Genomic DNA, 91253 nt, shown 5'->3' on the forward strand with positions numbered 1-91253 from the left:
TTTTTCATGTTAGTATCGAGAAGTAATACATATCGGTGGTAAAATCGGAATGTATTTCGAAATTAAATGGTTTTTAAAATCGGTTTTTGTATCGGTTGTAAGTGTATTCCGATTTTGATTGAAATGTTGATTTAATCGTGTTTTATGAGTAAAAAACGTATTCCGTTTTTTGGGGGAGGAATGAACATTGGAACTAAAATCGGAAATGCATACACCGAAAATTGTTGCGGATCTTTTAGGGATAACACCAGATTTATTAAAAGTATGGTCAAATGAATTTAACATACAAACGGAGCGAAGCCAGGGAGGGCATCGTAGATACTCGAAGGAAAATATAGAAGAATTAAAAGCAATAAAGGAAAAAATACAGGTACAAAAATGGTCCTATGATCAAGTTAGAGCATGGAGAAATGGAGAACTTGATTCGTTTGTTTCAAAAGAAGAAAAATCAGAATTAGAAAAGAAATTGGATGAAGTATTAGAAAATCAGCAGTTACAAAATCAATTTAATCAAGTACTCGTTCAAAAATTGCAAGAAATTACGAATGAATTGGTTACGACAAAAGAGCATTTAGCGAATACGGAGAAAAAGTTAACTGAAGTAGAAGGTAAAAACAGTGAGTTAGAAGTTTTTATAGAGAAGAAGCTAGAGAAACGAGATCAGTTATTGCTTGAAAACATTAGAGATATGCAGAAGCAAAATCAGAAACAAAAACGGAAAGGTTTTTTCGGTTTGTTTAAAAAATAAGTATGATTGATATTCTTGTAGGGTTCTAATGTCGGAAAAAGAGGAATAGAAAAATAGCATACATATAGTAAGGGAATGCAGTATAGATCAGTCTACAAGCATTCCCTTGCTATTAGTATGTTATTTTTTTATAGAGTTTAAGTTATTACGATATAGGCTATGTATAGTAAAGATAAAAAGATAAATATATCTAGTGTTAAAAAAACGTATAAAATTATTTTTATTTTTTTAGATGTATCATTTTTAATTATATAGATAATGAATAGAATTGTGATTGATTGAAATAAAATGGTGAAAAATAAAAAGCTAATAGAAAATACTATAACGTTTGGTGCAAATCCGGTATTTGCAATAAGTAGAGTACTGATTATGTTAAGGATAAATGTAGTTATGATAAAAGTATATTTATAGATTTTTTTAATTTTGATCACCTACTTTAATTTTTTGTTTGATAATATAGTTGTTTATTTTTATGGTTATATATAAGTATTTTGTTATTGCTTTCGTCTACAATGTAAACATCTTTTTCTTGCCAATCTATCCCGTGAGTTATATCTTTTTCGATTGAAAATAAAACGTCTTTATTTCTAAAAGGAATTGAATTTCGATGGGCGTGAATGTTTATTTCATGATCTTTTGTTTCAATGCTATAATCTCCCGAATAATTGGAGAAGAAAGGTGTTAATTTACTATAAATATATAGAATTTCTCTTTTATCGCTTTTTTGATAAAAGTGGGAATTAATAACCTTTAGATCTGTTGTTTTTATGTCCTTTGGCATAAGTAAAAAGGCAATGAGACAATAAAATATAACAACAATAGTAATTAAAGAATACATGTAGAGAGAAGCTATTAATAAATATCTTTTATAATTGCTTTGTTTTATTATCTGATTTTGCAAATTTGAATCCTCCTTTAATAAAGAATCAATTGAAACATTAAATAGATTGCTTAAGGCTAATAAATTGGTTAGATCGGGAAGACTTTTTCCTAGTTCCCATTTCGATATAACTTGTCTTGAAATAAATAATTGGCTGGCTACATCTTCTTGTGTCATGTTATTTATTAATCTTAAATGTTTTATTTTTTTTCCAATGTCCATATATGTACCTCCTTTAATTACTTTAATTATTCTAATGTTAAATAGTAAGAAACGCATCGTAGCGTTATAAAAAAGGCATGCAACATTGTGTTGCATGCCTTTTAATTGTGATTTATTGTCTTAATAATTAAGCATTAGGAAAAAGATAGAGTAAAATGAAGTAAGAAAATGTGATGAATAGCTTATGTATTTTAGAAGATAATCTTAAAAAGGAATCGTGGAATAAAATCATAGGACGGTTCTGAGTTATATAAAAGTATAATATAATAATAAATGATTTTAAATGAAAGGAGATTTTGTTTTGTTTGAGAATAAGTTATTAAAATTCTATAAGAAGCGTATGTCTATTTGGTCATTTGTTTTTAAACCTGTCCAGAAGAGATTTGTTTGCTATGTTGTAGTTCAATTATTGGCTTTAATTGCTTTGTTTTTTGTGTCTGTATATTATGCTGACAAATCTGGTAAAACAAATCTTTGGTTTATAGGTTGTTTTTTGGGATTTGAAATATGTTTGTTTTTTTCTTTTGGATTTTTTATTTTTAAACCAGCTAAAATTAAGTTGTTTAATAAATATCGGATTGAATTGTATGGGGAGGAATGGGAACCTTTTCGACATTTACTTTTAAAGAAGTTTTTAATTAAAGAAAAGATTATGAATGGGTTAGATGGAAAAGATTCTAAAAAGAAGGATGAAGTTTCATTAGATTTTTGTATAGAAAGATTAGAAAAAAGACTTGAAAGAAGGAAGAAAAATAGATTTTTTACGATTTTATCATCTTATAGTGCGATATTTGTAGCCCTTGTTGTACCTGTTTGGGCTTCATTTAACAATTGGTTATATATGAAAAGTACAGATGTAACTCTTGGATTAGCAATTAGTTATTTAGTTTCTGTAATTTTTATTATTATAAGTTTTTTTGCTCTCTTTATTGTGTTTAGGCACTTTTTTATAGAAGATTTATTACAATGGGATGATCAGAGGATTGCTTATTTGATTGAGATGTTGCAAAGTATAAAATTTTCATTGAATCATTCTAGTTATTTAGGTCCATTTGAAAAGAAGAATCATATTAATGAAAGTATTACAAAGGTTTTAGATGAGTATGAATTAGATAAATTAAAAGAAAAGGAAAAGAAACAATCTGTTTGGTGGAATTTTAGTAATATTGATAAAAGTGTTAATGCTGTCGAAAAAAATGAATAGATATATAGCATACATAAAATAAGGGAATGTGTTATAAATTAGTTTACAAGCATGCCCTTATTTATTATTATGTTATATAAATAAAAATAGTATGCCGCAGTTACGGGTTCGAGTCCCGTGCTCCTCGCCAAGTCTTTAAACATTGCTTTAAGTAGTGATTTGTGGGTTGTTGGTATCTTCATTGCCAATACGTTAGCAATCATTATGGCAACTTCATGGGAAGCTTTTTCTGTAAAAACCAAGGAGATGATTAAAATGACAATGTTTATTAGTAGTATTTTGTTAGTAATCCTTGCGGCTTCCGAGGAGCTAGTTTAATTGGTAAAACGGTTGATATAGGAAAACCGGGATTACTAACGTTTTAAGCAAACCACCATATATTTATATGGTGGTTTTTCAGAGTGTACGAATTTTGGGTTATATTGATGAGCATGTATAGTGACCCAAAATAGCATAATAAAAGCCCTGTTTTTGCTTGTAACAGGGCTTTTTTATTTACATAAAGTTCTTTTTATTGCCTTTTGTTCCAAAATTGAACGTATCTATGCAAGGCCTCAACGCTTTTTAATCCTAAAAACGCTTTAATTTCAATGGGTTTCATGCCATTCTGTAGCGCATTTAGTATAAAACGGTTCCGTAGCATAGTAGGGGTTATATGAATTTCAGCGCGTTTTGCTTCTTTCTGTAACATGCGTTGTACAGCGATTCGAGTTAAAGCGGCGGGTTGGTCTTTTTCATAATCCCAACGGAACGTTTGCGGGCCGAAATCAAACGCCACAAGGAAGGGATCGCCCGTTTGTTGGCGCGGCCTAACAAGACTAGGAATCTTGTTGTAATACGATAAGGCAAGTTTTACATGCTCTTTTGAAAGGGTAATAGATCGCTTGTAGGCGTGCATCCCTCCTGGGGTAATGGTATTCGTCCCAAAGTGTATATCATGCATAGAAAGCGTAAGAATGTCCTGGATAGACAGCCCATAATCTAACATGAAATGAATTAATAAAAGATTACGTTCTAGAATAAACTTTCTTCCTGTTGCTTGGTAGTCGGTTAATCCGTTATAACTACGCATGACGCGGAATAGTTTTTTTGTTTCTTGATCCGATGCAAAGTGTTTAGAAGTTAGTCCAGGAGGGGAGATATCACTTTTTAAATCCTGGGCCGCACCATGAAATTGTAAAAAGTTAATGAGAATACCTCGTACACGCTTGATATTAGAAATTGACGCTCCACGTTCCTTTTTAAGAGCTTTTAAGTATCTTTCTAATGCATTTGCATCAAAAGAACGAAAAAACGATTCTGGGGGTAATTTGACGCGTCTCTGAATCCATGATGTGAAAAGTGTGAGATCGTAGCGGTATTGTTTAACGGTGGAAGATTTACGGCCATGTTTTAACAAATCAGCAAGGAAAACATCAACAGAAAGTTCCCAAGTCATGTTTATATACTCCTTTGTCCTAAAAATTGTGTACCGCAATTATATACGAGAACCATACAAACAAGCAATAGGGGATTCTAGGTCGAGGTGTTTTCTTTGGGGCTTGGTGGGAGTCCAGGGCCAGGACATTGCGGGGCTATGCGGAGACATGTGGGCATGGCTAGACAGGGCGTGGAGTTGTGGTATAGGTGGATATATATATGTATTGGAGTGTGTGGAAGGCGAATGATGGGCCGATGTTGAAGGAGGACGATATGCGAGGAATGGGAATGGCCGCCGCCCCGCCTACGTAGTTTTTTGAAAATCTGCCTGGCAACGGAATCTGATTCATAGCTGAATCAAGATACCCTTACCAGGAGAGCTTCGTTTTTCTTTTTCTTTATGTAAGTAGAATAAAGCTAGTGTATATGTATATCAACCTCAATTTGCACTTATGCCGAAATGATGCCGCTTTTCATTATGTATACATAACATAGACATTACATTTGCAACACTTTGGCATAACATAGACATCAGTATTTTTACTGTATAGTTAGATAGAATTAGATATGATAATGGATAAATGACTATCATGATATGTAGAAAAATAAACGAATAAAGCCACTCATAAATAGTGTGTTTGTTCGGAAATATGTTGAGCATCTAAAATATTGCAGATTTGCATATTAAGAGAAGATAAGATTTGTATTTTCGTATATAGATCAATTTTAGGATGATATGTAGAAGTTTATAAAAAAAAAGACACTCCCAATATAGGATACTTTTTATAATAAATCTTGTTTTAAAAAAAATTAAAATGATTAAATACATTAGGATTTATTTTAGCTCAATAAGCCTTACTCTCACAAGGGATTAGAAAATTCTTCTTATTTAATTACTGATTTAAAAGCAGGTTCAATTCGAGTATAAATTCATAGTGGATTTGTTGTGAAAAACGCCCTTAATTCACAAAGATATAATAGATTGATAATATGTTTAATCTATTAAAATAAAGAATGGCATGACAAAAAGCCTTGTTAGGGATGAATTTTTTGAACAAGGCTATAAAACAATTATTTTTTTGTGGAAAATGAGATTTAGGCGTTTGGATCAATCATTTTTTTGAATAAATCCATTGATGGTATGAGACTCTTCATTGGTTTTCCAAATACCATATCTGTTCTACGTCCTTTTGCTTGTTGCTCTCTACGCTTTCTGTTTGCAGCCAACTGTTTTGTATATGTTGTTATGAAATGTGCAGGTGTACTTACTTGCGATTTGTTTACTTCAAACAACTGTACGCAGTCCTCAAAAGTCTTTCTTGCTTCCCAATCTACGCATGGCGGCATACGTAATGCGATTGTATAAGCATCCTTTTCAGTGATATTTGTATCTTTACTTATGATATACATATAAAGTTTCTTTTGATCTTCACTCATAAACTCATCCATTTCGCGGAATCGTAGTTCTAGTTTTTCACCCAAATTAGGGGCATTCTCTGGCTGTTTTTCTTCTACTTCTTCATTTGTAGAAACAACAGCATCTAATATATCTATGCCCTGGCATGTAGGCACAGGTGGTTTTTCGGCTTGTTCTGTAGATTTCTCCTGTTTTTTACTTAGTTTTTTAGATAGAAACTTTGTAAATGTAGAAAAAATATCAATTGAAAACGCCCATTTTTGCTTAAAATATTCAATGATTTTTAAATAATTTGTATTGAGGCTTAATATGTAAATAGATGGTGCAATCTTACCATGACGTCTTGTTTTGATTTGATGGCATACTTCAAGGTCCTCTAACCATTTCAGAATAAAGTTGATAATCGGTATAGAAATACCCGATTTTTGACTGATTTGTTCTTGTTTCATTTGAGAGTATCCTTCTTGTACTAGGTAAGATAAAACAACTTCCAATGCCTTATAGCGGCGTGGTGTTTGTATGAAGAAATCTTTAGTGGTTTTACCTTCATGTTCGAACAGAATAATATCAATATTTTTAATTACTTTTTGTACTGTTTTATTGATAGCACCTCGCGGAACATGAACCAGGTGTGGACTTAATTCTCGTTTTGCTGTACTTAGCAAAAAGTTATTTAGTAGCATAAAAAAACCTCCTATTTTTCCACCACAAATAAACAGGAAAAACAGAGGTTTTATATTCACAATAGATATACGTTATGGTATAATTTTAGTATCAAGTTTGATACTAAAGAAAAACACATATAACTATAGTGTGAATTTAAAGCCCCTATCTCTTGGAGTTTTTAATTGGTTTGAGTTTGGCGACCTGATCCAATTAAAAACGATGCGGTGGGGTTTTATTTTTTTATAATTAATGTTTAAAACTAATGAATAGGCTTTTGTTAAAATTTAGTTGTTTAAAGTACATATCTTTAAGAACTATTTTACACATACTTTTTTTAAATATCAACTAGTAATAAGTTAGAAGTTACCACCAAATACGAATATAACTTTCTTAATATTCTGAAAACAATGTAGAAATATACAAAATTTCATACTGGAACGAAACTTTTTCTAATTTCTGTTAGAATATATTTACAGAAAATTCTTTTAATATAAAAGCTTTTTTATATTTATATATTAAAAGATGAGAGAGGGTGTGACAAGGGGTATGATTTTAGAAAAAATTCAAAAGGATTTAACTAATAGAGGTATTACTAATAGACAGCTTGCTGATTTGTTAGGCATTAGCCATTCTAAAGTGAATCAATCTATTTCGGGTAAGAGAGAATTTGACTTTTCTGTTTATGCAGAAATACTAAACATGTTATATCCCCATGATTATTCTTTTCGAAAGACAGAAGTGTTTAACTATTGTAACCAAGCTAAACGGAAAGTTAATTTAAGAGTAGCGTTTGAATATATAGACATGTGCGGTGAATTAGAATTATTAAATCATTTAATTGATCGAGAAAAACAATCAAATAATTTGTTGAATCGTAAATTTGCGAGTGCTTATGAATTACTTTATTTACGAAATGCAGATGAATTTAACCCGTGCGAATTTTTGAAAATGGTAAAGGGAGAAATGGGAAAGCAAAAAAATGCAGAGGATATAAGTAAAATTCCTATGGAGTTTGCTCTGATTTACGCTTTTTTTGATTCAAGAAGTTACAATTTAGTAAGTGCAAATATTGATGAGTTAAAGGCTGAAATTGAAAAAGTGAAAAATCCATTTTTAAAATCTTCATATGAGTTAAGAACTATGGAGTTATTAGCCACATGTTTTCATAGGAATAATGAGTTGGAGAGAGCAAGAGAATTATGTGATGATATGATTTCCAGAAATGGAAGAGTATCTTTACTTCCAAAGGCTACAGCGTATTGTATTATGGGTGAGACATATATATTAACAGACTACGAATTGGCTAAGTATTATTTAGACAAAGGGTTAAGTTTGGTGGCTTCACCAAGTAACCAAAAAATGCGTAAAAAACAACAAATGTTACAAACAACACTTGATTTTCTAAACATTCATTTTGAAAAGAATTTAGATCATATAAACCCTATAAATCCGACAGAAAGGGGGTATTTATACATAAAACAAAATATGAAACAAAAAGCAGATTCTCTTATGGAAGAAACTAAAAAACAAAATGGTTTTCTTACACCACTTCAACTTTTTGTTCAAGCTCTAGCAAGAGAAGATATGAACTTAATGAGAGAAGCTTTATTGGCCTTTGAACGGAATAATGATTTGTTCTATGCGGAACTTCCAAAAAATGTGTTAAAATAAATTCAGAGGTGGTTAAATATGAAGGGATGGGCAAAACGATTATATTTATTTGCCACGATAGCGGCTTTAACAGCACTTCCGATGCAAGGAAGCGCCACTAAAATTTTACAATATATGGTAGACCCTGGCGGAGGAGCTGGGTGATTGATGTTAAAAATGACACTACTTTTGTAGTGTCATTTGTCGTTTAAGGAGTGGAACACTTGTTAGTGTGGCATAAAGTTCCGTTCCACTTGTACATAAAAAATTTCGTAAAAGGGGTAATTAATTTATGAAAAAGAAGAATTTATGTAAGCAAGTTGATTATGACTTTTTGGTGAAAGTATTGTCACAAACAGGTAATTATGTTGAATTGCATAGTAAATTACAGACTTATATTAAAGAAAATAGAAACTTTAAATCTAATATTAGACAAAAAGCTAATTAAAAAAGCAAAGAATTTATTTCTTTGTTTTTTTTAATTTATAACCTAGAAATTCCAGATATTCTAATAGTCCTTTTTCAATATCATTGCGTTCATCCTCTGGAAGATCGTCCAAGTCCTCATATAACTCTTTTGCTAAACGACTTATTTCATTTTTATTGACGTCATTATCGTTTCCTACTAAATAGTCTACAGATACACCAAAATAACGTGAAATTTTTACTAACATTTCATAACTGGGTTCATATCCAGAGTTTTCCCAATTCGATATAGTTGTTTGTGCAATTCCAAGTGTTTTTCCAAGCGCGGTAGCACTAATGTTTTTCTTATTTCGCAACTCTCTCAATCTTTGTCCAAACATGGTTCCAACTCCTTTTAACTTGTTTGATGTTAAGAAAATAAAAAGTTAACACTTTTAATGTTGACTTTCGGCTTAAAGCCGAATACAATGTAATTAAGGGAAGGGAGGGTGAAAAAATGCTAGCGTCAGAAAATAAAACCATTGTACGAGAATATAGGGAATCCAAAGGTTTAAGTATTAAGGAAGTTTCTAAAGGCGCTAAAATTCCAATCGGCACATTATATGATGTTGAAATTGGGAGAAGGAGTCTCAAAGCCAACAAAGCCAAAAAAATGGCTGATTTTCTTGAAGTTCCGATCGAGAAACTTTTCAGACCAACATATTATCGTGCAATATCCATCACAGATTGAATTAACCTCATGTTATTGATTACATCTATTTTGTTCATATTCCTACTAAATGTATTGTAAATGAAATTCGGCTAAAAGACGAAATAATTATCACTAAAGTATAACTTTCTATATTTAGAAGATTAAAATTCTAAATATTCCGTCCTTTGAAAACTGAATAATCCTAAAGGAGCTGTAAAAAATGGTTTTGAAACGATCGTATCAAACACTACTACTCTTTACGAGTGTACTTTTATTCGTTATGAGCTTCTTGATTCCACTGAATCAAGCCAGTGCGGAGGTAATCAATCGAGAAAAGTATCAGTTGGATTGGGCCTATAGTCCGCAATATGGGAAAGATGTTCGCACAGAGCTACTAAAGAATGCTAGTGGTCAAATTGCGTACTGTCTGGTATACGGTTTAAAATCCCCAAATGGAGAGGATTTACCCGAAGCAGGCAAAACAGATGATGTATCCTATCGTGTTTTAATGAATGGGTATCCACAGAAAACACCAGAAAATTTAGGGGTTTCCACTTGGCAAGAAGCCCATTATGCGACGCAATTAGCTCTTTGGAATGCACTTGGCCAGATTTCCGTTGATGAATTACAATTCAAAAATGCGGCTGTTCAAAAAGCGGCTAAAAACATTATTCATGCGGCAAATCAAAGTCAGGACACACAAGATGTCTGGATGAATGTCATTCCAACGGATAAACAACAAGCACAATTAAACGGTGAATATTTCGAAACAACAACATACACCGTTCAAACAAATGCAAAAAAAGGTACATTCCAAGTACAAATGAACAATGCACCACAAGGAACACGTGTTGTCACAGAACAAGGTGAAGGGAAAGAAACGTTTCAACTAGGAGAAAAGTTCCGTATCCAAGTACCAAAATCCTCTAAGAGTAGTGAACTATCTCTAAAAGTCGTTTCAAATCTAACAAATGTTCATGCAGTTGTGTATAAAGGAACAAGTACGATTCAAGATGCAACTGTATTATTAGAGCATAGTACAGAACAAGTGAGCACAGACTTACAAGTATTCTGGAAAGCAAATGGCGCCTTAAAAGTGATGAAAGTGGATGAAAACAAAAAGCCACTATCAGGCGCAGTATTTGAAATAGCAGACAACAATCAACAAGTTATGGGAACGATTACAGCTGATAAAAACGGTATCGCTGAAATGGGTAACTTAGAACTTGGCACATACACTGTAAAAGAAGTAAAAGCACCTGTTGGATATGTGCTAGATGCTACACCAAAGCCTTTTGAAGTGAAAACAGGTGAAGTTGCTGTTATTGAAATGAAAAATGTACAAATCAAAGGCAATATTAAAATCAAAAAGGTAAGTGACACAGGCAAGATTCTCCCAGGCGTTGAGTTTACTGTATTTACGCCAGAAGGAAAGGCAGTCACAAAAGTAACAATAAATCAAGAAGGGATTGCGAAAGTAAATTCTCTTCCGTTTGGAAAGTATTACTTCCAGGAAACGAAAGGATTAGAAGGTTATTTATTAAATCAAACAAAGTATCCATTTGAAGTAAAAGAGCATAATCAAACACTTACATTCGAAGTGAAAAACGATCAAGTAAAAGGAAATGTACAGCTCGTAAAAGTAGATGAAGATGGGAAAACCAAATTAGAAGGTGCTGTTTTTATCCTAGCTGATGAAAAAGGCAAGAAAATCAGTGAGCATAAGACAGACAAAAACGGGTTAATCAAAATTGATAATATCCCATTTGGAAAGTACCAATTCATTGAAAAGACATCACCAGCGGGCTATGTTCTAGTAAAAGACCCGATTCCGTTCAGCATTACTGAAAACGGAAAAACAATTGAGCTAGTTGCAAAGAATACGAAGATTAGAGGATCAATTGAAATTACAAAAGTAGACGTAGCTGATGGAAATAACAAGTTACCAGGAGCAGAGTTTACGATCTATAACGAGCAAGGCCAGGAAGTCGTGAAAGGAAAAACAAACGAACAAGGCATTGTGAAGTTCGATAAACTCCCAGCAGGAAAGTACACATACAAAGAAACACTTGCACCACAAGGTTATGTGTCACATGAAGAAACATTCTCCTTTGAAATTAAAACGGATGGTGAAATTATTAAGCACATCGTAAAAAACAAAAAGATTGAGGGTAGCTTAGAAATTACAAAAGTAGACGTAGCCGATGGAAATAACAAGCTACCAGGTGCAGAATTTACAATCTATAACGAGCAAGGCCAGGAAGTCGTGAAAGGAAAAACGAACGAACAAGGCATTGCAAAGTTTGAGAAATTACCAGCTGGTAAATACACATATAAAGAGACATTCGCACCAGAGGGATATTTAATCAATGAAGAAACATTCTCTTTTGAAATTAAAACAGATGGTGAGATTATCAAACATGTTGTAGCAGATCAGAAAAAAGAAGTTCCACCAACACCAGAAACGCCACAACCAGAGCAACCGGAACAACCACAGCCAGAGAAAACACAACCAGAGAAGCCACAAACACCACAGGTCATTGAAAAACCTGTACCAACACCAGAGAAACCACAACATATTGTAAAACAACCACAACCGATGAAAGAACAACCTAAGAAAGTAGAAAGTCATCTACCAACAACAGGCGGCAAAGCTGAAAATCCATATTGGAAATGGATTGGTGTTACATTTGTCGTTCTTGGTAGCATCCTAGCAATTTACGCATTTAGAAAACATAAGAATCAAGAAGTATAAAACACTCTCAACTGATAAGGGAGGGCGGGATCATGTGCATATTTGATGTACATTATCAAATCAATGATAGGAAATATACGAAATCATATTTACTTGCATTGGTGGAAGATGGGTTTCAGTTGCGAAAAAATATCCAACATGTTCTGTTTCAAGAGCACCAACAAGAAATTAAGATTCTTTCTACTGATTTAGAGGAATTAGATTTAGTAGCTTGATAAAAAACTGATACGAATGGAAAGGTGAGATTGCTATGTGTGGAACATTTATTGGAAGAAGTGCACAAATCCCAGCATTTATAAAACCAAAATGGTATGACATGAGTAAGTCAAATTCCATTGTCATAGAGAATGAAGGGAACAAAATGAATCCTCAATTTGTATTTGGAGAAGAAAATAGAAATATCCTGGTACGAGGTGGAACAGGAAAAGGAAAAACAGGTTTGATGAAGCAACTTCTTACCCTTGTCATGGCGGATAATCAACAAGCGACTGTCTTAGATGGGGATGGAGAGTATAAAGAATACGAAAAAATGGGTGCTCAAATTATCACTTTTACATCAAAAGATTCTTTTCTAAGCAAAACCGAAATAGAAACATGCAAACAATCGAATGTCGTTATCATAGATGAAGGATTAAGGTTGTATTCCAATAATCCAGAGGGATTCATCAATCTTTTAGAAGAACTAGAGGAACTGAATGTAAGAGTTTTTGTGAGTTTTCAAGCGATACCAGAAGAGTTATTGCACAGATTTGATGTGTATTTAGAATTAGACCCACTCATCGCTTAAAACTATACAATATTTCTATTTAACGATATAGAATGATAAAACAATACAGGAGGTTTTCTTATGAAACCAATTAAGCATATGCGAAGTAAACGCGGTTTTTATATCGGTCGAGTTCCTCATACAACACATACACCTTCAACAAATAAGCGTACAGAAGAATGGGCAGGAAGAATGGGAAAAAGCATGATTTTCTCTTCTCTCTTGGTCACGCTAGCCCCTTACAAAAAAGCACGCAAATCATAATATTCATGGGAGGACATTCTTTCACTGAATATCCTCCCCACTTAAAAGGAGGAAGCAAGATGGGAAAACAAGCGTATCAAAATCGTCAAGAATGCTGGGAAACGTTCTGGAAAGAACAAGTAACGGTAAATGGTGAATTAGATATCGAACAAGTGAAGCAAGAACTCTTCAACTATAAAACACTCTTAGATCAAATTAATCAACCTCAAAACGGGATCATGCAACCTCAAATTTTGATTCAACTAGCCGCAGAAGAACGAACACAAAAACATCGTGAAAAACTATTCGCCCTTGCATAAGGCCATTTCAAGGATAGAAAGGAAGTGAAGAAGTGGCGCACAGCAAGTTAGATAGAGAAATTGAAAACTTCATTGAAAAGAACTGGAAAATGCTTTTAGGTATAGGAGCTGTTGCATTTGTCTGGTTTTCTAAAGAAAAAATCCTCACAGAATTGATGAAGCTGGTGCCAACTGTAGTCGGTGTGTTTCGTGGGATTGCTTTATTGATCCTGTTGGGAATTGTCATACGGATTGTCTTACATGGCATCTATTTATATCTAGAAAAGAAGCGGTATCGATACGTATTATTCATTCCGCACATAGATGATGAGGTCACACCAGATAAACTAGGGCAAATGATTCGGCATGTACATGGTTCGGGTCGAAAGCCTTTAGAACGTCTGTTAAAAGGTCGCGATTGGTACCGTATGACGATGTATCGTCCAGAAGGAGAAAATGAGCGTGTTCGCTTTTATGTGGGTGGTCCAGAGGATAAAATCAAACAGGTTGTGCAAGCCATACAAAGCGCCTATACCCACAGTGAAATTTATACCGTCCCAAAGGAAGAAATGCCATTTCCAACAAGAAAAGCGGTAGGAGGACGGATGGTATTAAAGAGAAAGCGGCTAGATGCCACGTTATCACTAGCACGCTATACACGTGATGTATTACCGATGTTAGGAAGTGCAATGGAAGAAAAGACATGGGTTGATGTTGCTTTTACACCAGATAACGGGTATCAGCTGACAAAAGGGATTCGAAAAGCAGAAAAGGCCATTCGAAAGAAGAAAAAGCATGGGCTAGATGCCTTTGAAAAAGAAGAAATTCGCGCATTAAATAAACGTTTTGCAAAAAATGAAGTGGCATTTCAAGTATCTGTTTCATTTGCAAGTGACTATTATCCTGGTGTACCTATTATTAAGAATTTAGGGCATATGGTAGCAAGTATTATGGCCGATGTGAATGAGCTTAGATACAGAAGGTTAAGACGCAGTATGCCAGCTGTACCACATCCCGTATACGGGAAAATGATATGGACGGGATCAGAGCTATTAAACTTGTTCCATCTACCTAACGTAACAGGGGATAAAAACAGCAAGACAGAGCGCAACATTTTGTATCTAGATAAAGGGGAAAACATGATACCAAATGATTTATTGGCCGAAGGCATTTCAATTGGCCATGTGATGCATCCCTATATTAAGGATCGATTAGTAAAAATTCGAGAAGACTTTTTCAAGAATCATGGTTACATTACGGGGAAAGTTGGGTCTGGTAAAAGCACCATTGCCATGAGATTGATGCAAAGTGTCATTGATAAATGGCTAGAAAATCCGAAAGAAGCGGGTGGATTATCTCTATTTGATCCAACCGAAGATTTGGCATATGTAGCAATGAATCGACTATTGAAAGCGGAAAAGGATGGGAAAGAAGTGGATTGGAGTAAGGTTCACTTTATCCGTTTTAGAAACACAGATCATCCGCCAGCTTTGAATTTGTTTCATCGTTTTTCAAATGAAGATGTCCAAACAGTGGTTGAATCCATTATGGAAATGATTAAGTTAATGATTCAAGGGCAAGCACAACAAACAGAACGATTACTAAGGGCGATTATTGGGACGTTACTTTGTGATAAGAGTCAAATTCATACGATTTTAAGTATCCCATTATTCATAAGTGATGAACTGTTTAGAGCAAACGTAATAGCCAATTTACAAGGGCCAGAACAAAAATATTACTCTCACTTTTGGAAATATGAAGTAGGAAGCGCATTAGAAGACAGCACACAGGCGATTTTAAACCGATTAGATATCTTCCGTAATACGCTGTATTTAAAGCGTATGTACGGGCAAACAGGCTTTTCCTTAGAAATTCGGAAGTGGATGGATGATGGCCACCTTATCTTTTATGATTTAGCGGGCATGGGAAAAGAAGATACATTACTAACAGTCGGTTACATTTGTAATCAATATCACCGTATCGCCCAACAGCGGCCGCATGGTTCAAAACTACATTTAGGAGTTATAGATGAAGCCCATGACGTGCCAGTACCTGTTCTCCCTAAAATTATTGCGAAGGATCGAAAGCATGGATTTGGACTATGGGTGATTACACAGCAAGTGTCGGGACAGTTAGACAGAGAGCTTACAGACATGTTAACAGAGGCGGGCGGAAATTACTTTGTATGTAGGCAAGGTCATAATTCCGCAAAAACGTTAGAAGGCATTATGCAAAAGCAATTCCGTACAGAGTATTTGCAAAACCTTCCTAACTTAGTTGTAGCGATTCAAACACAAGATTATATCAGAGGTGAAGCAAAAAATGTATGGTGTACCATACGAGTTCCACCATTAGACCGATATCTACCAAATGGAAAAGCGGCGAATTATAAAAACGAAAAAGAAATTCATGCATCAAATGAATGGACCAGAGCAAAGATTCATTCTTTAGAGCAACAAAATGGGAAAGCAGGATTAGAAATCGACAAGGAAATTGATGAGTTTCTATATGGAAAAGGCAAGTATCAACAAGCCGAAAAAGTCAATTTAACCAAAGAAGAACCTGTTGTGACATCGGGGCTAGATGAATTAGAAGAAAAATTGTCTTCCAATGAAGAAATGAAAGAACCTGTTTCGGAAACACAGCAAGTCGAACTCACACATCAAGCGCAAATTATCCCATTCCGAAAACAAGCTACGACAACAATAGAAGTAAAGAAAGAAGATAAGCCAGTAAAAGAGCCTGTTATAACAATCGAAAAAGAACAAACAGTATCAATTGAAACAGAAAACGTAGAAATAAAAGAGGATACACCACAAGAAGAAGTGAGCATTTTCGACATGTGGGAAAAGGAGTAAGGGGCATGGGAAACATTTTATTTCAAATTTCAGATGAAAAACTACTCATGAGTTTGCATACACACATCTACTTGGATATTGAGTACATTCATCAAAAGGTGTATGCAAATTATACAAAAAAATCTGTAACAAATCGTTTATATAAGCTAGAGCAAGCGGGCTATATCCGTTACGAGTATTTACCTGTTACCTCACCACGAAATCAGAAACGAAAATTTGCGAAACCACAACGAATTTATACGTTAACACCAGAAGGAGTCGAGATGGTTCGTGGGTTTCGAGGGGAAGTGCATTGGAAAAATAGTTGGTCCAAACGTTCAGCATCCTTTGTGTATCACAGTTTAATGTTAGCGAAAATTGAATGTGCCATGACATTAATATCTAAACGAGAAGGAAAGTTGGAACTAAAGGAATGGATTAATGAACCGCGGGCAACGTTTCAATATGCAAAAGGAAAAAATCGCGTTATACGCCCAGATGGGGTTGCGGTAATTGGATTAAAAGAAGCAATCGATAAAAACATCGGTGTATTCATGGAAATGGAACGTTCTTACGGATCAAAAGAAGTATTAGAAAAAAAGATTATCCGTTATAACGACTTCATGACGCAAGAAGGAAAAAAGGCAGACTATCGGATACATGCTGGTATGGGATATGAAATACCGATATGGCGCCTAGTATTTGTCGCAGGTAGTGAAAGTAGGGAAAAAGAATTGATTCGCTACTTAAAAGGGATAAGTAGTCCAGAAATTCCAGTGTATATCACACTGTTCCAAGATATATTACAAGACCCATTCGGGAATATTTATCAGAATATTCAAAATCCAACAGAGAAAGTGAGGTTCTAAGAATGTGTTTCGGTTTATTTTATCGATAAGCGCCAGTATTTTTCTGTTAATTGTTTTTTCAGATTGGTTATTTGAAAGAGTACCAGGATCGAGAGAAGCCTGGGAAGTGGTAAAAAGTAAAGTGGTGGAAATTTACTATACGCAAGGATGGGAAGGCGTGTTACTTCTCTTCCTGGTGGTAGTGGGAATATGGAAGATGGTCGATCATAAGGGGGGATGACAATGGATATATTGGAAGGTTTGGAGTTTGTAAGGGGGTTTCGGGCTACAGATGGAACGTCCTTTGAAGTAGGGAGGGATGAAGACAAACGGTATGTGGTTCATGCTAGATTTCCATATATCACAGGCAGTCAAACGAAACTCAACAATTTTATCAATTATGCAAGAAATGAAATACAAGATGAATCAACAGCGGTTGGCATGGCGTCATTTGCTTGTGATTGCTACGAACGATCTTTACGCCAGTACCGAAATTGAAGGGGGGATAAATATGTTTCAAAAGGTGAAACAGTGGTTTGCAAAAACATTTGAAAGTAAACAAGGAAAGGCAAGGAAAGCCACAAGAATTCCTTCTTATAAAGGCCGCTTAATTGGAAAATGGGCTTTTTGGCTCCTGTTTTGTTGGATGCTAATTGTATCCGTCACAACCGTAGTAAAAGGAAAGGGAGATACACAAGCAAAGGCCAGTACCACTCCAAAGGAAGTCACACAAAAACAAAACCTTGCCTCGCGTCCAGAAGCGATTGAATTTGCGCGCGGATTCGCAAAGGAATACTTTACGTGGCAAAGAGGGGATGAGGGAAAGAAGAAGCGTTCAGAGCGCTTACAGCCTTATATACCGAAAGCATTTGATCCACAAGTTGGTTTAGATTTCGTAAGTATGCAATGGGATTCGAATTTTCTATATGCAACTGTATTAAAGGTAGATGAGGTCACAGATAAAGAAGCAAGCGTAATTTTTAAAGTGAAATACAAATTAAGCCGCATGAAAGCAGATAATAGCGGACCAGAGGATAAGGAGGTGATCCAGCAAGTGTCGGTTCCTGTTCGGACAGATGGAAAGGCTTTTGTGATTAGTGGATTCCCTCAAATCGTCAAGGTAAATGAAAAAGCAGAAGTACCAGAAGAAAAAGCAGGAAAAGAACGAGAGGAAATTCATGAAATCACTGTAAAAGAAGACATTCGAGAATTTTTACCAACCTTTTTTAAATCCTATACCACCGCAACACAAAAAGAACTCGCGTATGTTTTAGCCAATACAGATATTAAAGGGTTAGAAGGAGCCATGAAATTTGAAAATGTACTTTCCTCTAAGATTTATCCAGGAAAAACAAAAGGCACATATGAGGTACAAACAGAGGTATCTATGATTGATCCACATTCTGAATCGAAAATGAAAACAGGTTATACGTTGTTTGTAAAACAAGATGGAAAGCAATGGATCGTAACAGACTTAAAAACAAAATAGGAGAGGGGCATGTATATGTTCAATATAAATCATTTTGTGTTAGGAATCGGGTTAGAAGGATTTTTCGAAATGATGAAGACACAAGGAACATACGCGTTATATTGTGCGTTTATCATTGTTATCTTGATCGTAGCGGCAAAGCGCGCATGGGGAAAAGCGATTACGTTAATTGTTGGCGGCGGGATTGTTGTATTCTTCATTAACAAACCAGATGCATTAAAAACAATCGGAACGTGGTTAGGCGGATTGTTTGGCGTCTAAGTAAGGGATGGAAAGGAAGAGGGCTACATGAAAGAAAAAGAATCAAAATCTATCATTGTCTATTGTTTCGGAAGCTATATGAACTATATGCGAAGACAGTACGAAATTATGGGGTATCGTCTTCCGCGTGCGGTTACATGGAGGGCACTTGGTTATTTTGCGGCGGTAGAAGCGGGGCTTGTAGCCTTCCGCTTCCTTCCTCCCTTTAAATGGATATTTGGGGATATGATCGATCAAGTTTGGCTCATGTATTATGGTGTGATTCCTCTTTTCCTCGTATGGGGAGCAGATAAATATAAAACGGATGGAAAATCACTTTTCTCTTTTGTTCGGTCCTGGATCACATTTCGTTTACGGAAGCATCAAAGTAGTCGCTTGGTGAATGTACCCAAACTTAAAAAACATGTGTTTTATGGTCATGTATGTGTACAACATGACGTCAAAGATTTACCAATCGTACATTCATTCAGTGAAGAAGAGAACGACATACACGCTTATGATGTAACATTTTTACCCCAAAAGGAGGAAGTTGAATATGTTGAAAACGATGAAAAGACCACCATTAAAGCACGTTGAAAAGAATTTAGCGTTTAGTACAGACGGAAAAGTATCCGCAGTGTATGAAGTAGACGGATTTGAATACGATCATCAAGACGAAAGTACGAAAAAAGTATATTATCGCAATCAACTCGCTCTATTTACCCATCAAGAATATGATATCCACTTGCTTGTGATTCCTCGTACAACAAATTCAGATGAAATTCTGGATGAACATATTTCCACTTTAAAAGGGCCGATGGCACCAACAGGACGCTTTCTTTTCAAAAAGGTAAAAGAATACTTAAAAAATGCGGCCATTGCGAAAGAGAACATGGAATATCGCTTTTTCGTTTTAGTACAACTGAATATGGAACAGAAAGAAAGACAAATTCGTAACCCTGTCGTAGAAACATGGAAGTTTATGAAGAAGGTTAGAGAAGGATTTGCAGAGACAGCTCAAAACATATCGGGTATGAATGTGACGGATATTTTAGAAGAGGAAATTGAAAATTATTTAGAAGTAGAAGACGTGTTATTTAGCCAGGTTAGAGGGGCCTTTCCTAATACAAGACGTGCGAAACCGTCAACAACGCGCTTTTTATTCCATCATAACTTCAAACGTGGCATGAAAGAGCTGAATCGGAACCAAAACTGGAAAGTAGGTTCTACGGTTACCTTGAAAAATGAAGAAGGAAAGGCGGTAAAAGTACGTCGGCCAGATTTACAAGAAATGGTGCACTTAACGGATACGGTGATTGATGAAAGCCCAGGACGTTCTCTTATACTCGAAAGACAAAATGAAGAAGGGGAAATTGAAACCTCTCATGTTGCTTTTCTTGCGGTGAAAGATATGCCCGAAATATCGGCGTTTCCTGGTGGAGAGTGGATTTATCGCATTCAATCGCATTCGTTAAAGTTTCCTATTGAAATGAGTATTCGAGCGTATCACTTAGAAAACCAGATGGTCACACAAAAGCTATTAAATAGTGAATTGGAATTAAACGATCAACGTCAACAAGCAATGGTAGGCGGTCGTACAACAGATTTAACAATTGATCGTAAAGCAAGAGGCGTCAAAATTGTAAAAGATCGCTTTGAAACAACGGGAGCACCTGGATATGAATTAAGTGTACTGTTTTGTGTATATGCAGAAGATGAGAAAACATTAAAATCACGCGTCAATACGCTGATTACAGAATATCGCAAAATGAAAATTGAATTGGTCAATCCATATGGAGAACAATTAGCATACTTCTACGAGTTCTTACCAGGCTCTAAACGTTATAATACGGACTTTAAGTTATTTGTGGAACCAGGCGTACTTGCAATGGGCATGTTTGGGGCCACAACACAAATTGGTGACAATCAAGGGTTTTACATTGGAAAGACAAAGAAATTAAATCGTCCTGTTTTTGTTCGTCCAGAACTCGCGGCGAAAGCATTAGATAACATTGTAACAGCGTTTGAGAGTTTATCAGTTATGTTTGCAGGGCAAACAGGGAAAGGAAAATCCTTCTTAATGAATTTACTCGCTTTCTGGATTGTGATGAGTGGGGGAAGGGCATTTATAATCGATCCTAAAGGGGACCGCACAAGGTGGCCAGAATTATTGCCAGGGTTCAATGAGGATACCTTGCAAGTATGGACGCTTGGGAAGGATAAAAAGGATGCGGGCTGTTTAGACCCATTCCGAATAAGCGCAACAATAGAAGATGCAAAAAGTTTAGCGCTTGAAATTTTAACGTTCCTATCGGATGTAGGCTTAGAGGATATCCGATATGACTATTTATATAAAGCGATTGAACGAGTGGCGAAAAAAGAAGACGCATGTTTAACTTTGGTTCGTAAAGAACTAGAGGAAATGAAGAAAGAACCAAACTTATTGCCAACTGAATTAGAACGGTTAAATGCCCTTACAAATCGTTTAGCAACCTTAGAAGGCATCCAGCTAGGAGACTTATTGTTTGGTAGACCTGGTCAAGATTATCGCGTATTAAGCCTAGAACGTCCGTTACAAGTATTACAAATTCAACATTTACGCATTCCAAAATCAGAGGAAAAGAATGAGAGTGTTACAGACAAATTATCTCGTAGTATCTTAATTGCATTAGCAGCATTTGGTAAATCCTTAATGCATTCTGATCGTAGTATTTTCAAAGTATATCTACAAGATGAGGCATCTAGTATTTTGAAAAATAAAGAGGGTGCGGCGTCTTCTGACAAAATCATTCGAGAAGGACGTTATCACAATATCGGCTTGTATTTAGGAACACAAAACGCATCCGATTATCAATCTGAAAATAAAGAGGTTGCGAATGTGGGTATGAAGTTCTGTTTTGCGCTGAAATACGATAAGGAAGCGGAAGAAATGTTGCGTTACTATAACTTACCGGTCACAGAAGAAAATATCTTAATGTTACGCCAGCTTAGACGCGGCGAAGCCTTGTTCCAGGATATTTTTGGGCGAACCGCGGTTGTAGAAATTGATCCTGTTTTCCAAGAATTAAAGACTGCATTTGATTCCTCTACGAAAACAGACGAAGAACGCGCACAACAATTGGCGTAATTCGTATTACAATACAGATAAGAGTATTCTAAATTATCTGTATATGGAGGATGGAACGATGAAAAAATTACGTATGTTATCTGGATTATGTGTAGCAGGAATGTTGATGGTAACAGGGGTTGCGGGTTGCTCAAATGAAACGAAAAGCAATGCAAATCAACAAGAGAGCCAGAAAGAAAGGGATATAAAAGAAGCAGATAAAGCGGTTATGGATTATGTTAAAGCTGAAATTGAAGTGGACTACGGAAAGTTAGCAACGTTAGTTTATGAACCATTAAAGGATGAGGATAGAAGTGTACGTCATCCAGGAGCTAGTAAGGATATGGGAAGTAGATACGATTTATATAGATATGATTTAGAGGAAGGAAAAAATGAACTCTATTACGCAGTAAAATTCTATGATCCTGTAAAAGATGGGACAGTAAATATAGAGTTGAAAATGGTGAAAGATGAAAAAGATGGGAAATGGAAAAATTATAGCTGGACTTGGAATTGGGAACATAATATCAAGGACATAGTTGGGAGTGTAAAACCTATACATGTCCATAAATGGGGGCAAAAGGAATGAAAAAACTTTTCTCTATTTGTATGATTCTTGTATTCTTTTTACTACCGTTAGGGCCTCATGTGGCCCTAGCGGAAGATACAAAAACGGAAGAAAAACAGGAACAAAAAGGGGCGCGAATTTCTGAAAATCTATTTAGTGGGTACACAGATGGGATTTACAAAGATAAATATTATGAGATTGATACGTACCAGCCAAAGGAAGATGAAAAAAATGTATTTCAAAAAGTTGGTGGGTACTTATTTGGTGATGATAGTGTAGGCAAAGATTTACAAAGGATGTTGTATACAACTTGTCAATGGTTTGCGAATATGGCCTTTCAGTTAAATGTGATTCTCGGCCAATTAACTATTTTTTTAGTCGATCAAGCGTTGAACCTGGATATTGTAGATACTGTAGCGGATAAATTAGGTGCGGCTATGCAAAATATCGCTGGTATTGGAAAAGGTGGTTTTTCATCTTCTGGACTATTTCCAGCAATTATCGGCATTGCTTGTGTGTTATCGGCTTGTTATGCGGGCTATATTTTCTTTATTAAGCGCCAGCCCTCAAAAGGTTTAAGTGAGTTAGTAAAAACAGTTTTGGTTATTGCTTTTATTGTTACGTACATTGGAAATGCAGGTGCGATTTTAAAGAGTGCAAATACGATTAGTTCTGAAATTAGTGTAACGGTATTAGCAAAAGCAACAGGAACGGTTGCAGGTGATCCAGGACGTTCCAAAGCGGATGCAATCTTTTCAGTAAAAAAGCAGATTTGGGATTTGTTAGTTGAACGACCATATTTGTTTCTACAGTATGGAGAGGATTCAAAAGAAAAATTAGGTGCTAAACGAGTAGATGAACTATTAGCAACGCCTCTTGGAAAAGATAGAGATGAAAAGATAAAAAAGGAAGTTAAAGACGGAAATCAAATGATGGTGATTTCTTCTGTAGGAGAGCGCCTAGTATTTACAGTCATGTATTATGTCGTGAATACATTCGCAGGTGTTCCAGTAATCGCGTTTTGTTTACTGATTGTAGCATTCCAATTATGGTTCCTTGTCATGAGTATTATCTCACCAATCGTCATGGCGGTGGCTCTATTGCCAGGACATCGTAGAGTCATTGAAAGCTGGGCTTCACAATGGATTCGCCCTTTGGCATTAAAAATCTTTATGTCAGTTATGCTTGTTATTATCTTTACGGTGGCAGAATTACTATATGTATTGCCAGAAGCGGGCGTTGCAGGGTATGTATCTACAATGATTTTTCAAATTCTTGTTTTTGTTCTTTGCTACCTGTTTAGAGGAAATATTGTTGCGGCCTTTAGTCGAGCACGTGGCGTGTATGAGACAGTCACAAATATATCTCTTATGACTGAAAACTTTGTAGATAAAGGAAAAGAGTACGCTGGAAACACAATGTCTTATATTGGAGACAAAATGGGAGCACATTTTAACAGCGCGGCTGAATTAGCGGCGGCAGGCGGCCAGTTAGAAAATGCCGGGACAGACGACGAAAAGACAAAAGCCAACCCGTTAGTGCAAGCGAATATACCGAATGATTTACCAAATAATCAAACGGAACAAGAAAAAGAAGAGAATAAAAAGAAAGGAAATCTTATTTCCTTACAGGATCGTGATAAAGAAGGGAATTTACCACAGCAGGAAGAGGAAGGAAAAGAACAAACGACACCAAGTGAAGAAGAGGCACCAATGCAACAAGACCTTATCAGCTTAGATAAGGAAGCATTAGAACAAGAAATGGAAGAACAACAAGAAGGAACAGAAATGGAAGTTCAACCAGAACTTGTATCTTTAGAAGATGAGGAAATTCCAACAGGAGAGGAAATGCCAGCTGATATAGAGGGATATGAAGAAGTTCAACCAGAAGTGCCAGAACAAGAGGTACCATTAGAAGATATTCCGACTGATATAGAAGTATATGAAGAGGTACAGCCAGAAGTACCAGAACAAGAGGTACCATTAGAAGAGGTTTCAACTGATATGGAAGCATATGAAGAAATCCAAACAGAGGTACCAGAACAAGAAATGCCACTAGAAGAAGTTTCAAGCGATATGGAGGCATATGTAGAGATTCAAACAGAAGTACCAACACAAGAACTTCCATTAGAGGAAGTGTCATCAGACCATGAAACATTTGAAGAAATCCCATCCGATATCCCACAACAAGACATTCCAACAGAAGAAATTCCGATGGATATTTCAAGAGAAGAAATACAACCAGAACAGGAAACTTCAACAAATATTCCACAACAAGAAATTTCAACGCCAATTGAAACAGAGGCAAATGAACCTTTAATACCAGATACAATTCGTGCAGATGTAAATGAGGAAGGTGTCATTGTACCTCATACACCAGAAACAACAAGTGCAGATATTCCAGATGCTATTCCTGCAGAAGTGAATGAAGCGGTGGAGATTGTTGCAAAAAAACCTGATATAGATGTCGAGTCAACTATACAAAATACAAATTCATCTGACTCATTTATCCCAACGGAACCTATTTCTTCTGATTTGACACCAGTAAATGAGAAAGAAGTAAGCAAAAATGAGCCAATTCAAGAAAAAGCAGAAACAATCGATACGCCAGATATACAATATGGAGCTGTAGCCGCGGGAAGTGAAAACTGGATGCCTTCTACTGATCCGCAAAACTTAGATAATTTAGATGATTTGGAGCCACAAAAAAAAGATGAGTAGAGTCCTAGTCTTTTAGGACTTTACTATTTTTTTACGCAAAAAGGAGCGATTTATCTATGAAACACTGGGGATTAACTTGTATGAAAATGGTGAATATCAGTATTTTTCTTTGCATTGGGTGTTTAGGATGGATGAACATAATTATTCTTTTCATACAAAGAGAATGGGCGACAGATTTATTAGGATGGATTGGTTTAGGATTACTTATCTGGTATACACTCATTCTTCTCACTCTTCAAATTATCCATAGTGAGTTACGTTGTCGTATAGATGATAGAGCGAAACTAGCCTTTTTCATTTGGTTTGTAGGAATCGGTCATTTTGGATTACTACAATTTATACAAGACCAGCAATCTACTGTTTTAACGCTACTATTTCATGTTTTTGCGATTATACCCATTCTTTTGGCCCTTATATATGGGCTGATTGTTCGAAAGTATTTCAATCAATCTTGATACATGTTGCAAAGGGGGAGGGATGATATGAGACCAGAAATAAAAGAAGTCGTAGACAAAACGATACAAGAAGATATTGCACAAGAACAAAAAAAGAAGAAGAAAAAGAAATCCTGGTTACTGACACTTCTTTTTGGAAGTTCTACTTTCACAATAGGATTGTTCGTCTGTATTGGATTTATTTTATTTATCGTTTTGGCGCAAGGCATTGGCAAAAAAGAAGAGGAAGCGCCAGCAACCATCCCAAGTAATGGAATGACGGTTTGTCGTCCAGGTGGAAAAACAGTGGCACCAGAAGAACTACAACCCCACCTGGGCGGCGTTTTTACGGGGAAAGCACAAGCCTTTTTAAATGCAGGAACACAAAATCAAATCGATCCCGTTTTACTAGCGGCCATTGCAAGATTGGAAACGGGGAACGGTACTTCTAACGCAGTAAAGAATTATAACAACCCTGGTGGCCTCATGGACCCTGGTAGTTCACAAATGAAAGGTTTCATGAAATTTGCCACCTTAGATGAAGGAATCAACGCTATGGCCCGAAACTTATATAAAAACTATATCGGTATGGGGATTACAACTATAGAAGCAATTGGAGCGAAATATGCACCGCCAGGAGCCGCAAATGATCCGCATGGTACAAATGGTTTATGGCCTGTATTAGTAACAAAGTTTGTGGCGCAAATGGGCGGCCTTACTTTTAATTGTGAAGCGGGAAAGCCAGGCGGCGTTGTAGATACGGGATCAGCAAGTTCACAAGGATTTATTCGTCCTATCGCTCAAACGACGATTACAAGCCCATTTGGACCACGCTGGGGCACAATTCATAAAGGTATCGATTATTCTTGCCAGGACGGTGTCACCGCAATTGCCGCGTCGAAAGGTGGCGTTGTAGAGTTGGCGGAATTTGGCGCAGGCGGAAGTGGCTTCGGCGGGTACGGAAACGTAGTTGTAATCAATCATGGAAATGGATATTGGAGTCTATACGGTCATATGTCATCCATTACCGTACAGAAAGGGCAAAACATTGGAGTTGGTCAACAAGTAGGCGTTTGCGGAAGAACAGGGCAAGTAACAGGGCCACATTTGCATTTTGAAATTAAAACAGCCTTTAAATTTGGGCAAGTCGACCCCGCACCATATTTGCCGAAATAAGCGGAAAAAAAGGGAGGATTAGGGATGAAACAGGGAATCGTTGGTTTAGTCATACTTGTACTGGTAGGTATCAGTGTATGGCTATGGAATCAAAATCGCACTTTACAGCATAAAGTCGAGCAAACGGAAAAGAAATGGACGGAACAAGTAAAAGAGCTAAAAACAGAGAATCGAGCATTGGAAAAGCGCGTAACAGTTTTAACAGAAAACACGCAAGATAAAGGGCAAGAAGTAGCAAAACAGTTCGTAGAGTTGTTAATACAGAATGATAACAAGCAAAAAGAAAAGCCAGGATTTGAAAAGATCAAAGAAATGATAACGGGCGAAGCAAGAAACAAATTATTAAATGCGCCAGAGGATGCACATAACCATATAGAAGATGATGGCTCTATGCACATTCAAACGAAAGCAAAGATAACAGATATGTACTACATCAAAACTGCTGATAATAAAGCGGATGTAACGGTTAAATATGATTATCTTGTAACGGTTGATGGAACAGAACAACAAGAAAAACACACCATGAAATTAAATTTACTATTAGAAGGTGAGAAATGGTTTGTAGAAAATTATGAGTTCCAAATCAATACAGGAATTGAAGGACCATAGGGAAAGGAATGAGGGGAGTTGGTGAATCAAAATGTGTTGCATCATATCGGGTATGAAATATTGCAAGAAACGTTTGTATTGATTCGAAATGTATTTTCCTATTCAAACCAAGATGAATCCAGTGTGACATATGTGCGAGAAATTGCGGATGCCTTGCATAATATTCCGCATTCCATTCAGAAACAACATGATAAATTCCTAGAATTTGAGTTCAAACTGTTAGAAGAAACATTAATGCAAATGGACTTTGGAAAGGTTGCCGCGCAAAACATTCCCTATTTTAAAATGTATGCGGTACGTGTACAGCAATTGTTACAGAAGCGCTATAAAGAGGTGTAATCGAGTGGAAATGGGGCGATAAAAAATGATCGTATTGGGAATTGGGCTGTCAGTTTTGCTGATAGCCTTTTTATTTATCCAGGTATATCCGTTCCAGGAACAAAAGTTAGAACAGAGAAAATATGATGAATATGGAATCTGGATCATTATTTGTACAGGGGTATGTCTCTATGTTTCGCATCATTTTTTACAGGAAAACACATGGCAATGGGGATTAAAAATCATAGGTGCAACTTTTTTTACAGGGTTTTCAATTGGATGTGTTGGAAAACAAAGTATTTATGATTTTCAACACAAAAGGTTTCCATTCCAGAAAAAATGACGTTTCAGATTCGTTTGTAATTGATTTTAAAGAAACTGTTAATACATTTGGTATCGAATGAGGTTACGCTCTTTATTCGGTCTTTCAAGTGGCTTAAATGATTTTTTAGAGGGGAAGGGGTGTAGGAATGCTTTTTTTAAAGGTTATTGCATATATTTTGTTAAGTATAGGAGTTTGTACAGTTGTTTTAGCAGGAATAGCCGCTATTGTAAAGAAACAAATGATAATCGCAAATATAAATCTATTATTGGCCATGTATTATTTTTGTTCGGGAAGTCTTCTGTATTTGTGCACGTTATGGGAAACACAAGATATTTTCCTACAAGCCTTTTTGATTTTAATTGTAGGAATTACGATCATCCGATTAAGAAAAAGCTGGTATGTACCGCAAATACGTACTCTTCAAAAACTACAAGAAGAAGCGACAAATAAGAATGATCTGTGAGGAAATCCATGAAAAAAGGAGTGGAGAAAACTTGATACATCAATATGAATTGAACTTTTCAGTGATGTATAGTGGCAAGGTAACAGGCTCACAATCTACAATTATTCCAGCAAGTTCTTTAGAGGAAGCAAATGAAAAATTACAATCAGAAGTAAAGCGGCGATTAGGAAAATGCAGTATAAAAGTGAATACGGCAAGTTTATGTGTTTCGGAGGATAGTCGGTATGTAATCGAACAAAAATAAAAGAGGAAAAGTCTTGTTTCTACAGCAAGGCTTTTTTATTATTTCATGAGCTGATATTGACGTGAAATTTTTTATTGTAAAAGGGTATTAAGTTGCGGTTTTGAAAGCTGTATAATTTGTTGTTTTTTTGAGAGGTAAGTGTTAAAAAGTGTTGAAATGACAAGGTTTTTCCGTGATACAGGTATATGTACTTAAGTTATGCACCCTAAAATAGACTTAAGCACATATATCTAGATATATGTGCTTAAAGGTATGTGGCTATTATTATGTGAAAGTTGGAGAGTGATTTTAAAAAATAGCGCACAAAGTCCTTTTGTTTGGATAAGAAATGAAGCAAAATGGTGCTTTGAATCATTGGATTGGATAGAAATTTAAGTGTATTGGACAATATTTTATGAATGTATGTATTGGAATTTTTGTTGGTATTTTGTATACTAAACGTGAGTTTTTCTTACAGTAGGCAATCTTTCAGTTTCTATGAAACGCAACTAATCTGTTAATTATGTATGGTGTCAAACAAGCTCTTATGTCAATGGATATAAGAGCTTGTTTGCATGTGTATCCCTCTTTTATGTACAATGAAAGAAAAACATCTTATGAGATGGGGAGAGGAAAACCCATGTCCAATCAACAATTAGTGAATTTACGCATTGATTTTGCTTTTAAACAATTATTTGGCACAAGTGGAAATGAAGATATTCTGATTGCTTTTTTAAATGCTCTGTTACAAGATTCTTTAGAATCCCCTATTGTTTCCTTACAATTAGAAGACCCACACTTGCACCGGGAACATGAAGAGGACAAATTATCGATTTTAGATATTTCTGCAACATTAGATACGGGAACAAAGGTAAATATAGAAATTCAGCTCAATAATAATCATGATATGATTAAGAGGAGTTTATATTATTGGGGAAGGCTATACACATCCCAACTACAAAAAGGAATGCCATATAGTTCTCTTCATAAAACAATTACCATTAATTTATTAAATTTTGTGATGTTTTCAGAATATGAAGCATTCCATACAACAGGAGTCTTATGGAATCAACAACAACAGAAGGTATTAAGTAGTGATATCGAAGTTCACATCGTAGAGATTCCAAAACTCATGCAACAGTGGCGAAATGAACAAGTAAATCCCTGGGAAGATTCATTTGTTCGTTGGTTGTTATTACTTCCAGCGAATGAGGATGAACAATTAACCCAAACATTGGAGGATATTGCGATGAACCAAGACCCAATTTTACAAAAAGCGATGAATAAATGGGAACGTATGAGTCAAGATTCTTCTTTCAGACAAGCATATGAAGCAAGGGAAAAAGCGTTGATGGATGAAGCTGCAAAGTTTGCCCATGCTCGCAATGAAGGAATTCAAGAAGGAAAAATACAAATGATTAAAGGTATGCATGAACTTGGCGTACCAATTGAAACGATTGCAAAAGCAAGTAAATTAAGTATAGAAGAAGTTCAACATATTTTAAGTAGAAATTCATAATAAACAACTAAGAAAACAGGTTGAATTTTTTAATCTGTTTTCTTAGTTGTTGAAATTTATCGGTTCATTCTTTGGTTATTATTACTTTCAGGGATTGAAGATGAATAATTAATCCAAACATTGGAGGATATTGCGATGAACCAAGACCCAATTTTACAAAAGGCACTGAATAAATGGGAACGTATGAGTCAAGATTCTTCTTTCCGACAAGCGTATGAAGCAAGGGAAAAAGCGTTGATGGATGAAGCCGCAAAGTTTGCTTATGCAGAACAAAAAGGGATTGAAAAGGGGATTGAAAAAGGAAAAATGCAGCTTATTCGTGGTATGCACAAAAACGGAATGCCAATAGAAGATATTGCAAAGTTTACAAATTTACACATAGAAGAAATACGAAATATTTTACAATCCTAAATGATTAAAAAATAACACCTACAGTATTTGTAGGTGTTATTTTTTAATGGCCACCGCCACCAAATTCGTAATGATAGCGGATATTCATATGGATATGCTTTCTTCAACCACACATTTTTTACATTTTAAACAACTTTGCAACAGAACCTTCTGATTCATCTTGAATTAATTTAACTTTAACTAGCTGTTTGTAGAAAATTTCTTTACCTTATGATTGGACTTTGTAAAATAGCTCTCATATTTTACAAAGTCTATTCATTATGAAGCTATCCAATCATAAAACGGAACTTTCCCTGTATATTCATGCTCTGAAAGTGTACGAGTGATTATACTTCTATCTAGCTTGTCTTCTTGTAATTGTTTTTTCGCATTTTCTTTTATTCTACGAATCTCTAACTCTTCAATTTTATTAACTAACGCCGTGATTAAATAGTCCCTAAAATTAGAGATTTTCCCTTGGTTGTATTTATCCATAACTTTTTTTAATACAGCTGTAAAGCTTCGATCTGTTAAATCATCTTTTGTAGCTTCTCTAAGAGTATTAACGATTAAATTTATTTGTTCTTCGGTTAGAGAAGAGAAACTTCGCTTATCATCATCAAATTTTGCTATATCATTTATAAATATATTGGTATTTTCTTTTTTAGTATTTTTTCGTTGGTATTTTATATTGTACTGAAAATCCGAATTCGGGTTTTCCACATTCGGATTTTCAGTAAGTGGATTACCGAACGCCACCTCAACTACATATCCTTTAAACATTTGTTCTTGGATTGTTTCATTTAACATTTCAGCAACGTCTTCTTTTATTTGTCCATAAATGTAGATTTGTTCTTTATATTTCCCTTTTTCTAATACTTTAACGCGAGCAACGTATTTGTTATGTATTAACTCTTTAAGTGCACTATAGTGTGCATCACGTCCATTTTTTGAGCGCTTAATAATATCAGGCATGGTAACCTTCCAATATCCGTTACGATGTGAACAAAACTGAATAAGAAGATATTTTGCCATTCCTGTTAGGTTACAATCGTCAAGTAATGCGTTCTCTACAACGCTATGTCCGCGTTTTCGCGCATGTTTAAATATATCATTTGCCATAATAAAAAATCCTCCAATTTTCATCCCGACAAAAATTGGACATGACAAAATAGAGAATTCGTATTTACGTTTTTTTTTAGTTATGATAATATTTAAGTATCATAACTAAAAATTGTATTTACAAATCCTCTGTTTCCGGTTTTTAAATAGTATCGGTCGCCAAACTGTCAACTATCTAAAAACTTCCGTCGGGGGGTTTTTTTAGTTTATTTAAAAATATTTGTTTAAAAGTTCTCGTTTCTATCCTTCATCTTAGCAGATTACTGACGAAAAATGAAGAATCAAGAAGAAAAATATGGAAGAATAGTATAATCCTCCTTTCTATATGTTTTAGTTTTAATCCAGTTTTAATTAATATATATTGCTTCTATAAATAAAGAAGTATGGTTTTTTTCGTACAGCCCAACAAAGTATTCTATGAATAGAAACGGTACATAGCATTAAAATAGGATAACTGTCTTTACGAGACAAATCTATCTAAAATCAAATGCAGTCCATTCATTAACCTTGTTAATGTTTGAATGTAATGATGAAACAAGTTCCTTTCCCTTCTTCACTTTTAATATCGATATATCCGTCATGGGATATGATGATTTGTTTTGCGATGGCTAAACCTAATCCAGAACCTTCTATATTCTTTGTATTACTTCCTCTAAAATAACGCTCAAATACTTGCTCTAATTCTTTTTTTGGTATGCCTGGTCCATTATCTTCAATTATAATTTTTGTGGTTTTTTTAGTGTTACATATCTTTACTGTAATATGTGTTCCTTCAGGAGTATGAACTATAGAATTCATCATGATATTATTTATTGCTCTTGTTAATAGTATTTCATCGACTTTTAAAATAATATTCTGTTGATTTGTAGAGAAATCAAATGTTTTTCTTTTATAAGACGGGTTGTTAAGACAGGTAATAACTAACTCTCTAACTATCCCTACAATATCTTTATCTTTTTTTTCTAAAGGGATTGTAGCATTTTTCAATTGATAGGTGAGTCTTAAATCGCCTATCAGTTGTTCTATGTATAGGGCTTTCTTTTTAATTACCGCTACATATTCTTTTCGTTCCTCTATAGTAAAATTATATTGGTCATCAGTAAGCAGTTCACTGTAGCCTTTAATAGAAGATAAAGGGGTTTTTAAATCATGAGTAAGATTAGTAATCCATTCTTGTCTCATGATTTCTAGACGTGATCGGTCATTCTCTACATTTTTTAGTTTTATAGCTAACTTATTTAAAATTGTAAATACATCTTTAAATAGGCCCTTATTTACATCTTTTTGCGTATATAACCCATTAAATAAATTTGTAATGTTATGAATGAGAACCAATACAGGTTTTGCAAAATACCTAGCGATAAAATACGAAAAAATTAATAAGCATAATAATGCAGAACCTATTGAAATTAAAATACCATAAGGATAAAAACTAAGGACATTATCCAAATTTAAATAAATCATATATCGAGACACTTTGTTAGAAGGAAATGCTATTAAGTAACTCCACTTCTTATCTTCTATTTCAACTTCACTAATAAAATAGGTATATCCGTCTACCGCATACTTATATAACATAGCAATATCTTTTGCATTGTAGTGTTGTTTAGATTTATTGGGTGCATACATATCACGAACAACATTGCCATTTGAATCTATAATTTGAAGCCAAGCGTTGTTCGCATTTAAAATATTCTTTCCCTCATTAGTTATAGAAATATCTTGATTATCTAGATTTAAATATTTTCCAAATTCTAATGCAATGTTTTCTGGAGTAGATTGTTTGTAATTATTTGAACCTTGACTAAACACAAAATAAGTAGCAATTATGAATTGGACAATAAATAAAATGAAAATTAGACTTATAATTGAAGCTCCGTATAATAATGTGATTTTCAATTTCATTCTACGTTACCCTCGATGCTCATCTTATATCCTAGTCCCCTAACATTGAGAATATATTTTGGATTAGAAGGATTGTCTTCTAATTTTTCCCTCAAATGCCTAATATGGACCATAATAACATTTTCACAACCAGTACATTCTTCATTCCAAACGCTCTTGTAAAGTTGCGGGAGACTAAATACCTGATTGGGATTCTTGATAAGGTATAAAAGAAGATAGAATTCTTTTGCTGTTAAAGAGATAGGTATATTGTTTTTTAAAACAGTACCTTTTTTTTCATTTAAAACAACATCTCCAAAATTATACAAACCTTTATCTGTGTTTTTTTCTTCCTGATGGTGATACTGTTCTCGGCGGAAAAATGCTTTCATTTTAAATGCAACTTCTTTCGGACTAAAGGGTTTGGTAATGTAATCGTCCCCTCCGAGACTTAATCCAATTAAACGGTCCGAGTCTTCTTCTTTAGCAGATAAAAAGAAGATAGGTGCCAATGTGATATTTCTTAGTTGTTGGCATACGCTAAAACCATCAATATCAGGTAGCATTATGTCTAATATAATTAAATCGTAATCAACTTCTCTACACATCTGTATTCCTTTTTTTCCTAATGAAGCCTTATCAATATGATAAAACCCTTCTTTTCTAAGGACAATTTCTAATATCTTTAGAATTTCCTCTTCATCATCAATTAATAATATTTTTTTAGATTTTAAATATTTAGGATCAATAAACAAGTTCTTCACCTTCTCAATATTTATTCGTAAGTTTCTTTTTTGAATTTCTCACAATGTGAAAACCAACATATTCCAATATAATTTTAAAGTAATAGTATCCATATATTCAAGTTTTCATTGTTTTGGGTTATATTGGGATTCCCTTTTAATTCAATAAAAAGTAATAAAAAGTAATAAAAAGTAATAAAAAGTAATAAAAAGTAATAAAAAGTATATTTTTTCAAAATAAAGGGTTTACATTACCATAAATTAGTATTATACTTTGAAATGTGATATCGCAAAATCTAAATAATAAGGGTGATAAATATGGAAAAGAATTTTGAGCTAAAAGCTTTAGAAGCAATTAATGATTTAACAGATGCAGAATTAGAAAACGTAGTAGGCGCAGACAAAGGTCAATTCGACACAATTTCTCATGAGTGTCATTGGAATACATGGCAATTCCTGTTCACTTGCTGCAGCTAAGCTGAATCTACAAGAAAAGAACGCTCTTATTGAAGGGCGTTCTTTTCTTGTAGATTAATTAAAAAATATAAATTACTAATTATATAGAGTGGGGGATATCATTTGTTAACATCTACAGATTCCTTAAATAATATTAATGAGCTATTGGATAATTCCACATGGGCTCATGCACTATATTTAAATGAGAGAGAAAACATAGAAATTAATAATTCTATTAATGAAGATAGCGTAACTGAATGGCTTCAAAAGTTTAATAATAATAAGGAATTATTATTAGAACGTCTTGATCAAGAAAAAATAACATATTCTCAATTTACATCTATCCTTTCAAGTCCACAGGTAGATCACACATATAAAAAAATGGAATGGTTTTTAACAATTAAAGAAATTTTTTTACAAACCAAGGACGAGCACAATGATGGAGAATTCGATAAACTTTTTTCAAAAGACGTTCCTTTTATTTCTTTTATAATCCCATTTGTTAATTATGTAAAAGAGAAAATATTTAAAGAAATAGATCAAACAAATACATTACATATCTTTGAAAAAAAATGCATAGAAGAAACTATAGTTAAATTGGTTTCTTCAACTATTTTCAAGTACTCATTAAAAACATTGATATATGAATTAAATAAAGCAAGAATTCAAAACGAATTATCTGGAGATACCCCAGAGGAGAGATATAACTACTTCGAGAAGGAGAAAATTGGTAAATCATCTCAAATTTTAGCGGTACTTTCTCAATACCCTGTATTAGCTCGCTTAATATCTGAAGCTATAAGTAATATCATAAATAATCTAATTAGATTTATAAATCAATTTACGAATGATTATAGAGAAATTGAAACTACGTTTGAGATAAGTATTACCAAAGTAATTAATATTCAGGCGTTGGGCGATTCACATAATAAGGGTCAACATGTCCTAAAACTTGACTTTAATGATAACCAATCAATAATTTATAAACCTAGATCATTATCGATTGATATACATTTTCAACAATTTTTAAATTGGATAAATGAAAAAAATGAAATTCACAACTTTAAAACTATAAAAGTTATCAATAAAGGAACTTATGGCTGGCAAGAATTTGTTACATATAAGGATTGTACTACAGAAGAAGAAGTACGTCGTTTTTATGAAAGACAAGGGCAATATTTATGTGTTTTACACTTCTTAAATGCAACAGATTTTCACTATGAAAACTTAATTGCTCATGGTGAACATCCAATGTTAATCGATTTAGAATCGCTATTTCATACTACAATAAAGAACAATCAATCCTTAAAAAGTCCAGCTAATCGTAAAGCCATAAATATCCTAAATGATTCCATTGCAAGAACTGGTCTATTGCCAATTTTTGTAGATAATGATTTGTTTGATATTGATGTTAGTGGTATTGGTGGCGGAAAGAAACAGCAAGTAGAAAGATATAAAATAGATAAAGTAAAAACTGATGAAATGAGATTGATTAAGGGTTCAATATATTTAGAAGCAGGGTTAAATTCGCCAAAAATTAATGGAGAAGTTTGCGAGGCCTTTAATTATACACAATCTATTAAAGAAGGATTCTACAAAACATATAAATTACTAGAAAATTATAAAGAGGCCCTTCTGTCAACAGATTCACCAATCCATGCATTTAGTAAAGATAGGGTAAGAATAATACTTAGAAGTACTATAGTATATAGTCATCTTCTTGACGCGAGTACTCATCCTAAGTATTTAAAATCTGGCATTGATAGAGTGAAATTGTTTGATTATATGTGGTTACTAGTTGATTATATTTACAATCGAAAAAACGCGGCTATATGTGAATGTAAGGATCTATTAGCAGGTGATGTCCCTTATTTCTATGTAGACGTTGATTCCACTAAAATATTAACCCATCAAAATTTTGAGATAAAAGATATGTTTGCAAAAGATAGTTTTAATATGGTATTAGAAAAAATAAAAAATATGGGCGAAGAAGATTGCAATCGACAATTAGACTTTATTGAAAAGTCGCTATTAACAAAATATTATTTGGATATCAATAATATGAACAAAGCTATTGAAGATTTTAATAAGAAGTCTTCTTACGAAGGTACATTGTTAAACAAAGAGGCATTCTTAACAGAAGCTATTAGAATTGCTAATGTATTAGAAAAAGAGGCAATCTGGGCAGAAGATTTTTCCGATGTAACTTGGATTGGAATAGGTATGAGTTCAGATGAGAAATTAAACTATAAAGCGATGGATATGGGGATATATGATGGTATCTTAGGTATGGCCATTTTCTTTGCATACGTTGGAAAAGAAAGTGGGATTCCTAAATTTAAAAAAATTGCAAAAGCCTGTCTACAAACAGCTTTAAATGAGAAGAATGCTACAAAAAAAGCATACATATCTGCCTTTTCAGGATATTCTTCAGCGGTTTATGTGTTAACTCATTTCTACAAATTATGGGGTGAAAAAGAACTATTAGATGAAGCAATCAATTTCATTAATGAAATTGAACCACATATAGATAAAGATACGACGTTCGATTTACTTAATGGAAGTGCAGGAACTTTATTAGTACTTTTAAACTTCTATAAAGTCACTGGTTTTCAAAAGGCTTTAGATATTGCTATAAAGTGTGGCGATCATTTATTAAAAAATGCCGTGAAAGTAAATGGAGGCACAGCTTGGACTATTTCTCCTAAGCATACCCCCTTAACAGGATTATCTCATGGAACATCTGGCATTGCATTAGCTCTTATTCGATTAACTGAAGAAACAGGCGATCAAAATTATTTAAATGCAGCATTACAAGCTTTAAATTATGAGAATAGCACTTTTTCTTCTAAAGAAAACAATTGGCTAGATCTTCGTCAAAACATGAATAGGGATACTCCTAAATCTGTTATACATTGGTGTAATGGAACGGTTGGAATAGGAATGGCACGATTGAAAATCTTAGAACATTATCAATCGGAGATATTTGTAAGAGATTTGGAAAAATCTATAGAAATTACTATGGAGCGTGGTTTTTTAAATCCTAATTATAGCCTTTGCCATGGTGATTTAGGAAATTTAGATTTACTATTATTAGCTGCTACACGTATTGATAAGTATAAGCCATTGTCAAAATTTGTTTATGAAAAAGCAAGTAGTATGCTTCAATATGTACAGGAAGATAATCAAAATTGGAAGTGTGGAATCCCCGGTGGACAACAAACTCCTAACTTTATGGTAGGTCTTTCAGGAATAGGTTATCAGTTGCTACGTCTTTATAATAGTGAACTACCATCCGTTCTAACTCTAGAATAAGATATAAAAAAGTATGGTACTCAATATAAGGACAATTATATTGATTGCCATACTTTTATTAAATTTTAACGATTTTAATTTTTAGGGGGAAAAGATTTGCAATGAAATGGAATATAAGAAATAAAAAATCAAAAGTTCCAATTGTTGAACAAATGAGTCAATATGAATGTGGAATTTGTTGTTTGAATATGATTTTAAAGTATTATAATTATGAAATAAAACTTTCTGAATTAAGGCCTTATTTTGAAGAGAGTAGGAATGGTACTACTTTGTTAAAAATAAAACAGGTAGCAGAAAAGTTTAACATGCATTGTATTGGAAAAAAGGTATCAATAGATTTTCTACTAGAATATCAAGATTTGCCATTACCATTTATGGTGTTTTTCGAGAATAAACATTATGTGGTTTTAGAAAAGGTTACGGGTACACATTTCTTTATTGCTGATCCAGCTATAGGACATGTAAAGATGACTAAAAAAGAGTTTGAAGAGAAATATTCAGGTACCATTTTTATTATGATTCCTAATGAAGATTTTGTTCCCAAAAAACAAAAACAAAAATCAAGTATAAAAAAGATTATAGTTGAAAACAAAAAACCATTATTATATTTAGTACTGTTTTCACTTCTAATTCAATTAATTTCCGTAGGTGTACCAATAATTATGAAAACATCTATAGATTTAATTGTAATGCAAAAAAAATACGCTATGATTTCAACATTTATAATTTCTTTTTTAATACTTTGTATTTTTCAAGTTGGTTTCAATTTGTTTAAGGATTTCATACTTATTAAATTACAAAATAGTTTAGATTATAAACTTACAAATAAATTTGTATCGCATCTATTAAAGTTACCATACAAATTTTTTGAGAATCGTTCCCGAGGGGACTTAATCTTACGTGCTAATAGTAATGTTAGAATAAGGGAGTTCTTATCTCAAAATCTTATTATGTCTTTAATTAATATTTGTTTAGTATTTGTATTATTTACTTACATGTTCATAGAATCGCGTCTTTTAGCATTGGTAGTATTATTAATTGGGATTATACAAGTTCTTACCATTGTATTTACAAAAAATAAGCTGAAGTATTTAACAAAATCACAGATTACTAGCCAAACACGTTACAGCAGTTTTATGACTGAGATGTTAGGTGGAATGTCTACGATTAAATCTTTAGGTATCGAAAATAATATATATAAAAATTGGGAGGAATTATTAAGTAAGCAGGTTGAAGCAAATAAAAATAAGTCCTATTTTCAATTGAAAGTAGATACTATTACAAAAAGTTTATTTTTTGTTGCTCCATTAATTGTCATATGTATAGGTATTTATCAAGTTGTTAATGGACAAATAACAATTGGGACGCTTTTTGCATTTCAATCAGTAACAATTTCTTTCTTAACACCCCTCAATTCAATTGCTATGTTATTAAATGATATTGTAACTACAGAAACATTATTAGATCGAATTGATGACGTATTAACAGAAGAAAAAGAGCCTACTCCTGATAATGATGTATTCATTAAATTAAAAGGGGATATAAAGCTGGACGATGTATCATTTAGATATAGTAAGTTTGGAAATTACAATTTAAAAAATATTTCTTTAAATATCGCATCTGGTCAAAAAGTAGCAATAGTAGGGAAGTCTGGGTCAGGAAAAAGTACCTTAGCAGCACTACTATCGGGGCTATATACACCTACACATGGTAATATATATTTTGATGATACTAATCATAGTACTCTTAGTAAGGAAACTTTGAGAGGGAATATAGGTGTTGTACTGCAAGAAAACTTTCTATTTAATAAAACCATTTTGGAGAATTTAACTATTCATAATAATGATATTAATATGGATGAAATTTTATTTGCTACTAATTTGGCCCAAATACATGAAGATATTCAAGTTATGCCTATGGGATATCATACAGTCATTTCTGAAGGTGGATCAAATATATCTGGTGGACAAAGACAAAGGCTTTCTTTAGCTAGAGCATTAATTTCTAAGCCATCAATATTAATCTTAGATGAAGCTACTAGTGCTTTAGATACGATAACAGAAAAGAAGCTTAATGAAGGAATTCAAAACTTAAATTGTACAAGAGTTGTAATTGCTCATCGTATAAGTACCATCATAGATTCAGATATAATTGTTGTTATGGATCAAGGTGAAATTTTGGATAGTGGAACCCATGAGCAGCTACTTTTACGATGTAATTATTATAAAGATTTCTATTATAGTAATTTTCATGATAGTAAACAATTACAAAAAATGTAATACTTATTCTCCTAATTCAATGTAAGCAATAACATACGGACATTTCATATTTAAATCTCTAACAGATTTTTAGATACGAAATGTCCGTATATTTATGACTTACATCTTATTGAACATTTAATGTGAAATTTTAAATTATAAAATGATAGTAGAAATTATTTAATGTCCTTACGTGTCATTCTGCGTATACCTATAAATAAAAATACTGTTGTGTAAAAAATGTTCATAATGAAAAAGAAAAATGTATTCTTGAATCCTTGAATACCATGTAGTTTTATTGGATCCATCGCTAAAGCTGAGTAAGAAAAAGGCCATATATATCCAATGCCCATTAAATAAAAAATAATCCCTAAAAATGTAAAAGCTACTCCAATACCTATTGGAACTACAAAACTCTTTAATGATGTAGAAAGCCATAGCTGAAGAGATGCTATAGAAATAGTTCCAATCCAAGCATAAAATACCCATTTAAGTAGTACCATAGGGAATGGATGAGAAAAATCTAAAAAATTCCCTGAAATTATATAGAGTATTACTAAAAATATCTGGGTAACCAAAGAAAGTAATGAGATAACAATAAGCTTTGAAAGGTAAATATTAGTTATAGAAATAGGCAATGATAATATTTTATTCCAATTATTACCTGAATCTTCATATCTGCAAACCAGAGAACTATAAACACCTATTAATATAGGAAATAAAAACATACTATACAACATACCTATTTGTGTCCAAGCTTGCATCCATTCATTTTTACCAGCACCTGCAAGTACTTCTCGATTAAACTGGAAATTTAGTAGACCCAATAAGATACAAATAAAAGGTATACATAGCATAATAATCCACATCTTAGATCTTTTTAATTTTAATAATTCTGTAGAAATAGCTAGTCTAAGCATAAAAACAATCCTTCCTTAGTTAGTATCTTTTTTCATAAAATGTTTTAATCCTACTAGAATTAGGATGATGCCTACTACAATACTTAAAAATAAATTGGATAATGAATTAACATTTGGTTGATACGTCATTTGGTTTCCGACTACTTTAAGCATGAGAGGACCAGTAATTGATGGATACGTCCAAATAAGAAATTTACTGATAGGTATCATTTGTCCCAAATAACCTAAAAAAGATCCAAGAATACCTACTGTTAATGAAAATGCTTGATTTTTTATTAAGACAGAAACCCAAGTTTGCAGAGCTACAATCGCAATACTAGAAATCCAAGTTGTCGCTAGGAATTTTAGTATTAAATTTACTGGAAAAGATCCAGGGTAATCTAAGACATTACCTATTATTAACATACTGAAAAATAAAATAATTAGAGGTATTAAAAGTAAAATCATAGTCGTAATTATTTTACATATATAAAGTGATGCTTTATTAATAGGCGTAGCCAATAGCATTTTCCATGTATTCTCTTTATGTTCTACATCAACAAGCCTAGATACAATTGTGGCAATCATAATTGGCACAAATAAACCGTTTAGTATGCCGAAGTTTGATATTAAGTTATCCCAAATATGAAATTCCTGACGGGCCTTTGCTGTTAAAGCAAAAACCCAAGCAATCTCTAATATACTCATTAAAATAATAACAAATATAAAACGTTTTCTTTTTAACTTAAGAAATTCGCTTCTTAATAGGGATATCATTACAGACTTCCTCCTTTAGCTGTTAACTCAAGGAAAATATCTTCTAATGTACGTTTCTCTTCTTCAATTCTATAAACTGACATATTATTATTTATCATCAGTCGGTTTGCTTGGGCAACTTGTTCTTCAGTATATGTATTTAAAACTAGAGAGTCACCTTCTATTTTGGAGAAAATCTCATTTCTTAATAGAATTTTGTGGGCATCGCTTAAGTTATCGACTTTCATTCTAATAATTGAATTACTTTGCTGTCTTAATTTTGCTATGTCATCCTGAAAAATTAAAACCCCATTTTGAATAATTCCAACTTGAGTAGCTATATGGTCTATTTCACTTAATAAATGACTTGAAATAATGACTGTCATACCATATTTACTAGGTAATTCTTTAATAAGTTCACGTATTTCATGTATACCTGATGGGTCTAGACCATTAGTTGGTTCATCGAGAATTAAAAGTTTTGGAAATGCTAAAAGTGATGAGGCAATACCCAACCTTTGTTTCATACCTAATGAATAATTCTTTACTAATTTCTCTTTTTGATTTTTTAATCTTACTATTTCAAGGACTTCATCTATATTTTTTCGTGGAACATTAAGCATTCTGCGGATTATCTCTAAATTTTCATATCCCGTTAAATGTCCATAATAAGAAGGGGATTCAACAAGGGAACCAATTTGCTTTAAAATGTTTAGCCTATTTGTTTTTAAATCTTGGCCAAATATTTTGATGTCACCGTTTGTTGGTTTGACTAGTCCTAATAGCATCTTTATAGTTGTTGTTTTTCCAGCTCCATTTGGTCCTAAAAAACCATAAATCTCACCCTCGTTAACTTTTAAATCTATATTATTTACATTAAAAGTATCTCCGTGTTTTTTGGAAAGGTTATGTGTTTGCACAATATATTTAGACATATAAATACCACCTCATCATTTTATATTTATTAACTTAATATCATTATACAATGATAATCTTAAGTTAAAATTCAGCTTACCTTAAGATTACCTTATGTATGTAAATAAATTATCTATTTGGGGTACCGCCCACATTTTAATGAAAATATACGCTAAGCAAATTTCGACATAAAAGAAGCCGAAAATAGAAATTTATTGAATTTTATAATTAAAAAAGCGTTCATTAAGTAATAAAATTACTCGAACGAACACCTTTTTTAATTATTCAGTTTGATAATAGAATTAATCAAAAATCACATCAATATCACTAATATAATTACTTTGTTTCTTTAAAGAATCCTGCCAACCAAATGACATGAAACTCACGCTAAGACATTTTTGAGTAGAAAAAGCCTTGACTATCTTATGCTAAGAAAAATCACTTACCTAAAACAAAAAAGACTGTATCCAGATGCTACATGTTACTATGTATCTGGTTTTTATTTATATGATTATATTTTACCTACCTGTATGCCTAAAAATGCTAACAATATACCAATGATATAAGAAGCACCTATGTATAGAAAGAAAATCCCCCATCTCTTATTTGCACCAAGTTGAATAGACTCCAATTTAAATGTAGAAAAGGTAGTGAAAGCTCCCATGAATCCTGTTCCTAATAGTAATTGCCAACTTTTATCTATTCCTTTACCAAGGATATACCCTAATAGAAAAGCTCCTGTCAAATTAATAAGAAAGGTAGCAATCGGAAAAGATGATAAATTTCTTTTCTTGAACCAATTACTGATACCAAAGCGGGAGATAGCACCAAAGAAGCCTCCAATTGCCACCAATAAAGCATGATATTCTGTCATTACTTTATGCCTCCTTTTGACTGTAGAACAGATTTCTTTTGAGTGCGTTTCACAAATAAAGTAATTCCAAGCTTATAGCCTATTCCAGACATCAGAAGTCCACCTAACATACTGAAACATACATATAAAATTGCAAATATCCATTCCGCATGGTTAATTAACTTAACAGTTTCCACACTAAATGTGGAAAAGGTAGTAAATGATCCTACAAAACCTGTTCCAATTCCTGTGACAATCTCTGAAGGAAAAATGTTCAAGCGGGAAATATAAGTAGTAATCCAACTTAATACAAAACATCCAATTAAATTGATTAACAATGTAGCTAAAGGGAATGAATGATGCCAAAATGTATCAATATTTAATCCTAAATAATAACGAGAAAGAGCACCTAATACCCCAGCTATACCAACAATAATATACACCATTTTCTTCACCTCTTTTATAGTCTGCTCAAAAAAATAGACTCCTACCAGTAAATACTTGCTTACTGGTAGGAGTCATCAGCTCTAAGGCAATTAAGGCGAACTCCATCGCCCATGCAGTTATATTAGCTATTGTAGCAAATAAATGTTATTCTGCCTACTGAAATAAGAGGTATACTTTGAGGTTCATACCAAAAAAATTATCACTACTATAGAGAGGCATGGTTAATAAAACCTCAATTATATAATTAGTAAAAAATAAGATGAAATAACTAAAATAACTGCGATAACTAAGGTTGATAGCCATATAATCAATGTGGTATGTGCACGAAATGTTTGTGAGTTAATGTTTTGGCGTTTAATTAAATATTGTAGTGTTGCAATAATAATAATACCTATGCCAGCAATAACTGATCCTATTCCAATTCCAATCGCAACTTTATTGTTAAATGTGGAAAGCTCTTTTCGAACGGCTAAATGAAGATTAGCTACAAGAAATCCTAAACCAGCAATAGCAATGGCAGTACGTAACCAAGCTAAATATGTTCTTTCGTTAGCTAAATGTTGCTGAATATATTTTGAATCCACTGTTTCGAAGGCTTTTTCTGTCGTTTTCTGTTGTCTCATTACATAGTTTCACTCCATTAATCAGCAGTATAGTGTAGGTGTGCGTATCCTTTTTTACGTCTATACCATGCAATAAGAATACTACAAATGATACACCCAATTGAGACTAACTGAGCTATCCTTATATGAGATGTTAACATGAGGCTATCTGTACGTAAGCCTTCTACAAAAAATCTTCCTACGGAATACCATAATAAATAAGTTAGAAAGATTTCTCCTCTTTTTAAATTAGCTCTTCTTAATAAAAGCAATAGAGCTACGCCTGTAATATTCCAAATAGATTCGTATAGAAAAGTTGGATGATAATATGTGCCATTTATATTCATCTGATTAATAATAAATTCTGGTAAATGCAAAGATTCTAAAAAACTTTTAGATACAATCCCTCCGTGGGCCTCTTGGTTTATAAAGTTTCCCCATCGTCCAATTGCTTGTCCTAAAAGTAAACATGGAGCTAAAATATCCGCCATTTTCCAAAAAGAAAGATTTCGTTTTTTTGTAAACCATATAGTTGTTAATACAGCCCCAATAATACCACCATGGATTGCAATTCCGCCATGCCAAATTGCAAAAATTTCCCCTAGGTTATCTTTATAATAGTTCCATTCAAAGAATACATAATATATTCGTGCTGAAACAATTGAGATAGGTAAAGCCAGAAAGATTAAGTCGTAAAATATATCTGAAGGAACCCCACGTTTTTTCCCTTCATGAGTGGCTAAGATAAACCCTAATATAGCTCCTATACCAATAATAACTCCATACCAATGTACAGCAATGGGCCCTAAGTGAATTGCAATAGGATCTAAGGGGTGGGTTTGTTCTGTCATTAAAAAGCGCCTCCTTTTATTTAAAAGTATAACAATATATACATTTTAGATTATGTTTATTATAACATTGAAACTTACCCACATATAAACTTCCTTTTCTATCATTCGTATTAAATTGCAAATGATATCCCAAGAGTATTAAACATCTTTACGCCGTCCCAAAAACGATTATTTTCGGGACGATCGAATATCAAGCGATTTTCGCTAATTTTTTTCGAAAAACTTTCCCAAAACTCATCTCAAAAACTCTGTCGCTGATACGTACGTTTATGAACCATAATATATTGGAATAAAATAACTTTATCAACAAATGTTATGGATAAATATATACAAAGAGCAGCAGTTCAAAAAGTAAAATGGTGATTCAAGTTGAAAAACTACTCATTTGGGTGTTTTTTTCTCTGTCTTACATACACAAAAGGAGATTGCATCTTGAATATTATCGACTTAGAACTAGTACGAAAGCGAAAAATAAAGGGAAATAAAATGATTACAATACCAATTATTGAACGGGTCTTTAAAGTAAATGAAGAAATTCAGTTTGAAGTAACTGGTGAAAAAGAACTTCCTATTGCTTGGCTAGAAAAGGAATAGATACTTCTGTTCTTGTTTATTTTTTTATAAAAACGAAAGTGGAATTTTGAATATCAGTCATATATTTTTCATAATTTAATGCAAATAAAGTAAAACTTTAATCAGTAGGAAGGCTATTCATCCCCGCAGATTAATAGCTCTCACAAATGAGGCTTTTACGAACAGTTATACAATCAATAAATAAGGAAAAGATTTTTATCATTACCTTGAATTCTTTTTACAAATACGCATCGAACCACAAAAAGAACCAGCTTACAACTGGTTCTGATTCAGTGTACGTTCATATTCCTTGATTATTTTATAAAAGGTATTTTTCTTTAAATCTAACATTTCCATAAATTGAACTCCTGTTATTTTTTTATCTTTCCACTTTGGATAAGTTTCTTCTATTATATATAGCTGCTTTTGGCTTAAGGATGAGAGGTTAAATTGAGGACGCCCTAAATGTTTTCCTTGAGATTTAGCTACCGCAATTCCTTCAGCTTGTCGCTGTCGAATTTTTTTGCGCTCTTGATCTGCAACATAGGAAAGCAAAGATAAAAATTGGTCTTCCATTAATCGGCCCATATCACCCATCTCACGAAATTTCCGGCTATCAAACAGGGTTTCATTTTCTAAAACTACGATATCAGCTTGTAATTGTCTTGTTATATACTTCCATTCTGAAATTACCTCATCATAATTGCGGCCCATACGATCTAATGCATCTATGTAGACAATATCACCTGTACTTAAAATTTTTCGTAATAATTGATATTGAGGACGATCAAAATGTCGTCCACTTGCTTTATCAACAAAAATGCGTCGAGCTTCCACTCCTCGTTCCATCATCTTATGTAATTGACGTTGTTCATTTTGATCTTTTGTACTTACACGTATATATCCGTAAACATTTGACATTTTTTATATTCTCCTTACATTTGTTACCACAATTATATCATTTTTGTTTATAAAGATGTTGATTAAAAATAAACGTTTATAAATCTAATTTAATCACCTTTGTAAACTTGATATATCAACGTTTCATAGATAGAGCCTCTTAGTTTATAAAAGTATACCTTTACAAACATCATGCGGAAGAAAAATACATTTCGTATTAATTAGTAAAACAATCAAAAGTAAGGTGAATTATACCATTTGTTTGGTACTAGATGTAATTTGGTATAATTGTATTTAAACAAATTATTGCTAATAGGTAGAGGAAGGAATATAGAGAGTGAAAAAAACATTTCAGGCCAAAAGATTCTTAATATCAATTCTAATGGTAGCCCTAGTGTTAATTATTTATTTTGTGATTCAATCAATTGTATCACCCGCAAGAGGGGTAACAAACCAAGACAATCCAATTCAGCTGGTAGGCGAACAGCCCAACGTTGAGATAAACAAACGAGTACCTAATCAATTTAACGGTCAAATACGGAAAGTTGCATATCTTACATTTGATGATGGACCAGGAAAGTATACAGCTGAGCTTTTAGATATACTAAAACAGCAAGATGTTAAAGTAACTTTTTTCTTAACTGGTAAGAATGTAAAGGCATATCCTGATTTAGTAAAACGAGAAAAAGTAGAAGGTCATTATGTGGGTATGCATAGCATGACTCATGATTTCAAAAAATTATATACAAATGGTGACTATGTTAATGAAATGACAACAAATCAAAATTTAATAGCGAACATTATTAGAGAAAAACCACAATTAACCCGACCTCCTTATGGTTCTATGCCTGGATTAAATGAAGAACTTCGTAATAAGGTAGTAGATGGTAGATTTAAAGTATGGGATTGGACAATTGACTCCCTAGATTGGAAGTATAATAACGTACCTATAGAGTCTGCTTCAATGAATATTGCTCAAAATGTACTTACTAATGCAACGAAATCCCAAGAAGTTATATTAATGCATGATATTCACCCTCAAGCAGTTGCAGCCGTACCAGCCATTATAAAAGGATTAAAGGAAAAAGGGTATGAATTTGAAGCATATCACGAAAACAATCACTTCCCTTTAAATTTCTGGCAGGATCCACGTATTTAAACAGTGCCACAAAGCTCAAAATTATAAAGGTTCCACGTTATATCGTAATCTCAAAAACTCTAAAAGCCCCTGACTAAGTAGATACATAGTCAGGGGCCATATAAATTATCAATTTGATAATGAGGTATTACTCATCATCATTATCTCCAAAGAAATCTCCTAGGAACGATTCTTCTTCTTCAATGCCTAGTTCTTCGGTTGCTTCTTCTACCATTTCCTCTACACCTAATCCATCGATTAATTCATTCAATAACATGCCACCTAATATTCCGACAGCTAAACCACCAATCATACCTGTAATTGGATTTCTTTCATTACTGCTCTGATGGGCTTGTTGTGTTTGATATGAGAATGGTTGTGCATAAGCATGCGGAGCATTTACCATTTCATTTATATATTCTTTTAAAATATTAGCTATTTGTCTACTTTCTTTTAATACATCTTGTTCAATGAAAAATTCACGTCTTGCTTCCATTTCCCCATGTCTAGTTCTGCAATCTACTTCCATCCAAATGCGAATCCCTGACTCTTCATAAGCAAAACGAATCTCTATTTCATCAACTTCGTTTACAAATAATTCTCTTGGGAAAAAGGAAAACTCTTGGCCCCATGTATCTAATTTACCCGATGTAGATTTTTCCTGGAATCCTAATCGATTCAATGCATAAAAAACATTTTGCACTTCTTCCGGTACTTCAATAACAAGACGATCAAAGTCTTTTCGATCTACGCCACCTTCAATGTCTAAGTGCGTATCGAAATAGTAAGAAACTCCACCTCTAGATACAGGCAGGTCTCTTGGGATATCATAAGAAAATGAGATTACCTTGGACTCCTCTGGAAGAATGTTATAGAATCCGTTCAATGGAATTGTTGCTACCTTACGTGTAACAGATCCTTGTTTTGTTACAACACTCATCATGAAGTCTGCTGTAAGGCTATTCATTTTTTGTTCAACTTGACCGCCTTCAATCCAAGCTTCTCCATGCAGTGTTTCGCCAGCAGAATAAGATGGTTTTTTAAAACGTAAATCTACTGTTGCTGCACCTTTACCGAATTTAGCCAAAATCTTTTTAAACATTTTGTCTCTCCCTTTTTCCTTATAATGTATTTATTTTATTCATTAGAGAATCCAAACGGTAACTACTCTGTTACCGTTTGTTTAATTTCATCTTCTTGTTCATGCTCTTTTGCTTTTTGAATTTCTATTCGTTTTATATGATGTGAGTCTTTCGAAATAATTTTAAATTCATATCCTTCGGATTCAACAGACTGTCCTTCTTGCATATGATAATTCTGCATCATGACCCAACCACCAATGGTGTCTACATCTTTATCGTCTAAATGTAAATCTAGTAAGTCATTTAATTCGCTTATTAATACTTTTCCATCTACAATCTTATGAGTTTCACTGATATGTTGGATTGGAGCATGTTCATCTTCATCATATTCATCTCGGATTTCTCCTACAATTTCTTCAAGAATATCCTCAATCGTTACAATACCTGCTGTTCCACCATATTCATCATATAATACGGCTAATGGAATACGTCTCTTCTGCATTTCTAACATTAAATCATGAATTGGAATTGTCTCAATTACTTGAATAACTGGACGTGTATACGGACGAATTGTATCAAATGATTCTGTACTCTTGTTTATATAACGAATAAAGAAGTCTTTTACATTCACCATACCGATAATTTCGTCTTTATCTTCTCCAAATACAGGATAACGCGTATATTTTTCACTTTGTATTGTATTAATATGTTCCTCTAGAGAATTATCTACGTGTAAACCAATAATTTCTGTACGGGGTACCATAATTTCTTTTGCAATACGATTATCAAATTCAAATATGTTATTTACATATTTATACTCTGCGTGATTAATTTCTCCACGCTCATAACTTTCTGAAAGGATAAGACGTAACTCTTCTTCTGAGTGAGCTACTTCATGTTCAGATACTGGTTTTAAACCAAATAATCCAGTTAACATCCTTGCAGATCCATTTAATAATCGAATGAATGGATACATAATTTTATAGAACCAAATAAGTGGGGTAGAGAGTAATAATGTCACTTTTTCAGCTTTTTGAATCGCGAAAGTTTTTGGTGCCAATTCACCAACTACAACATGTAGATAAGTCATTAAAGTAAATGCAATTGCTAGAGATAAAATACCTGCAAGAGAGGAATTGATATCCCATCTTTCAAATAAAGGATGTAACAATCTCTCAATCGTTGGTTCACCTAACCAGCCTAATCCCATTGCCGTGACTGTAATTCCTAATTGACACGCTGACAAATATTCATCTAAATTTGATGTTACTTTTTTAGCTGCTAAGGCACCCTTCTTACCTTCTAACACAAATTGATCCACTTTCGAACTTCTAATTTTTACAATCGCAAATTCGGCTGCTACGAAAAAGCCTGTAAAACCAATTAAAACTGCTACCAACACTAAATTTAATATTTCCAACTAATACCTTTAGTTTCGAAAAAACTAAAGGATCCACCTCCTATAAAAAGCATTCTTATTTATATACTTTTAGTCTTCTTCATTTCCTTGGAAGAACATCGTTACATATTTTACCAGCTCCAGAACTTCCATCGGATGAAAGAACATCGCTTCATTTCTCCTTTAACTTAAAAATAAAACAAGCGTTTGAATCAGTGTCGTTGCTTGACCGGATAATCCCTTCATATAAAGTTTCTTTTGTTCTTCTGTCAGATTATCCAATAGCGGCTTCAAATGCATTAATTCATGTTCTAATTGCTGAAGATGCCCCGACACATCATTCACTTGTTCTGCAAGTTTATGGTTTAATACTGTTTGATTTTGTTGATTATCTAATACTTTTCTAATCTCACTGAGTTGCATATTTAATTGTTTGCATTTTTCAATGAATTTCAAACGATCCACTGCTGATTGATCGTAGTAACGATAATTTTTATTGGAACGTTTTGCTTTTAATAAGCCTAAATTCGTATAATAATCAATGGTTCTTTTCGAAACCTGAGCCAGCTCTGCCACCTCTCCGATTCGATATCGGTTCCCAATGATCCGTCACCCCTTCACTTAAATTAGCTAAATAGTAGCATACAGAAAACCGTACAGTCAAACGTTATAGTTTTTATTTTTCAAAAAAATTAATTCTGTTCAAAAAGTTGACATATTATCTCTTTTTTACATTAAACTGCCATATTCAATTACTAGTGTACCAAACGTAATATGCTTTGAATAAGTCTTGTCTGCATTACATAGTAATGTACGAAGAATGCTATTAGTCCACCTAACATAATTCCTACTAGCACATCGAATGGAAAGTGTACATCAATCCAAATTCTTGATACAGCACCCCCACTAGCTGCAATAATGCACAAGAATCCAAACTGTTTTCGATAGAACCAAATGGTAACAGCAATTACCAAAGCACGCGCTATATGATTGCTAGGGAATGAGCTATTAGCTGTATATTCTAACAGTTGATTTACATCGTAAGAAATAAAGGGACGATTTCGATAAAAAGAAATGAATACTTTTACTGATTACGACAGTTAAACCAGCTGCTAACAAGGCTTGAAAAACAATTTTTTTGTTTCTAGAACCCAAAAATAAAAAGAAACCTAGAATTAAAACAAAAGCTAGCGGAGATCCGGATTTTATTAGCTTTAATGTAATGGAAGATAAGTCCGCTGCAACGGATCCTACTCATTTCTCTGGTGTATTAAGCGGCAATCGAACAAGTGTTGTATCTAAAAGATCTCTTTATATTGCCAACCCTAAGAATGCTACCTCTGAATTTACTGTAATTGTATCTGCTATGGTTCAATAAGTAAAATCAGAAAAGAGACTATGAAATATTTTTTAGTCTCTTTTTTGTCGGTTACTTCGTCGCTCTTGGTTTATCTTTAATTGGTGGGGGGACATATGCTTATTTTAGTGATCAAGTTGTGTCGAATAACACATTAGCCGCGGGGACATTAGATCTTACTATGCAGCCTACAACTTCTCTCAATTTAGATAATTTAAAACCGGGGGATAAAATTTTAAAAAAGTTCAATGTAAAAAATAGTGGTACGTTAGATATTAAAGATGTTCTAATGAAAGTAGATTATACCGTGAACGATTTGAAACTAGATAATCAGGAAGATGATTTTGGTAAACATATTAAAGTACAATTTCTTTGGGATTGGGATCCAGCAAAAAGTCCTATATACGAAACAACTCTTGCAGAATTAAAATCACAAAATCCGGAAGTCGCGTCTCATAAAGTATTCCTTTCAAAATGGGCAGAGACGGGTGGATTAAAGGCTGGTAAGATGGATTGGTTCTGGATAAGGTTTATCTTTGAAGACAATAAAATGGACCAGAATATGTTCCAGGGAGATAGTATTGCGATGAAAATGGAGTTCCAAGCGAATCAAACAGACGGACAAGAAAGATAATATTGCAAGACCCATATATGGTACATCTAAGACTTCTAAGATATAATATTTTTATTTTAGAAGTCTTACTTTAATATTTAACACCGGGGTAATATTTGGGGTACAGCCAACATTTCGGAAATTTTGTACGCTAAGCAAATTTTAACCTCAAAAAATTGGTTCCTGTACGATAAGAAACCGACTTTTTAGGCTGGTTTGTTTAACTATCACACCGTTTAAAAGAAAACTCTATAAAAATTCTTCTTCAATCTCCAATATCACCTTCCACTACAATATCTAATGGTTTTCTATCATATTTGAATAGATTTGACAGCAATATAATCCAGAGTAAAAATTAGCCTAATGAATAAATAAGAAAATAATAAAATTTTTTTTGAGAATAAACTCTTAGACAGTTCGTTGTACTTTATGAAAAAGCTTTTTCAATCACATAAGGAGAAAAGTAAATGAAAAGTTCATCGACAAACTTTATCAGTAGATTAAAAAAACAAAAAGAAGATGCACTCGAGTATATCATTGATGCATATATGCCACTCGTGAAAACCATTGTTACAAAAATTTTACACAATATGAAGAAAACAGATGTTGATGAATGTATCAATGATGTTTTTCTAACTGTTTGGCAAAATGCTCATCAGTTTCAAGGTGATACACAAGACTTTAAAAAATGGATTGGCATGATTACGAAATACAGAGCAATTGATCGATACCGTCAAACTAAAAAGCAAGTCATACATGAACAACCGGACAAACCACTAGAACAGAAAGCAAGTGATTTACAAACTGAAGTAACTGTCTTGAAACGAGAAGAAAAAAATGCATTGTTATTTGCGATTAGTCAATTGAAGGAAATTGACCGCGATATTTTTATAATGAAATATTATTTGGAGCTTTCAAATAGTGAAATTGCTGACAATCTAGGTCTATCGAAAGCTGCGGTCGATAATCGGTTGTATCGAGGTAAGAAAATACTAGCTACAAATACCAAGTTAAAGGAGTTATTTGCATGAGTATGAAGGAATGGATAGATATGGATATCGATCAACTTGAGTTACTAGACGTAACAGACATCGAAAAGACACGCGTCAAACAACATGTACTCAAAAAACGCAAAAAAGCACCGATTTGGCGTAATATTGCCGTCGCTGCTGTTATTGTTGGAGCAAGTACAGCAACAGGTTTTGCATTTCCGTCTCTTGCAGCACAAATTCCGTTTATGGATCATGTCATTAATTATTTTAATGACGAAGAGCAACACTATAAAAATTTCGAGGCCTTCTCTACTGATATTGGTCTTGCACAGACGAGTAATGGTACTACGGTCATGATTGATAATGCCGTATATGATGGGACGAATATTACAGTATCCTATGCAATTGAAACCGAGCATCCATTTGGTGAAAATCTCGATACACTTGCACCTCACTGGTTTGATGTAAAGGGGTCAATAGCAAGTGGTGGTACGGGTAAAATTACAAAAATTAGCAATACTCGTTATGTTGGGATTGCGACACTTACACCTCACTTCAAAGATGATGTATATCCAGAAACGGTACAGGTAACTTGGGAGCCTACAACATTTACGAATCATGAAGGAGTAGAAGTAAAAGGTGATTGGTCATTCGACTTTTCATTAGATCGTTTAGAAGGAGATATACAGCTCGTGAATGAAACTGTACAGAGGAAAGATATGAATTTTACCTTAAAATCGGTTGAATTCACGGATGTTTCGACAGTTATTGCCTATGAGCAAGTCGTGACAGACGAACTCCTTGAACAATGGCCAAGTGTAACACCAGTATTTCGAGTTTCAGATGATCTCGGCCATGTGTACATGAATGGCACCGGTGGTGGTGGCGTTTCAACTGATAATGGGAAAAACTTTGAAGGAACGACAGCATTCGGTCCAATCCAAGAAGGTGCTAGTCAGCTTATTATCCAACCGGTTGAAATCGCAAGTCTTATGTCTGGTCAAGGTCACACCGAAATCGAACTCGATCCGGTTGTCATTGAGTTGAAAAAATAAAATTGATATCCTCTGTAGAAGTTGATTAGTTGTCAAGTTTTACAGGGGTGTATTTTTATGGACTTTAAAGGTTTAAGCCATTAGATTCTTTTTGACTAAGAATATAGTTAAAGAATGCTGTTCCGTTTACTTAAATACACTTTTTCATAATCTCTTATTTATCTTAACGTAAATATCCATTTTCTCTTTCTGAAAAAGATACCATAAACGAACTTTATTTACATCTATCAAAACTGACTGAAATATGTTTGAAACCTAGTTCCAAAACTCATTACCAAAAACAAAGTACCAAACTAAACAACAAATACCGTTTAAGGAACCTTCTTAACGTACGGAAAAATCAAGTTTTTTAAATGGAAAATTCCTTAGCGTACGAAATTTGCGTTATGTTGGCGGGACGCCATATAGAATAAATATTTTTATAATTGATTTAATACTCACCTTTATGTAAGTACTTGTACTAAAAGTGCATACTTACATATTTACAGTGTTCACTTTATTATCAAGATATAAATAATACTTAAGGAGGACAAATCTTTGAAAACTCTTGTCATTGTAACACATCCCAGCATAGAAACTTCCGTCATTAATAAGCGGTGGATAGAAGAACTGAAAAAATATCCGGAAAAGTATACTGTTCACGAATTGTCTAAGGTTTACCCTGATGGAAACATAGATGTGCAAAAAGAACAAAAAATGGTTGAATCACATGGTAATCTGATTTTGCAGTTCCCTATACATTGGTTTAATTGTCCGCCTCTCCTTAAAAAATGGCTTGACGATGTTTTAACTTATGGATGGGCTTATGGTTCAAATGGAGGGGATAAATTAAAGAATCGCAAAGTTGCTTTAGGTGTAACTGCAGGAATCAAAAAAGAAGATTATAGTAAAAATGGAAGATATCAGTATACACTTGAACAAATATTAGTTCCATTTAAAACGACATTCCTGTATTGTAATGCAGATTATCGTTCGTACTTTGCGTTTTATGGTAAAGAAAATAAGCCGGGTGGAAACGAAGAAGAAGAAAATGAGCCTGGTACAAGCGAATTGGAAAAAAGCGCTCAAGATTATTTGAATTTTGTTGAAAACCTGTAATAGGTAGCTTTATAAAAGCTATAAAAAAGAAGTATCTCCTTCTTGAGGAGATACTTCTTTTGATTTAAACAAAATACTAGCTACCGCTGTACATTCTCCATAGCGGATGCTTTTTTTCTTTGTTATATAAAATTTATATAATAAATAAGAAATTAACTAAGCGGACAATTGAACACTGAACTCATCATACCTCACATATTGATTCATAACTAATAAATGTTTGTTTAATTTTCCTACACCTAATTTCTTCATCTCATAAATAAAAAAGATAAGAACCCCCCATTTATATATATTCAAGAATTATAGTTAGTTACAATATGAACTTCATTTTATTATAGTTAATGGATACTAAATATAAAGATACATCTTTCTGTAAGAATCCTACATTCTTCTCTATTTACCTAAACCTATATTTTTACTAATTTATTATAATATCGACATTGATTTAAAGTGGTTTATATAAAATAAATAAGTGAGATTTTTAGGAAGAGAAGATGGAATTTCACTATCATTTATAAATTCACATAATTTTCAAATATTAAAAATCCGAATGTTAATATTTGTTATATAATGAAATCAAGCCATATGTAAGATAGTTTCCCCGTTACGAGTAATGAGATAGTTTGATTCATCTTTTATACATTATCTGAAAAAGAACTTGTAGGAATCCCTCAAGTTCTTTTTGTTGAATAAATAATTTTCAATGATTCTAAGATACTAAAACTGTATAAGGTGCTGCATAGACTATTCTCCCAAGGAGGAAGAAATGTAGTTATATTATATTTTAAATGACAATGAATCAAATAGTTCATAAATAATATGTATTTATAATGATATTCCAGATAAATATTCTAAATCGATAATATTTTTATCTTAAATATGGCAGTATATGTTGTTCGTATAGTGACTTTACAACTTCAGCATATTTCATACTTTTAGTGTTAGGCGAAAACATGTTCATAGGCATTGATAAAGAAAGATTGTACTCCTGATCTATCTCTACATTTACTGAGCCATTCATACTATTATCATTACTGCTGTCCACGTACCGACCAACTGAAAACTGGATTTGTTTGATTGAACTAAATAAGCTTCCTAACCATATTTTTAAGTTACCGTAATTTTGACCATTCAAATAAAATGAATATATAACCTTATCATTTGTTATATTTTTCTTTTGATAAATAAATGTTGAATTTTGACTTTGTAAAATATTTAAAATATCATCTAAGCCATTGATAATAAGATTAAAGTTTTCTTCGATAAAATAATTTTTTTCTAAATCTGTTGGTGGGCTTAATCTAGGAACCGTCACATCATTTAAAACAGGTCCAGTAGAATTATCCTGTGCTTTAGGTTTTCGTAGTTTTTTTTCGCCAATAGGACCTAAATCGAACATCGGAACTTTTTGTAATCGATAAATCAATTCTTCAAACTTATTATCAAATTCTGCTGAATTTGAAAAATCTATATAATTTATTCCCTGCAAATGAAATGGAATAACTTTTTGAAGAACAGCAGGTTGACGAGTTAAAATGATTAATTTATCAAGATGTTGCTGAATAATAGGCAATGAAAGAATTGTTTCAAATCCCACTCCGCCTGCAAATCCATCAGCTTTGACTGTATATTTTTCAGTTAATACCATTATAATATAATCATCATCTCGCATATGTTCTACCATCATTTGATTTAAATTGACTGTTGAAGTAGATGTAATACCTCGATCGAAATTCGCATCATAACCTTCCGAACGAAGTTTTCTTACCAACTCTAATACCCATAGTTTGTGTTCTTCTGAATCCCAACTATAACTAACAAAAACTTTTTCAGGACTATTATGCATTTAAACCCTTCTCCCTTTTCATAATTGATACAATTTCGATTTGCTGACTTCCTAAGTAAAGAAATTCCGGTCCTTTTTCTTCATTAAAATACTCAATATTCATAAAAACAGGTCTTAATGGAATTGGTTCATTTACAAAAGATATGGTCCCCACTATCTCATTAAGAAGATCAAAAATGACTGTTAAATCTAATATTTGTTTGAACCTATAATTTGATCCTGTTGGTAGATACTTGTTACAAAACGATGACCATAATTTAGCGTAGATAGTAAATGACTGGTTATTATAATAAACTTTTTCATATTCATATGAACCAACGATTTCATATTGTTCAATAGAACCTTTTTGAAACATAATAAAGTCCCCTGATATATAACGATTATTAATTGCAATTACTAATTTTAATTCGTTCTTATCCCTTGTTATATGTTCTAATAACCCATTGTAATGCAATTTCTTTAAAAGGTAATCCATAGCTTGTGCCTCTTGTATTGAGTACATACCAGAGCCTCCTAACAATTAAAATACTAATTCAAACTTCATCTGTGCCAGTAATTTCTTCTTTTTTCTTAATAATACCAATACTTAGATATTCTTACTTGTATTATATAGAATAGAAAGAAAAGATGTGGTGAAATAACATTTTTTAACACCTTGTTTTTCATATAACTTATTTATATTTTCATTATAAAAAGTACAATCTTTATAACGTGTTTAATATTTTTAAATTAAATGTTATTTTAATAAAATATATAGAATATTAAACTCATGAAACCCAGTAATATCATACACATATGCTGATATCACTGGGTTTTTATTTGGATATTTAATGACGTATTTAACAGATTATAAAAAGATATAAACTTATTTTTACTTTTTACATATGAACTATCATTTATATAGGTTTACTTTTATAAACATTACCATTTTGAAGGCTATGCTAATTCACTTTTTAAGATTTTTAATAAGGGTTGATGTCTATTATCTATAAAGGCTCGGAATTGACTGTTCATTGATTTAGAGGTAATCATGTATGGCTGAAATAAGGAATTTCGTATACTCCAGTCAAAATACTTTAATTTTTCTAATGCTAATTCCCAATCTGGAATCCATATTAAATCTTTTTCAGACTCAACTATAATCTCTTCATGTAGATAAAATGCAATTGCATTCTGCAATCCTTCATGGCCTAATACATATTTCATAACATCTCCAGGTATAGGAGGAAGCACATCAAATAAAACAGTAAAAAATTTGTCCAAAAATGCTAATATATCATCATACTTGTCTTGTATTAATTTTTCACCTTTTTTACCTATCTTAATTTTTCCAAATAACAAAGCAATAATAAAATTTTTCAAACGTGCACTAGTGAAAAGTAAAGTATTATTTGGTCGTACAATTCTACTTTTACTTAACTCTACCCCTGCAATTTCAAGTGCTTGACACGTACTATAAGTATCCCTCACCAATACTCTCATAATATCTCTGGTATCGTATTGAGTTATTAATGACATAGATACCCGTTTAGCATTAGAATTAATATCCACAAAGACACTTTTTTCGTCTATATCTTTTAATCCAAAATATATTTGGGCAGTCAAAGTGCTATCCAATATATTTTCTCTTCTTTGTATATCACTAGTATCTCGTATTAAATACTCTAGACCTTTAATACGATGTTGGCCATCAATTACTTTTAATTTCACTTCTGGATCTATACGCAATTCTTTCTTTTCCTTGTCATAATACTTTATTGGGTCTTTAGTGAATGAAAACACAAGAGATGGTAAAAAAATACCAATATTTGAATCGAAAGAATCTATATATTTTGAAAGGGGCTTTAATCTCGCATAATTAATTTCTCTATTAATCGAATTATCAATCATGAAAACTTTTAGCAGATCCCTCACAGTAATTTGTGTAGTCATAATAGCTTGATTATTACCATTAATACGATTAATAAGTCCTTTTAATCTCACTTCAAACATTTAGCACCATCCCTGCATTTCTTTCATATCGTTTTAATAACATATCGGAAATTTTAGTTGTTATACGAGTACCTACTGTAAATCGATATTTTTTAGTTTGATTATTAAATGGAATTCCAACTTGTTTCAATTCTTTATTTTTATGAGACCAATCAGTTAAACGAATAGATTTGTGAAATAATTCCTCCATATCAAATTTTTCATCTTTTTCTCTTAATAAGTGAATGCATTTAGCAATTCCACGTAAACTGTTTGGATTCATAATAAAATATTTATTTCTATCTAAACATTGATCTGGAGCGTATTTCATAAGTAGGGTGAGAAAATCTTCAACATTTTTTCGATATAACTCATAATTAGATTTATCAATTTTACTTGTATAACTGTTTGTAATAATAATTCCATCATTTAAAGTTAGACATATATTATATAAAGTGGCAGCTGTCATTAATTTAGTAGTTGTTGTTTTAGCTCGAACTTCAAATTTATCTGGGGAAATGGATGGATGATTATAAATAATATCCTTGACTAGATTTCCACATAAATCATTTTCTTTATACATAACTAAAAGAGTATTACTTACTCTAGATGACTTTGTATTAACATCTGTAAATAGTTGACGTTCTTGATCAAAAGTTAAGTTACTAAATATTTGAATTGTTAAAGGGAAATTTTTTATGTAATTGAGTTTTTCTCGATCTTCTGAATTACGACTATTCTCTAATCTTTTCTTCAAAATTTTAAAAGCATGAATACGATGTTGTCCATCTAATATAACCATTGTGTCATCTGTTTTTAAACGAAATTGGTCTTGCTCCTCATAAAAACTCCCTTTTCCTCTTGCAGAAAATATTAAAGGTGGAAAATAAATATTATTACCATCCAAACCGTATTGAATATATTTACTAATATTAGATACTTGCCTTTCAATCATTTCTCTCTGGACTGATTTATCAATCTCTAGAAATTTCAAAACATAGTCCACAGTACATTGTGCTGAAATAACTTCATGACCAAACTGTTTCCCTTTGATACCATGTATTGTTATGTAATTACTAGTAGAGTCAATTATGTCCTCAAAATTCATACAATTATACCTCCTCTGGTTAATAGTTCCATCTGTGTAGTTAATTTCTTTCTGTATAGTTAAATTATACAGATTTTTAAGAATATAAAGCAAATAAAATCATTTTATTATCCCTAAATGTAAAAGTTTTATTGAGTTTTAAAATAAATTGTTAATATATTTATTTTAAACAGTATCAAAAGGTACACCTTTTGGTTCACTGCAAATACCAATAAAAACACTGTTCCAAAATATCATATTTTCACTTTTGGAACAACCCATAATTAACATATACCTTTCGGTTCATTTTTTGATATAATCGTAGACAAATAGATTAGAAAAAAGAATGTTTTTCAGGAAGGTTGTAATTATTATGACTAGTAAGAAATTTGGATATGTTCGAGTTTCAAGTAAAGATCAAAATGAAGAACGTCAAATTGTTAATATGAGAAATATTGGAATCGGGGAACGGGATATTTTTATCGATAAAAAAACAGGAAGTAATATGGATAGAGAAAAATATCAAATAATGAAACACATGGTTCGCACTGGTGACACGATTGTCTTCGATTCATTAACAAGGCTTGGAAGAACCATGAATGACATTTTAGAAGAGTTTAGATATTACGAGGAACATAAGATAAATTTAGAATTTCTAAAAGAACCATTTATCAACGTAATTTATAACGGAGACGCCACAAATGATATTATTCAAAGTGCTGTACAAAAAGCAACTGCAACCATCCTATCAGCTTTTGCTGAAAAAGAGCGCCTAGATATCAAACAACGACAAGCTGAAGGGATTGCTTTAGCAAAAGCTCAGGGAAAACATTTAGGTAGACCACGGACGGAAATTACGCAAGAATTTAAGGATGCTTATAAAGAGTGGAAAGAGGGGAAAATCACAGCTAGAAACGCCATGAAAAAATCCAGATTCCCATCCACCACATTTTATCGACTCGTTAAGAGATATGAGAGTGAGAAATAAGGTGGATAACATATATAATAGAAGGAACTAGAAAAACGAGGTTGGAATCTACTCGAAATAAGCATTTTAAATGGTATTAAACATTAAAAGTAGAGGAGACTGTTATTTATGCAAGAAATCCAGGATATAATACAAGGCTTCTCCACTTATTTATTAAACAAAGGAAGAAAGCCCTCAACAATTAAGCGCTACATATATGATGTAGAAAGTTTCATTCAATGGCTGAACCAACCAAAAAAAATTCTGAAAATAATATTTTTGAATCCCTACATAAAAAGGATTTTGCAGCCTTTTTCAAATATTTAAAAGAAGATCGGCAGTACTCCGACAAAACTATACACCGCATATATATTGTCTTAAATAGGTTGTACGAATACTTAGATTTACCAAGTCCCATTGAAGGAGTTATTCAAATAGATCCACCTGATCGGAAATTAAGTAAGGAGGATTTCGTTTCTTCCCAGGAAGGGAAACGCTTAAAAGAAGTCATTTCTTCACTAGAAGGCCTTACAGAAAAACAACGATCAACACGCCCAATGATCTTAGAGCGGAACGTTTCTATCGTTACATTACTCCTGGATTATGGACTATCTTTAAAAGAACTTGTTTCTTTACGAATGACACATGTTCATTTCGAAAATAACACTTTATCGATTCCTGAAGACTCAAAAGTAAATAGAATCATTCATTTGAAGGAAGAAGATAAATTACACTTATACAATTACTATAAAACTATCCCTGAACCTGTACGTCCTAAATATCACAGCAATGATCCACTATTTATTGCTTTTGATTTTACACGTGTGACATATCATTGGAGTTATGATAATGATACACCAAAATTCCTAACTGAAATATCAATACAAAAAATGATTCGTTTAGAAGTGAAACGTGCTAATCTCCGAAAGGGAATTTCTTCTCAACATTTTCGAAACACCTATATTTTAAGAAGAATTCAAGGGAACAGCACACCTGAACAAATCATGCAGCAAATAGGATTTAAATCTAATTTATCCTTAAAAAGATATTACGATTACTATAAACGAACCACAGCAAATACAGACTCACGTTCTTCGCTTAATGTATAATTATTACACATCTACAGAAAATTAATGAATTAAATGAAAACAGAGGTTTAATAATGAGAAAAAATGAGGAATCCTATTATATGCATCTATACACTTTGCTGGATAAGACTACTAAATCTATCAAAATCGAATCCTGGCGCTCACTAAGAGAAGAAATGCAAGTCTTGGGCATAAAGGACAGTGACATCTTTCAAATTCAAATGATAAAAATAGATCCAAATAAAAAGTAGCATAGCGCTGAAAAATGCGGTGGGATTGTCCTGAATCGGACTGCTACAGGCGATGAATTATTTTCTTTAGAAGATAAAAATGAAAAATATATACACAGTGAATCCGAAGTGTAACTTTGAAATAAAGTTTGATAAAAGTGAAGTCACAAACCCTTATTTAACAGCAATACAAAAACTCCATTTTGAAAAAAGATTGATCAAAATGGAGTTACTCTTTTTAGCTAAGTATGAGATTTTTTTAAAAAGTTAATCAAAATTCCTTTTTGTTTCAAATAAACCTATTAATAGAAACGGATGATTTTCTACGATAAATCAAGTCGATGAACTAATATTTCGTCTTTCTTCAAATTCAGACCTTTTATTCATACTTCGATGTATCATATTAAATAAAATTGAAGCCACAACCCCTATCGCTAAATATATTAACCAAGACCAAGAAACATGGTTGAATTTATTTAACCAAGCTCCAAGATAGTTTCCTAAGGAACCTCCCAAAGCCCAACAGGCTTGAAACATTCCAAAAAACAAACCTGCAGGTTTGTTGGCACTAAATTGTGCCACTGTCATTTCAGCTCCTGGCAGTGTCAGTGTTTCTCCTAACGTATAAAGAAAAACACAAAACAGCATCCAATAGATAGATGGAACAAGAGGAATCATCCCTATTGCTACTCCCATAATCAAGACACCCAGTTTCACCAAAATCATAGGATCTTGGTTAATAAATAATTTTCTTAAAAAAAACATTAAGAGTAATCCTGAAACCCCGTTTATTATGAAAATGGAACTTACTAATTGTTTGTCTCCAGATAAATCATATGCTTTAATTGGAAATGAGATATTTAATTGAGCAAACATAATCCAAAATAAAGGCATTATACATATAAATCCTACAAACAATTTATTTGAAACAACGGCTTTCAAACTAGATAATACTTTTTGATTGTCCTTAATAGTTCTAGGATATTTACTACGATAGATAAAAAGAATAACAGATAAAACTAACATAGCAATACCCGCAATAGTAAATGGGTATACTGGATTAAACTTAACCAATAACGCTCCAACTAACGGACCTATAATCACTCCTGCGTTAAGCATTTGGTTAAAATAAGTAAATATTTTTTTTCGAACTGTTTCTTTTTGCGATGTAAAAAAAGCAGTAACAGAAGGATCAAATAATGCTCCTCCAAAGCCAATTAAAAACGCTGCAATGGTCACAGACCAGAAACTGTTAGCAAAAACAAACGCTCCAAATCCTAATGCTCTTACCATTACTCCTACAATTACATTTACTGTATGGCTTACACGATCACCTATAAAGCCTGTAAATATTGGTAGCCCACGCTGTGAAACGAGGATTGTAGTTAAAATAGTTCCCACTTCCCAAGAAGAGAAGTGGAGATCATTTGTTAAATATAGCGCTAAAAAAGGCATGATCATAAAACTTCCTGTATTCATAAATAACACAGCTGTAAGTAATACCTTGATGGGAACAGGAATTTTTTCATTAATCATTTATTGTTACTGCCTTCCTTTTCTCTTCTAAATTACGTAAGAATTTCTCTTTTTTTACAACGGCTCTCTCATGGAAACCTCTTAATATTTGAGAACTTTCATCAAATGCTTCTACTTCAAATAAAAGCTTATTTTTATCCATCTTTATTAACTTGGAATGAATTGTTATTTTTTCATTAAGTAAAGATGGAGCTAAATGTTTCATTTCATAATGTCCAAGCCCTAGTGACATATAGTTTTCTTCAATTTGATCCTTAATTGCATCCATGCATGATACTTCCGCTAACCAAAGTAGAACTGGTGTTGCTAATACATCTACATCATTCTCCCAGTTACTTGCTAAATCTTTTTCTTTTACTATATATTCATACTTACCTATAGAATCAATTTGAAAGTTCATATTCCATTTCCTCCTGTTGAGAAAGTTTATTTAATTGTTGAAAAATATTAATTCTTTGAATATCACTTGTGCCACCAGCTATTACAGTACCCACTGCATCACAGAATTTGCGGGATATTTCACCTTTCATATACCCTTTATGTCCATGTAATCGAATAGCATTCTCAGTATTTTTGTACAACCCTTCACTACCCACTAACTTTGCAAGAGAACACATCATAGATGCTTCAGGATCATCATTCATTAATTTTTGAAGTGCGCCATACGAAGTCCAACGACTTGATTCCATATTAACTTTTATTTCAACAAGTAATCTTTGAATATATTGTTTATCAATAATTGGTGATTTAAAAGCAGTACGTTCTTTTGCATAATTCATACATTCTTCTAAAATATGCTCTGAGTAACCAGCGGAAATTAATCCATATAATAATCTATCTAATGAAATCATGTTATAAAGTGTATTTAAACCATCACCTTTATCTCCAAGGATATTCTTTCCTTCAACTTTAACATTCGATAAAATAATGTCGCCTGTTGGGCTTGTATGGTTCCCCAACATGTCTTCTGCTGGCTCAAAACTTAAACCTTCATATTCTCTTTCAACAATAAACAATGTAATATCCTTTTCTCCGAGTTTAGGAATACGCCCAACAATAACCATAATGTCAGCTACAGGTGCATTCGTAATATGAGCTTTTCTACCATTTAAGAGATAGAAGTTATCATACTTTTCTCCAGATGTCTTAATTCTGGCCACATCTGAGCCTCCAGTTTGTTCAGTAATTGCTGTTGCACCCACAGAATGGTTCATTAGTTTAGGTAAAAATAATTTCTTTTGTTCCTCTGATCCATAATTTAATAAAACTCTTATACACCCAATGTGAGCAATTGTTGAAAGAAGAAACCCAAAATCCTTTGCAGTCTTAGATAACCCTTCTAAAGCTGCAGCAAATTCCCACCAACTTTGACCTAAACCGCCATATTCTACTGGTACTGGAATACGCCACAGATTAGCATCTGAGACTTTTTTCCAACTTTCGAAGTCGAATTGATGATTCCAATAATTATCTTCAGTTTTTTCAGATATTAAGTACCCTAATTTTTTGAACTCCTCAATATATTTTAATTGTTGTTCATTCCAATTCATTTCCATTATTTTATCCCCTTTTCTACTAAATAATTTTCTAACATCGTCATTGATTTTGTTAATATATTAAATAATTCATCTACTTCATCTTCTGATATAGTAAATGGAGGAGCAATTAAAAAAGCATCTCCTTCTGAATAATTAACCATATTCTTTACCGGGTAAATTAATAATCCATTTTCTAGAGCAATATCTACTATAATATCTGCAATATTAAGATTTCTCGAAAAAGTGGTGCGTTGCTCTCTATTTGAAACTAATTCTACTCCCCACAGTAAACCTTTTCCTCTGACATCTCCGATACATTCAAATCTATTTTTTAATTCGTTTAATTTCTTATTAAAAACCTCTTCCTTATTTTTAACCTTTGTTACAAGATCATTAGATTCTATATAATCCAAAACGCCTAATGAAATAGCTGCTGATCCTGGATTACCACTATAAGTATGTCCGTATACGGCTACTCCCGAGCCTTCGTTAATTGCATCATAGATTTTTTGATTAAACAGTACACCTGAAATTGGTGTATAACCTGCGCTCATTCCTTTCCCTAAAGCTATGATGTCCGGTTCAACATTCCAATTATTAATCCCAAACCATTCTCCAGTTCTTCCCAAACCGGTCATTACTTCATCACAAATTAGGAGAATATCATGTTTATTGCAAATTTCTCTAACAATTTCAAAGTAACCATCTGAAGGTGTAAGAGCCCCACCTGAAGCCCCTACAACAGGTTCCATAATAATTCCTGCAATTTTATGACTGCCAATTTGATTAATTACAGTTTCTACAGCTCTTGCACATTCTAAATTACAAGTTTTAGGGTCTTTAGAGAATGGACATCTGTAGCAATATGGGGTTGGGATAGCTGGATTATAAGTTAAAAGTTCTTCAAATCTTATTCTTCGATCACTGCCTGACATAGAAAGAGCACCTAATGTTACGCCATGATAACTAATTTTTCTTGATAGGATTATATTCTTCTCTTGTTTCCCTACCTCTTGCCAATATTGTATCGCTAAACGTAAAGCAGTTTCTGTTGCTTCTGAACCGCTATTAGAAAAGAAAATATGACTAAGATTCGGAGATAGATTTGTAATTTTTTCCCCTAAATCTTCTAGAGGCTGATTTGTGAACTGTGTCCTATAAGTAAATGCAATTTTAGATAGTTGCTTATATCCTATCTCAGCTATTTCTTTAATACCATGGCCGATATTAGCGACTATAGCTCCTGAACAACCGTCCATATATTTTTTATTATTTTGGTCATAAATATAAATCCCTTCACCATATTCTACAATTGGATATGATTTGTGCATATTTGGTTTTAAAACGGATGACGTTGAAATACTAGATATACTCATTAGAAAATGTTCACTCCTGTATTATCGATTTATCCCTAAATAAAGGTCTGCTAATGCTGCTAGTGCTAATAACTCATGACTTGCATCTTTATTTGAAACCAACACGCGCTCTTTAAAAGGGGGATATTTTCCTTTCTCTACTTGGACCATTGGAATGATTACATTATCCAGTTCTATAGAACCAATTAAATGAATTTTCACGTTTTCTTTTTCTACAACAGCAATATAATCATTACTACTATATTTAATTACACAAAAGCAATCGCTTTCATTTTTCAAAATATTAATTAGTTGTTTTTCTAGATCCACTTTAACAAGTGTAGCCATATTTATTCCCCCTACAGTAATTCAAGATGATAAAGCCCTTATTTTACTTTATAAATTGATTTAAGAACTTTCTAAAATTATTTTCTAAATCATAAGCTCTCTCTCGAGTCTCTCCTATAATCATATACTCAATTGATTTACTTTGATTTTCATCATTTAACAGCACTACACCTTCTTGATCTTTTAAAGCTAATAAGTTATTGATTTTGAGTTCATTTAATAGTTCACCGAATCCATTATTACCAATATTCACTTTATTTTGAGTTAATATTGTATAATTATCTCCATAATTTTCACCATATAAATGATTAGCAACTACATGTACATGTGTTGATCCACCTGTTCTTCCATTAATCTCAGAAATCATGACTTTTCCATCGCTAGTCAAAATACCATCAATATTTATTAATCCTATATATCCTCTTTGCATAACAATTTCAGTAAGTTTTGTACAATTAGAAACAAATTCACCTATAGCATATGGTTTTAAAGAAACTGTTGGAATTTCAAATCCATTCCATACTGGTTCCATTCTCATATCTCCGAAGTTTAATAGATAAGGTCTCAGAACTCCTTCTTTAACTTCTAACTCCGCATAGAATACAGAAACTGTTTCATAATAAGCTTCCACTACCAACTTTGTATTTAATTCACCAGTCAAATCATCCCAAATTTTCATATATAGCTCTTCTAGCTGAATCTCCTGTTCAATACATAAAGTTTTATAGGCACCAGGGGATTCTGTTCTTTGATCATATGTAATTACAATATTACCCTGTCCGCTTGCGTTTGTGTCCTGTTTTATAATCACTGATCCAGTTATATCAATAAGTTCTTTAATAGCCTGATATACTTCACTTGGTGTATAACAATTTAGTCCTTCTGGAACAGGAATATTGTAAGCACCCGCAATTCTCCGATATTCAATTTTACTATTTAAAACTTCAGATCCACCTTGACGAAAATAATCTAAAATATGAGGTTTGATTTTAACTGGTAAATCCTTAACTAATTGTGCTACAGCTCTATCAAAGAAATACGGTATTACGTCCCATGTTTTTCCTGCCATAAGGGTTGTTAATTGCGCTTTTAATGTATCGTTATTTAAAGTCTCATAAGTTAATAATTCTTTATGATGAACATTTTCTGGCACTATGACATGCACATCTTCTTTTTGTAGTCCCTTGATAGATAATATATAAGTTAAAAATTCTTTAGAAATTTGTTTTGGTAGTAATAAAATATCACCTTTTTCTAGCAACCAAGCTAAGCGGTAAGAAAAAGAAGACCACATCGAACCAGCTTTTTCAGATAGTTTATCAGGTTCACCTACTAATGATTCAGCACCTACATTACCAATAATAAGTTTTGGGTATTTACTCAGGGAAAAAGTTTTTTCTTCTAAAATTTCTGCAATATTTAGTTCCATTATGTAACCTCCTGTATTGTTGTATTAAAAACTATTTATCTTTATAAATAGATGAATAAATTTATAATACACTGAATTCTAAATTTTGTAAATATTGTATTTTAATAAATTTTTAGAATATTTTATTTATGTATTATCACGTGTAGTACAACTTTCATAAAGTGATCATGGTAATCTTGACTATTAGTTAAAATATTTCTAATTAACTTAAGACTCTCATAACACATAGCATCACCACCTTAAAAGTCTAACTATGATACAACCCTGTTAACCTTTGTTAATTTTTAATGGTTAACAACTTCTTTCATTATGTTACCAATGATTGTATAATAAAGTCAATATAAAAAATTAAGAGGTGAACAGGGTTGATTAATAATCAAGTAGCACCAGGGGAGCTAGAAATTGTCCGTAGTTTCTTAAATACTTGGGAGATTCCAAATGATACACGTAAACCATTAGAACATTTAAATTGTGAAGAAGATATTAAAAATTTTATATCAAAGAATCTTAGTGGTATTAAATTTTCTGGTAAGCTAGAGGATGTGCATCAATTTCGGAAAGATGTTCGCATGTCATTAGAAACAAATAATGTTGATAATTTAACCAAGTGGTTAACGAGTTACCCTATAAATATATCTATTTTAGATATAGATAATATTCAATATAATGCTGTTAAACAACATGACTTTTTTAGTGAAGTTTTGATTATAATTGTTAAGAGCATCTCCTTAAGTCAGTGGAAACGTCTTAAAGCATGCCCAGATTGCAAGTGGGTTTTTTATGATAATTCTCGAAATGGGAGTAAACGTTGGTGTGGGATGTATGCATCCGAACCAAAAGGGAGATCATGTGGTACTATAGCTAAAGTGCAACGACATAGAAAAAAGAATAAAGCTAGTTCAAATGTATAGGGATATATATCTTTTACGCAGATATATAACATGGTGTTTTTGCCCATCCCCTCGAAAAGGGGGAATAAGAAAAAACATTGCGAAAAACCATTATTTATAGGGACTTTTAGTTACTCATATAATATATTTTTCACAATATATACAAATATATTGACGTGTTTCAAATATGATTAAGTTGTATTTTTGAAATGAAAAAAGCTAGATTTTTAGCTATGTCATAAAGTGTACTTTATGACATAGTGTATAAATTTAACTAATTCCCCCATTTCGGGGATTTGGGCAAAAACACCCAAGCAGTAAAAAACAAAAGGTGGAGATTTTCAGAAGCGAAGCGGAAGAAAATACGACCTGTTCCTTGCGGAACTTTTAGCTCTTTAAAGAGAGTTATTTTATTATTACTATTTTTTGAATATTCAAAACGGAAGAATGGTATAATTGAGAGGAGAAATTGGGCGAGTAGTGTGTGTGGAGTTTTGGGTTAAAGATGGGTGAAAACGAAAATAAGTAAAAGTGAGGGAGAACAGTGAAAAATCATGTCATCGTGAATGGTCAAATTCTCCAAACAAATAAGAAGTGGTCACACCTTAAACAAGGTCAGAAAAATTCGATCGCTGGATGGTTAAAAGCAGAATATCAGCAATTTATAGAAGTGCATCTTCGAAAACCAAAGCGGTATGAAGAGGAATATATAATAGATAGTGTGATGGAACAAATCAATAATCATAACATTTTGATTCCATATCAAGAAGTGAAAACGTATTTTATAAACAAAAAAGGAAATTGGTATCGTAAATTAGAAAGTGAATTTGAAAACAGACGAAAAGAAGATTAGAGCGTTATAAAGAAACAATATGATGCCAGGAGGACTGTTCAATGAAAACTAAAGTACAAACTTCTCAACAGGTAAAATCTAGGGATATGCTATCTTTACAGGAACAATTGCTACAAGAGGCGTTTCAAAAGCGGCAGAATATCACATTGATTCTGTTAAAAGGATTACATGTAAAAGGAATGATAAGAGGATTTGATACTTATTCTGTTTTAATAGAATTTGAAGGAAAGCAACAGCTTGTATATAAACATGCAATCTCCACGATTAGCTTTTAAAATAAAACAGTAGCATGAATCCTAATGATTTCATGCTACTAAAGAAGGAAAAAAGAAATGAGGAGGAAAAGAAGATGACAAATGTTTTCCATATGGAACCGAACGAATTTGAATGTATTTCAGAAATATTAAGGGTATTGGCACATCCTGTCCGTCTACGAATTGTACATCAATTACTAAAGAAAAAGACTTTAAATGTTTCTGAATTACAACGGTATCTCTCCATGCCACAATCGACTGTTTCGCAACATCTTAGTAAGTTAAAAATACATAAAGTCGTAGCATATGAACGAAAAGGATTAGAAGTATTTTATCGAGTGGATGATGAAAAGGTGAAACAAACACTCAAGATACTTACATGTTAAACACATGGATTTGTTTATATGCCTAGTAATATGTACTTATGCAAATAATAGGTAGAGAAGGGAGCGCTTCTATGAATAAAATTTCACAATATAATTATATAACAGTGAAAGAACTTATTTTTATCCATGCCTATGTAACAGGAGAAGAAATCTCAGATCGGCAAGCATTACAGATTCTAAAACAAATACCAGGCACAATCAAACAAAGCCGTAGGTATTGTATAAGGAAAAATGGAGAAGAGCTTTTCGAATACTATAGAAAAAAACAGCCGAAATTATTTGATAAACAAAAATTATACACGTATGAAGAGTTGAAACATCGAGCGGAGTATTATTGTTCCTCCTATTTGATGATTCACCTCTAATTCAGATGATTCACTCCTTGTACATTTTTGTAAATGCATAAAATAACTATTTACTTTGCGGAGAAGGTAAAAACGACCTCTCAAATTCCCTTCTAACGAAAGAAAAAGATAAGAGTATTCACCCTAGAAAAGGTAAAAACAATAAATGTAAGATAACAAAGATGTTTAAAGGAACAGAGAAAAAAATCGCCCCTAGTAGAAAGGGAGATATATCTAGGTAGGTGAGGAGAAATATATAATTTCACGTACCAAAATGATTAATAAAAATAAAACCGACCAACCTACTCCTCAAGGGTTGCTTCTTCTCTTCATTCTTCGATACAATAGACATACAGAATAACCACAAAGAAAGGTGACTCTAACCATGAATCAACCTTTAGTCAATTTACGAGTCGATTTTGCTTTTAAACAATTATTCGGTGTGCAAGGACAAGAGGAATTATTAATTTCTTTTTTAAATGCAATCTTGCATGAGTCTTTAGCTACACCGATTGCATCACTGAAAATTGAAGATCCACATTTGCATAAAGAATATGAAGAAGATAAATTATCCATACTAGATATACTTGCTACACTTGATGACGGAACAAAAGTCAACATTGAAATCCAACTAAGAAATACACAAGAGATTGTAAAGCGTTCCCTTTACTATTGGAGTAAACTCTATACATCTCAACTTGAAAAAGGAATGTCTTATCGGTCGCTCCGAAAAACGATTGCAATTAACTTATTAGATTTTCATCTCTTTCCTGATTATGAAGATATGCATACAATTGGACAGTTTTGGAGTAAACAGCAGAAACAAGTCTTACTCGATGATTTGGAAATCCATTTTATTGAGATTCCTAAGTTGCTTCAGCAATGGAGAGAAGAAAAAATTAATCCGTGGGATAATGAATTCGCTCGTTGGTTACTGTTGTTACCAGCACATGAAGATGCGCATTTAACCCACACGTTGGAGGACATCGCCATGAAACAAGACCCGATGTTACAAAAAGCGATCCATAAATGGGAGAACATGAGTCAGAGCAGTTCTTTCCGCCTGGCGTATGAGGCCAGAGAAAAGGTTTTATTTGATGAGCAAGCTAAAATAGCACATGCTCATGAGGTTGGAAAAGAAGAAGGGCTTCAAGAGGGCATGGAAAAAGGTAAAGAAGTAGGCATTCAAGAAGGTAAATTAGCCGAAAGAGAACAGTTAATCCGAGGCATGCATAAAAATGGCATGGATATAGAAGATATTGCGAAGTTTACCAATATGGATATTACGGACATACGCCATATTTTAGTATAATAAAAGGTAGACATCTCCTTTATAAGAGATGTCTACCTTTTATTGCCTTATTATTCGGAAAACTATATATATGTGTGTGTATCTGGAAGGATCGTTAGCGCTGCAATGTATAGTGATCCATTACTTTTATTAAAATATCTGCGATTAACTTTCCACTTTCAAAAATAATTTGATTCTTCGTATATACGTCTATATATTGTTCTAGTCCTTCACTTAACATAATTTCCAGTTCATTATTATCTAATATTTTACCAGTCAAAATGGTAGGATGTTTACTAAACGCTCGATAAAAACTTAAATTTTCAGCCAAAGATGCCACTAAGGGCCTCAACATTTCTTCATAGTATGGAAGCATATCCGCAGCTATTTTCTCATTTAAAACAAAATCTATTCCGTTATCTTTTAAATCAAATCGATATAAGAAAATTATTTTTACCGCACCTTCTTTTACTTCTTTTAACTCAAGCTTAATCTCCATCAACAATCTTAAAATTGCATCACCTTTGTTCATAGACAACATCCTTTTATAATACGCCTCTGAGTTTGTATCATTATATCACATATCCTTGGAAACCCTTAATCCAATTATTAAGGGTTTTTGTTCGTAAATGTACATCTTTTGGAACATATTTAAAAATTATAAAGAAAAATGAGTTTTACAAAACATACAAAATGTTAAACTCATAAAAACCAGCGATATCATGCGTTTTTCTATGGTATTACTGGGTTTTTTCTCTATAAAATGAAAAGAAAAAGATTGTAAGTTTAACAAATTATGGTTATAGTTAAACTAAGTTTTACATATTATAGCTTACAACATAGGTTTAGGAGGTCATGTTTTATGACGAAAGGGGGACGGAAACCTGGGGCAAAAGAGCCAATTCGTTCAATAGAAAAAATTGAAGAAATGAAAGATTGGCTTTTGCAAAATTCCTCATATCGAAATTACTTTTTATTTTATTTTGGAATTAACACAGGTTTACGCATTAGTGACATTTTACGGTTGCGTGTAAAAGATGTTCGAGGGAAACATGTTATAAAAATTAAAATGGAAAAAACAGATACAACGGTAGAAGTATATTTCAATACTGTTTTACAACAAGAAATTGCGAAGTATACAAGTAATATGGCAGATTCCGATTGGTTATTTCCAAGTCGTCAAGGAGATAAGCCAATCACAAGACAAATGGCTCATACGTTTTTGCATAAAGCGGCACAGGCTTGTGGGATTGATTCAGAACATTGGGGAACTCATAGTATGCGCAAAACGTTTGGCTATCAGTATTATAAAAAAATGAAAGATGTGTATTATTTAATGAAGTTATTTGGTCATGCGACACAAAGACAAACACTACAATACATCGGTGTAGAAGCTGATGAAATTCGTAAAACAATGGAGGATTTTACGCTATAAGAGCTAAAGGGGATGAAAAAGTGAAATTTCACAATCAAGGGGAATATGTTTCTGATTCACAATTAAACCAATTGTTTGAGCTTATGCCAATAGAAATGAGGACATTACGAGTTGATGTTTATATTGCAAAATCAGAAGAATTTTTTATAAGTAACCGTTTGACGCCAAAATTTGAAAAAGATGTGCGGTCAGTTTTAAAGACTGGGGCCGAAGGTGGTTTTTTTGGAAAAAGTAATAAAAAGAATAAATGGGATAGAGATACTGTTATTGTATTTGAAGATTTAATTGTAAAAAGATATGACGTGGATCAATTATATTGGACTTTTGTATTCTTGTTAATACATGAATTGAGACATTGTGAGCAATTGAATTTCTTTAAAGAAAGATGGCCACTCTTACAAAATGATTATCAATTAAATTATATGGAGACCGCAAATACTCTAGAAGATATTCACTGGTGTGAACAGGATGCTTATACATATGCGTATCGATTTTTAGAGAATAACAAAAGTGAGATTAAGGTAATTTTTCAATTGAAAACAATGCATGATATCTCACCGATAGATTTTGATATAGATATGATGATGATCTGGAAAGCACACAAGAAGAAACTAAATGTAGTTGCTCGCACTCTATGGTTTATTGCTGATTTGAGTTGGCCAGTAAGGCAAATGAGTAAACAACATAAACCAGATTCCTGTCAATCACATGACATAAAATCCACGTAATACATTTTTGTGAAATTAAAGCCTTTAAAAAGATATAAGAAATATTCTAATTTAAGTAATAAAGAATAGGAGGATTATAGATGAAATATGTGGAGTTTGAAGCATTAAAAGAATACGGATTACCAACGGTTTACTTTTGCGAACATGAGATGAAACATAGTTGTTTGATTGCAATTCCATCCTGGAATTGGAGTTTCTTAATGGATTACACGGTTAATTTTATAGATGAAAAGCCTATGTTAATGAAAGCATTGGAGAAGTATGTTTCTTATCATCTTGTGGAGAATGTTGCAGATGCATTTTATGACTATGTTTTTAGCGAATTCAATTAAGATTTTCATAAGGGGGAGCATAATGAATTTTAAAGGGGCTGTAAGTAGTTTTTTAGTAATGGGATTACTATTTTCGGGATGTTCAGCAATTCAAAATCCAAATCATGCGAAACAAACAAGCGGATCACAAGATATTGCACAAGTTATAGAGTTTCCGTCCAATAATTATCCAGAAACAGCGGCACATATTAAGGATGCAATTGCAAGCGGCAAGACAGATATTTGTACAATTGATCGGGATGGGGCTGCTGAAAGAAGAAAACAGTCTTTAGCAAATGTTCCAACGAAAAAAGGATATGATCGGGATGAATACCCTATGGCAATGTGCAAGGAGGGCGGGAAAGGTGCCGATATTAGGCACATAAAACCAGCTGATAATCGTGGCGCTGGTTCATATATAGGTAATAGAGTGGAAAAATTACCAGACGGTGCTAAAGTGAAAATTGTTATAAAATAGAAAATACAGATGCATTTTAAATGCATCTGTATCTTTAAAAACAGGAGTACATAACCAGGATTATAAAATTAACAGAATAGGCTGATGAACTCTAGTGGTATATTAAAATCTTAGTTTAATCAGTATACGGTGTTACGCTATTATTTATGTAATCCCTTTTGTTTGAACTCTCTCCATATGTCTTCTATAAAGATGCTAGGATGATAATAGTCAGCATGACGCAATAATTCTATATACTCTCGATTTTCTTCGAAAAATTGAGATGAATAAACCTTTCTCAATGAAGCGTTCGTAGCATTTTTAAATTTCGGATCGTCAAAAATAATTTCTTTTAATTCGTTTACTTCCTTGTCAATTTTATTCTTACGTTGACTCTTAATTTCTTCTAGCATTTCTTCTGGAGTTTCTTGCACTACTTCTTCAAGGATTACATCCACCATATCTTCATATTCAAGGAGATCGACAATTTCTTCTCTTTCTGTAACATTGAAAAATAAAAATCCTTCTTTTATATAATACATGAATACAGCCGAAGGCTTATCAAAATCAATTTTATCTATTATTTTATTATATTCATTAATTTTTTGACTTACTTGTTCCTGGATTTCCTTTTCATACTTTTGGTGGTACTCGTCAGGAATAATATAATTTTCTTTAGGATCATAGGAGTAAGAATAAAATAATAATTTATTTTCTACATGTACATGAAAATCTAGGAATTCATCTAGATTAGGTATTTCTATTAGAGTGTCTTTTTCTGAATTTATATGAGTTCTTCCATTAATAAGGGAAAAACCTTTTGTTTCAGCTATATTTTTTAAGTTTTCTTTAAGCCATAGTTGATATCCCATAGTAAATCCTCCTTGATGAAATTAAAATCTATTTCTATGATACCCCTAATAAAGTTGGATGTGAAAACTTAAATTTAATGAATATGGGAATACATCTTGCTTTATTTGTCGAAAAAATTCGAAAGAAAATAAACAAAAACACTTGATTTAAGTAACTTAAAACATTAAAATAAAAGTAACTTAAATCAAGAAAGGAGCTACAATGCAAAAACATGGAGGTAAAAGAGAAGGAGCTGGTCGCCCATCTCTTGGAATTACTAAAAAAGTTTCCATCACTTTACCAGAAGATGCCTGGAAACGTATTGAAGATAGCGAAAAATCCTATTCACAGTTTTTCAGGGATGTAACGCTAAAAGAATTAAAAAAGTAAAAGTGTATAAGAAAAAGCCCTTCCCAGGTCTGCCAACTTAGTAAGGACTTTTTCAAAACCTATAAACTTTGATTCAAGAAAGGATGAATTGTGTTGACAAAACCCTTTTTAAAAATCAAAAGTGGTGAGTTAATTTTAACACAACCCCTCCACAAATTTAAATCCTCCAAAAAATTTTACTCAATTATTTCAGAAAATTACAAAAAGTTAAATCTTTATTTTGGTATTGAAGAAAATGTTTCGGATCAAATTTGGTTTTATGGCTTCTTTGCAACCTCAATTTTTATGATGCTTTTCACCTACTTATTTTCGGGTATCCTATATGGATTTTAGAGGAGAACCACATGTAAGAAAGATTGTTTTTAAAACAATTCCTCTAGAAAGGAGCAATCACATGGAAGATTACAAATGTAGGGCGTGTGGAGAGATTGCCGCCGAAGGATTTGCGTTAGGAAGACTATGTTATTACTGCATTGAAGAAGTTGTAATTTACATGAAAAAACAGATAGAAGAAAAAGAAATTTCTTGTACGCATGTAGATAATCAAACAATCGAAATTAAAGGAACAGATGAATCTATAACGGTTTGTCATGAGTGTGGAGAAGAATTATAAAAGGGAGGCAAGAAAATGAAAATTGGTGTATCTGTATGGAGAGTTCTTTGCAAAGAAACAAAGTTAAAATTGCTTCAAAATGCTATGCAAGAGAGTAAAAGCCGCTTTACAAAACAATCCCTTTCCATTGCTATAAAGCAACAGAAAGGGGAAGTGTGATGAGTGATCGTATTGGTGAAGGGCACAAGAAATAAGATGCCTTCAAAATATTTTAGCATGTTCATTTAGGAAATAAAGGGGGAATTTAATGTGATGAAAACAGTTCAATTATTGAAAAGTGAAGAATTTGAAATTGGTACAACGGATAAAAACGGGCACAAATTAAGACAGTCCGATTTTGTTGTCACACAAGATGATTTTGAGGGTATTAGTATCTGTCAAATCTTATACAACAGTATTGCAAAAGAGTTTGTGGCCATGAGTGATTCTAATTGGTGGATACCGTATGATGATTTATCTGTTGCAACAGAAAGACTAGATTATGTCATTGCAAAAGAGTTTTTGGGGCTAGAAAATTGCGGTACATATTGGGGCAAGAATCGTACACCATTTATTAGAATGCCGATTGAATATTTCAATCTTGTTGAGGAATCCACTTTTATTTTAGAAAAATTAGGGAGGCAATATGATGATCTATTGAGTGTAAAAGAAAACGGGTGCTGGTACCTAACGGTGAACAAGAAAATATATAGTGAAAAACGTCTAGGGATAGCCGCATGTTTAGCCGCTGTTGATACTGTAAGAAACTATAAGTAGGGATTTGATTATAAGGGAGAAATACAAATGATAAATAGGGGGAATAAAAATGTTACATGCAGTAAGACAAGAACAACAATATTGGAAAGGGCAAAAACAAAAATTTCGAAAGGAAAATAAAAAACTGTTGATTTCACTAGAACCACATTTTTATAAGAAATTGGAAGAATTAGCACTTTATAATGAAAACTTAGATCAAATTGCATTGGAGTTAATAACAGAGGGATTAGACTACATTTATATGGAAGATGTACCCGTTCAGCAATCTCACGCTTTTCAGCATTTTATCGAATTTGAATTAACACCATTTCAACATAAACTCCTACAGCAATTAGCACTCAAACGAGGATGTTCAACAAGAAAAATGGCATACACAATATTACGTTTCATGCTCCGAACAAAGTAAAAGAATCCAACTATAAAAGAAGGATTCCTTCACCTGGTATTCGTTGGCAAATGACTTCATCTCAGGAATTGAGTCTGAACCACTCAATTCCTTTTTTATGTTATAAAAAAGAAGGTCATTTGTCAAAATCATTTGCTATAGAATCACAAATGATTTTTTAGAACTTACACAGAACACTTTCAGAACGTATTTAATTTGTTTGCCCTTTACCTCTTAGTAAAATGAAACCCTAAGATAATCATAATAACATAAAATATAACGTTTTTGTCTCACAAAAATCTATTGATTTTGTATGAATTTTTTATATACTAAAAGTGAGTTTCCGACTGTAACTAGGCGGCACTTTTATAGTAATACCAATCTATTGTATGTACGGAAAAAGAGACCGGGTATTCCGATCTCTTTTTCGCGTAAGGGTTAAAGATTAGTTGCTACTCCAACTCATATTCATTTTATGTAAAATAATAAGAAAATTCAATCTTATTATTTGTTTCTCAATATATTTCGTTTATTTTTATATTATAATATGGTTAATTCTTTTTATTTATCTCTGTATATCTGTATCTTCCTGTTATGAATCCTTAAGCCGAGGGTTCATTTTTTTATGGTATTCTTAAACTTTTCTATTACTTCATATATTAAAAGAAGTTACATCGCCAAAAGTGAAAAAATGTATGTCTAGAAACAACCCTTTAAAAATCTGAATTTTCATTATGTTTTTTCTAAAGTTTTAATCTGTTTACATATTTCGGAAAAATACTTACTGTTAAATTATGGTTTAACAAAAGAAAAGGAGTGGATATTGTGAAAAAGATTTTATCTATATTATGTTTTTCTTTTATTATGTTAATTAGTATTCTTCCTACTTCTAATGTTTTTGCTCAAGAAAATATTGAAACACCAAAAATTCCAGAAAACAAAAAGGTTCCAACTAGTGTTACTGAATACAATATAGTTCCTAAATTTGCTACAAACCAAGACCCTCAAGCCTCTCAAGACCCACAAGAAGCGCCAGCTAATGGAGGATATGCAACGGTTTCTTGTTATGATGGTGGTCATACTATTGCGGCTTGTGATACTGAGTATAGATTATATAACGACCAAATTAGAACTGTATCTGCTACAGTATATCTTTATCAAGGACAAGGTATCTATATCGATTCTGAAAAAGAATATTATAATCATGGTGGGAAATCTAGCACTGTATATGGGCAAGCGAATATGGTAGTTCTTCCTGGTACATATTATTCAGAATTATGGGGTACCGTAACTGGTTTTAAAGGACCATACACTATTAGTAATATTAAATCTAGATCCTTTACTGTAAAGTAAAAAAAGAAAACTAGCATTATGCTAGTTTTCTTTTTTTACTCTATCTTCAATATATGAGTCTATTGCAAATTGACTTGTAAGCTTATTTTCTATACATAAATTAGCTGTAGCTTTCAAAGTGTCTACAACATCATCAATATCATAAGGATATTCATGAATATTTCCTGCTGTTATTACCTTATCATTAATTACATCTATTGATATTTCTAATAATGTCGCTTTAGTTTTAGCATTAACTACATGTGCTTTGAAAAATTCGTTGTCTAAATCTATAGTAACGAATTTATAAATATATGCTAATTCCAAATTAGCATAACTTGTAATAATTTTTTCCTTCATGTACTCGCTCCTTAAACGTATTTATATATTTACCTTTTCGTCAAATATAAAGAAAATCCTATGCCAATAATTATTAGGAATTGATTTAAATAGCTCGACAGATGAAAAATTTATAATTGTAAGAATTTTATAGTATTTTATAAAGAAATGGTTGAAATCGCTTGTTTATAAAGGAATTGTTGCTGTCCATTGCTTAAAATTAATGCTGAAAATTTATCATAAGCAATAATTTGCCCAGGTACTCTAACACCGTTTATTAGATAAATTGTTACCTTTGTCTTTTCTTTTATCAATTTTTCATAAAAATTTTCCTGTGTATGCATCATTTAGATGGTTGCAACTCCTCTCCTTTTTTGGAACGGTTCATAGCTTCTAAGAATACATATTCTTTTACTGTTAGCTTAACCGTTGGGCAATATTCAACCTTCGATAATTCGTGAAATAGAGAAAGGTTTTTGTGTAGTTTTTGAATCATTTCATCTAGAGTGATGTCTCCTACACCATACTCGATTACTGGATTTAAAAATACGTCTATATCTATTAAACTTGGTTCAATTTGGGAAACAATTTCTTGTACTTTTGGCAAAAAAATTGTGTCATAACGTTGTTTGAATAGTTCTAAGTCTTCTGGTGCGGGTTCATTTTCACATAGCTTTTTGAAAGATAGTACACGAATATCATTTTGTAATGAATCGATACGCTCTTCATAAAACGCTTTGTCGAATCCTTCTTTGTCAGCAATATCATAATGAAGTTCTGTTTGTGATCTACGTTTTTTCTTATAAGAATCCATAAGGATTTTCTCTTTTGCATTAAACATCATAATAAAAACAGTACGCTCTAAATTCATGACTTGGTTTGCGACGCTTAATGTTTCATCTAACACTTTTGCGCGTTCTTCTTCACTTAACTTTTTTATAGAGGATGGAACAAGTTTTTTGACATTCTCAAACGACTCTGAATTTGTAATGTGTTGAAGAGAAAATTGAGCGACCTCTGGTAAACAAGGATCAGTGGTTTTGTCTAAGAGTAACAAATCTTTAATCGTTCGCACTGTATTTTTAATCTCTTTTTGAGCTTGGCGAACTTTTTCTATGCTTCTTTCCATGTATTCTGGTTGTTTGAGACGATTGAAAATGTATTCTCTTCTTTCTTCAAAATGTTGTTGTAAAAGTGACATAGTTGTTTCCTCCTCTATTTTCTGAATTGATTTAAAATTATTCTTTTATTGTATCATTAAAGTTTATGAATTTGGGACGGTAGCAAGGTTTATTTGCAAAGACAAGGTTTGGAATTGCATATCAGACAATCAGTCATACATATTCTTTACCAAAGTAATTACCAAAGTGGATATCAAGCTTGTAACCAAAGAGTCTATCATGATAGCACTATCAAAAGAAATCTTCGATTATCACATGTTTTTAGGGGATTTTGAGTTTTGTTTATAGTAGGAGGAATGGAATGAGAAAAGGAGGGGGAACAATGAATAATTCTTATGAAATTATCGGTAATCAAATTAAATATTATTTGAGGGATGATCCAACGAGAGGATGGAACAACATACCTAGTCCACAATTTCGAAGTGTGAAAGAAATTACAGAATGGTGTGGAAGTTCAACAAATGAAATTATGTGTGGGTGGGATGCGCTCAATCAAAATGCAATGAGCGTAACGGATACAACAGATTTCTTATATAGGTGGATTAGTTGGTATGTGACCGAACCCTTAAATAGTACAGCACAAGAAATACGAAAGTTACCAGATGAACTTGCGAGTTTCATAACACATGTACCTGTTGATGCATTTGAACTCATTAAGAATACCTCTCATATGGTGCTAGATTGTATATGCTTTGTTTTGGACTGGATACCAAATTTGTTAACGATATTCTTTTTTTAGGAGGGGAAACATGCTAAAGCGAAAAGAAACAATTTCTTTTCAAGCCTTTATGGACCAATCTTATAAGAAGAAAAAGCAAACAAAAATATATAGCATTGGCCCTATTAGTCCATTCGCATTTTTTCATATGTCATCACCGCTTATTCATACGTATGTAGCCTTGGGAATAGTAGGCGGCCTTACAATTGGAGCTGTTTTGTTGGAAAAATACTTAGTACGAAATGATTATGTTTTTGCATCCAATCTCCTTTCTAATGGTCTGTATTACGGTGTAAGAATTGGAGGAATTGGGTTCATTGGTTATGCGTTTATTCGCATTTTACTCATGTTATAAGGAGGGTTACTAATGAAAGGATGGTTAAAAAAGAAAAAATATAAATATCAGTTAGAAGAAGTATTTAAGAAAGCGAAGCTATATGATGAGCACATGACACGAGGTGGAAAGGTCCCCATTTATCCTACGATTCATGATGTTTACGAAGGGAAGGAAAGTGTACGGTACACTTTTACACTACCTAATGGCGTTGATCCAGCTCAAATTCATAAGAAATGGTTCTGTTTTCAGCAAATACTGGGTGAAAATCTAATGATGGAAGGTACTATTAAAAAGTTCGTACTCCATGTATTTCATTCTAATGCAAGTTTACAGCCTTACGATTACAGTTATAAACAATGGCAACCATTATTAAAACCATATCGTCTTCCTGTGGTAGTAGGGCGGGACCAATTCGGAAATGCAATTGTGTATGATATGGTTGATTCAAATACACCTCATTTACTAATTGCGGGAGAAACAGGAAGCGGAAAAAGTAGTATGGTGCGTGTGATTTTATCCACATTAATCCAACATATGTCACCAGAGCATTTACATTTGTACTTGGGGGACTTAAAAAATTCAGAGTTTCATTTTTTAAGAAGAGTGAAGCATGTGAAGTATGTTTGCATGGAAGAACACGAAATGACAAGTATGTTATCAAAATTGTGGAAAGAGGTATTGCATAGAAGAAAGTTAATGGAAGAATATGAGCTGGGTCATATTGATGAATACAATCAAATCATAAAAGATAAACCCTTACCCTATATTTTTATTGCCATTGATGAAGTAGCAATGCTACAGGACGAAAAGGAATGTGTCACCATAATAGAAAAAATATCGGCTGTCGGCAGATCGCTTGGTATCTTCCTCATGCTAAGTATGCAACGTCCAGATGCAAAAATACTTGATGGTAAGTTAAAGCTCAATTTGACGGTAAGAATGGGCTTTAAATGTGCGGATTTAATCAACAGTAACATTGTGGGGACGCCTGGATCAGAAGACTTAAATCAATCTGGTCAAATGATTTTAAAATTAGATGGTTTAAAAAAGGTGCAGGCTCCTTTTTTGGCACTGGACCAGGCAAAAGAAATAATAGAACCGTATCGTTTATCTAAAGAGCAAAGTGTAAAGAAGAAAGATCAAGAGCATCAAGAAGACAAAATCTTTGGGGTGTTAGATGATGCTAACGAATAGAGATAAGCAAATTATAGGTCATTTACAGCAATTTCGATGTATGTCGCGTGATGATATTATTGATCTCCATTTTAGAAATGTAAAAAATGCAGTAACATGCTGTAATACTGTTACAAAGCGGTTAAGCCGCGAAGGATATATCGATGTAGATACATCACAACGTCCATACGTATATTTTCCTTATCCAAATACAATTCGTAAAGGAAGCCAAAAGATACGTCATTTTTTAGCGATTGTAGATGTATATAAGCAGTTATTACGAACCGAAAGACCGAAGATATTTCAAGTAGAACCTAAATATAAGAAAGGTTATATGGAACCCGATATATTTACCATTTGGCGTAAAAGCCCATTTTTTATAGAAGTCCAGAACTCCATTTATAATAAGGCTACGATCCAAACAAAAATAAAACGTTATGAATCGTATTTTCGTAGCATGGAATGGAAAAAAGAATCCTGGCAACCGAAACAAAATATGGTATTTCCCTCACTTTTAATCCTTACTGACCTCAAATATCCAATCTCTAGTTCTAATTTCCGTATTTTTCAAGCGCCCTCTATTCAGCATTTTCTTACACAAGTACAGCAACCTAAAAACATTTCAGTTCAAATCGGTTCAGCTAAAACGCAATTATAAAAGCACAAGATACCGTTTCTTGTGCTTTTTACATATCCCAAAAATCATTGATTTTGGCATGAGGATCAATTTTTCTAATAGTATTTAATATTTTTTTCATGATATCAGGTTTTGGGATGTAATCTGTATCTCTACATGCTTTACTGATGGTTTGAACAGAAACCTTTGACTTTTTGGCTAGTTCCTGTTGTTCAATTCCTTGCCGATCTAACCATTTTTTTAATTTAGTCCTATTTTTGCGGAAAAACATTTATCTCACTCTCCTGTCCTGAATTTTTTATTTACAATTATGGACAGGAAATTAAATTCATATACAATTCAATTCAACTTAAACTTAAGTAAGATACAAGAGAACGAGATTCATAGAGTATTTACACGAACGATTTATTGATAATTTCAATTGGAATGAGGTATACATACAATGCAAAGATTTGACTTACGCATCATACAACAAATCTTTGCAAAGCACTTTCCAAAGAAATTCAACTTAATCTGTATCTAGAAAACATGAAAAAGGACTGTTTTGTTTTACTTGTATAAGATAAGTAATTGGAAAATGGATAAATAGAAAGGGTTTGGGCATATTACGTTTTGAGCATTAACTCAAAATTGTTATTGGAGTGGAAAAAATGACAGGTTTATTTGTTGTATTGGGTTGCGCAATTATATTTTTTCTTTTAGCACAAATTCTCACTCCATCATCTACTTATAATCCCAATAATGATTCACAACGGGCGAAATGCTCTAACAAATTAGAAAAGCGAGTATATGATGCCTTGCGCTTTAAAGGTTATTATCCAACTGTACAGTATAAAGTACCTAATAAACGTTTTAAGTTAGATTTTGCGTTTTTTTCTCCAAATGGTTTAAAAATAGACGTAGAAATTGATGGGCCTTTTCATCGAACACCAGAAGGAATCAAACGAGACAGCAGACGGGATAAATATATGAAAACAAATGGGTGGAAAGTGATTCGTATTACTGACATTGCGTTAAATAAGGAGTTTGAGAAACAAATACTTTTGTTGGTGGCAACATTAAATGAATTAGGGATAGAACCTTCTAAAGAATCCGATTTTGTTTTGTTAGAACAAAAATAAAGACGTATGATGAAAGTTACATCATACGTCTTTATTTTTTGAAAAGAGCCTAGACCAGAATCCTTGTTTTTGTGATTCACGCACTTCATCAAAATCTCGTTTTAAGAGTATATCAATGCTATAGCACAAGGTGAATGCATGGTTATTAAAGAATAAACTAAAGTAATGGGAAGAAAGAAAAAGGTACTTTAAGAATTAACAGAGTAATTGAATGAAATTAGGGATCCCCATAACAAAGATTAAAATTAATATGTGCTATAGTATCGATACAGGTACGCTGAATCACTAAAGCGAAGACTAATAGAAAAGAATGCGAAGCGCTATGGGATTCCCTTGCAAGTATTAAGCAGAATTTAAAAGGTGAAAAAATCTTGCTTGCAAGCATAATAAAAAGTGTACAATGGGTATTAAGGATTAGTAAAATGATACTGTGGTAAGAGTGTAGCGATACTATAATGGAGGTGGTTGAATGGAGAGAAAAGATGATGTTGTAAGTGAAGAGTACTTAAAAACAATTGATGTCTCCCGTATCACCAATCTAGCAGAAAGTACAATCAGAAAATATAGCTTAGAACTCGAAAAACAAGGCTATGAGTTTAATAAAGATGGCGATACAAGACTGTATCATGCCGATGATGTGACAGTTTTTAATACTCTAAAAGAAATTAGAGAAAAAACTAAGGTCTCATTGAATCACGCTGTTAGCGTGTTGATGACACAGCAAACACGTACGACACAGGGTGTAGCGCGTTCAGAAGTTGCTGTGACAAGGTCTCAGAGTGAAGAGGAGCAATACGCGCTACAATCCATATCGAGCGAAATTAGAAATTTCTTAGAAGATATCAAGACTGAATTTATAGGTTTTCGAAAAGAACTTGAAATTGAATGTCAAAGCAATGATTTATTTAAACAAGAGCTTGAAGCGGAGCGTAAAAAAAATCATGAACTAGAAAAGAAACTTGATCTTATTATGACGGAATTAGAAAAAATCAACGCTAAAGCTGATATTTCTAATCAAGAACCCAAAAGGAAGAAACTATTTGGGATATTTTAAGTTTATACAAAACAAAAAGAGTTGCCTATATGAGAGCAACTCTTTTTGTTTTAGAAATCAGGATCTTCTAAATCGTCTTCATCTAATGATCCTGTAATGTTGGTATTAGTTATTAATTGTCCCATTTTGCCTACGTCTTTTAATAAATCGTCCACCAGAGAATTATGGGTATTCTCATCGCTTTGCATAAGAACAGCAGATACGGGAGCCACCTGGAGATCTGAAATTGTTTGTGTAATTTGTTTTATAGCATTCATCATTTGTTCTTGGTTTTTTGAGACATTTAGAAGTTCTTTTTTTGCATCAAAGGGCTCTTTTTGTGTTAAGTCTTGTTCAACTAATTGAATAATATACGTTGCAAGCTTTTTTGAGCGAGCTTTTTGCTCAAGGTGATTATAAACTTCTTCGCTCATGTGATCTGTTCGAAGCCCAAAGACTGTTTGTTTCTCGGTCTTTTTGGTACGCCCCATAATGCGGCTCCTCCTTTCTGGCTATACTTATTTCTCTGTTTTTTGCAGCATTTCGCCACGACTTTTTACTTCAAGCCCATATAGATTTAATTTGCGTGAATCTGGTAAGAAAATATGATTTGCTTGAGCGATTTCAGCTCCATACATTTCTTCAATGACTTCATGAATGCTAGTTTCTAGTATTGGGGCAACACCACCGAAATAAACATATTTATAAACTTTATCAGCTGGTGCAGGCATTACATCTTGGATTTTTAAAATTAGAAACTTAGCAAACTCTTTTAAAGAAGAGCGAACTTTATCCGTTAAATCTACACGCTGGCCAGTGTTTCCATCAACTAATTCCATTTTAGGTTTTTGGAAATTGTTTACTATAAATGTTTCAAATGAACGTAAATCAGAGAATTTTTCTAGGAACTTTTCTTTTCTTAATTTTTCAATATGAGATAGATAAGATAATTTGTCTATCGGTTGCATAGAATCACGGTTCTTAGGTGATTTTAAACCGGCTGGTGATAATACTAAATCAATTGTTCCGCCGCCAATATCAACAAGTACTGTATCGTTGTTATCAAATTGTCTTGCTTCTTCACGATCTTCTAATTCAAAATTCTTTTTAATTGCTAAACGTGCAATTTCTCCTTCAATACGACAAGTTGCTTTTTCTACAGTTATTTTTAATGTTTTTTCCATTCCTGGTGTATGTATTGTAACTTCATGCTCTCCAGCAAATCTTTCTGCCATTGCATTTTGGGCTTCACTAAATTTGGCTGTTCGTTTCAGTAACCATATAGGTAACATTGTTTGGAAATATTCAATTTCAACTGTATTGTCATCCGATTCGCGAGTTTCATTAATAGCATGATAGAAAGAAACAGCTGATAAAAACATTACGTAAGGGATAGGGCTTGTAATTTTATCATGAAGTTTATTGACATGGTTGTTAGCTAATGCATGTTTTGCAGCTTCGTCGCCAACTAAGAAGAATCGTTCAGTGTCTTCTCCTGGGATTGTTGTTGAAATAAGTAGGCGAGATAATAATTCTTTAGGATTAGTAATGGTTGCTACAAAATGAGAATCAGCTTCGTCTTTACTGATTTCTACAACGTTTGTAGGAGTTTCAATATAGAAACCATCAATTAAATTCATATCAAGTGAGTTTCCAGAATCCTTATTCATCATAGTAATTTTCATTAACTATTCACTCCTTTAGTTATCTTGTTAACAATATAACATTTTTTTATTTGTGTTTAAAGGTTATTTTTAAATTTTGTTAACAAAATTTAAAGGTGATAAACTCTTTTGTTTTAAGGTTTTATTTTTATTTTTATTTGATTTTTTATATTAAAGTTAACTATAAATTGTTTTGTTAACTTTAATGTTAATATGTATGTATTTTTTACTAGATATATGTTTGTACCTTTGAGTTTTATTTTATGAAGCAAGAATTATTAAGGAAAGTATTAATAATTTGCAAATTGCGTCGCTATATCTGTTGCACCTTCTTTATTTAAATGATAAATGAAATGGAATCATCTCCAATCTTTTGCGTATACGCTTCCTCAAAGTGTTGTTTCCCATAAAAAATAATATTTAAAATTTATTTTTTTATACATCCAAAAATCTTATTAATTCTTTTTTTCTCTATTCTTCAGACAAAAATTAAGCAAATTTTTAGATTCTGAAATAGGTGGTCTACCTTCCATTTTTTCTCTAAATAAGTACACAGATAAATAGAGATAATAATGGTTATCAGGAGGTGATAAAACATGAACAATCAAACAAAATATATAAATACAGAGAACCCAGAACAAATCTCTTCCTTTGAGGGAAGCTCATGTCATAATCCAGGGGCTGAAGTTTGTAGAGGTGATATTAGGTACGTTTGTGAAGAGGGGCATTGGAAATCTACAGGTGAATATTGTCTGGAAACAAATTTGCCACAAAGCTCCGGACAAAATTTTCCCATTGATGATATGGGCCCATGTGAAGGAGAAGGTTCGACAACTTGCATTGGTGATATAACGTATAAATGTAAAAGTGGTCGTTGGAAACCTACCTACGAATATTGTCAAGATGATAATACACCCACATAGATACCGGACTTTAAAACAAGTGCGGTAGCACCAAATCACTTCCAGTTAAGATTTTGAGATGCCCCAAAACGAAAATTTTAACTTTTCATAGTTATTTTTGAAAATGCGGCTCATTTCTTTCGTTTTAGGGTATTTGCTTTTCTTAACTTGATAGCGATGGGGTACCGCCAGCATTTCGGGAAAAAATCACGCTAAGTAAAAACATACAATAAGCTGCCCATATGGACAGCTTATTTACATAATTCTCGTTATTGGAAGTGTATGTGTTGAATTATCTCCATCGAGCTTTCTTCCACTTAAAATCATTGCATTCCCTAATACTTTTTTGTTTAATAAAAGTTTTGGTAATTCCATTTCTTCAGTAAGCTTGTAGCTATTTAATTCAGATACACCTTGTTTTTTTAAGACATTTAAAAGTTCTTTTTCATCTCCAAATATTTTTTCATCCATAAACAAATCTAAGAAAATAAATTTACCACCAGGTTTTAACACTCTTAATGCCTCTTTAATTACTTCAGTTTTATTTTCTCTATCTTTTACTTCATGAAATGTTAGACAGCTTACAATTGTATCAAATTCATTATCAGTAAAAGGGAGTTTTGCAGCACTTGCTTTTAGAAAATTAATTCTATCAGAGACCCCTTCTATTTTAGCATTCTGTTGGCATTGGGATTTGGAATATTCCCAATTTCCGCCCCAATAATCAACTCCAGTTAAAAAGGATTTAGGAAAGGTCTTTGCCAGTTTAATAATTAGTGAACCGCTACCAGTTCCTATATCTAGTATTTTTCCTTTTCCATCCGAATTCACCTTGGTAACAATTAAATTATGTATTTTTGACTGATAATTCCCACCAAATGTTGCAAATTGGTAAACTGAATAAGAAAGTATAAATGCTATATAAATAAAAGGCACCGCAAAAATACCTGACAGGACTCGCAGATATAAATTAACAGGTAATAATGTTATCAAGAGAAGAATAAGTGAAATAACTAAAAAAATAATTAGTTTGTAAATTCGTATCCAAGTTTTATATTTAGCTTTTGTTTTTAACATATTAACCATCCTTAAATAACCTATCTTTTGTTTGTTGTAATTATATAGGAAATCAATAATTGTGTCCTATAGTTTAAATACATTACTTCATAAGCTGGTTCTGTTTTAACATTAATATCCAATTATTTCAGGAGAGTCCCTCCATAATTTGATCCGATTACTGAACAAGTATCACATGTATATGATATACAAATCAAGTTAACATAACGCATAATTATCGGTAGCAAATATTTCATAGAATCGTTATTTTTATGAGGTTTCTTACTTCAATGTTTATTTATTTCTTATACAGGATTTTATACATCGTTGATATAGCGAGGATTCTAGGGATCCTTGCTCTTATTTTTTTGCATAAAATCTTGTATAAATAAAAAAGTTTTTCATGTTAGTATCGAGAAGTAATACATATCGGTGGTAAAATCGGAATGTATTTCGAAATT

General features: G+C 32.8%; 101 protein-coding genes, 3 pseudogenes and 1 riboswitch. Of the genes and pseudogenes, 66 read left to right on the forward strand and 38 right to left on the reverse strand.

What is annotated here, in order from left to right; translation table 11 throughout:
* Positions 1-187: 187 nt before the first annotated feature.
* Complete coding sequence (locus tag F8162_RS00010; protein WP_151582435.1) at positions 188-748, forward strand: MerR family transcriptional regulator; 561 nt, start codon at positions 188-190, stop codon at positions 746-748.
* Positions 749-1184: 436 nt separating this feature from the next.
* Here F8162_RS00010 and F8162_RS00020 read toward each other — a convergent pair whose 3' ends face one another.
* Positions 1185-1850, reverse strand: coding sequence for a helix-turn-helix domain-containing protein (locus F8162_RS00020; RefSeq protein ID WP_151582437.1), 666 nt, complete (start codon positions 1848-1850; stop codon positions 1185-1187).
* 301 nt (positions 1851-2151) lie between these two features.
* On the opposite strand from F8162_RS00020, the gene F8162_RS00025 reads away from it, so the two are divergent.
* Together F8162_RS00025 and F8162_RS00030 are read left to right on the forward strand one after the other, a co-directional pair.
* Positions 2152-3054 (forward strand): hypothetical protein, encoded by a 903-nt coding sequence (locus F8162_RS00025; protein WP_151582439.1) that lies wholly within the window; start codon positions 2152-2154, stop codon positions 3052-3054.
* Between the two features lie 117 nt (positions 3055-3171).
* Positions 3172-3372, forward strand: a complete 201-nt coding sequence (locus F8162_RS00030) for a hypothetical protein (RefSeq protein ID WP_151582441.1) — start codon at positions 3172-3174, stop codon at positions 3370-3372.
* Positions 3373-3565: 193 nt separating this feature from the next.
* Here the strand turns inward: F8162_RS00030 and F8162_RS00035 are convergent, their stop codons facing one another.
* Both F8162_RS00035 and F8162_RS00040 read right to left on the reverse strand, forming a co-directional pair.
* Entirely contained in the window at positions 3566-4492 is a 927-nt protein-coding gene (locus tag F8162_RS00035) for a tyrosine-type recombinase/integrase (protein ID WP_151582443.1), read from the reverse strand.
* Positions 4493-5568: 1076 nt separating this feature from the next.
* Positions 5569-6573 carry a Replicase RepFR55 gene (locus tag F8162_RS00040; RefSeq protein WP_151582445.1) on the reverse strand — a complete coding sequence of 335 codons (1005 nt, stop codon included), beginning with the start codon at positions 6571-6573 and terminating at the stop codon, positions 5569-5571.
* A 529-nt stretch (positions 6574-7102) separates the two neighbouring features.
* On the opposite strand from F8162_RS00040, the gene F8162_RS00045 reads away from it, so the two are divergent.
* The 3 genes from F8162_RS00045 to F8162_RS28515 all read left to right on the forward strand — a co-directional run bounded on the left by F8162_RS00045 (position 7103) and on the right by F8162_RS28515 (position 8654).
* On the forward strand, positions 7103-8227 hold the full coding sequence (locus F8162_RS00045) for an AimR family lysis-lysogeny pheromone receptor (RefSeq protein WP_151582447.1): 1125 nt from the start codon (positions 7103-7105) through the stop codon (positions 8225-8227).
* Positions 8228-8245: 18 nt separating this feature from the next.
* Positions 8246-8371, forward strand: a complete 126-nt coding sequence (locus F8162_RS29205; RefSeq protein ID WP_264158315.1) for a hypothetical protein — start codon at positions 8246-8248, stop codon at positions 8369-8371.
* A 127-nt stretch (positions 8372-8498) separates the two neighbouring features.
* Positions 8499-8654 (forward strand): hypothetical protein, encoded by a 156-nt coding sequence (locus F8162_RS28515; RefSeq protein ID WP_000728845.1) that lies wholly within the window; start codon positions 8499-8501, stop codon positions 8652-8654.
* A gap of 13 nt (positions 8655-8667) precedes the next feature.
* On the opposite strand, the gene F8162_RS00050 is transcribed toward F8162_RS28515, so the two are convergent.
* Entirely contained in the window at positions 8668-9012 is a 345-nt protein-coding gene (locus F8162_RS00050) for a helix-turn-helix domain-containing protein (RefSeq protein WP_088080095.1), read from the reverse strand.
* Between the two features lie 116 nt (positions 9013-9128).
* Here F8162_RS00050 and F8162_RS00055 point away from each other — a divergent pair, with 116 nt between their 5' ends.
* The 24 genes and pseudogenes from F8162_RS00055 to F8162_RS00175 form a co-directional block, all read left to right on the forward strand.
* Positions 9129-9362, forward strand: a complete 234-nt coding sequence (locus F8162_RS00055; RefSeq protein WP_151547945.1) for a helix-turn-helix domain-containing protein — start codon at positions 9129-9131, stop codon at positions 9360-9362.
* Positions 9363-9543: 181 nt separating this feature from the next.
* Positions 9544-12078 carry a SpaA isopeptide-forming pilin-related protein gene (locus F8162_RS00060; protein ID WP_151582449.1) on the forward strand — a complete coding sequence of 845 codons (2535 nt, stop codon included), beginning with the start codon at positions 9544-9546 and terminating at the stop codon, positions 12076-12078.
* 32 nt (positions 12079-12110) lie between these two features.
* Positions 12111-12293, forward strand: coding sequence for a hypothetical protein (locus F8162_RS00065; protein WP_087969562.1), 183 nt, complete (start codon positions 12111-12113; stop codon positions 12291-12293).
* Between the two features lie 35 nt (positions 12294-12328).
* A complete protein-coding gene (locus F8162_RS00070; protein WP_086401320.1) occupies positions 12329-12865 on the forward strand; it encodes a type IV secretion system DNA-binding domain-containing protein in 537 nt (178 codons plus the stop codon).
* Positions 12866-12925: 60 nt separating this feature from the next.
* Entirely contained in the window at positions 12926-13108 is a 183-nt protein-coding gene (locus tag F8162_RS00075; protein WP_151582451.1) for a hypothetical protein, read from the forward strand.
* Positions 13109-13167: 59 nt separating this feature from the next.
* A complete protein-coding gene (locus tag F8162_RS00080; RefSeq protein ID WP_097980167.1) occupies positions 13168-13407 on the forward strand; it encodes a hypothetical protein in 240 nt (79 codons plus the stop codon).
* A gap of 32 nt (positions 13408-13439) precedes the next feature.
* Positions 13440-16244: an ATP-binding protein gene (locus F8162_RS00085; protein WP_151582453.1), complete on the forward strand. Its 2805-nt coding sequence runs from the start codon at positions 13440-13442 to the stop codon at positions 16242-16244.
* A 5-nt stretch (positions 16245-16249) separates the two neighbouring features.
* On the forward strand, positions 16250-17092 hold the full coding sequence (locus tag F8162_RS00090) for a replication-relaxation family protein (protein WP_151582455.1): 843 nt from the start codon (positions 16250-16252) through the stop codon (positions 17090-17092).
* Between the two features lie 222 nt (positions 17093-17314).
* Positions 17315-17569, forward strand: a complete 255-nt coding sequence (locus F8162_RS29295) for a hypothetical protein (RefSeq protein WP_086387855.1) — start codon at positions 17315-17317, stop codon at positions 17567-17569.
* A gap of 13 nt (positions 17570-17582) precedes the next feature.
* A complete protein-coding gene (locus tag F8162_RS00105) occupies positions 17583-18560 on the forward strand; it encodes a conjugal transfer protein (protein WP_151582457.1) in 978 nt (325 codons plus the stop codon).
* 9 nt (positions 18561-18569) lie between these two features.
* Positions 18570-18821, forward strand: coding sequence for a TcpD family membrane protein (locus F8162_RS00110; RefSeq protein WP_000281809.1), 252 nt, complete (start codon positions 18570-18572; stop codon positions 18819-18821).
* A gap of 27 nt (positions 18822-18848) precedes the next feature.
* Complete coding sequence (locus F8162_RS00115) at positions 18849-19397, forward strand: TcpE family conjugal transfer membrane protein (protein WP_061678408.1); 549 nt, start codon at positions 18849-18851, stop codon at positions 19395-19397.
* Complete coding sequence (locus F8162_RS00120; protein WP_151582459.1) at positions 19357-21927, forward strand: ATP-binding protein; 2571 nt, start codon at positions 19357-19359, stop codon at positions 21925-21927. The genes F8162_RS00115 and F8162_RS00120 overlap by 41 nt, the downstream gene beginning before the upstream one ends.
* 43 nt (positions 21928-21970) lie before the next feature.
* The gene (locus tag F8162_RS00125) at positions 21971-22495 is read left to right on the forward strand and encodes a hypothetical protein (RefSeq protein ID WP_004410597.1); all 525 of its coding nucleotides are present in this window, start codon (positions 21971-21973) and stop codon (positions 22493-22495) included.
* Entirely contained in the window at positions 22492-25194 is a 2703-nt protein-coding gene (locus tag F8162_RS00130; RefSeq protein WP_151582461.1) for a CD3337/EF1877 family mobilome membrane protein, read from the forward strand. The genes F8162_RS00125 and F8162_RS00130 overlap by 4 nt, the downstream gene beginning before the upstream one ends.
* 56 nt (positions 25195-25250) lie before the next feature.
* A complete protein-coding gene (locus tag F8162_RS00135; RefSeq protein WP_000683504.1) occupies positions 25251-25649 on the forward strand; it encodes a hypothetical protein in 399 nt (132 codons plus the stop codon).
* A 27-nt stretch (positions 25650-25676) separates the two neighbouring features.
* A complete protein-coding gene (locus F8162_RS00140; protein WP_098944551.1) occupies positions 25677-26804 on the forward strand; it encodes a peptidoglycan DD-metalloendopeptidase family protein in 1128 nt (375 codons plus the stop codon).
* Positions 26805-26828: 24 nt separating this feature from the next.
* Entirely contained in the window at positions 26829-27413 is a 585-nt protein-coding gene (locus tag F8162_RS00145) for a hypothetical protein (protein ID WP_151582463.1), read from the forward strand.
* A gap of 21 nt (positions 27414-27434) precedes the next feature.
* Complete coding sequence (locus F8162_RS00150; RefSeq protein WP_074569885.1) at positions 27435-27752, forward strand: hypothetical protein; 318 nt, start codon at positions 27435-27437, stop codon at positions 27750-27752.
* Between the two features lie 25 nt (positions 27753-27777).
* Positions 27778-28074, forward strand: a complete 297-nt coding sequence (locus tag F8162_RS00155) for a hypothetical protein (protein ID WP_098522364.1) — start codon at positions 27778-27780, stop codon at positions 28072-28074.
* A gap of 127 nt (positions 28075-28201) precedes the next feature.
* Positions 28202-28519, forward strand: a complete 318-nt coding sequence (locus tag F8162_RS00160; protein WP_098903063.1) for a hypothetical protein — start codon at positions 28202-28204, stop codon at positions 28517-28519.
* Between the two features lie 31 nt (positions 28520-28550).
* Complete coding sequence (locus F8162_RS00165; protein ID WP_151582465.1) at positions 28551-28763, forward strand: hypothetical protein; 213 nt, start codon at positions 28551-28553, stop codon at positions 28761-28763.
* A 619-nt stretch (positions 28764-29382) separates the two neighbouring features.
* The gene (locus tag F8162_RS00170) at positions 29383-30261 is read left to right on the forward strand and encodes an Rpn family recombination-promoting nuclease/putative transposase (protein WP_151582467.1); all 879 of its coding nucleotides are present in this window, start codon (positions 29383-29385) and stop codon (positions 30259-30261) included.
* 63 nt (positions 30262-30324) lie between these two features.
* Positions 30325-30672: pseudogene (locus F8162_RS00175) on the forward strand (Rpn family recombination-promoting nuclease/putative transposase); the annotation flags it as partial.
* Between the two features lie 258 nt (positions 30673-30930).
* Here the strand turns inward: F8162_RS00175 and F8162_RS00180 are convergent.
* The 3 genes from F8162_RS00180 to F8162_RS00190 all read right to left on the reverse strand — a co-directional run bounded on the left by F8162_RS00180 (position 30931) and on the right by F8162_RS00190 (position 34412).
* Positions 30931-31773: a hypothetical protein gene (locus tag F8162_RS00180; protein ID WP_151582471.1), complete on the reverse strand. Its 843-nt coding sequence runs from the start codon at positions 31771-31773 to the stop codon at positions 30931-30933.
* A gap of 510 nt (positions 31774-32283) precedes the next feature.
* Complete coding sequence (locus F8162_RS00185) at positions 32284-33678, reverse strand: sensor histidine kinase (protein WP_151582473.1); 1395 nt, start codon at positions 33676-33678, stop codon at positions 32284-32286.
* Positions 33675-34412, reverse strand: a complete 738-nt coding sequence (locus F8162_RS00190) for a response regulator transcription factor (protein ID WP_151582475.1) — start codon at positions 34410-34412, stop codon at positions 33675-33677. Before F8162_RS00190 ends, F8162_RS00185 begins: the two co-directional genes overlap by 4 nt.
* Positions 34413-34718: 306 nt before the next feature.
* On the opposite strand from F8162_RS00190, the gene F8162_RS00195 reads away from it, so the two are divergent.
* The 3 genes from F8162_RS00195 to F8162_RS00205 all read left to right on the forward strand — a co-directional run bounded on the left by F8162_RS00195 (position 34719) and on the right by F8162_RS00205 (position 40450).
* Positions 34719-34877 (forward strand): lacticin 481 family lantibiotic, encoded by a 159-nt coding sequence (locus F8162_RS00195; protein WP_063263939.1) that lies wholly within the window; start codon positions 34719-34721, stop codon positions 34875-34877.
* Positions 34878-34979: 102 nt separating this feature from the next.
* On the forward strand, positions 34980-38171 hold the full coding sequence (locus F8162_RS00200; RefSeq protein ID WP_151582477.1) for a type 2 lanthipeptide synthetase LanM family protein: 3192 nt from the start codon (positions 34980-34982) through the stop codon (positions 38169-38171).
* A 101-nt stretch (positions 38172-38272) separates the two neighbouring features.
* Positions 38273-40450: a peptidase domain-containing ABC transporter gene (locus F8162_RS00205; RefSeq protein ID WP_151582479.1), complete on the forward strand. Its 2178-nt coding sequence runs from the start codon at positions 38273-38275 to the stop codon at positions 40448-40450.
* Between the two features lie 155 nt (positions 40451-40605).
* Here the strand turns inward: F8162_RS00205 and F8162_RS00210 are convergent, their stop codons facing one another.
* The 7 genes from F8162_RS00210 to lgt form a co-directional block, all read right to left on the reverse strand.
* A complete protein-coding gene (locus F8162_RS00210) occupies positions 40606-41349 on the reverse strand; it encodes an ABC transporter permease (protein WP_098624276.1) in 744 nt (247 codons plus the stop codon).
* A 15-nt stretch (positions 41350-41364) separates the two neighbouring features.
* Positions 41365-42105 carry an ABC transporter permease gene (locus F8162_RS00215; RefSeq protein ID WP_098624277.1) on the reverse strand — a complete coding sequence of 247 codons (741 nt, stop codon included), beginning with the start codon at positions 42103-42105 and terminating at the stop codon, positions 41365-41367.
* A complete protein-coding gene (locus F8162_RS00220; protein ID WP_151582481.1) occupies positions 42105-43019 on the reverse strand; it encodes an ABC transporter ATP-binding protein in 915 nt (304 codons plus the stop codon). Before F8162_RS00220 ends, F8162_RS00215 begins: the two co-directional genes overlap by 1 nt.
* A 491-nt stretch (positions 43020-43510) precedes the next feature.
* Entirely contained in the window at positions 43511-43873 is a 363-nt protein-coding gene (gene crcB / locus F8162_RS00225; protein ID WP_151582483.1) for a fluoride efflux transporter CrcB, read from the reverse strand.
* Positions 43873-44298 carry a fluoride efflux transporter CrcB gene (gene crcB, locus F8162_RS00230; RefSeq protein WP_151582485.1) on the reverse strand — a complete coding sequence of 142 codons (426 nt, stop codon included), beginning with the start codon at positions 44296-44298 and terminating at the stop codon, positions 43873-43875. The genes crcB (F8162_RS00225) and crcB (F8162_RS00230) overlap by 1 nt, the downstream gene beginning before the upstream one ends.
* Positions 44299-44357: 59 nt before the next feature.
* A riboswitch (Fluoride riboswitch) is annotated at positions 44358-44417 on the reverse strand.
* A 118-nt stretch (positions 44418-44535) separates the two neighbouring features.
* Complete coding sequence (locus tag F8162_RS00235; RefSeq protein ID WP_150159224.1) at positions 44536-44922, reverse strand: YidH family protein; 387 nt, start codon at positions 44920-44922, stop codon at positions 44536-44538.
* A 17-nt stretch (positions 44923-44939) separates the two neighbouring features.
* Positions 44940-45752 (reverse strand): prolipoprotein diacylglyceryl transferase, encoded by an 813-nt coding sequence (lgt, locus tag F8162_RS00240; protein ID WP_150159222.1) that lies wholly within the window; start codon positions 45750-45752, stop codon positions 44940-44942.
* A gap of 432 nt (positions 45753-46184) precedes the next feature.
* Here lgt and F8162_RS28520 point away from each other — a divergent pair, with 432 nt between their 5' ends.
* Entirely contained in the window at positions 46185-46346 is a 162-nt protein-coding gene (locus tag F8162_RS28520) for a hypothetical protein (RefSeq protein ID WP_190322698.1), read from the forward strand.
* Between the two features lie 252 nt (positions 46347-46598).
* On the opposite strand, the gene F8162_RS00245 is transcribed toward F8162_RS28520, so the two are convergent.
* Positions 46599-47246, reverse strand: a complete 648-nt coding sequence (locus tag F8162_RS00245) for a recombinase family protein (protein ID WP_151582487.1) — start codon at positions 47244-47246, stop codon at positions 46599-46601.
* A 316-nt stretch (positions 47247-47562) separates the two neighbouring features.
* Here F8162_RS00245 and F8162_RS00250 point away from each other — a divergent pair, with 316 nt between their 5' ends.
* Positions 47563-48384: a peptidoglycan-N-acetylglucosamine deacetylase gene (locus F8162_RS00250; RefSeq protein WP_150191977.1), complete on the forward strand. Its 822-nt coding sequence runs from the start codon at positions 47563-47565 to the stop codon at positions 48382-48384.
* Between the two features lie 127 nt (positions 48385-48511).
* Here the strand turns inward: F8162_RS00250 and F8162_RS00255 are convergent, their stop codons facing one another.
* The 4 genes from F8162_RS00255 to F8162_RS29385 form a co-directional block, all read right to left on the reverse strand.
* On the reverse strand, positions 48512-49465 hold the full coding sequence (locus F8162_RS00255) for a sporulation protein (RefSeq protein WP_150191978.1): 954 nt from the start codon (positions 49463-49465) through the stop codon (positions 48512-48514).
* Positions 49466-49527: 62 nt separating this feature from the next.
* On the reverse strand, positions 49528-50865 hold the full coding sequence (locus F8162_RS00260) for a hemolysin family protein (RefSeq protein WP_151582489.1): 1338 nt from the start codon (positions 50863-50865) through the stop codon (positions 49528-49530).
* A gap of 162 nt (positions 50866-51027) precedes the next feature.
* A complete protein-coding gene (locus F8162_RS00265; RefSeq protein WP_151547927.1) occupies positions 51028-51447 on the reverse strand; it encodes a MerR family transcriptional regulator in 420 nt (139 codons plus the stop codon).
* 152 nt (positions 51448-51599) lie between these two features.
* Entirely contained in the window at positions 51600-51920 is a 321-nt protein-coding gene (locus F8162_RS29385) for a phosphatase PAP2 family protein (protein ID WP_098631617.1), read from the reverse strand.
* Positions 51921-52033: 113 nt separating this feature from the next.
* On the opposite strand from F8162_RS29385, the pseudogene F8162_RS00275 reads away from it, so the two are divergent.
* The 5 genes and pseudogenes from F8162_RS00275 to F8162_RS00295 form a co-directional block, all read left to right on the forward strand.
* Positions 52034-52222, forward strand: a pseudogene (locus F8162_RS00275) (DeoR family transcriptional regulator); the annotation flags it as partial.
* 25 nt (positions 52223-52247) lie between these two features.
* Positions 52248-52835 carry a TasA family protein gene (locus tag F8162_RS00280; protein ID WP_151582491.1) on the forward strand — a complete coding sequence of 196 codons (588 nt, stop codon included), beginning with the start codon at positions 52248-52250 and terminating at the stop codon, positions 52833-52835.
* A gap of 446 nt (positions 52836-53281) precedes the next feature.
* Positions 53282-53845, forward strand: a complete 564-nt coding sequence (locus tag F8162_RS00285) for a sigma-70 family RNA polymerase sigma factor (RefSeq protein ID WP_151582493.1) — start codon at positions 53282-53284, stop codon at positions 53843-53845.
* Positions 53842-54861 carry a DUF4179 domain-containing protein gene (locus tag F8162_RS00290; RefSeq protein WP_151582495.1) on the forward strand — a complete coding sequence of 340 codons (1020 nt, stop codon included), beginning with the start codon at positions 53842-53844 and terminating at the stop codon, positions 54859-54861. Before F8162_RS00285 ends, F8162_RS00290 begins: the two co-directional genes overlap by 4 nt.
* A gap of 537 nt (positions 54862-55398) precedes the next feature.
* Positions 55399-55959 (forward strand): NAD(P)H-dependent oxidoreductase, encoded by a 561-nt coding sequence (locus F8162_RS00295; protein ID WP_151582497.1) that lies wholly within the window; start codon positions 55399-55401, stop codon positions 55957-55959.
* A gap of 868 nt (positions 55960-56827) precedes the next feature.
* On the opposite strand, the gene F8162_RS00300 is transcribed toward F8162_RS00295, so the two are convergent.
* The 4 genes from F8162_RS00300 to F8162_RS00315 form a co-directional block, all read right to left on the reverse strand.
* Entirely contained in the window at positions 56828-57805 is a 978-nt protein-coding gene (locus F8162_RS00300; protein WP_151582499.1) for a toll/interleukin-1 receptor domain-containing protein, read from the reverse strand.
* Positions 57798-58307 carry a hypothetical protein gene (locus F8162_RS00305; protein WP_151582501.1) on the reverse strand — a complete coding sequence of 170 codons (510 nt, stop codon included), beginning with the start codon at positions 58305-58307 and terminating at the stop codon, positions 57798-57800. The genes F8162_RS00300 and F8162_RS00305 overlap by 8 nt, the downstream gene beginning before the upstream one ends.
* A gap of 434 nt (positions 58308-58741) precedes the next feature.
* Positions 58742-59797 carry a DNA sulfur modification protein DndB gene (locus F8162_RS00310; protein ID WP_151582503.1) on the reverse strand — a complete coding sequence of 352 codons (1056 nt, stop codon included), beginning with the start codon at positions 59795-59797 and terminating at the stop codon, positions 58742-58744.
* On the reverse strand, positions 59790-60884 hold the full coding sequence (locus F8162_RS00315) for a DNA sulfur modification protein DndB (protein WP_151582505.1): 1095 nt from the start codon (positions 60882-60884) through the stop codon (positions 59790-59792). Before F8162_RS00315 ends, F8162_RS00310 begins: the two co-directional genes overlap by 8 nt.
* A 352-nt stretch (positions 60885-61236) precedes the next feature.
* Here F8162_RS00315 and F8162_RS00320 point away from each other — a divergent pair, with 352 nt between their 5' ends.
* Positions 61237-61851 carry a recombinase family protein gene (locus F8162_RS00320; protein WP_151582507.1) on the forward strand — a complete coding sequence of 205 codons (615 nt, stop codon included), beginning with the start codon at positions 61237-61239 and terminating at the stop codon, positions 61849-61851.
* A 108-nt stretch (positions 61852-61959) separates the two neighbouring features.
* Positions 61960-62939 (forward strand): annotated as a pseudogene (locus F8162_RS00325) (tyrosine-type recombinase/integrase).
* Between the two features lie 542 nt (positions 62940-63481).
* On the opposite strand, the gene F8162_RS00330 reads toward F8162_RS00325, so the two are convergent.
* Genes F8162_RS00330 through F8162_RS00355 form a run of 6 tightly spaced genes read right to left on the reverse strand, consistent with a single transcriptional unit; the run spans position 63482 to position 69354 of the window.
* A complete protein-coding gene (locus F8162_RS00330; protein ID WP_151582509.1) occupies positions 63482-64684 on the reverse strand; it encodes an MDR family MFS transporter in 1203 nt (400 codons plus the stop codon).
* Positions 64677-65084, reverse strand: a complete 408-nt coding sequence (locus F8162_RS00335; protein WP_001010932.1) for a thioesterase family protein — start codon at positions 65082-65084, stop codon at positions 64677-64679. The genes F8162_RS00330 and F8162_RS00335 overlap by 8 nt, the downstream gene beginning before the upstream one ends.
* On the reverse strand, positions 65068-66240 hold the full coding sequence (locus tag F8162_RS00340) for an acyl-CoA dehydrogenase family protein (RefSeq protein WP_000425773.1): 1173 nt from the start codon (positions 66238-66240) through the stop codon (positions 65068-65070). The genes F8162_RS00335 and F8162_RS00340 overlap by 17 nt, the downstream gene beginning before the upstream one ends.
* Positions 66240-67598: an aspartate aminotransferase family protein gene (locus tag F8162_RS00345; protein WP_151582511.1), complete on the reverse strand. Its 1359-nt coding sequence runs from the start codon at positions 67596-67598 to the stop codon at positions 66240-66242. The genes F8162_RS00340 and F8162_RS00345 overlap by 1 nt, the downstream gene beginning before the upstream one ends.
* Positions 67599-67619: 21 nt before the next feature.
* On the reverse strand, positions 67620-67925 hold the full coding sequence (locus tag F8162_RS00350; RefSeq protein ID WP_000224398.1) for a hypothetical protein: 306 nt from the start codon (positions 67923-67925) through the stop codon (positions 67620-67622).
* Positions 67926-67968: 43 nt separating this feature from the next.
* The gene (locus F8162_RS00355) at positions 67969-69354 is read right to left on the reverse strand and encodes a hypothetical protein (RefSeq protein ID WP_151582513.1); all 1386 of its coding nucleotides are present in this window, start codon (positions 69352-69354) and stop codon (positions 67969-67971) included.
* Between the two features lie 365 nt (positions 69355-69719).
* On the opposite strand from F8162_RS00355, the gene F8162_RS00360 reads away from it, so the two are divergent.
* The 6 genes from F8162_RS00360 to F8162_RS00385 all read left to right on the forward strand — a co-directional run bounded on the left by F8162_RS00360 (position 69720) and on the right by F8162_RS00385 (position 73393).
* The gene (locus F8162_RS00360; RefSeq protein ID WP_151582515.1) at positions 69720-70265 is read left to right on the forward strand and encodes a CGNR zinc finger domain-containing protein; all 546 of its coding nucleotides are present in this window, start codon (positions 69720-69722) and stop codon (positions 70263-70265) included.
* Positions 70266-70788: 523 nt separating this feature from the next.
* Positions 70789-71097 carry a transposase gene (locus tag F8162_RS00365; RefSeq protein WP_106103006.1) on the forward strand — a complete coding sequence of 103 codons (309 nt, stop codon included), beginning with the start codon at positions 70789-70791 and terminating at the stop codon, positions 71095-71097.
* Positions 71098-71138: 41 nt separating this feature from the next.
* On the forward strand, positions 71139-71372 hold the full coding sequence (gene hfq / locus F8162_RS00370) for an RNA chaperone Hfq (protein ID WP_151582517.1): 234 nt from the start codon (positions 71139-71141) through the stop codon (positions 71370-71372).
* Between the two features lie 74 nt (positions 71373-71446).
* Positions 71447-71737 (forward strand): ArsR/SmtB family transcription factor, encoded by a 291-nt coding sequence (locus tag F8162_RS00375; protein ID WP_151582519.1) that lies wholly within the window; start codon positions 71447-71449, stop codon positions 71735-71737.
* Positions 71738-71808: 71 nt separating this feature from the next.
* Positions 71809-72102, forward strand: coding sequence for a 50S ribosomal protein L7ae (locus tag F8162_RS00380; protein ID WP_151582524.1), 294 nt, complete (start codon positions 71809-71811; stop codon positions 72100-72102).
* 364 nt (positions 72103-72466) lie between these two features.
* Entirely contained in the window at positions 72467-73393 is a 927-nt protein-coding gene (locus F8162_RS00385; RefSeq protein ID WP_151582526.1) for an Rpn family recombination-promoting nuclease/putative transposase, read from the forward strand.
* 94 nt (positions 73394-73487) lie between these two features.
* Here F8162_RS00385 and F8162_RS00390 read toward each other — a convergent pair whose 3' ends face one another.
* Positions 73488-73823 (reverse strand): hypothetical protein, encoded by a 336-nt coding sequence (locus F8162_RS00390; protein ID WP_192797578.1) that lies wholly within the window; start codon positions 73821-73823, stop codon positions 73488-73490.
* Between the two features lie 411 nt (positions 73824-74234).
* Between F8162_RS00390 and F8162_RS00395 the strand changes: the two genes are divergently transcribed.
* The 4 genes from F8162_RS00395 (at position 74235) to F8162_RS00410 (ending at position 76324) form a co-directional block, all read left to right on the forward strand.
* Complete coding sequence (locus F8162_RS00395; RefSeq protein ID WP_016123529.1) at positions 74235-74807, forward strand: tyrosine-type recombinase/integrase; 573 nt, start codon at positions 74235-74237, stop codon at positions 74805-74807.
* A gap of 20 nt (positions 74808-74827) precedes the next feature.
* Positions 74828-75535, forward strand: coding sequence for a hypothetical protein (locus F8162_RS00400; RefSeq protein WP_151582530.1), 708 nt, complete (start codon positions 74828-74830; stop codon positions 75533-75535).
* 80 nt (positions 75536-75615) lie between these two features.
* Positions 75616-75867 carry a YueH family protein gene (locus F8162_RS00405; RefSeq protein ID WP_151582532.1) on the forward strand — a complete coding sequence of 84 codons (252 nt, stop codon included), beginning with the start codon at positions 75616-75618 and terminating at the stop codon, positions 75865-75867.
* Between the two features lie 22 nt (positions 75868-75889).
* Positions 75890-76324, forward strand: a complete 435-nt coding sequence (locus tag F8162_RS00410) for a NucA/NucB deoxyribonuclease domain-containing protein (RefSeq protein WP_151582534.1) — start codon at positions 75890-75892, stop codon at positions 76322-76324.
* Between the two features lie 140 nt (positions 76325-76464).
* Here F8162_RS00410 and F8162_RS00415 read toward each other — a convergent pair whose 3' ends face one another.
* Positions 76465-77175 (reverse strand): hypothetical protein, encoded by a 711-nt coding sequence (locus F8162_RS00415; RefSeq protein ID WP_151582536.1) that lies wholly within the window; start codon positions 77173-77175, stop codon positions 76465-76467.
* Between the two features lie 202 nt (positions 77176-77377).
* On the opposite strand from F8162_RS00415, the gene F8162_RS00420 reads away from it, so the two are divergent.
* The 7 genes from F8162_RS00420 (at position 77378) to F8162_RS00445 (ending at position 80652) form a co-directional block, all read left to right on the forward strand.
* Entirely contained in the window at positions 77378-77545 is a 168-nt protein-coding gene (locus tag F8162_RS00420; protein WP_151582538.1) for a CopG family transcriptional regulator, read from the forward strand.
* Between the two features lie 90 nt (positions 77546-77635).
* Entirely contained in the window at positions 77636-77878 is a 243-nt protein-coding gene (locus F8162_RS00425; RefSeq protein WP_225990120.1) for a DUF3961 domain-containing protein, read from the forward strand.
* A gap of 61 nt (positions 77879-77939) precedes the next feature.
* Positions 77940-78158: a hypothetical protein gene (locus F8162_RS00430; protein WP_151547931.1), complete on the forward strand. Its 219-nt coding sequence runs from the start codon at positions 77940-77942 to the stop codon at positions 78156-78158.
* A 15-nt stretch (positions 78159-78173) separates the two neighbouring features.
* Complete coding sequence (locus tag F8162_RS28525) at positions 78174-78317, forward strand: hypothetical protein (RefSeq protein WP_000690451.1); 144 nt, start codon at positions 78174-78176, stop codon at positions 78315-78317.
* 93 nt (positions 78318-78410) lie between these two features.
* A complete protein-coding gene (locus tag F8162_RS00435; RefSeq protein WP_151582542.1) occupies positions 78411-78914 on the forward strand; it encodes a hypothetical protein in 504 nt (167 codons plus the stop codon).
* 49 nt (positions 78915-78963) lie between these two features.
* Entirely contained in the window at positions 78964-79320 is a 357-nt protein-coding gene (locus tag F8162_RS00440; protein WP_151582544.1) for a hypothetical protein, read from the forward strand.
* A gap of 804 nt (positions 79321-80124) precedes the next feature.
* Positions 80125-80652, forward strand: coding sequence for a hypothetical protein (locus tag F8162_RS00445; RefSeq protein WP_151582546.1), 528 nt, complete (start codon positions 80125-80127; stop codon positions 80650-80652).
* A gap of 21 nt (positions 80653-80673) precedes the next feature.
* Here F8162_RS00445 and F8162_RS00450 read toward each other — a convergent pair whose 3' ends face one another.
* The 3 genes from F8162_RS00450 to F8162_RS00460 all read right to left on the reverse strand — a co-directional run bounded on the left by F8162_RS00450 (position 80674) and on the right by F8162_RS00460 (position 82171).
* Positions 80674-80991 carry a hypothetical protein gene (locus F8162_RS00450; protein ID WP_151582548.1) on the reverse strand — a complete coding sequence of 106 codons (318 nt, stop codon included), beginning with the start codon at positions 80989-80991 and terminating at the stop codon, positions 80674-80676.
* Positions 80992-81128: 137 nt separating this feature from the next.
* Positions 81129-81314 carry an RNA chaperone Hfq gene (gene hfq, locus F8162_RS00455; protein WP_192797579.1) on the reverse strand — a complete coding sequence of 62 codons (186 nt, stop codon included), beginning with the start codon at positions 81312-81314 and terminating at the stop codon, positions 81129-81131.
* Positions 81314-82171 carry a hypothetical protein gene (locus tag F8162_RS00460; protein WP_151582552.1) on the reverse strand — a complete coding sequence of 286 codons (858 nt, stop codon included), beginning with the start codon at positions 82169-82171 and terminating at the stop codon, positions 81314-81316. Before F8162_RS00460 ends, hfq (F8162_RS00455) begins: the two co-directional genes overlap by 1 nt.
* A gap of 302 nt (positions 82172-82473) precedes the next feature.
* Between F8162_RS00460 and F8162_RS00465 the strand changes: the two genes are divergently transcribed.
* From F8162_RS00465 to F8162_RS00480, 4 genes are read left to right on the forward strand one after another with little or no spacing between them, the layout of a single operon-like run.
* Positions 82474-82890, forward strand: a complete 417-nt coding sequence (locus F8162_RS00465) for a hypothetical protein (RefSeq protein ID WP_151582554.1) — start codon at positions 82474-82476, stop codon at positions 82888-82890.
* Positions 82891-82900: 10 nt separating this feature from the next.
* Positions 82901-83224: a hypothetical protein gene (locus F8162_RS00470; protein ID WP_000919693.1), complete on the forward strand. Its 324-nt coding sequence runs from the start codon at positions 82901-82903 to the stop codon at positions 83222-83224.
* A 12-nt stretch (positions 83225-83236) separates the two neighbouring features.
* Positions 83237-84400, forward strand: a complete 1164-nt coding sequence (locus tag F8162_RS00475; protein WP_151582556.1) for an FtsK/SpoIIIE domain-containing protein — start codon at positions 83237-83239, stop codon at positions 84398-84400.
* On the forward strand, positions 84384-85037 hold the full coding sequence (locus tag F8162_RS00480; RefSeq protein WP_151582558.1) for a replication-relaxation family protein: 654 nt from the start codon (positions 84384-84386) through the stop codon (positions 85035-85037). Before F8162_RS00475 ends, F8162_RS00480 begins: the two co-directional genes overlap by 17 nt.
* A gap of 28 nt (positions 85038-85065) precedes the next feature.
* Here the strand turns inward: F8162_RS00480 and F8162_RS00485 are convergent, their stop codons facing one another.
* Positions 85066-85287, reverse strand: coding sequence for a helix-turn-helix domain-containing protein (locus F8162_RS00485; RefSeq protein WP_098326442.1), 222 nt, complete (start codon positions 85285-85287; stop codon positions 85066-85068).
* 379 nt (positions 85288-85666) lie between these two features.
* On the opposite strand from F8162_RS00485, the gene F8162_RS00490 reads away from it, so the two are divergent.
* Positions 85667-86137, forward strand: coding sequence for an endonuclease domain-containing protein (locus F8162_RS00490; RefSeq protein ID WP_151582560.1), 471 nt, complete (start codon positions 85667-85669; stop codon positions 86135-86137).
* 469 nt (positions 86138-86606) lie between these two features.
* The gene (locus tag F8162_RS00500; RefSeq protein WP_151582562.1) at positions 86607-87191 is read left to right on the forward strand and encodes a hypothetical protein; all 585 of its coding nucleotides are present in this window, start codon (positions 86607-86609) and stop codon (positions 87189-87191) included.
* A 50-nt stretch (positions 87192-87241) separates the two neighbouring features.
* Here the strand turns inward: F8162_RS00500 and F8162_RS00505 are convergent, their stop codons facing one another.
* Entirely contained in the window at positions 87242-87661 is a 420-nt protein-coding gene (locus tag F8162_RS00505) for a hypothetical protein (protein WP_151582564.1), read from the reverse strand.
* A 27-nt stretch (positions 87662-87688) separates the two neighbouring features.
* On the reverse strand, positions 87689-88855 hold the full coding sequence (locus tag F8162_RS00510) for a ParM/StbA family protein (protein ID WP_075312698.1): 1167 nt from the start codon (positions 88853-88855) through the stop codon (positions 87689-87691).
* Positions 88856-89430: 575 nt separating this feature from the next.
* Here F8162_RS00510 and F8162_RS00515 point away from each other — a divergent pair.
* Entirely contained in the window at positions 89431-89757 is a 327-nt protein-coding gene (locus F8162_RS00515) for a hypothetical protein (RefSeq protein ID WP_151582566.1), read from the forward strand.
* A 234-nt stretch (positions 89758-89991) separates the two neighbouring features.
* Here the strand turns inward: F8162_RS00515 and F8162_RS00520 are convergent, their stop codons facing one another.
* Positions 89992-90813, reverse strand: coding sequence for a class I SAM-dependent methyltransferase (locus F8162_RS00520; protein ID WP_151582568.1), 822 nt, complete (start codon positions 90811-90813; stop codon positions 89992-89994).
* Positions 90814-91253: the final 440 nt, after the last annotated feature.

This window comes from Bacillus sp. CH140a_4T, assembly GCF_008923725.1.
Classification (GTDB): domain Bacteria; phylum Bacillota; class Bacilli; order Bacillales; family Bacillaceae_G; genus Bacillus_A.

Coding starts and splice junctions, on each gene's coding strand:
- F8162_RS00020 (WP_151582437.1), bottom strand. CDS start 1,850: ATGGACATTGGAAAAAAAATAAAACATTTAAGATTAATAAATAACATG.
- F8162_RS00035 (WP_151582443.1), bottom strand. CDS start 4,492: ATGACTTGGGAACTTTCTGTTGATGTTTTCCTTGCTGATTTGTTAAAA.
- F8162_RS00040 (WP_151582445.1), bottom strand. CDS start 6,573: ATGCTACTAAATAACTTTTTGCTAAGTACAGCAAAACGAGAATTAAGT.
- F8162_RS00045 (WP_151582447.1), top strand. CDS start 7,103: ATGATTTTAGAAAAAATTCAAAAGGATTTAACTAATAGAGGTATTACT.
- F8162_RS29205 (WP_264158315.1), top strand. CDS start 8,246: ATGAAGGGATGGGCAAAACGATTATATTTATTTGCCACGATAGCGGCT.
- F8162_RS28515 (WP_000728845.1), top strand. CDS start 8,499: ATGAAAAAGAAGAATTTATGTAAGCAAGTTGATTATGACTTTTTGGTG.
- F8162_RS00050 (WP_088080095.1), bottom strand. CDS start 9,012: ATGTTTGGACAAAGATTGAGAGAGTTGCGAAATAAGAAAAACATTAGT.
- F8162_RS00055 (WP_151547945.1), top strand. CDS start 9,129: ATGCTAGCGTCAGAAAATAAAACCATTGTACGAGAATATAGGGAATCC.
- F8162_RS00060 (WP_151582449.1), top strand. CDS start 9,544: ATGGTTTTGAAACGATCGTATCAAACACTACTACTCTTTACGAGTGTA.
- F8162_RS00065 (WP_087969562.1), top strand. CDS start 12,111: ATGTGCATATTTGATGTACATTATCAAATCAATGATAGGAAATATACG.
- F8162_RS00070 (WP_086401320.1), top strand. CDS start 12,329: ATGTGTGGAACATTTATTGGAAGAAGTGCACAAATCCCAGCATTTATA.
- F8162_RS00075 (WP_151582451.1), top strand. CDS start 12,926: ATGAAACCAATTAAGCATATGCGAAGTAAACGCGGTTTTTATATCGGT.
- F8162_RS00080 (WP_097980167.1), top strand. CDS start 13,168: ATGGGAAAACAAGCGTATCAAAATCGTCAAGAATGCTGGGAAACGTTC.
- F8162_RS00090 (WP_151582455.1), top strand. CDS start 16,250: ATGGGAAACATTTTATTTCAAATTTCAGATGAAAAACTACTCATGAGT.
- F8162_RS29295 (WP_086387855.1), top strand. CDS start 17,315: ATGGATATATTGGAAGGTTTGGAGTTTGTAAGGGGGTTTCGGGCTACA.
- F8162_RS00105 (WP_151582457.1), top strand. CDS start 17,583: ATGTTTCAAAAGGTGAAACAGTGGTTTGCAAAAACATTTGAAAGTAAA.
- F8162_RS00110 (WP_000281809.1), top strand. CDS start 18,570: ATGTATATGTTCAATATAAATCATTTTGTGTTAGGAATCGGGTTAGAA.
- F8162_RS00115 (WP_061678408.1), top strand. CDS start 18,849: ATGAAAGAAAAAGAATCAAAATCTATCATTGTCTATTGTTTCGGAAGC.
- F8162_RS00120 (WP_151582459.1), top strand. CDS start 19,357: ATGTTGAAAACGATGAAAAGACCACCATTAAAGCACGTTGAAAAGAAT.
- F8162_RS00125 (WP_004410597.1), top strand. CDS start 21,971: ATGGAGGATGGAACGATGAAAAAATTACGTATGTTATCTGGATTATGT.
- F8162_RS00130 (WP_151582461.1), top strand. CDS start 22,492: ATGAAAAAACTTTTCTCTATTTGTATGATTCTTGTATTCTTTTTACTA.
- F8162_RS00135 (WP_000683504.1), top strand. CDS start 25,251: ATGAAACACTGGGGATTAACTTGTATGAAAATGGTGAATATCAGTATT.
- F8162_RS00140 (WP_098944551.1), top strand. CDS start 25,677: ATGAGACCAGAAATAAAAGAAGTCGTAGACAAAACGATACAAGAAGAT.
- F8162_RS00145 (WP_151582463.1), top strand. CDS start 26,829: ATGAAACAGGGAATCGTTGGTTTAGTCATACTTGTACTGGTAGGTATC.
- F8162_RS00155 (WP_098522364.1), top strand. CDS start 27,778: ATGATCGTATTGGGAATTGGGCTGTCAGTTTTGCTGATAGCCTTTTTA.
- F8162_RS00160 (WP_098903063.1), top strand. CDS start 28,202: ATGCTTTTTTTAAAGGTTATTGCATATATTTTGTTAAGTATAGGAGTT.
- F8162_RS00170 (WP_151582467.1), top strand. CDS start 29,383: ATGTCCAATCAACAATTAGTGAATTTACGCATTGATTTTGCTTTTAAA.
- F8162_RS00180 (WP_151582471.1), bottom strand. CDS start 31,773: ATGGCAAATGATATATTTAAACATGCGCGAAAACGCGGACATAGCGTT.
- F8162_RS00185 (WP_151582473.1), bottom strand. CDS start 33,678: ATGAAATTGAAAATCACATTATTATACGGAGCTTCAATTATAAGTCTA.
- F8162_RS00195 (WP_063263939.1), top strand. CDS start 34,719: ATGGAAAAGAATTTTGAGCTAAAAGCTTTAGAAGCAATTAATGATTTA.
- F8162_RS00205 (WP_151582479.1), top strand. CDS start 38,273: ATGAAATGGAATATAAGAAATAAAAAATCAAAAGTTCCAATTGTTGAA.
- F8162_RS00210 (WP_098624276.1), bottom strand. CDS start 41,349: ATGCTTAGACTAGCTATTTCTACAGAATTATTAAAATTAAAAAGATCT.
- F8162_RS00215 (WP_098624277.1), bottom strand. CDS start 42,105: ATGATATCCCTATTAAGAAGCGAATTTCTTAAGTTAAAAAGAAAACGT.
- F8162_RS00220 (WP_151582481.1), bottom strand. CDS start 43,019: ATGTCTAAATATATTGTGCAAACACATAACCTTTCCAAAAAACACGGA.
- crcB (WP_151582483.1), bottom strand. CDS start 43,873: ATGACAGAATATCATGCTTTATTGGTGGCAATTGGAGGCTTCTTTGGT.
- crcB (WP_151582485.1), bottom strand. CDS start 44,298: ATGGTGTATATTATTGTTGGTATAGCTGGGGTATTAGGTGCTCTTTCT.
- F8162_RS00235 (WP_150159224.1), bottom strand. CDS start 44,922: ATGAGACAACAGAAAACGACAGAAAAAGCCTTCGAAACAGTGGATTCA.
- lgt (WP_150159222.1), bottom strand. CDS start 45,752: ATGACAGAACAAACCCACCCCTTAGATCCTATTGCAATTCACTTAGGG.
- F8162_RS00245 (WP_151582487.1), bottom strand. CDS start 47,246: ATGTCAAATGTTTACGGATATATACGTGTAAGTACAAAAGATCAAAAT.
- F8162_RS00255 (WP_150191978.1), bottom strand. CDS start 49,465: ATGTTTAAAAAGATTTTGGCTAAATTCGGTAAAGGTGCAGCAACAGTA.
- F8162_RS00285 (WP_151582493.1), top strand. CDS start 53,282: ATGAAAAGTTCATCGACAAACTTTATCAGTAGATTAAAAAAACAAAAA.
- F8162_RS00290 (WP_151582495.1), top strand. CDS start 53,842: ATGAGTATGAAGGAATGGATAGATATGGATATCGATCAACTTGAGTTA.
- F8162_RS00300 (WP_151582499.1), bottom strand. CDS start 57,805: ATGCATAATAGTCCTGAAAAAGTTTTTGTTAGTTATAGTTGGGATTCA.
- F8162_RS00305 (WP_151582501.1), bottom strand. CDS start 58,307: ATGTACTCAATACAAGAGGCACAAGCTATGGATTACCTTTTAAAGAAA.
- F8162_RS00310 (WP_151582503.1), bottom strand. CDS start 59,797: ATGTTTGAAGTGAGATTAAAAGGACTTATTAATCGTATTAATGGTAAT.
- F8162_RS00315 (WP_151582505.1), bottom strand. CDS start 60,884: ATGAATTTTGAGGACATAATTGACTCTACTAGTAATTACATAACAATA.
- F8162_RS00320 (WP_151582507.1), top strand. CDS start 61,237: ATGACTAGTAAGAAATTTGGATATGTTCGAGTTTCAAGTAAAGATCAA.
- F8162_RS00330 (WP_151582509.1), bottom strand. CDS start 64,684: ATGATTAATGAAAAAATTCCTGTTCCCATCAAGGTATTACTTACAGCT.
- F8162_RS00335 (WP_001010932.1), bottom strand. CDS start 65,084: ATGAACTTTCAAATTGATTCTATAGGTAAGTATGAATATATAGTAAAA.
- F8162_RS00340 (WP_000425773.1), bottom strand. CDS start 66,240: ATGGAAATGAATTGGAATGAACAACAATTAAAATATATTGAGGAGTTC.
- F8162_RS00345 (WP_151582511.1), bottom strand. CDS start 67,598: ATGAGTATATCTAGTATTTCAACGTCATCCGTTTTAAAACCAAATATG.
- F8162_RS00350 (WP_000224398.1), bottom strand. CDS start 67,925: ATGGCTACACTTGTTAAAGTGGATCTAGAAAAACAACTAATTAATATT.
- F8162_RS00355 (WP_151582513.1), bottom strand. CDS start 69,354: ATGGAACTAAATATTGCAGAAATTTTAGAAGAAAAAACTTTTTCCCTG.
- hfq (WP_151582517.1), top strand. CDS start 71,139: ATGAAAACTAAAGTACAAACTTCTCAACAGGTAAAATCTAGGGATATG.
- F8162_RS00375 (WP_151582519.1), top strand. CDS start 71,447: ATGACAAATGTTTTCCATATGGAACCGAACGAATTTGAATGTATTTCA.
- F8162_RS00380 (WP_151582524.1), top strand. CDS start 71,809: ATGAATAAAATTTCACAATATAATTATATAACAGTGAAAGAACTTATT.
- F8162_RS00385 (WP_151582526.1), top strand. CDS start 72,467: ATGAATCAACCTTTAGTCAATTTACGAGTCGATTTTGCTTTTAAACAA.
- F8162_RS00395 (WP_016123529.1), top strand. CDS start 74,235: ATGACGAAAGGGGGACGGAAACCTGGGGCAAAAGAGCCAATTCGTTCA.
- F8162_RS00405 (WP_151582532.1), top strand. CDS start 75,616: ATGAAATATGTGGAGTTTGAAGCATTAAAAGAATACGGATTACCAACG.
- F8162_RS00410 (WP_151582534.1), top strand. CDS start 75,890: ATGAATTTTAAAGGGGCTGTAAGTAGTTTTTTAGTAATGGGATTACTA.
- F8162_RS00415 (WP_151582536.1), bottom strand. CDS start 77,175: ATGGGATATCAACTATGGCTTAAAGAAAACTTAAAAAATATAGCTGAA.
- F8162_RS00420 (WP_151582538.1), top strand. CDS start 77,378: ATGCAAAAACATGGAGGTAAAAGAGAAGGAGCTGGTCGCCCATCTCTT.
- F8162_RS00430 (WP_151547931.1), top strand. CDS start 77,940: ATGGAAGATTACAAATGTAGGGCGTGTGGAGAGATTGCCGCCGAAGGA.
- F8162_RS28525 (WP_000690451.1), top strand. CDS start 78,174: ATGAAAATTGGTGTATCTGTATGGAGAGTTCTTTGCAAAGAAACAAAG.
- F8162_RS00435 (WP_151582542.1), top strand. CDS start 78,411: ATGAAAACAGTTCAATTATTGAAAAGTGAAGAATTTGAAATTGGTACA.
- F8162_RS00440 (WP_151582544.1), top strand. CDS start 78,964: ATGTTACATGCAGTAAGACAAGAACAACAATATTGGAAAGGGCAAAAA.
- F8162_RS00450 (WP_151582548.1), bottom strand. CDS start 80,991: ATGAAGGAAAAAATTATTACAAGTTATGCTAATTTGGAATTAGCATAT.
- hfq (WP_192797579.1), bottom strand. CDS start 81,314: ATGCATACACAGGAAAATTTTTATGAAAAATTGATAAAAGAAAAGACA.
- F8162_RS00460 (WP_151582552.1), bottom strand. CDS start 82,171: ATGTCACTTTTACAACAACATTTTGAAGAAAGAAGAGAATACATTTTC.
- F8162_RS00465 (WP_151582554.1), top strand. CDS start 82,474: ATGAATAATTCTTATGAAATTATCGGTAATCAAATTAAATATTATTTG.
- F8162_RS00470 (WP_000919693.1), top strand. CDS start 82,901: ATGCTAAAGCGAAAAGAAACAATTTCTTTTCAAGCCTTTATGGACCAA.
- F8162_RS00475 (WP_151582556.1), top strand. CDS start 83,237: ATGAAAGGATGGTTAAAAAAGAAAAAATATAAATATCAGTTAGAAGAA.
- F8162_RS00480 (WP_151582558.1), top strand. CDS start 84,384: ATGATGCTAACGAATAGAGATAAGCAAATTATAGGTCATTTACAGCAA.
- F8162_RS00485 (WP_098326442.1), bottom strand. CDS start 85,287: ATGTTTTTCCGCAAAAATAGGACTAAATTAAAAAAATGGTTAGATCGG.
- F8162_RS00490 (WP_151582560.1), top strand. CDS start 85,667: ATGACAGGTTTATTTGTTGTATTGGGTTGCGCAATTATATTTTTTCTT.
- F8162_RS00500 (WP_151582562.1), top strand. CDS start 86,607: ATGGAGAGAAAAGATGATGTTGTAAGTGAAGAGTACTTAAAAACAATT.
- F8162_RS00505 (WP_151582564.1), bottom strand. CDS start 87,661: ATGGGGCGTACCAAAAAGACCGAGAAACAAACAGTCTTTGGGCTTCGA.
- F8162_RS00510 (WP_075312698.1), bottom strand. CDS start 88,855: ATGAAAATTACTATGATGAATAAGGATTCTGGAAACTCACTTGATATG.
- F8162_RS00515 (WP_151582566.1), top strand. CDS start 89,431: ATGAACAATCAAACAAAATATATAAATACAGAGAACCCAGAACAAATC.
- F8162_RS00520 (WP_151582568.1), bottom strand. CDS start 90,813: ATGTTAAAAACAAAAGCTAAATATAAAACTTGGATACGAATTTACAAA.